Source organism: Streptomyces vietnamensis (genome assembly GCF_000830005.1).
In the GTDB taxonomy this organism is placed as follows: Bacteria; Actinomycetota; Actinomycetes; order Streptomycetales; family Streptomycetaceae; genus Streptomyces; species Streptomyces vietnamensis.
In genome coordinates this window covers 1,739,574-1,852,319 of sequence record NZ_CP010407.1, presented here as the reverse complement: position 1 = coordinate 1,852,319, position 112,746 = coordinate 1,739,574, and the positions used below count along the sequence as shown (strand labels likewise).

Sequence of the window (112,746 nt, the reverse complement as noted above, 5' to 3'; positions counted from 1 at the left end):
AAGGGGCCCACCCCCGGCGAGCGCGGGACCGCCGTCGTCGTCGGCCACCGCGACACCCGCACCGGGCCCGCCGTCTTCCTCAACCTCGACTCGCTCAGCGCCGGCAACACCGTCCGGGTCGCCCGCGCCGACGGCAAGGTCGCCGTCTTCACGGTCGACCGCGTCCGGACGTACGCCAAGAGCGACTTCCCCGACAAGGAGGTGTACGGAGACACCGGACGGCCCGAACTGCGGCTGCTCACCTGCGGTGGAGCCTTCGACCGCGGCAAGGGCTACGAGGCGAACATCGTCGTCTTCGCCCATCTCACCGAGATCGCCCAGAAGATCTGACCGCGGCGCCCCGAGCGCCCGCACACGAACCCACGCCCCGGCCGACGGAATCCAGCCGCTCCGTCGGCCGGGGCGTGTGCGGGGTGTGCGGGGTCAGAGCGCCCCGGGTGCGCAGTCCGCCCACCGCACCCCACGGGCCCACGCCACCCGCCGGGCCCCCGCCGGATACGGCAGTGCGTCCGCCAGGGCGGTCGCCCGGTCGAACCCGGCCGCCGACTCCCGCTCCCGGCCGAGCGCCGCGAGCGCCGCGGCGTGTGCCGTACGGGCCTCCGTCTCCGCGAGCCGTTCCCCGGCCCGCTCCGCGCGCTCCACCTCGGCCGCCGCCGTCTCGGCGGCCTCCTCGGACCGGCCGCACGCGAGGAGCGCCCAGGCCGTCAGATGCGCGGCACCGGACTCCCGGCAGCCCGCGAGCAGCCGCAGTGCCTCCTCGGGCCTGCCCTCCCGTACGGCGAGTTCGGCGCGCGCGGACCGCACCTCGTACAAGGCCTGGTGGTCCCCCTGGGCCAGGGCCGTCCGTTCGGCCGGATCGAGGAGTTCGCCGCCGTCCGGCTCGGCCGCCCGCATCCGTACCCGGGCGAGCGCCACCAGGGCGTACGGAGCGCACCACCCGGCGTGCGAACCGGTGTCCCGCACCGCCGTCTCGGCGAGTTCGCGGGCCTCGGCCACCTCCTCCACCAGGAGGTGGAGCTCGGCGAGGTTCGCCCGCTCGAAGACCGTCGCCGTCGGATCGCCCGAGCGCTCCGCGAGCGCGAGCGCCCGGCGGCCCGTGTCGATCGCCTCCCGCAGCCGCCCCGCCCGCCGGGCCGTCTCGCGCAGCACCGAGAGCACCGAGGCGAGGAGCTGCGGATCGCCGTACGCCTCAGCGTGCGGCAGCGCCCGGTCCGCGACCGGCCCGGCCTGCCCGAAGCGGCCCGCGAGACCCAGCGAGGTCGCCTGCGCCGCCAGGGCCCTGGCGAGCAGCCCGCGCCGTTCCGGGCCCGTCACCGCCTGCGCCGTGTCCTCCGCGGCCCGCGCGGCGGCGACGCCCTCCTCGTACCGGCCCGCGACGAAACACAGCACCCCGCGGGCCAGATGGTGGGCGCTCGCCACCGCCGCCGGCGTGTCCGGACCGGGCGGGCAGGAGTCGAGCAGCCGGAAGCCGTCCTCCGTGCCCCGCGTCTTCGGCATGAGCTCCGCGAGCCGTGCCGCCGCCAGGACCCGGCCGTCCGCGTCCCGTGCCGGCCCAGCTCCTCCAGCGCCTCGCCGAGCAGCCGCGCCGCCTCCTCGAACCGGCCGAGGCGGCGCAGCACGGCGCTGCGGTCGATCCGAGCCCGGGCGGAGTCGGCGGCCAGGGCGTCGAGCCGGTCGGTGAGTTCGGCGTAGTAGCGGTCGGCCGTGTCGTTGGCGTAGAGCGCCGCCGCCCGCTCGGCGGCCTGCCGCAGATAGCCGGTGGCGCGCGGATCGTCCGCCCGGGTCAGATGGGCGGCCAGCGTGTCCACGGCCTCCGGGCGGCGGCGGAGCACCGCCTCTGCGTACGCCGAGTGCAGCAGTCGTCGCCGGGCCGCCGACAGGCCCTCGTAGCAGGTGAGCCGCACCAGCGGGTGGCGGAAGGCGAGTCCGGCGACCGGCCGGCCCTCGGAGACGACCTGCCGCTCCTCGACCACCGAGGCGGCGACGGCCGCCTCCACGGCCTCCGTGGCCTCGGCCGCCGAGAGCCGCGGATGCCCGCCGCGCCGGGCCACGTCGAGGACCTCGGTGAGGGCCGCGTCCTGACCGGCGACCGCGACCGCGTCGACCACCCGGCGGGCCGCGGGGCCGAGCCGGGCGAGGCGCTCGGCCACCAGCTGGCGCACGCCCTCCGGGGCGCCGGCCCGGCCGTCCCCGTCCCGGACCGCACGGGCCAGTTCGAGCGCGAACAGCGGATTGCCGAGGGACAGTTCCCACACCCGCTCGGGGACGGGGGTCCCGGTGCCCAGCGCGTCGGCCGTCAGCGCCAGACAGGCCTCGCGGGAGAGCCGGGGAAGTTCGACCGCGCCCGCGAGCGACTGGCGGAGCAGCAGGTCGAGGACCTGGCGGCGCGGGTCGGCCGCGGGAAGTTCCTCCGGGCGGACAGTGGCGAGAAATCGCCAAGCCCTTCCGGACTCCCTTGCCCGGCGGGCAAGATGGCCGAGGAGCTGGAACGAGCCCGCGTCCCCCGCGTGGAGGTCGTCCAGCACCACCATCACGGGCCGCTCCGCCTCCAGTTCACCGAGCAGCCCCGCCGTCGCCCGGAACAACCGGTCCCGCTCCTCCTCGGGACTGCGCCCACTCCCGGCGGGCACCCGCCCCAAGGACGGCAGGAGCGCCGCCAGTTCGGGATACTCCGACCCCGTCCTGGCCCGCTCCGCCGTCGGCCGGCCGGCAAGCCAGCCGTCCAGCGCCTCGGCGAACGGGCCGTACGGCGTGTGCCCCTCCGCGTCGTGGCCCGCCCCCCACAGCACGGCCGTGCCCTCGGCGGCCGCCCGCCGGGCCGCCTCCCCGGCCAGTCGGGTCTTGCCGAGCCCGGCCTCCCCGGTGAGCAGCAGTACGGGCGGGGAGCCGGCGGCGAGCAGTCGGGCGAGGAGCTCGTCCCGGCCGCGCAGCGGAGTGCCGGGCGGCCGGCGCACCACGGCCGGCAGCGCGGGCCCCACCGACCGGGAGGCAGGTGGGGGAGTGGCGAGCGCCGCCCGGTGCAGCCGCTCGGTCTCCGGCCCGGGCCGCACGCCGAACTCCGCGTCCAGCGCCTCCCGGCACAGGTGGTACTGGGCGACCGCCCGGCGGCGCAGCCCCTGCCGGACGTACGCCTCGATCAGGAGCCGGTGCGCCTCCTCCTCGGCGGGGGCCGCCAGCAGGACCTGCTCGGCCGCCGCCACCGCCTCCTCGGGGCAGTCGGCCGCCAGATGGGCGGCGGCAAGGGCGACCAGGGTGCGTTCCCGCAGGGCGGACAGCCGCTCGCGGCGGGCCTCCGCCCAGGGCGCGTACCGGTCCTCGGGCAGCAGGTCGCCCGTGAACGCCTCCACGGCGGCCGCGAGTCCGGCGCGCCCGCCGTCGGCGAGCGCCGCCTCCGCGAGGGCCTCGGCCTCGTCGGCGTCGATCCGTACCGTCCGCGGATCGAGGCGCAGCAGCGCGCCCTCGCCCGTCAGATAGGAGGACGCCGCCCGGGGCGCCAACTCGGGCTCGATCGCCCGGCGGGCCGCGTGGAGCGCCACCCGCAGACTGCCGAGCGCCGCCTGCGGATCCGCGTCCGGCCAGCAGATCTCCAGCGCCTGCTCACGGTGGAGACTGTGCCCGGGGGAGACCGCGAGCAGCTTCACCAGCGTCCGGGCGCTCGGGCGCGGCCACCGTTCGGAGAGCGGCGGCCCACCGTCCCGGTCCACCCGGAACCCGCCGAGGAGGTGTACCCGCAGCACCGGAGGTGCGCCCGCTGGTATGTCTGCGCTCATGAGGGCGCCCACTGTAATGGGTGTCCCGTGCACCGGAATGGTGCGGTCCAGAAAATCCCGAGACCCCCGGCCGGTGGTCCGGGCGGAGGTCTCGGGGCAGTACGCGGGTTACTGGGCGGTCAGACGGCCCGTCACCATGCCGTGCATCGAGTCGTCCTGGAGCAGATAGCGTCCGCCGGACAGTTCGATGGTCCGGTCGAAGCCCGTGTCGTCCTTGCCCAGGCAGACGACCTCGTCCACCCCGTCGCCGTCGAGGTCCGCGACGACCAGGTTCTGCGTCGCGTACCCGTTCAGCTTGGTCAGGTGGTCGGGGTAGTTCCGGCCGGCGGTGAGCACCGCCGGGTCCCACACGTACGCGGCGCCCTCGGTGCCGCCGATGATGAGCCGCCGGCCGCCGGGACCGGTGGCGAACTCCGCCCGGTGCAGGGTCGGCAGGGTGTAGATCTCGTACTCCCGGCCGTCCTTGGCGAAGGTCCGCAGCGAGGCCGTGCCGGCGAGGAGGAGGCCCTCGTCGCCGGTGAACCAGTTGCCGACCGTCCACGCGCCGCCGCCGGTCCCGGTGCGGACGACCTTGCCCGTACGCAGGTCGCGGAACTCGAAGTAGGTGCTCCAGAAGTCGCCCTCCCGCACGATCCAGGAGTACACGACCGCGTGCCCGTCGGCGTACGGAATGCCGGGGGAGGCGTACACGCCGTGGTAGAGCTGCGCCGCGTAGACCTTCGTGTCCGCGTCGCCGGTCCACGTCGGGTCCGCCGACCAGAGGACCCTGCCCGTACGGGCGTCGAGCGCCGTCCCGCCGACCACGGCCGTCCCGTCGCTCACCCCGCGCGTCTGGTACGAGCCGAGGACCTTGCCCTCGGCGACGGCGAGGTCGGAGAAGACCAGGCCGGAAGCGGGCGCGTACTCCCAGAGCCGGTGCCCGTCGCCGGCGTAGGCGCGGACCGCGTCCGTCGGCACGAGGATCTCGTCGTCGCCGTCCCCGTCGAGATCCCCGACCGTCACCGAGCGGACGAACTGCCCCCCGCCGTCGATGGTCCTGCGGACCCGGCCGGTGCCGGCGTCGACGACCACCGCCGCCGTGTCGGCCGCGACGACGAGCTCGTCGCGGCGGCCGTCGCCGTCGGTGTCGGCGATCCGGATGTCGCCCTGCACCGAGCCCGGCAGGGTGGCCTGCCACAGGATCCGGGGCTTCCCGGAGGCGAGGGAGGGCCCGTCGTAGGCCCACAGGCCCTGGGACTGGCCGCCGACGATCACGTCCTTGCGGCCGTCGCCGTTGACGTCGGCCGCGAGGCCCGTGCTCAGGTTCGCCTGGAGCGGGGTGACGGAGGTCTGGTGCCCGCTGCCGAGCGTGTACGAGCGGATGTTCTGCTCGCTGTCGACGGTCCGGACCCGCCACTCGTCGTCCTCGCGGTACGGCTGGGCGTAGATCGGGGAGGCGTCCGCGCCCTGGTGCTGCCAGCGCACTGCCCCGTCCCGGCCGTTCAGCGCGGCCAGGGTGCCGAAGCGGGTGCCGCCCGGGTTGGCGGCGGTCTCCTTGCCCTCGGTGGTGAAGTACGAGGCGAGCACCTTGCCGTCGACGATCTTCAGACCGAGCGCGGAGTCGCCGTCCCTGAAGTTGTCCGCGCCGCGCTTCACCGTGTGGGACCACAGCTCGGCCGCGTCGCCGCCGTCCAGGGCGCGGACGGTCGCGGTGTTGACGTACAGGTACTCGTCGAGCGTCGACTCGCTGATCGCGTACTCCGGTGCAGCGTCCCCGCGCAGCTGGCCGATCCGCAGCCCGATCCCGAGCGCGTTGACCCGGGTGTCGAGGGTGGTGCGGGTGCCGTCGGCCGGGTCGTAGGCGGCGAGTTCGTACCGTACGCCGTCCCGGTAGTCCGCCTGCTCCAGGGCGACCAGACGCCGGCGCGCCGGGTCGTAGGCCAGCTGGCGGGAGTACAGGTCGTCGTCCGCCCGCCAGACCACCGAGCCGTCGGACGTGTCGAGGACGAGGGTGCGGCCCGAGGCCGGGGCGGTCGCGGTCTTCTTCACGTACCAGGAGACCGCGACGCGCCCGTCCCCGAGCGGGAGGGTGGAGCCCCACCGGCCGTGGCGCTGCCCCGTCTCGTAGCTCCAGGTCGCCGAAGGGGAGAGCTTCCCGTCGGCGTACGAGAGACGGAAGGCGCGGAGGGCGGCGGTGGCGTCCTTCGCGGAGTTGAGGTTGGTCGAGGGCTGGTCGCCGACGAGCAGGGTGTCGCCGACGAGCGTCACCTGCTGGGCGTCGGCGAAGAGCTTCGACCACAGCGTCCGGCCGGTGGCGCCGTCGAGGACGGTGACGAAGGTGCCCGTGGTGAGGGGTGAGCCGGGCGAGGTGAAGGGGCGGTACGGGCTGGTGCCGACGTCGGCGGTGAAGACGACGTCCGCGACGCCGTCGCCTGTGAGGTCGCCCTGCGCCCAGCCCCGGTCGGAGCTGTCCGCGAAGGGGCTGTTGGCGTGGAAGCCGGTGGTGATCCGCGCCGGGTACGGCTCGGTCTGCCACGGACGGATGTTGGTGACCTGCCAGTCGGCGTAGAGCGAGGCGTTGTCCCGCTTCCAGACCGTGCGGCCGTCCGCCGCGAGCCGGGTGACGGTGCCGAGGCTGTGCACGGCGAGGAAGTCGCCGTGCCCGCCGCCGAGCTGGGCGGTGTCGGCCTGGCCCCGGTAGGTCTCCAGGGCGGAGGCCCGGGTGAGGCTCACACCGGAGGCGGAGGTGTCCTCGGTCGCCGCCGCGAGGGAGCCGGCGGACGGCTCGTTCTGCGGGGTGACGTCCAGGGGCTCCGGGGCCTCGGCGCGCTGCTCCAGGGCGTCGGCCTGGGCGTCGGTGAGGACGCGGCCGAGGGGCTCGTCATCGGCGTGTGCGGCGGTCGCGGGGAGCGCGGTGAGGGCGAGGCCCGCCGCGACGAGGGCGGAGGCGAGGCGCACGCCGCGCCGGGAACGGTGGGTCATCACGCCGCCTTCGGGAAGATGCGGAGGGCCGAACGGTCCTTCAGGACCGGCTCGTCGAAGGAGTACTGCAGGGCGTCCGTCCCCGCCTGGTTCTCGATGCCGACGGTCGCGCTGCCGCCGGCCTCCAGGGAGTCGGTGCCGATCGACTGGTACTGCAGGACGATCGCGCCGGTCGCCTCCTCGAAGACGGCCTCGAAGGTGACGCGCTTGGTGGTGTCGGCGGCGAAGGCCGCGTTCTCCCAGAGGATCGTGAACCTGCGCTGCCCGGCGGTCCCGCTGGTCCCGGTCCTGACCGCCGACTTGGCGTCCAGGGTCAGGTCGTCCCAGTAGGCGGCGAGGATGCCGTTGGGCCGGCCCGGGGACGGCAGCGCGGTGTTGGCGTAGTCGCCGAGCCGCGGGGCGAGGAAGTTGACCAGGCCGTTGGTGGTGACGCTCGCCTGGCTGTACGTGACGCCGTAGAAGGAGACGGGGAACGGCAGGGCGATCGTCTTCGCGTTCTCGTCGCCGGAGAGCGCGAGCTTCGTCGACGCGGTGGTCCAGGCGTACGGGGCCGGCAGGCAGCCGTTGCCGGAGGCGTCGGTACGGGCGGGCAGCGCGGCCGTCACGTTCTCGTCGCCGTCCACCGCGAGGACGGTCGTGGAGACGCCGTTGCACAGGACGGGAGCGGCCGGGCTCGCGGTGAGGGTGAAGGAGCCCTCGGCGACGGCCGGGAAGCGGAAGGCTCCGGAGGCGTCGGTGACGACCGGGGCGAGCGGCGCGTCCGTGAAGCGGACGGTGGCACCCTTCAGGGGCTTTCCGGTGACGTCGAGGACGGTGCCGGTGACGGCGTGCGCGGGCACGGCGTCCAGGGCGAGGTCGTGGGAGAGGGCCTGGCCGGTGGTGACGGTGAGGCCGTTCTCGGCGAGGTCCCGGTAGCCGTAGCCGCCGGCGGTGAGGGTGTACGTGCCGGCGGGAAGCGTCAGCCGGTAGGCGCCGGCCGCGTCGGTGGTCACCGTGCGCTTGGCCCCCTCGGCGGTCGCCGTGACCGTGACCCCGGCGAGCGGGGAGCCGGTGGCGCGGTCGGTGACCGTGCCGGTGACGGTGGCCGCGGTGTGCGGGGCGCGGTCCACGGCCGCGAGGACGTCCAGCTTGCCCTCGCCCCACACGTTGTTGGCGGCCGCGGTGCCGCCGCAGTGGGTGTCGTCGACGTCACGGGCGGAGCCGTTCAGGGCGGCCCGGGTGGCGTCGATGTCGCCGATGAGGGAGGGCGCCGAGGACCAGAGCAGGGCGACGGCGCCGGCGACGTGCGGGGTCGCCATCGACGTACCGGAGATCGCCCGGTAGGTGCTGCCGGGCCAGGAGGAACGGACGTCGACGCCGGGGGCCGAGATGTTCGGCTTCATCGAACCGTCGACGAGGGAGGGGCCGAAGCCGGAGAAGTCGGCGATCTTCCCGTTCACGTCGTAGGCGCCGACGCCGTAGGCCGGGGCCTGGGCGCCGGGGGCCTCGGTGGTGGAGCAGCTGACGCCGTTGCCGGAGTTGCCGGCCGCGAAGGCCTCGAAGATCCCGGCGGCGTTCCAGGAGGTGATGATGTCCTGGTAGAAGGTGGTGTTCCCGCCGCCCCAGGAGTTGTTGACGATGTCCGGGGCGAGGTCGGGGCGCGGGTTCTGGCCGTTGCGGTCGGTCGGCGCCAGGATCCACTGACCCGACTTCAGCAGCGAGGAGTCGGAGCAGCTGCGGGCCTCGCAGCCCTTGGCGGCGATCCACTTCGCCCCGGGGGCGACGCCGATGCCGCCCGCGCCGGCGATGGTGCCCATGGTGTGGGTGCCGTGGCCGTTGTTGTCGCAGGGCGTGCCGCCGGTGCACTGGCCGGTCGGGTCGTACCAGTTGTAGTCGTGGCTGAAGGTGCCGTCGCCGAGGTTGCCCCGGTAGTTCCCCTTCAGGGCCGGGTGGTCGAACTGCACGCCCGAGTCGATGCTCGCGACGACGATGCCCTCGCCGCGGTTGTCGTACTGCGACCAGACCTGGTCGGCCTTGATGTCCTTGACGCCCCACTCGGGGGCGACCGCGGTGTCGTCGGCGGCCGTGGAGCTCTGCTCCACCTCGTCGAGCGTGTAGTGCCGCTCCTGGCGGAGGGCCGCCACGTCGGGGCGGGCGGCGAGCTGCTCGACCAGGGCCTTGCCGCCGGTGACCTTGACGGCGTTGGCGATCCAGTACGACTCGTAGCCGACCTTGGCCCGGTCGAGGAAGCGGGTGAGGGAGGCCTGGCTGCGGCCGGCCTCGGCGCGCAGGGCCTCGAAGGCCGTCCGGGCCTTCTTCTCGTGGCCGCGCTGGGCGCGGGCCCGGGAGAGGTCGGCACGCTCGGCGAGGACCACGAAGAACGTCGCCTCGCCGCCCGCGTCGACGGCCGCGGTGACACCGGGGTCGACGGTGGCGGCGTGCGGGGAGGGGGCGGAGGCCGGTGCGGAGGCCGGTGCCGCCGTCGCGGCGGGCGCCGCGAGCAGGGCCGCGGCGGTGGCGGCGGCCGCGGCCCAGGCGGTGGCTCCGCGCCGGAGGGGTGACCGGAGCGGCGAGCGGGGCGGGTGCATGTGGGTGGCTCCTCCATCGCTGGTACGGGGGAAGCCGGCGCCCCGCCGCCCCAAGGGCCTGGGGGAGGTGGGGCGGGCTTGGTCGGGGACGCTAGGACCGGGGCGTTACTGGGGAATTACTGACGCGCGCGGCCTGCGCCCCGCGCCCGTTGCGGGCCCGCGCCCCGCCGGGGCGACGCCCACCCGCACGGACGGCGCCGCCCCCCGTTGTGGGCAGTCGTTCCGCTGGGGCGGAACGGGTGGGCACAACGGACCCGCGCCCTGCCGGCGCCAGAGGCTTCCGCGCCCGAACCCGCACCGGGAGTGACGGCGCCGCTGGGGTGCGGGTCCAGGCGCAGGGGGCGGGGGCGCGGCCAGGCGCGCCGTCCCGTGTGCCCACCCGTCCCGCCCCAGCGGGACGATTGCCCACACGGGGGTGGGCGACGCCCAGCCAGGCGCGGGCCCACACGGCAGCGGGGTGCCGCCCAGGCGAGCGCGGGCCCGCACGGGCGCAGGGTGAAGGGGCAGACGGGTGCGGGCCCCACACGGGGGTGGGGGTTCGCCAGTTTCAGGGGTGTGCCCCTGTACAGGGTCGACGTGGACAAGGCCCGGGCCGGGGCGGCACGATCGAGCGGCGCCGTGGCGTGCCCCCGGGTGAGACCGGCGGCACCCCGGCAGGCCCTGGCGCCAGAAAACTAACGGCGCTAGTTTGGGGCGGACGAGGAAGCGACCACGCGAGGAGACAGCGGATGAAGGCCCACGACGCGATGTACATCGGCGGGGAGTGGCGCCCCGCCTCCTCCACGGACACCGTCCCGGTGATCGACCCGGCGACCGAGCAGGTCATCGCCCACGTCCCGGCCGGCACCGCCGAGGACGTCGACGCCGCCGTCCGCGCCGCCCGCGCCGCGCTCCCCGGCTGGGCGGCCACCCCGCCCGCCGAGCGCGGAGCCCGGATCGCCGCCCTCCGCGACGCGCTCGCCGCCCGTGCCGAGGAGATCGCCGCCACCGTCACCGCCGAGCTCGGAGCCCCGCCGCAGCTCGCCGCCGCCGTCCACGCCGGACTGCCGATCGCCGTCGCCGGCTCGTACGCCGAACTCGCCGCCACCCACCCCTTCGAGGAGAAGGTCGGCAACTCCACCGTCTACGCCGAGCCGGTCGGCGTCGTCGCCGCGATCACCCCCTGGAACTACCCGCTCCACCAGGTCGTCGCCAAGGTCGCCCCCGCCCTCGCCGCCGGCTGCACCACCGTCCTCAAGCCCGCCGAGGACACCCCGCTCACCGCGCAGCTCTTCGCGGAGGCCGTCCACGAGGCGGGCATCCCGGCCGGCGTCTTCAACCTGGTCACCGGCCTCGGCCCGGTCGCCGGGCAGGCGCTCGCCGAGCACCCGGACGTGGACCTCGTCTCCTTCACCGGCTCCACCGCCGTGGGCAAGAAGATCGGCGCCCTCGCGGGTGGCGCGGTCAAGCGGGTCGCGCTCGAACTCGGCGGCAAGTCCGCCAACGTGATCCTGCCGAGCGCCGACCTCTCCAAGGCCGTCGCCGTCGGCATCGCCAACGTCATGTCCAACTCCGGCCAGACGTGCAGCGCCTGGACCCGGATGCTGATCCCCGCCGACCGGTACGAGGAGGCGGTGGCGCTCGCCGCCGAGGCCGTCGCCAAGTACGTCCCCGGCGAGCGCGTCGGCCCCCTCGTCAACGCCAAGCAGCAGCAGCGCGTCCGCGGCTACATCGAGAAGGGCGTCGAGGAGGGCGCCCGGCTCGTCGCCGGCGGCCCCGAGGCCCCGCGCGAGACCGGCTACTACGTCTCCCCGACCGTCTTCGCCGACGTCACCCCCGAGATGACGATCGCCCAGGAGGAGATCTTCGGCCCCGTCGTCTCGCTCCTCCGTTACGCGGACGAGGACGAGGCCCTCGCCATCGCGAACGGCACCGTCTACGGCCTCGGCGGAGCCGTCTGGGGCGAGCAGGCCGAGGCCGTCGCCTTCGCCCGCCGCATGGACACCGGCCAGGTCGACATCAACGGCGGCCGCTTCAACCCGCTGGCCCCCTTCGGCGGCTACAAGCAGTCCGGCGTCGGCCGGGAGCTCGGCGCGCACGGCCTCGCCGAGTACCTCCAGACCAAGTCCCTGCAGTTCTAGGAACCGATAGGAACCGAGGAGACAGCGTGATCCGCGCCGCCGTCCTGCCCGCCATAGGCTCCCCCCTGGAGATCACCGGCATCGAACTCCCCGAGCCAGGCCCCGGCCAGGTCCGGGTCCGGCTCGCCGCCGCCGGGGTCTGCCACTCCGACCTCTCCCTCTCCAACGGCACCATGCGCGTGCCGGTCCCGGCCGTCCTCGGCCACGAGGGCGCCGGCACCGTCGTCTCCGTCGGCGAGGGCGTCACCCACGTCGCCCCCGGCGACGGCGTCGTCCTCAACTGGGCGCCGTCCTGCGGCAGCTGCCACCCCTGCTCGCTCGGCGAGGTCTGGCTCTGCGCGAACGCCCTGACCGGCGCGGCGAACATCCACGCCCGCACCCGGGACGGCAGGGACCTCCACCCCGGACTCAACGTCGCCGCCTTCGCCGAGGAGACGGTCGTCGCCGCGAACTGCGTGCTGCCCGCCCCCGACGGCGTGCCGCTCACCGACGCCGCCCTGCTCGGCTGCGCCGTCCTCACCGGCTGGGGCGCCGTCCACCACTCGGCCCGGGTCCGGAAGGACGAGACCGTCGCCGTCTTCGGCGTCGGCGGCGTGGGCCTCGCCACCCTCCAGGCCGCCCGGATCGCGGGCGCGTCGACGATCGTCGCCGTGGACGTCTCCCCGGAGAAGGAGGCGCTCGCGCGGGCCGCCGGGGCCACCGAGTACGTCGTCGCCTCCGAGACCACCGCCAAGGACATCCGGAAGCTGACCGGCGGCCAGGGCGTCGACGTGGCCGTCGAGTGCGTCGGCCGCGCCGTCACCATCCGCACCGCCTGGGAGTCCACCCGGCGCGGCGGCCGCACCACGGTCGTCGGCATCGGCGGCAAGGACCAGCAGGTCACCTTCAACGCCCTGGAGATCTTCCACTGGGGCCGCACCCTGGCCGGCTGCGTCTACGGCAACTCGAACCCGGCCGAGGACCTGCCGGTGCTCGCCGAGCACATCCGGGCCGGCCGGCTCGACCTCGGCGTCCTCGTCACCGAACGGATCACCCTGGACGGCATCCCGGGCGCCTTCGAGAACATGCTCGCGGGCAAGGGCGGCCGCGCCCTGGTCGTCTTCTGACCCCCGACGCGCCGACGGACCCGCACCGACCGAGGCCGGTGCGGGTCCGCCCGTCACAGATCTCCGCCCGTCACAGATCTCCGCCCGTCACGGATCTCCGCCCGTCACAGATCCAGGACGAGACGCCCGCCGCGCGAGCGCCCCACGCAGATCATCATCGTCGCCCCCGAGGCCTTCTCGTCCTCGCCGAGGACGGAGTCGTGGTGCTCGGGCGTCCCCGCGATCACCTTCGTCTCACAGGTGCCGCACCAGCCCTCCTCGCAGGAGTACGCGACACCCGGCACCACCTCCCGCACGGTGTCGAGCAGGCTCCGTCCGGCCTCCACGCGCAGCACCCGCCCGGTACGCCGGAGCTCGACCTCGAAACCGCCCTCGCCGGGCGACTTCTCGACGGGGCCCGCCGCCCCGAACCGCTCCACGTGCAGCGGCCCGGCCCACCGCTCCTCCACCGCCCGCAGCAGCCCCTCCGGGCCGCAGCAGTACACGGCCGTCCCGGCGGGCTGCCCGGCCAGGGCGGCGTCCAGGTCGGGCAGGCCCTCCGTGTCCTGCGGGACGAGCGTGACCCCGGGCAGGACGGAGAGCTCCTCGCGGTACGCCATGGAGGCGAGGCTCCGGCCGCCGTACAGCAGCGACCACGACCCCGGCGGCAGGGAGCGGATCATCGGAAGGAGCGGGGTGATGCCGATGCCGCCCGCGACGAACAGGTACCGCTCGGCGGGCACCAGCGGGAACCGGTTGAACGGGCCCCGCACCCCGAGGAGCGTGCCCTCCCCGACGGCGGTGTGGAGCTCCTCGGAGCCGCCCCGGCCCGCCGGTTCGCGCAGCACCCCGAGCCGGTACGTGCTCCGGTCGGCCGGGTCGCCGCAGAGCGAGTAGTGCCGGACGGCTCCGGACGGCAGCGTCACCTCCAGATGGGCGCCGGGCTCCCAGGGCGCGAGGTCGGCGCCCGTGGGGTCCGCCAGGAGCAGCCCCCGTACGCCTTCCGCCTCCTCGGCGACCGACCGGACCGTCAGCCGGACCGTTGGCACGGACATCATCACCTCGCAGCTCGTGACGGCGGAAGGAGCGGCTCCGGCCACACCCGGCACAGGGCCCCGTACAGCACGGCGGCGACCAGGAAGGAGGCCGGCAGGCTCAGGTCGACCCCGCCGGTGAGGCCCGTCAACGGGCCGGTGTACAGCGGGTTGTTGACCCAGAGGACCCCGATGACGGACCCGGCCGCGAAGGCCGCGACCGCTCTCGGGTTGACCCCGCCCGTGTACCAGTAGCGTCCGCCGCCGCCCGTGGCGAACGCGCGCAGCGCCTCAGCGTCGTACCGGCCCCGGTGGAGCACGTACCCGACGGAGAGCACGGCCGCCCACGGCGCGACGACCGTGAGCAGCAGCGTCACGAACGCCGACATGGCGTCCATGGCGTCGTACACCACCGCCCCGAGGTATAGCACGGCCGCCGCGAGCAGCGCGACCACCGTGGTCACGGCGGCCCGCGAGGAGCGCCAGAACACCGAGTTGGCGGAGAGCCCGGCCGCGTACAGGCACAGACCGGCCTGCGGCAGGGTGCCCGCGAAGCCGAAGACGACCACCGCCACCGCGAACCAGCCCGGCACCGCGTCCGTCAGGCCCTGCAGCCAGGGCTCGTCGGGCACGGGGAAGAGCGTCGTCACGTACGCGCCGGTGAGCAGCGCGGCGAGACTGCTGAGGAACATCGAGATGCCGCTCGCCCGCACCACCCGGCCGGTGGGGGTGGAGGCCGGCATGTAGCGGGTGTAGTCGCCCTGGAAGGTGGCGTACGACAGGGGCACGGTCGCGGACGCGGTCGCCGCGAGCAGCCAGGTCTGCAAGGTGCTGTCGAGTGCCAGGGGCCCGCCGGCGTACCCCGCGTCGAACTTCGGCGCGAGCACGAGGGCCGTGCCGAGCAGGACCGCCCCGCCGGTGACCGCCGTGATCCGGTACGTGCGGACCAGCGTCTCGTGGCCGCGCACGGCGACGAGCGCGACCGCCGCCGCCGTCACGAACATCGCCACGGTCAGCGCGCCCGGACCCGTCGGCGTGTCGAACAGCCGGTGTCCCGCGACCATCACGGCCGTGCCGCCCGTCCACACGGCGATCGCGAAGAAGCCGAGCGCCGTCACCACCGTGATGAGGTTGCCGACGACCCTGCCCCGCACCCCGAAGTGCGCCCCGCTCGCCACCGGATCGTTGGTGCCGGTGCGGACGCCGAACCGGGCGAGCGGCGCGAGCAGCGCCGTCCCGACGGCGACGCCCGCCGCGATCGCGGTCGCCGACGGCCACCAGCCCAGACCGAAGACCACGGGCAGCGCGCCGAGCACCACCGTGCCGAACGAGAACTGCGCGGAGGGCCAGATCCAGCCGAAGTCGGCCGGCGTCGAGGTGCGCTCCGCCTCAGGGACGGGCGCGATGCCGTCGTGGTCGACCGCCGCACGGGGCGGCGTCACGGTGGACGCCGCCCCGGTCGGTGTGGTGGTCATGAAGCGCCCCCGGAGAGGGCCTCGGGACGCTCGTCCTGACCGGGCAGCACGTCGACCACCCGGAGGGCGGCGCAGGCCGCCCCCGAGACGCGCTCGCCGCTGGTCAGGTCGAAGGTCGTGTGGTGCAGGGGGCAGGTGATCCGCAGCCTGTCCCCGTCGACCCTGCCGTACTTGAGCCGGCCCCCGCGGTGGGGGCAGAGGGCGGCCGCGAGGACCTTGCGGCCGCCGACCTCGACCAGGACCAGGTCCTCGGTCACCTGGCGGACGACGGGCTCGCCGGAGCCCCGCCGCCCGGCGGGCACGGCCGTCATGCGACGGTCTCCCGCGCCCGCGCGATCGCCGTCTCCGTGGCCTCGCCGACGATGTCGGAGGCCAGCCGCACGCCCGCCCAGATCTTCGCCAGGTCCGGCTCGTCGAGCGCCCTGATCGCCGTACGCATGTGATTGCTGTGGTACGAGTCGATGTAGAGGTGCTCGGTGTAGTAGGCGTCCTTGACGATCCCCAGGCGCCGCGCCGCGCGGGCGAAGCTCTGGAAGGCGTACAGGACGCTGGTCTCGAAGTAGGCGTACGCCCCCAGGAAGTACTGCGGGGACGGCGCCCGGCTCGCCAGCCAGTGGAACATGTTGACGTACGCGTAGCACTCCGGTGCCGTCTCGTCGAGGTAGTCGTCGAGGTCGAGGCTCATGCCGAGCTCGGTGAGCAGGTCCCGGTAGAGCTGGGAGTGCGCCTTCTCCTCGTTGCCGCAGCCGAGTTCGTCGATGAGGACCCGGAAGACCGCCATCGCCGAGCGGTACGGCAGCCGGGGGACGACCGGGAGCAGCGACTCGGACTCGGTGAGCCCGTCGAGCGCGAACTGCCGCACGATCACCTTGAACTGGTCGAGCGTGGCGTGCTCGGCGAGGAAGATCGCGCTCTCCGGGAGTGCGGCCTCCTCCTCGGCGAGGAACTCCTTGAGCGCCTGGAGCAGTTCGCCGACCGAGCCGAACCGGGGCGCGGAGGCCTCGTAGGCCCGTGCCTTCGGCAGGATCCACCGCTCCTCGATCGCGGTCATCGAGCCGTAGTCGCCGAGGTTGGGCACCCGCCGGTAGAGGGCGTGGAGTTCGCGCTGGGCGGTCGCGGCCGGGGCCGCGATCGAGTGCGCGGCCACCGGGACCGCGGAGGCGGGGGTGGTGCTCATGCCGCCTTCGCCTCCTCGTGCGTGGTGGGGGAGCTGATCACGCCGCGCGCGTGGAGTTCCTTCTTGACCCAGCGGTACCAGTCGTCGAGGAAGACGCCGTACTTCTCGCAGACGGTGTTGATCTCGGCCTGGCGGTCCGGGGTCGGGTCGACCAGCATCGCGTTGCACAGACCGGGTTCGAGGTTGGCCAGCGGGCCGATGAAGCCCTGGATGCCGCGGGCGTCGACGAGGAGGTTCTCCCAGCCCTCGAAGACCGGGATGCCCGTGCCGGCCTCGGCCATCCTGCGGGTGAAGGCGGCGTCGCCGCTCGACTCCTTGATGCCGACGATCCCGGGGATCTCCTCGCAGATCCGGATCAGGGTCTCGAACTCGATGCGATTGCCCGACAGCGCCTCCTCGTTGTAGAGGAAGATCGGTATGTCGAGGGCCGCGCGGATCGCCCGGTAGTGCTCGACGATCTGGTCCTGCGTCACCTCGGCGCCGAACGGCGTGGTGACGACGACGGCGTCGGCGCCGATCTCGGCGGCCGTGCGGGCCCGGTCGATCACCGAGGCGGTGTCGGGGAGCTGGATCCCGGCGAGCACGGGCAGGCCGTCGGCGTGCTTGACGGTGTACGTGACGACGTCCTGCCACTGGCGGGCGTCGAGCTTCCAGCCCTCGCCGGAGGTCAGGGCCGGCATGAGGCCCGTGACCTCGGTCCTGATGTGGTCCAGGAGGCGGACGACGCTCTGCTCGTCGACGGTGCCGTGCTCGTCGAGCGGGGTGATCAGCGGGACGACGGTCCCGGAGTAGGTGCCAGGCATGAGTGGGGTGCCCTTCGGAAGGTGTTCAGAGGGTGTCGGAGTCGACCGTCAGCACCAGCGAGCGCCGGTAGAGGTCCTCCAGGTACGCGGGGAACGCGGACTCCGCGCCGGCGCCGAGCGGCACGACGGGCAGGTCGGTCCTCCCGAGCAGCCGGGGGCTCGCCGTGTGCAGCGCCCCGTCCCGGCCGATGACCTGGGCGAGGAGCAGGCGCTCGTGCGTGGGCAGGCCTTCGAGCGCGGGGGTGGTGAAGGCCCGCCGCAGGTCCTCCTCGTCGTACGGGACGCGGTCGATGGCCAGGTCGGTGTGGAGGACGTCCATGAACGGGTAGTACTCGTCCTGGACCTTCCGCTCGTAGCCCCACACCAGGTCGTCGCAGCGGCCGACCTGCTCCCAGTTCATGAAGACCCGGCCGGCGTCCCCGGCGGCGAGACGGGCCGCGAAGAAGGACTTGGCTGCGGTGCGGACGGCGTCGTCCTCGCTGTGCATGCCCATGAAGAGGGTGGCGTCGATGAACACCGCGGGGGCGTGGCCAGCCGCTTCGGGGGTGGCGTCGAGCGCCTCGGGGGTGGTGTCAGCCGGCATAGCGCTCGAGCACCTTCCGCATCCGCTCCATCGCGCCGGCGAACACCTCGGGCTCGCGGGCCAGGGCCAGGCGGACGAAGCGCTCGCCCTTCTCCTTGGTGTTCCAGTAGAAGAAGGTGCCCGGCAGGACGTACACCTCCTCGTCGAAGAGGACGGCCTGCAGCTGGGTGGCGGTCAGGTGCTCCGGCTTGATGCGGAACCAGGCGACGCTGGTGCCGACGACCGGCTCCTGGAACTCCAGGATGGTGCCGTCGAGGGCGGCGCGGGCGGCGTCGCCGTTGGTCTTGATGATGTCGCGGACCGAGGCGAAGCCGTCCTCGATGGAGTCCTCGATGTACTGCGTGACCATGTTGAGGACGAACGGCGACACGTTCAGGAGGACGCTGGTGTGGAGGTTGTAGACCTCCTCCTGGATGTCCCGGCTGGCGGTGATCATGGCGCACTTGGCGTCCTGGATCGGCCAGGTCTTGCCGGTGTCCTCCATGACCATGTAGGTGACGCCGGACTCCTCCAGGAGCTTGTAGATGTCGACCCGGCCGATGCCCTCGTCGCACAGCGCGAAGGAGGCGAAGCAGAAGTCCATCACCAGGACCTTGTCGTGGTCCACGCAGTAGCGCACGACCTCGGCGAAGCCCTCCAGCTTCTCGGCGAGCAGGGTGAACCCGGTCGGGTTGTTCGGGTCGACCAGGTAGATCGCGTCCGCGTCGATCGACTCGACCAGACGGTCGTAGATGGCGTCCTTGTCGTGCAGGACCGACTCGTCGACCGGCCCGAGCGGCACCTGCATGTTGCGCAGCAGGTCGACCAGGTTGTCGAAGCAGGGCTCCACCAGCTGCACCGACATGCCGCGCTGCTTGAGGAACATGCCGGCCACCATCGTGGAGACGCTGGCGGAGTACGAGAGGAGCGTGCGGTCCATCGCCCGGGCGGTGGGCTGCTGGTGCAGGCGGAAGAAGGCGTCGACGAACTGGCGCTCGAAGTGGGCCTGCTGCTTCGACTCGGACTCGTGCCAGAGCTCGGGGAGCCGCGAGACGATCCGCTCCTGCGAGGCGGACTGGCGCTGGTGGGTGTGGGCGTCGGCCAGGTTGAACCGGGTCTTGAGGGCCTCGATCTCGTGCTGGGTGAGGTCGACGAAAGTGCTGACGTCTGCCTTGTCGGTCAACGACATGAAGAACTCCTGCTTTCGATACGAAACTCGTCCGGAATTCCGGCGGCGTAAACGACTGTAGGAGCTTCGAGCGGCCTTGCGAATAACGGCAGGGTCACGCAATTAATAATCACCGCGATGTTTTACGGCAGAAAAAAAGGAACGACGGCCAGGCATTCCGCGAATTGGAATGCCTGATCGTCGTTCCCGTTGTTCTGCCGCCGGCGGCGGCTTGTCCGTCTATTCCGTGGCGGCCCGCAGCAGGATGTCCTCGTACACCTTCGGGTCGTCGGAGGCGATGACCGGCCAGCCGATGCCGTACGCCCCCTCCCAGCCCACGTCGATGCCGGGGTTGGCGTGGTCGGAGCCGTCGGGCAGGAACAGGTGGGGGCTGCAGTTCACGCGGTCGCTCCTGGACAGCGCGGCCTGGTCGGAGAGGGCCCGGCGGGCCCGTCCGTCGTCCAGGGCCTCGGCGAGGGCGTCGACGTCGACGGCGCCCGTCTCCGCGGCCACGTCCAGGATCACCTTGCGGTGGCTGATGCAGCGCGACTCGGCCCAGAAGGCCCGGCGCAGCCCGAGGTCGAGCTGCTCCGAGGCGTTCAGGCTCTGCTCCTTCGCGGCGAGCACCGCCTCCAGGGCGGGCAGCGTCGTCGAGGGGTACAGCCAGTCCTTGGCCTGCCACAGCTGCCAGCCCGCGGCCGGCTCCAGGCTGGCCATCCGGGCGACCTCGCTGTCCGTGCCGGGGCGCGGGCTCGGGGCGTCGTTCAGCAGTTCCAGGGGGAAGGCGCGCAGGTCGAAGGAGACCTGCTCCTCCAGGCCCAGGCGGGCCCGGGTGGCGTGCAGCCGGTGGATGGCGATGTGCGCGAAGGAACACCAGATGTCGGAGAAGACGGTGACGACTCCGCGCGGCGGGGTCAGATCGGCGGTGGTCGGGTCGGACATGGTTCTCCTCGGTTCGGGGGCGCGGGCGGGAGCGGGGCTCAGCCGGCGGTGGACTCGTGGGCGTCCAGCGCCGCCTCGAGGTCGAGGTCGGCGTCGGGCAGCCAGGCGGGCAGGGACGGGATGCGGGCCATCGCGTCGAAGAGCCGGGGTACGGCGGCCTCCGCGACGGTCGGCCCGTGGGCGCTGAGGAGTCGTGCGGGCCGCAGCGCGGCCAGTTCGTGCACGGGCCGGAGGAACTTCGCCTCGTCGACCAGCGCGGTCCACGGGGCGATGGCCCGGTTCAGTACCTCGAACCCGTGGAAGAATTCCTCCTCGGAAAGTTCGGTGAAGTCCTGGCGAATTTCTTCGACGACGGTGCCGAAGCTGTCGGAGCTGTAGAGCGTTCCATCGGAATGGTCGAACACGGCAAGGGTCCCCGGTGAATCGAAGGTGGGCGGCCGGTGAAAACTCAGCTCACGATCACCGATTTTCACGCGACTTCCCGGGTTCGCGGTTACTACCCGTTCCTGGGGAATGCTGAACTCTTCCGATATTCGCGTCAGTGATATCGCGTTGGCGAGCACCTTCGCGTGCGGCGCGGCCTCCAGGATCCGGGCGAGCGCGCCGGTGTGGTCGCGGTCGTCGTGGGTGACGACGATCCAGCGCAGATCGGCCGGGTCGATCAGCGACCAGAGGGAGTCCAGGAAGCCCTCCCGGTCGACGGGCATGCCGGTGTCCACGAGGAGCGGCTGTCCGGACCGTACGAGGAAGGCGTTCACCGGCTGGTCGCCGAGACCGGGGATGGGCAGGGCCGAGGGGAGGACGTGGATGTCCGGCCCGGCGGTGTAGGACGTCTTCACGAGCAACCTTTCATCGGGCACCGAGCGGGCCGGGGCCCCGGGCGGGGCCCGGGGGAGGCGCCGGCCTCGGTCAGACGAGCTGGATGGTCAGGGAGCCGGCGATCAGCAGGGCGAGGCCCAGGGCGCGCGGCTTGGTCAGGGAGCGCTGCGGGAGCTTGAACAGGCCCTTGTGGTCGATCAGCGCCGAGGTCAGCTGCTGCCCGGTCACGGTCAGGGCGATGGTCACGGCCGCGCCGATGGTGGGGATGAGCAGGAAGGTGCCGGTGACGTACGCGGCGGCGCAGGCGCCACCGAGCCAGCCCCACCAGGGCATCTTCTTCAGCGGGGCGATCTTGGGCTTCGGGGTCTTCCGGGTGAAGTACAGGACGAGCAGGACGATCGCGATGGTGAGGGTCGCCACGGCGAAGCTGATCACGGCGACGGTGATGGGCTCCTTGAGCTGGGCGCGCAGCTGGGCGTTGACCGCGCCCTGCACCGGCAGCACGCCACCGGCGACGATGCCGAGGACGAGCCAGCCGACGCGGCCGGCGGCGGACATCTTCGGGGCGCCGGGAGGGGCCGCGGCCTTCATGCCCCGGATGATCACGACGATGCCCGCGAGGACGGCGAGGGCGCCGAGGACGATGCCGACGCTCAGGTCCTTCTGCTTCAGGCCGAGGAGGCCGAAGAGGTCGAGGGCGAGCGAGGAGAACATCTGGCCGGTGACGAAGAGTCCGACGGCGGCGAGGGCGCCGAGCCGTGGGAACAGCAGGATGCCGCTGGTGATGTAGAGCGGGCTGGCGAGTCCGCCGAGCAGCTGCCACCACTCCACGTCGGGCAGCTTGCCGAGCGCGCCGAGCGCGCCGGCGGCCACCGCGAGCACGACGAGCAGCGTGGTGGCCACGCCGAGCTGGATGGTGGAGGCACCGTACGGGGTGCCGACGGCCGAGTTGAGCTGGAGGTTCACCGAGGCCTGGACGGCCAGGAGGCAGCCGACCAGCAGGGCCGCGGCGAGAAGCGCGGTGTGCATCTGGATCTCCCTGGGGCGGGATGGCGAGCGGATAAGTGGACACTGAGTCCGTTTAGCATGCCATGCAACATGGCAAACGGACAAGGTGTCCACTTAGCCCCGAGGGAAGTAAGGTCTGGTCCATGAGCGAGGAAGAGCAGCGAGGTCGTGGAGCCGCCTCCGTGCACCGGGTCGGCGGGCTCCTCGGGGATCTGCAGGCCGCGGACGAACAGCCGGTCGCCCCGCGCAGACGCGCGGACGCGGAGCGCAACCGCGCCCAGATCCTGGCCGCGGCCGAGCGGCTCTTCGCCGAGCAGGACCCGCGGTCGGTCACCATGGGCGAGATCGCCAAGGCCGCGGGCGTGGGCCGCGCCACGCTCTACCGGAGCTTCCCCGATCCGTCCTCGGTCGCCGTGGCGCTGCTCGACGAGCACGAGCGCCGGCTGCAGGGGCAGCTCATCTACGGACCGCCGCCGCTCGGACCCGGCGCACCCGCCGGGGAGCGGCTCGCGGCGTTCTACCTGGCGATGCTCGACCTGCTCGAACGGCATCTGCCGCTGGCCCTGGGGGCGGAGACGGGCCCCGCGCGCTTCCGGACGGGCGCGTACGGATTCTGGCGCGTCCACGTCCGGACCCTGCTGGTCGACCACGGGATCGAGGACCCGGACCCGCTGATCGACATCGCGCTCAGCCCGCTGTCGCCCGAGCTCTTCCAGTTCCAGCGGCACGAACTCGGCCTGTCGGCCGAGCGCATCGGACGTTCACTGGCGGCCTTCGCGCGCCAGCTGCTGCAGTCAGGAGGCGGTCGCTGACCTGCCCTTCGGCGGGGCCGGGACCGGCCGGGCCGACACCGGTGGGGTCGGCACCGGTCGGGCCGACACCGGTGGGGCCGGGACCGGCCGGGCCGGCGCCGGGTGGACGAGCGCCGGCAGGATCAACTCCCAGATGCGGCGCAGCCGTTCCTCGGCCGGATCGTGCAGGGCGCCGCTCTCGGCGGGCCAGGGGGCGTCGGCCGACGCGCTCGGGCGCCGCATCTCCAGCTCCACCCCGGTGATCACATAGCCGATCAGCGCCGCGACCGCCGTCGCCTCCACGCCCGGTCGCAGGGCCTTCTCCGCCACCGCGTACCGCGCGAGCCGGCACACCTCGCGCCGCCAGGGGCACTCCTGCCCCGGCCCCGGCTCCGTCGACTGCAGCTCGCGGGCGAGGCGTTCACCGGCCCGCGCCACGTGGTCGGTCTCGAAGAGCCGGATCAGCGCGTGGGTCGTGATGACCAGCTTGTCGATCGCGGTGCCGCCCACGCCCTCCGTGGACAGGCAGGCCGACTCGACCGTGATCCGGGTGACCGCGCGGGCCCGCCCGCGCACCGCGGTCGCCAGCTCCGACTTGGTCGCGAAGTGGAAGACGAGGGCGCCGGTGGTCACCCGGGCCTCGCCGGCGATCCGGGCCAGGGAGGCCCGCTCGTACCCCACTAAGTCGAACACCCGGGCGGCCGACGACAGGATCTGCTGTCTCGTACGCTCCGCCCGCTGCTGAATCGCCATGAGCTCCCCCGTGGACTCGCGAGAAGGTGCCGGAGGGTTGTGTTCCGGCCCGCGCCTGTGACCGACTCGAAACTATCCGGCCGGAGAGCGGCGAAACGTGGCTTCTGTGCCGCCCGGCCGGAACTGGGGCTTGACGCGCGTCTTCGTCCCAGGTCGCGGGCGCCCGGACCGCACGGGCCGCCCGCGAACTGACCGGAACCGGAGGTATGGCCTGTCAGGTGGATTCAGCCGTTCCGGCGGCCACGGAAGCCCGCGCACGGGAGCGGGATACGGCCACACCCGCGAGGCACAGCGCGCCCCCGGCGAGCGTGAGCAGGCCCGGCAGTTCACCGAGCAGCACCCACGCGAGGACCACGACGAGGGCGGGCACGGCGTACGTCGTCGCGCCCATCCGTCCGGCGGTCGTACGGGCCAGGGCGTAGGCCCAGGTCGTGAACGCGAGCGCGGTCGGGAACACCCCCAGGTAGACCATGTTCAGGGTCGCCGACAGCGGGGCCCGCCCCGCCTCCTCGACCAGCTGCCCGGCGAACGGCAGACAGGCCATGGCGCCCACCAGGCATCCGAAGGTCGTCACCTGGAGCGCGCTGCCGTGCGCGAGCGCCGGCTTCTGCGCCACGACCCCGCCCGCGTACGCCATCGCCGCGAGCAGACAGAGGACCACCCCGAGCGCGGAGGCGTGCCCGCCGGAGCCGCCGCCGGACATCGACAGGCCGACGGTCACCGCGCCCGCGAAGGAGACCGCCATGCCCGCGAGCAGCCGCGGCGGCAGCGACTCCTTGAGGAACCGCGCGCCGAGCAGGGCGATGAGTATCGGCCCGATGTTCACCACCATCGCCGCCGTGCCCGCGTCGACCTCCTGCTCGCCCCAGTTCAGGACCACCATGTACACCCCGAACCAGAGCAGCCCCGAGACCAGGATCCCCGGCCAGGCGGCCCGCGGCGGCAGCCCCTCCCGCCGGACCAGCAGCACGGCCCCGAGGACCAGCGACCCGGCGAGCAGCCGGCCGAGCGCGAGCGCACCGGGGGAGTAGGCCGCCCCGGCACTGCGGATGGAGACGAAGGCGGAGGCCCAGAGGACGACGGTGACACCGGCGGCGACGAGCGCGAGCCGGGAGGATTGCTTCTGCATGCCCTGAAGGTAGGGCCGGAATGCTTCGGTGCTCACCGCAATATCGCCGGGGCCGCGGGCCGCGGGCCGCGAGCCGCGGGGCGCCGGGGCGCCGGAGGCGGCAGGGGGCTGGGGCGCCGGGTGCGGCTGGGGTGCCGGGGGCGGCAGAGGCGGCAGGGGTGCCGGGGGCGGGCGGGCGCGGGCCGGCCACGCCTGCCGGGGCACGCCCGCCTTGCTTCGCTCGCCGGGGCCGCGGCCTGCCGGGGGCCATGCCCGCTTGGTCGCGCGTTGCTTGCCGCTTGCCGGGGCCGTGCGCCCGCCTCGCCTGCCGGTCTGTGCCCGCTGCGGGCCCGCGCCCGCTCAGCGCAGCGCCGCCGCCGGGATGCCCAGGCCCGTCCGCAGGGCCGTCTCGCCCTCCGCCGTCACCTTCACCGCCCGCTCCGACCCGATCCGCACGCACCATCTGGCGTCGAGCGCGTGCCGGCACAGTGCGGCGCCCGCGAGGCCCGCGAGGTGCGGGCGGCGTTCGGTCCAGTCGAGGCAGCCGCGTGCGACGGGCCGCCGCCCCTTCCGTGCGAGCGCGATGCCCTGCTCGTCGAACCAGGCCAGGCCCCGGTCCGTGAGCGCGAACCCGGTGTCCTGGCGCAGCAGCCCCCGCTCGGTCATCGCGTCGGCGATCGCGATGCCGAGCCGTCCCGCGAGGTGGTCGTAGCAGGTCCGGCCGCGTGCCATCGCCGCCCCGGCGCTCGCGGCCCGCAGCGAGCGCGGCGGCGCGGGCACCTCGGGCTCGGACCGGGCGGCCAGGTCCTCGACGAGGTGCGCGATCCCGGGATCGGCGAGGCGTACGTACCGGTGTCTGCCCTGCCGTTCCTCGGCGAGCACCCCGCCCGCGACCAGCTTCCCGAGGTGCTCGCTGGCGGTGGACGGCGCCACCCCGGCGTGCCGGGCGAGCTCCCCGGCGGTCCAGGCCCGCCCGTCGAGCAGGGCGAGCAGGAACGCGGCGCGGCTCTCGTCCGCGAAGAGCGCCGCGAGCGCGGCGAGATCACTGGCAGTCATGGGGCAAGCCTGCCGCACACACGCTTCGGCGGCGGCCGAAGCGTCGTACGCGGGCACGGAGGCGCTGCCCAGGGGTGCGCCGTCCAGGGGCGCGCCGTCCGGGGGTGCGCCGTCCGGGGGTGCCGTCCGGGGGTGCGGCGGCCTCGTGCGGGCGCGGCGGCCTCCGGCGGGCGCGGTGGCCGCCTCGTGCGGGGCTCAGGTCCGCCGGGCGGCGGCCGGCATCGCCTCGTACTGGAGTCGCAGGCCGTCGAGCAGCGCCCGCAGGCCCGTCTCGAAGGCGCCCTCGTCGACCTTCTGGCGGTGCTCCGCGAGGAGGTGGGCCTGGCCCAGGTGGGGGTAGTCGGCCGGGTCGTACGCCGTCTCGTCGTCGACGAAGCCGCGCGCGAAGGAGCCGAGGGCGGAGCCGGTGATGAAGTACCGCATCAGCGCGCCGATGGAGGTGGCCTGCGCCGGGGGCCAGCCGGCCCGGACCATCGCGCCGAAGACGGCGTCGGCGACCTTCAGGCCCGCCGGGCGGCGGCCGGGCCCCTGGGCGAGGACGGGGACGATGTGCGGGTGGTCGGCGAGGGCGGCGCGGTAGGAGACCGCCCAGTCGTGCAGCGCCGTCCGCCAGTCCCGGCCGTCGCCCTCCGCGAACATCGACAGGTCGATCTTCGCGCTCACCGCGTCCGCGACCGCGTCGAGGATCTCGTCCTTCGTGCGGAAGTGGTTGTAGAGCGAGGGCCCGCTCACCCCGAGTTCGGCGGCGAGCCGCCGGGTGGAGAGCGCGGCGAGGCCCTCCGCGTCCACGAGCGCGCCCGCCGTCTCGACGATGCGGTCTCGGCTGAGCAGGGGCTTGCGCGGTCGGGCCATGGCGCACATAGTAGGCCCGCAGAAGAAAAACTAGCAGTGGTAATTAATGGCCGAGTGGGGTGGCACCGCATGAATCTGGAACTGAGCGAGGAGCAGGAGGCCGTACGGCGGCTCGCCGAGGACTTCGTCGCACGTGAGGTCACCCCGCACGCCGCCGCGTGGGACCGTGCCGAGGAGGTCGACCGGGGCATCGTGAAGAAGCTCGGCGCCGTCGGCTTCCTCGGGCTCACGATCCCGGAGGAGTACGGCGGTTCGGGCGGCGACCACCTCGCGTACTGCCTCGTCACCGAGGAGCTGGGACGCGGCGACTCCTCCGTGCGCGGCATCGTCTCCGTCTCCCTCGGCCTGGTCGCCAAGACCGTCGCCTCCTGGGGCAGCGAGGAGCAGAAGCGGGCATGGCTGCCCCGGCTCACGTCCGGCGAGGCCCTCGGCTGCTTCGGCCTCACCGAGCCCGGCACCGGCTCCGACGCAGGGAACCTCGCCACCCGCGCCGTGCGGGACGGCGACGCGTACGTCGTCAACGGCAGCAAGATGTTCATCACCAACGGCACCTGGGCCGACGTCGTCCTGCTCTTCGCCCGTACGAACGACACCCCCGGCCACAAGGGCGTCTCCGCCTTCCTCGTCCCCACCGACACCCCCGGCCTCACCCGTCGCCCCGTCCACGGCAAGCTCGGCCTGCGCGGCCAGGCCACCGCCGAACTGGTCCTGGAGGACGTCCGCGTCCCGGCGGACGCCATGCTCGGCCCCGAGGGCAAGGGCTTCGCCGTCGCCATGTCCGCCCTCGCCAAGGGCCGCATGTCGGTCGCCGCCGGCTGCGTCGGCATCGCCCAGGCCGCCCTCGACGCCGCCGTGCGGTACGCGGGGGAGCGCGAGCAGTTCGGAAAGCCCATCGCCTCGTACCAGCTGGTCCAGGAGCTGCTCAGCGACATCGCCGTCGACGTGGACGCCGCCCGGCTGCTCACCTGGCGGGTCGCCGACCTCGTCGACCGGGGCCAGGACTTCGCCACCGCCGCCTCCAAGGCGAAGCTGTACGCCTCCGAGGCCGCCGTCCGCGCCGCGAACAACGCCCTCCAGGTCTTCGGCGGCTACGGCTACATCGACGAGTACCCGGTGGGGAAGCTGGTGCGCGACGCCCGCGTCATGACCCTGTACGAGGGCACCAGCCAGATCCAGAAGCTCATCATCGGCCGGGCGCTGACGGGGGTCTCGGCCTTCTGAGTACCTCGCTGAGTACGCGGACGGATGTGGCGCCCGCCACATCCGTCCGATCCTTGGCTCCATGAGCGACACACCGGTCAAGCAGCAGAACACCGCGGCCTACTACATGCAGGCCGTCATCTCCTTCGGGATCGCGATCGCGGCCGTGGGCATCGGCATCTTCCAGCTCGACGCCAGCGCCTGGGTGCGGGCCTTCCTCGCCATCTCGGTCCTCTACCTCACGACCTCGGCCTTCACCCTCGCCAAGGTCGTCCGCGACCGCCAGGAGGCCGGCCAGATCGTCAGCCGGGTCGACCAGGCCCGCCTGGAGAAGCTCCTGGCGGAGCACGACCCCTTCCAGAAGCTCTAAGCGCTTGCTCACCCTCGTTGTATGGTGTTCGTCCTGACGGGGACCGAGAAGGAGTGTGGGATGAGCGCGGCGGAGGAGACGCCCGGGGTCGAGGACGTGGCCTGGGGCGAGGTCACGCCCGAGGCGGCCCGGCGGCTGCTCGTGGCCGCCGTCGAGGCGTTCGCCGAGCGCGGCTACCACGCCACCACCACCCGGGACATCGCGGGCCGCGCCGGGATGAGCCCCGCCGCGCTCTACATCCATTACAAGACCAAGGAAGAGCTGCTCCACCGGATCAGCCGCATCGGCCACGACAAGGCCCTGGAGATCCTCCGGGCCGCGGCCGACGGCGAGGGCACCGCCGCCGAGCGCCTCGCCGACGCCGTGCGCTCCTTCGTCCGCTGGCACGCCGAGCGCCACACGACCGCGCGCGTCGTCCAGTACGAGCTCGACGCCCTCGGCCCCGAGCACCGCGCCGAGATCATCGAGCTGCGCCGCGAGTCCGACGCGACCGTGCGCCGGATGCTCGAAGAGGGCGCGGCCGCGGGCGAGTTCGACGTGCTCGACGTGTCCGGCACCGCGGTCGCCGTGCTCTCCCTCTGCATCGACGTCTCGCGCTGGTTCAACACCCAGGGCCGCCGGACGGCCGACGAGATCGGCGTGCTCTACGCCGACCTCGTCCTCCGGATGGTCGGCGCTCAGAAGTAGTAGCGGGAGACCGACTCGGCCACGCAGACCGGCTTCTCGGAGCCCTCGCGCTCCACGGTCACCGCCGCCGTCACCTGCACGCCGCCGCCCGCCTCCTCGACCTTCGTCAGGACGGCGGTGGCGCGCAGCCGCGAACCCACCGGGACCGGGGCGGGGAAGCGCACCTTCTCCGTCCCGTAGTTGAGGCCCATCTTCATGCCCTCGACCCGCAGCACCTGCGGGACGAACAGCGGCAGCAGCGACAGCGTCAGATAGCCGTGCGCGATCGTCGTGCCGAACGGGCCGGCGGCGGCGCGCTCCGGGTCCACGTGGATCCACTGGTGGTCCCCGGTCGCCTCCGCGAAGAGGTCGATCCGCTTCTGGTCGATCTCCAGCCAGTCACTGTGCCCCAACTGCTCGCCGACCCCCGCGCGCAGCTCCTCGGCGGAGGTGAAGATCCTCGGCTCGGCCATGTTTGCTGGTCCCTTCTCCTACGGCTGTCTAAGCGCTTGCTCAGCATGTGGGGTGTGGGGGCCGCTGTCAACGGCCGCCGTCGACGCACCAGTAGGGTTCTACGGGTGCCGCAGATTCCAGAGAAGATCCACGAACTCACCGTCGGCCAGCTCTCCGCCCGTAGCGGGGCCGCCGTCTCCGCCCTGCACTTCTACGAGGCGAAGGGGCTCATCACCAGCCGCCGCACCAGCGGCAACCAGCGCCGCTACGGCCGCGACACGCTCCGCCGGGTCGCCTTCGTCCGCGCCGCTCAGCGGGTCGGCATCCCGCTGGCCACCATCCGGGAGGCACTGGCCCAGCTCCCCGAGGAACGCACGCCCACGAACGAGGACTGGGCCCGGCTCTCCGGGGCCTGGCGCACCGAACTCGACGAGCGCATCAAGCAGCTCGGGCGGCTCCGGGACCATCTGACGGACTGCATCGGCTGTGGCTGTCTCTCCCTGGAGACCTGCGTCCTGTCCAACCCGGACGACCGCTTCGGCGAACAGATGGCGGGCTCCCGCCTCCTCCCGGTCCGCCGCCCGACCCCCACGGACTGACCGCCCAGCCCACCCCCCCCCGTGCGGGGCCCGCACCCGGTTGGGCGGTGCCCCGCTGCCGTGTGGGCAATCGTCCCGCTGGGGCGGGACGGGTGGGCACACGGGACGGCGCGCCTGGCCGCGCCCCCGCCCCCTGCGCCTGGGCCCGCACCATGACCGCGCCGCACGACGTGGTGCGGGTTTGGGCGCGGAAGCCTCTGGCGCCGGCAGGGCGCGGGTCCGTTGTGCCCACCCGTTCCGCCCCGGCGGAACGATTGCCCACAACGGGGGCGACGAGGCCGCGGGCCCGCAACGGGGCGGTGCGTTACGCCGCCGAGGCCAGTGACCGGTGGCGCTCCCCGCGTGCCCGGGCCAGCGCCCCCGACGTCAGTACCGCCCGCGGGACGCCCACCCCGCAGTCCCCGCACACCGGGCCGAGCCACGGCTCGCCGGCCCATTCGATCCGCGGCCCCGCGCACACGGGGCACGCCTCGCCCGGCCCCCGCTCCAGGGCGCCGATCAGCCGCCGCAGCACCTCCGGCAGCGGGTCCGAGGGGTGCACCGCCGGGTCGCCGCAGCGGACCACGCCGTTGCCGCCCCAGACGCGCCGGTGCCAGTCGTCGAGCGCGCCGAGCCCGCGCAGTCCCTCGCTCTTCTCGCGCCGCCGCCGGGCGGCGAACCGCTCCTCGTACGCGAGCCACACGGCCCGCGCCTCCTCCAGTTCGTCGAGCGCCGCCACGAGGCGCTCCGGGTCGAGCTCCCGGTCCTCGGGCCCGAATCTGTGTCGGCGGCACAGATGGTCCCAGGTCGCGCGGTGCCCGTAGGGCGCGAACCTCTCCAGACACTTGCGCAGGGAGTACCTGCGCAGTGCCGTGTCGCACCCCGGATCGCGCACCTGTCTCGCGAGACTCCGGAAACCGGCCATCCCTCGCCACCTCCGCCGCTGGTCCTTCCGCGCTATCAGAGGGACGAACGGGAGCCCCGCCGTGTTCCATCGAAATTCCGATGGGAGCCATCAACGGGGTGGGAGAGGTGCCCGTCACCCACCGGAACCAGCGCGTCCGGTGGGTTCTACCGGCCCGCCCGGGCCGCCGAGATCACCACCCCGGCCAGCTCGGGACGGCAGATGTCGCTGTGCGAGCGGACCACCTCGGCCGCGTCCACGCTCACGCACCCGGAGTCCGGCACCCCCTCGCGCAGGACCTCCGCGATGCTCCGCTCCACCGTTCCCGGCACCGCCTGCACGCCGTCGTGCCCGATCGCGCCCCAGCGCGGGTCGTCCGCGCCGAGCAGCCCGGCCGTGGCGCCGGCCAGCGACTCGGAGTCGTTCGCGAGCCGGGACGCCAGCGGGTACATGATCCCGAGCGCCGTGTCGTGCCGCGAGTAGCAGGCCACCACCGGCCCCCGGACCCGGCGCTGGAGGTCCCGCAGCGAACCGGACCGCCCGGGGTCGTGCGGCAGCCGCGCCGCGAACGCGTAGTGCGAGAAGGCGCCCTGAAGGAGCGTCACGGAGGCGACCGGCCGGACCCCGGCGGGCAGCCCCCGCAACGCGTACGCGACGAGCCGGGCGCCCATGCTGTGGCCCACGAGGTGGACGCGGAGCCCGGGGGCGGCCCGCGCGACCTCGACGAGCAGCGGCCCGAGCCCGTGCTCGCCGACCTGCCCGGCCCGCTTCTTCATCACGTAGTACGTGGCCTGCCGCAGCGCCTCCTTGGCGCCCTTCCAGTACCTCTTCAGCCCTCCGCCGAAGAAGCCCTCCGCCGGAACCCCGCCCGCGCCCTCCAGGGCCCCGGTGAACAGGGCGCACACCGCCACCGGGTCCGCGACGAGGAACTCCGGCACCGGCTCCGCGAGGGCGGCGGACTCCACGGCCACGGACTCCACGGCCACGGACTCCACGCCCACGTCCGTCAGCTCCCGCAGCAGCGCCCCGAACTCCTCGAACGCCGCCTCCGACTCCGGCGCCGCGGCGAGCAGCTCCGTGAGCCGCCCGATGACCGGCTCCTTCTCCGGGAGGACCGTCACCAGGGCCCGGTAGTCGGGCACCGGCTCGTCCGTGAACATCATCGAGGGCCAGATCAGCCCCGCGTACCCCGCCTCCACCCCGGGCGCGAGCAGTCCGGGGAAGGGGGCGAAGAAGTCGGAGCAGAGGCGGGTGGCGCCGGACGGGGAGCTGTTCCACCCGTGCGCGAACACCACCAGGTCGCCCACGCCCTGCCGGGCCAGCGCGGCGAGTTCCGAGGCCTGCCCCGGCGGCCCGTCGCCGTCCTTGTCGAAGGTGATCTCCCGGTACGGCTCCACACTCATCCCGGTCACGGCCAGACCCGTCCCTCCACGTCGAGGGGGCCGCGACGCCGAGTGCGCCCCGTGCGCGGGCGGCGGCTCCTCGGCAAGGATGCCCGCGCGGGGCCGCGTCCAGACGTGTGAAGGGGCGTCAGTGCAGCAGCCGTGCCGCCGAGATCCGGGGGAAGTGGATCAGCAGGTCGTACGCGGTGGAGAGCCGCACCGGCACGGTGTCGCCCGGCCAGGGGAACACCGTGCCGATGTGCCGGGTCGGCCGGGGCACGGCAAGCCAGTCGCGCGCCGCCGGAGTCGTACGCCGCAGGTCCAGGTAGAAGGGGCCGGACGCGACGCGGTCCAGGGTGTGGGAGCTGCTGTCGGGGCCGAGCGGGGCGACGGTGAAGGTCCGGAGCGGCTCGCCCGGGGCCCCGGTGTCGTGCGCGTTGAAGGAGCCCTGCCCGAAGGAGGCTCCCACGCTCACGTAGTCCCGGCCGAGGGCGTCCCGCAGGAAGGCGCCCTGGAGCCGCGGGTACTGGTCCGGGTTCGACGTCTCGTAGCCGACGTGCCCGTTGTGCGCGGAGAGCACCATCCGGTCGCCGGTCCGCCGCTGCCACCACACGGTGTTCTCGGCCATGGTCCGGTCGCGGTAGAGCATCGCCGCGGCGACCCCCTCCGGCGTCGTGAATTCGTGGGCGTACTCGGTGCCGACCTGGGCGATCGCGCGCGCGTGCTGCACCGCCCACAGGTGCGCCTCCCGCGCTCCGGGGCCCTTGCCGGGGCTCTGCCGCTCCAAGAGGGCGAGGGCGCGGTTCACGTCACCGGCCATCCGCTGCCGTTCGGCATGCGGCTTCTCCATGTAGCCCTTCATCCAGGCCTCCACCTCGCCCGTGGGCCGCGAGTCCCGGTACAGCTCCCGGAAGCGGGGGAGGAGCGCCGGATGGACCCGGGCGACGTACGAGGTGACGGCGTCGAAGAGGTTCGGTCCCGCGTAGCCGAGGTCGTTGCCCATGAAGTGGACCTGGTGCCCGGGGTGGAGCCGGTTGTGTTCGCGCATCCAGAGGAAGAGGTCGAGGTACTCCTCGGTGTTCCAGAGGCGGTACGACTCCTGGAACTCGTCCCGCATGATCGCCCGGATGTCGCCCTTGCCGGTGCGGACCCACTCGTCGACGAGGAGTCCGGTGGACCAGGGCGCCTCCAGGGCGAAGGTGGTGAAGCCCTTGGACTCCACGAGGTGTTCGAAGACCTGGTGCTTGGCCTCGAAGAACTCCGCCGAGCTGTGCGTGGCCTCGCCGATCCCGACGACCTTGGCCGAGCCGATCATCCGGTCGAGCGGGCGCAGATCGGTCAGGGGCCGGGCGGAGCGGGCGAGTTCCCGTACGGGATCGGGGGCGGGCGGAGCCGTGGCGGCGCCCGCGGCGGGCGCCAGGGAGCCCAGGCAGGCGGCGAGGAGGAGCCCGACGAGCGGCAGACGGCGTGAACGGCGTCGTAAGGAGAGGTTCATGGGGCAAGCGTGGCCGGTGGGACGCCCGGTGGGACATCCCGCCCGCACCCGTCTCGTACGGGGGCCAGCCCCCCTCACCGGTACAGCAGGTACTCCTCGCGCACCGCCCGGAAGGCCGCAAGGTCCGACTCCCACGCCCCGACGACCTCGTCGACGCCCGCGCCCGCGTCGATCAGGGTCCGCACCCGGGTCGAACCGGTCAGCTTGTCGATCCAGTGGTCCGCCCGCCAGGCGAAGCCCGACCACGAGCTGCGGGCGGTGACGAGGAGCCCGATCCCGGTCCGTACCGGGTCGAAGGAGTCCCGGTCGTCGACGTGCAGCTGCACCCCGCCGATGGTCTTCCCCTGGAACTTGGAGAAGGTCGGGGCGAAGTACGCCTCGCGGAACCGGACCCCGGGCAGGCCGAGGGCGTTCGCCGCCTCCGCCCACCGCCGGTCGATGCCCTCGGCGCCGAGGAGTTCGAAGGGGCGGGTGGTGCCGCGCCCCTCGGAGAGGTTCGTGCCCTCGAAGAGGCACGTGCCGGAGTAGACGAGCGCGGTGTCCGGCGTCGGCATGTTCGGGCTGGGCGGCACCCACGGCAGCCCGGTCGCGTCGAAGAACTCCGACCGCCGCCACCCCGTCATCCGTACGGTCTCCAAGGCGACGGGCGAGGCCAGGAACTCGCCGTTGAAAAGACCGGCCAGCTCGGCGACCGTCATGCCGTGCGCCTGCGCGATCGGCTCCCGCCCGACGAAGGTCGCGAACGCCCGGTCCAGGACGGGCCCGAGCGCCGCCCGCCCGGTCACCGGGTTCGGCCGGTCCAGGACGACGAACCGCTTCCCGGCGAGGGCTGCGGCCGCCATGCAGTCGTACAGCGTCCAGATGTACGTGTAGAAGCGGGCGCCGACGTCCTGGACGTCGAAGACGACCGTGTCCACCCCGGAGGCGGTGAAGACGTCCGCGAGGGGCTGCCCGCTCTTCAGGTACGTGTCGTGGACGGGCAGCCCGGTCGCCGGATCGTCGTACCGGCCCTCGGAGCCGCCCGCCTGGGCGGTGCCCCGGAAGCCGTGCTCGGGGCCGAAGACGGCGACGAGGTCCACCCGCTCGTCGGCGTGCATGACGTCGACGACGTGGCGCGCCTCCGGGGTGATGCCGGTCGGGTTGGTGACGATGCCGACCCGCTCGCCGACGAGGAGCGCGTACCCGTCGGCCGCGAGCCGCTCGAAGCCGGTCCGCACCCGGCCGTGACCGGGGGCGGCGGATGCGGGGGCGGGGGCCGTGGCCGCCACCGCCCCCAGGGCGCCTCCGGCGGCCAGCAGACTCCGTCGCGACAGGCTCATGGGGGAGGACCTCCTCGGAGTGACGGGAGTGACATGGGCACGCACGCTAGCGCTCCTGACCGCCCCGGGGAACGAGGCGTGCGGAACGGGTCTTCCGCCACTCCATACCGACCGGTTAGTCTGTCCCGATCCCGAAAGCTGACCGTCACGGCCGAGAGGTGGGTCCATGACCGCGGACACGAACGAGCTCCACGGCGCCGGCGTCGTCGTCACCGGAGCGGGCGGCGGCATCGGCGCCGCCCTCGCCCGCCGCTTCGCCGCCGAGGGCGCCCGCGTCGTCGTCAACGACCTCGACCCCGGGCGCACCAAGGCCGTCGCCGAGGAGATCGGCGCCGTCCCCGTCCCCGGCGACGCCTCCGCCGTCGTCGACGAGGCCCGCGAGGCCCTCGGCGGCACCGTCGACATCTGGTGCGCCAACGCCGGACTCTCCTCGCCCGGCGACGCCTTCGCCGACGAGGACGTCTGGGCCGCCGCCTGGGACGTCAACGTCATGGCCCACGTCCGCGCGGCCCGCGCCCTCCTCCCGGAATGGCTGGAGCGCGGCAGCGGCCGCTTCGTCTCCACCGTCTCCGCCGCCGGACTCCTCACCATGATCGGCGCGGCGCCGTACAGCGTCTCCAAGCACGGCGCGTACGCCTTCGCGGAATGGCTGTCCCTCACCTACCGCCACCGCGGCCTGAAGGTCCACGCCATCTGCCCGCAGGGCGTCCGTACGGACATGCTCACCGCCGCCGGATCCGCCGGCGAGCTCGTCCTCGCCCCCACCGCCATCGAGCCCGAGGACGTCGCCGACGCCCTCCTCGACGCCATCCGGGCCGACCGCTTCCTCGTCCTGCCCCACCCCGAGGTCGCCGGCTACTACCGCAACCGCGCCACCGACCCCGAGCGGTGGCTCGGCACGATGAACCACGTCCAGCAGGCCTGGGAGACGGCCACCCGTCAGGCGTAGTCGCGACGGATGGGAAGATCTAGCGGCGGGAACGCGTTCCCATGACCGAAAACGATCACCACGGAAGGCGGCGGAGCATGGCCAGGACGACGGACGGGAGCGGCACCCCCGTCCCCCAGAGGCTCCTCGCCGCCGCCACCCGGCTCTTCGCCGAGCGGGGCTACGACCGCACCTCCGTCCAGGAGATCGTCGAGGCCGCCGGGGTCACCAAGGGTGCCCTCTACCACTACTTCGGCTCCAAGGAGGACCTCCTCCAGGAGGTCTACTCCCGCGTCCTGCGCCTCCAGCAGGAACGGCTCGACGCCTTCGCGGACGCCGACGCGCCCGTCGAGGACCGGCTGCGCGACGCCGCGGCCGACGTCGTCGTCACCACCATCGAGAACCTCGACGACGCCTCCATCTTCTTCCGCTCCATGCACCACCTGAGCCCCGAGAAGCACAAGCAGGTGCGGTCCGAGCGCCGCCGCTACCACGAGCGCTTCCGGGCCCTGATCGAGGAGGGCCAGCGGGCGGGCGTCTTCTCCTCCGCCACGCCCGCCGACCTCGTCGTCGACTACCACTTCGGCTCCGTGCACCACCTGTCGACCTGGTACCGCCCGGACGGCCCGCTGACCCCGCAGCAGGTGGCCGACCACCTCGCCGACCTCCTGCTGCGGGCCCTGCGCCCGTAAGTCGGCGCCTACAGGTACTTCTTCAGCTCCCGGCGCGCCAGCGACCGCTGGTGCACCTCGTCCGGACCGTCCGCCAGCTTCAGCGTCCGCGCCGCCGCCCACAGCTCGGCCAGCGGGAAGTCCTGCGAGACACCGCCCGCCCCGTGCGCCTGCACGGCCTTGTCGATGATGTCGACGACCGCGCGCGGGGTCGCGATCTTGATGGCCTGGATCTCGGTGTGCGCGCCCCGGTTGCCGACGGTGTCCATGAGCCAGGCCGTCTTGAGGACGAGGAGCCGCAGCTGCTCGATGGTGACCCGGGCGTCGGCGATCCAGTTCTGCACGACGCCCTGCTGCGCGAGCGTCTTGCCGAAGGCGGTACGGGAGACCGCGCGCCGGCACATCAGCTCGACCGCCCGCTCCGCCATGCCGATGAGCCGCATGCAGTGGTGGATGCGGCCGGGGCCGAGCCGGGCCTGCGCGATGGCGAAGCCGCCGCCCTCCTCGCCGACGATGTTCGCGGCCGGGACCCGGACCCCGTCGAAGATCACCTCGGCGTGGCCGCCGTGGTAGTGGTCCTCGTACCCGTACACCTGCATCGCGCGCCGGACCTCGACGCCGGGGGTGTCGCGCGGCACGAGGATCATCGACTGCTGACGGCGGAGGTCGGTCCCGTCGGGGTCGGTCTTGCCCATGACGATGAAGATCTTGCAGCCGGGGTTCATCGCCCCGGAGATGTACCACTTGCGGCCGTCGACGACGTATTCGTCGCCGTCCCGCCGGATCCGGGTCTCGATGTTCGTCGCGTCGGAGGAGGCGACCTCGGGCTCGGTCATCGCGAAGGCCGAACGGATCTCACCGGCGAGGAGCGGCTCCAGCCACTGCTTCTTCTGCGCCTCGTCGCCGAACTGGGCGAGCAGCTCCATGTTCCCGGTGTCCGGGGCGGCGCAGTTGAGGGCGGTCGGGGCCAGCTGCGGGCTGCGGCCGGTGATCTCGGCGAGCGGCGCGTACTGGAGGTTGGTCAGCCCGGCCCCGTACTCGGCATCGGGAAGGAAGAGGTTCCAGAGCCCCTGCCGCTTGGCCTCGGCCTTGAGCTCCTCCACGACCGGCGGGGTGTCCCACGGCGAGGCGAGCCGGGCGCGCTGCTCCTCGGCGACGGCCTCGGCCGGGTAGACGTGCTCGTCCATGAAGGCGAGGAGCTTCTCGCGCAGCTCGACCGTACGGGCGTCGTAGGCGAAGTCCATGATGGGTCAGCCCTCCTGAAGGGTGGTCAGGCCGTGTTCGATGAAGACGGGGACGAGTTCGCCGATGCGGTCGAAACCGGCGCCGACCGTCTGCCCGAGGGTCCAGCGGTAGTGGATGCCCTCCAGGATCACGGCGAGCTTGAACCAGGCGAAGGCCGTGTACCAGGCGAGTCCGGAGGTGTCGCGGCCCGAGCGGGCCGCGTAGCGCTCGACCAGCTCGGCGGGGCTCGGATGCCCGGGGGCCGTGGCGGTCGTGGAGACGGGGGAGTCCGGCAGGTCCAGCGGCGTGCTGTACATGACGAGGAGGCCGAGGTCGGTGAGCGGGTCGCCGAGGGTCGACATCTCCCAGTCGAGGACGGCCCGGATCCGGTCGTCCTCGCCGACGAGGACGTTGTCGAGCCGGTAGTCGCCGTGGATCACGGTCGGCGTCCCGGACGACGGCAGCGCGCGCCCGAGGGCGGCGTGCAGTTCGTCGATCCCGGGCAGCTCGCGGCCGCGCGAGGCGTCGAGCTGCTTGCCCCAGCGGCGCAGCTGCCGGTCGAGGAAGCCCTCGGGGCGCCCGAAGTCGCCGAGCCCCACGGCCTCCGGGTCGACGGCGTGCAGGTCGACGAGCGTGTCGACCAGGCCGAGGACGGCCGCGCGGGTGCGCTCGGGGCCGAGCGGGGCGAGCTGACGGGCCGAGCGGTACGGCGTCCCGTCGACGAACTCCATGACGTAGAACGGCGCGCCGAGCACGGACTCGTCCTCGCAGAGCAGCACGGTCCCGGGAACGGGCACGTCGGTCCCGGCCAGGGCGCTGATCACCCGGTGCTCGCGCCGCATGTCGTGGGCGGTGGCGAGGACGTGGCCGAGCGGGGGCCGGCGGACCACCCAGCGGCCGGTGCCGTCGCTCACGACGTACGTCAGGTTCGACCGGCCACCTTCGATCAGCCGGGCTTCGAGGGGGCCGGACACGAGGCCGGGCCGCTCGCGGTCGAGGAATCGGCGCAGCTGCTCGGGGTCGAGTCCTGGCGGCGGGGCGGAGCTCATACGTGCGTACCTCCGGATCGGCTTGGTCGGCGTTCATGATGACCGACCAGTCGGTATGTCGTCCAGGGGGGCGCCTGGAAAGCGTGTCCCGCCCCCCGATGGCCGGCCGTATGGCTGAATGGAGTCCGATATGGACGCGAAGCTGACCGTCGACGAAGTCCGGCTGACCCCGATCCTCGTCTCCGACCCGCCGCTCCTCAACACCCAGGGCGTCCATCAGCCCTACACGCCCCGGCTCGTGGTGGAAGTGGTCACGAGGGGAGGGGTGAGCGGCCTCGGCGAGACGTACGGCGACGGCGTCTACCTGGACGTCGCCCGCCCCCTGGCAGAGGCCCTTCCGGGCCGCTCGGTCACGGACGTGAACGCTCTCTTCGAGCCGGCGCCGCGCCCGGATGCGGGCGCGGGCACAGGCACAGGCGCGGACACGGGCGCGGACACGGGGGTCGACGCGAGCGGCCTGCGCGGAGTCCGCACCCCCGAGAAGCTCCGCCTCTCCGTCGTCTCCGCCTTCGAGACCGCCTGCCTCGACGCACTCGGCAGGACCCTCGGCCTGCCCGTCCACGCCCTCCTCGGCGGCAAGGTCCGCGACGAGGTCGAATACAGCGCCTACCTCTTCTACAAGTGGGCCGGCACCGACGCGTGGGGCGCCGCCCTCGACCCGGCCGGCATCGTCGCCCAGGCCCGCCGCTTCGACCGGGAGTACGGCTTCCGCTCCTTCAAGCTCAAGGGCGGGGTGTTCGCCCCGGACCAGGAGATCGCGGCCGTCCGGGCGCTCGCGCGGGAGTTCCCCGGCCGCCCGCTCCGCCTCGACCCCAACGGCGCCTGGTCCGTGGAGACCTCGCTCGCCGTCGCCCGCGAACTCGGGGACGTCCTGGAGTACCTGGAGGACCCGGCGATCGGCATCGCCGCCATGGCCGAGATCGCGGCCCGCACGGACGTCCCGCTGGCCACCAACATGTGCGTGACCACCTTCGAGGAGATCCCGGAGGCCTTCGCGGAGCACGCGGTACGGATCGTCCTCTGCGACCACCACTACTGGGGCGGCCTCCACCGCACCCGCGAACTGGCCGCGCTCTGCCGGACGTACGGCGTCGGACTCTCCATGCACTCCAACACCCACCTGGGCATCAGCCTCGCCGCCATGACCCAGGTCGCCGCCACCCTGCCGGGCCTCCGGCACGCCTGCGACACCCACTACCCGTGGCAGACGGAGGACGTCGTCACCCCGCGCCCCGTCTTCCGCGAAGGCCGCCTCGGGGTCTCCGACGCGCCGGGGCTGGGGGTCGAGCTCGACCGCGAGGCACTGGCGGTCCTGCACCGGCGCTGGCTGGAGGACGACGGCAGGTACCGGGACCGCGACGACGCGGCGGCGATACGGACGACCCACCCGAACTGGACCCCGAACCACTGGTAACTCCACGCCCGTACGGGGGCGGCCGGCCGCAACGGACCGCTACGCGTGGCAAGCCACCGGCACCCCGCCGTTCATCGCCGCCATGTCCCCGAACACCGCCACAGGATCCAGCGGCGACCCCTCCGGCAGCCCCTCCAGCTCCGCGTACGCCCGGTGCAGGTTCGCCACCAGCCGCTCGCTCTCCCGCCACGCGGCGAACTCGCCGAGGTCCGCCTCCCGGGCCGTCTCCAGCGGGGTGGCGCCCTTCGCGTACCCCTCGGCGGCCAGCTCCCGCACCCACAGCAGGTACCGCTCCGTGGTGTCGTACGCCGTGGGGTCGGTCACCCGCCCGTGCCCCGGCACCACCGTCGGCGCGTCGAGGGACCGCAGCAGATCGAGCGCGCGCAGCGAACCGGCGAGCGAGCCCATCGGCAGGAACGGCGTCCCGCCGTGGAAGACCAGGTCGCCGGTGAAGACGACGCCCTGCTCCGGGAGGTGGACGATGGAGTCGCCCGTGGTGTGCGCGGCGCCCGGGTGGAGCACCCGGACCTCGATCCCGCCGACGTACAGGGTGAGCCGCTCGCTGTACGTGACGGAGGGCGGCAGGATGTCGACGCGCCCGAAGTCGGTCTGCGGCCACAGCAGATGGAGCTGGTGTCCGGCGGCGAGCTGCTCGGCGCGGCAGTTCTCGTGGCCCACGATCCGCGCCTCCGGCTGGAACACGCCGTTGCCGTAGGTGTGGTCGCCGTGGTGATGGGTGGAGACGATGGTCCGGGGCAGCGGCAGCCCCTCGGCGAGCACCGCCTCGCGCAGCAGCCGCGCCCGCCGCTCGGTGGCGGCGGTGTCGACGAGCAGCGACTCGTCCGCGTCGCCGATGAACCCGGCGTTGTTCAGGCACCAGCCGCCGTCGGGCTGGACGAAGGCGTGCACGTGCGGAGCGAGCGTGACCACATAGGGATCGGTGGCAGACAAAGGGATTCCCCCGGATGAGAGCCCGACTGGACAGGGGAAGAGTGCCAGTCGGCCCCGGCCCCGGGGAAGTCGGAACGAACGGCTCCGGGGAAGTCGGACAGGCGCCTGCGGAGAGGTCGGGGCGACCTACCCCTCGTCCCACCCCTGCGCCGCCACGAACGCGTCCCCGTACTCCGCCGACCACCGGCCCAGCGCCTCGATCGGCCCGAGCAGCGAACGTCCGAGCGCGGTCAGCGCGTACTCGACCCGGGGCGGGGTCTCCTCGTACGCCCGCCGCTCCACCAGCGCGTACCCCTCAAGCCGCCGCAGGGTCTCCGTCAGGACCTTCGCGCTGATCCCGCCGATCGCCGTCCGCAGCTCGCCGGGCCTGCGCGGCCCGTCCGCGAGCGCGTACAGGACGACCCCGTTCCAGGTGTTCGCGAGCAGGTCGAAACCGAGCCGCGCCCGGCAGTCCGCGAGGAGCCGGTCGGGGTCCCGGCCGGGGCGCCGGTCGGAGTCCCTGTCGGGGTGCCAGCCGGGATCCCTGTCGGTAACCATTCGGTAAGTCGCCCCCTGCCTACGGTCGTTCACGACAGCACGCACAACGGTACGTGAGGGAGGACGCCCCATGCGGGTGGGAATCATGGGTACGGGAGCGATGGCACGGGCGCTCGGCGGAGGCTGGGTCAGGGCGGGCCACGAGGTGCTCGTCGGCGGCCGGGACGCGGAACGGACCGCCGCGCTCGCCGCGGGCACGGGGGCCCGGCCGGGCACCCTCGCCGAGGCCGCCCGCTTCGGCGGGGCGACGCTCCTGGCCCTGCCGTACGACGCGGTCCTGCCGGCCCTCGGGACGGTGGACCCCGGGCGGATCCTGATCGACTGCACCAACGCGGTCGGCCCGGGCCCGGTCCTCACCACCGGCGAGGGCCCCGGCGCCGCCCGCACGCTCGCCGCCGCCACGGGCGCCCGGGTGGTGAAGGCCTTCAACCACGTCACGCCGACGGTGTGGAGCCGTACCCCGCCCGTCTTCGCGGACGGACCGGTCGCCGTCCCCCTCTGCGGGGACGACGAGGAGGCCCTCGCCCTCGTCGCCGCCCTCGCCGCCGACCTGGGCTGCGCCCCCTTCGTCGCAGGCCCGCTGGCCCACGCGGACCTCCTGGAGGCGACGACGGCCTTCCTCATCGGCCTCTGGACCTCGGGCCGCGACCCGCGCGCCATGCTCCCGCCGCCGGCTGCCCTCGAAGGCTGATCCCGGCTTGCGGGCCGGTCCGTACGCACCGAGGGTCGAAGGTATGAAGGCGATCAGCTACAGCCGGTACGGCGGTCCCGAGGTCCTGGAGTACGGCGAGCTGCCCGAGCCCAAGATCGGACCGGACGCGGTCCTGATCGAGGTGCGGGCGGCCGCCGTCAACCCGGTCGACTGGAAGTGCCAGGCCGGGTACCTCGACGGTCTGATGGACACGGTCTTCCCGGTCGTCCCCGGCTGGGACGTCTCCGGCGTCGTCGTCCGGCTCGGCCTCTGCGTCCCCGAGTTCGCCGTGGGCGACGAGGTGATGGGGTACGTGCGCGAGGACTTCCTCTCCCGGGGCACCTTCGCCGAGTACGTCGCGGCCCCCGTCCGCACCCTCGCCCGCAAGCCCCGCACCTTCGACTTCGAGGAGGCCGCGGCCCTCCCGCTCGCCGGCCTCACCGCGTACCAGGCGCTCCACCGGCCCCTCGCGGTACGGCCCGGGGACACCGTCCTCGTCCACGCGGCCGCCGGCGGGGTCGGCTCGATGGCCGTGCAGATCGCCCGCCACCTCGGCTGCCGGGTCATCGGCGCGGCCAGGGAAGCGGGCCTTGAGCGGGTCGCGGAGCTCGGCGCGGAGCCCGTCCGCTACGACGAGGAGACCTTCGCCGACCAGGTCCGCGCCCTCGCCCCGCAGGGCGTGGACGCCGTCCTCGACACCATCGGGGGCCCGTTCCTGAAGCTCTCCGCCCCGCTCCTCGCCCCGCAGGGCCGGCTGGCCTCGATCGCCGACGGCGAGGTCCTCGCCCTCGGCGGCACCTACTTCTGGACCCGCCCCGACGCCGCTGACCTCGCGGCCCTCGCCGACCTGGCCGACGCGGGCGTCCTCACCGTACGGGTGGCCAGGTCGTTCCCGCTGGAGCAGGCGGCCGAGGCCCAGCGCGCCAACGCGGCGGGCGGCCTGAACGGCAAGGTCGTGGTCACCGTCCCCTGACGAGGGTGCGTCAGCCGCTCGGCGGGACGTTCTGGTTGAGGGCGAAGACGTTGTCGGGGTCGTACCGGTCCTTGAGGGCGACGAGACGGGCGTACTTCTCGGGGCCGTACGAGTTCCGCAGGCGTGCCGTCCCCTCGTCGCCGCCGATGAAGTTGGGCACCGACGTCCCCGTCGCCCAGGGCCGCATCGCCGCGTGGAAGGAGCGGGTCCAGTCGATGTGCCGCTCCCGTCCGTCGCTGCCCCACCAGATGGCCAGGCAGAAGTACACCCACTTCGTCGGCGGGATGGAGAGGGCCATGTGGTCGGCGTCCAGCCGGGACGCGCCGCCCATCGGGCAGAAGATCAGCTGGGTCAGCGGAGCGGTGATCCCCTCCGCCTGGGCGAGCGCCGTGTCGATCGCCTCGTCCGGCAGCTCGGGCAGGTAGTCGACCTTGAAGTACTCGCTGACGCCCACCGGGGTGCCGGCGTCGAGCATGGTCTGCACGGCGGTGTACGGCATGGGTCCGACCATCCGCACCCACGGGTCACCCCACTCGACGAGCGGCGACAGCGCCTTCTCGCCCTCCGCCACGTCACCCACGTACACGACGATCACGCCGCAGGCGGGCTCGCCCCGCACCTGCTCGGGCACGAACTCCGCGGGCGGCGCGCTGATCAGGGCGAGCGCGCCGGTGACCTCGTCGGGCGCCTGCTCCATGAAGTCGCGGTAGAAGCGGGTGAGGGCCCCGGCCGCGGAGCGCGGGTGCAGCAGCAGCCCGGCGTACAGCAGGGGGCCGACCGGATGCAGCCGGAACTCGAACTCGGTCACCACGCCGAAGTTGCCGCCGCCGCCCCGCAGCCCCCAGAAGAGGTCGGCTTCGTGTTCGGCGTCGGCACGCAGGATCCGGCCGTCGGCGGTCACGACCTCGGCGGAGAGCAGACTCGCGGCCGTCGGCCCGTACATCCGCTCCAGCCAGCCGGAGCCGCTGCCGAGCGTCAGGCCCGCGACCCCGGTGTCCGACACCCGCCCGCCGGTCACGGCCAGGCCGAACTCCTGGGTGGCGGCGTCCAGTTCTCCCCAGGTGAGACCCGCCCCGAAGCGGCCGGTCCGCGCGTCGGTGTCGATCTCGACGCGCTTCATCGGGCTGGTGTCGATGACCAGCCCGCCGTCGCAGGAGGAGTATCCGGGGGCGGAGTGCCCGCCGCCGCGCACCGAGACCCCGAGGACGTTCTCCCGTGCGTGGTGGAGCGCCGCACGCACGTCCTCGGGGCCGGTGCAGCGCGCGACCAGGGCCGGATGCTGGTCGTGGTCGCGGTTGAAGCACCGGCGGAAGGTGTCGTACTCGGGATGGTCGGGCCCGATGAGGTCGCCCTGGAACGCTCCGGCGAGGGCGGACGGACGTGTGGAGGTCATGGCGGTCGTCCCTGCTGAGCCGTCGACGGCGGCGGCCGCATGACCACGGGCACAGCCCGGGCTCGGCCGACGCGGCCCTGCCGCCTGCTGTACGCCGTCAGTATGCGGTCCGACCAGCGGGTAGGCCATTCGGGTGCGCGCCCGGCGGACCTACCAGATCACGGCCGCCCCGATGACGGCGAGCGCGATGGTGCACACCGCCGCGAGCAGCGCGCCCCGGTGGGAGAGCGGGACCGGCCGGGCCGCGTCCAGGGAACGGATCCGGCGGTGGGCCACGGCCAGGAAGGCGATCCACACCAGGGACGACAGCGCGAGCCCGGTCAGCTCCCGCGCCGTGACCTCGTCGCTGACGGTCAGCTTCACGGCGAGCACCGCGACGACCGTGCACGACAGGGTCGTACGCCGCCACGCGAGCCGGGTCCGCTCCGGCTGGAGCCCGGGATCCCGGGTCTCGCCGGCCGTACTCACCGCCCGGCCCAGCCGAAGACGACGAGCACCACCATCGCGAGCGCCACCGCGGCCACCGCGAGGCTGAGCACGGCGGGGAACCGGGACACGGGCAGGTCCTCGCCGCGCCGCATCGCGCGCTCGCAGCGCACCCAGTGGTTCACCGCCCGCAGGGCGCACAGCACACCGGCGGCGAGCAGCGCGAGCGCGAGCCCGACGCGCACGCCCCAGCGGAGGTCCGGCAGGAACTGGTCGACGGCGAAGCCGCCGCCGACGAGGGCGAGCGCGGTCCGGATCCAGGCCAGGAAGGTCCGCTCGTTGGCGAGGGAGAAGCGGTAGTCGGGGGTGTCGCCCTCGTCCCGGATCCGCCGCGGTGCGAACCACAGCCGCAGGCTCTGCACGAAATCGCTCACCCGTGCACCCTAACGGTCGGATGATCGGACCGCCGGGCCTCGGACTCCCGCGCCGGACGGTCAGCCCGCCGTGTGCCCGCCCCGGCCCTGCAGCAGCTCGTACGCCGCGAGGCCGTCCGGCACCCACTCCCAGGTGCCGAGGCGTTCCTCCAGCTCCCCGTCCGTCAGGAAGGCGTGCCAGGCGACCTCCTCCACCTGCGGGTCGACCGGCAGGTCGCAGCGGACCTCGTAGACCGCCGACCACCACTTCCCGTCCCCGTTCCCGGAGTCGAACAGGAACGTCAGGACCGGCTCGGGCCGGGGCAGTCCGGAGACCCCGAGCTCCTCCTCGGCCTCGCGCAGCGCGGCCTCGTCGTAGGACTCGCCCGCGCCGACGACACCGCCGACGAACATGTCGTACAGGGAGGGGTACGACAGCTTCGTCGACGTCCTGCGGTGGACGAAGGTCCGGCCCTCGGCGTCCCGGACCCGGATGAAGACGCAGCGGTGGGTCAGGCCCCGCGCGTGCACCTCACCGCGCGGGGCCCGACCGATCACCCGGTCGTTGTCGTCGACGACGTCCACGATCTCTTCAGCGCTCATGCGCCCATGAAATCACCGCGCCGTGAAACGTCACTGCCCCATGACGTACTTGATCGTCGGACCGGTCGTCCAGCCGCCGTCCACGGCGAGCTCCGCGCCCGTCACGTACGAGGCGGCGTCCGAGAGCAGGAAGACGACCGCGCCCGCGATCTCGTCGGCCTCGCCGACCCGGCCCATCGGCGTGTTGGGGTACTTGCCCTCGCCGCGCTCGATGCCGACGGAGGCCGTCATCGGGGTGTAGGTCATGCCGGGGTGGACGGAGTTGACGCGGATCTTCGCCGTGCCGAGCTCCACCGCGCCGATCTTCGTCAGGCCGCGCACGCCCCACTTGGAGGCGCCGTACCCGGCGGTCAGGGCCAGGCCCATCAGGCCCGCGGCCGAGGAGATGTTGACGATCGAGCCGCCGCCGGCCTCCTTCATCGCCGGGATCGCGGCCTTCATGCCGATGAAGACACCGGTCAGGTTGATGTCGAGGACCTTGCGGAAGTGCTCGACGGACTCGGTCTCCAGGAGGGCGCCGGTGGAGATGCCGGCGTTGTTCACCAGCCCGTGCAGCGCGCCGAACTCCGCCACGGCGAAGGCGACGGCCGCCGCCCACTCCTCCTCGGAGGTCACGTCGTGGTGGAAGAAGCGGGCCCGCTCGCCGAGCGCCTCGGCGGTGGCCTTGCCGTCCTCGTCGAGGACGTCGGTGATCACGACGTTCGCGCCGGAGGCGACGGCCAGCTTGGCGGCCTCGGCGCCCAGGCCGCGGGCGCCGCCGGTGATGAGCACGGTCTTGCCGGTGAGGTCGTTCATGTGAGGTCCCTTTCAGCGGGGTCAGACGCTCCGGGGCTGTGCGGCCCGGAGAAGCGCGGTGGTCGTCTCGACGAGGTCGGCGAGGAAGAGGGGCTCGTCCGTGAGGGGCTCGGTGCCGTCGAGGTACTGCCGGGCGCGGTCCGCCATGGCCGCGCCGACCACGGTCAGCGCCAGGTCGAGGCGCTCCAGGAGCAGGGGCTCGGGGAGTCCGTCGGCGGCCAGGCGGTCGGCGATCCGCTCGATGAGCCGCCAGTAGACGGTGCCGGCGAGCGTGGGATGGGGGGTGCGGGTGCGGACGCCGCTCTCGTGGCTGAGCTGCGCGGAGATCCGCAGGCAGCGGCGGCCCCGGTCGGTGCGCAGCTCACTGGCCTCGGCGGCGACGAGCGCGGCGATCAGCTGCTTCAGGTCCTCGCCCGCGTCGTCCAGGAGGGGCGCGAGCACCTGTTCCGTACGGGTCTGGCGGCCGGCCATGACGGCGTCGAGCAGTCCGGCGCGCGAGCCGAAGTGGTACTGCACCGCGGAGGGGTTGGCCTGTCCGGCCAGCTTCACGATGTCCCGCAGCTGTGCGCCGTCGACGCCCTGTGCGGCGAAGAGCTCCTCCGCCGCGCGGATCAGTTTGTCCCGGGTCTCGGGCCCTGACGTCCTCGCCATACGTTCATATTAATGCTCGACATTAAAAAAGCGAAAGGGTGGACGGTTGACTCGATACATCCGTGTATCCAAGATGCGGTCCATGTCCTACGACGCTGATGTGATCGTGATCGGGGCGGGCCTCGCCGGCCTCGTCGCCACCGCCGAGCTGGTCGACGCCGGCCGCACCGTGATCCTCCTCGACCAGGAACCCGAGCAGTCCCTCGGCGGCCAGGCCCACTGGTCCTTCGGCGGCCTGTTCCTCGTCGACTCGCCCGAACAGCGCAGGATGCGCGTCAAGGACAGCCACGCCCTCGCCCTCCAGGACTGGTACGGCACCGCGGACTTCGACCGCACCGAGGACCACTGGCCGCGGAAGTGGGCCGAGGCGTACGTCGACTTCGCCGCCGGCGAGAAGCGCGCCTGGCTCCACGCGCGCGGGGTGCGCTTCTTCCCCGTCGTCGGCTGGGCCGAGCGCGGCGGCTACGACGCGAACGGCCACGGCAACTCCGTACCCCGCTTCCACATCACCTGGGGCACAGGACCCGGCCTCGTCGCCCCCTTCGAGCGCAGGGTCCGCGAGGGCGCCGCCCGCGGCCTCGTCGACCTCCGCTTCCGGCACCGCGTCACCGGACTCGGCCGCACCGCCGGAGCCGTCGACACGGTCTCCGGCGAGATCCTGGCCCCCTCCACCGCCACCCGCGGCACCGCGTCGAGCCGCGAGGCCACGGGCACCTTCGAACTGCGCGCCCAGGCCGTGATCGTCACCTCCGGCGGCATCGGCGGCAACCACGACCTCGTCCGCGCGCAGTGGCCCGCCCGGCTCGGCACCCCGCCCGCCAAGCTGCTCTCCGGCGTCCCCGCCCACGTCGACGGACTGATGCTCGGTGTCGCCGAGAAGGCCGGCGCCCGCCACATCAACCGCGACCGGATGTGGCACTACACCGAGGGCATCGAGAACTGGAACCCCATCTGGGCCCGGCACGGCATCCGCATCCTGCCCGGACCGTCCAGCCTCTGGCTGGACGCCACGGGCAAGCGCCTGCCCGTCCCGCTCTTCCCGGGCTTCGACACCCTGGGCACCCTCGAACACATCATGCGGACCGGCCACGACCACACCTGGTTCGTCCTCGACAAGCGCATCATCGGCAAGGAGTTCGCGCTCTCCGGCTCCGAACAGAACCCCGACCTCACCGGCAAGTCCGTCCGGGACGTCCTCGGCCGCGCCCGCGCCGACGTACCGGCCCCCGTCCAGGCCTTCATGGACCACGGCGTCGACTTCGTCGTCGAGGACGACCTCTCCGCCCTCGTCCGCGGCATGAACGCCCTCACCGACGAGCCGCTGATCGACGAGGCCGCCCTGCGCCGCGAGCTCATCGCCCGCGACCGCGAGATCACCAACCCCTTCACCAAGGACCTCCAGGTCACGGCGATCCGCGGCGCCCGCAGGTACCTGGGCGACAAGCTGATCCGCACGGCCGCCCCGCACCGCATCCTCGACCCGAAGGCGGGCCCGCTGATCGCCGTACGCCTCAACATCCTCACCCGCAAGTCCCTCGGCGGCCTGGAGACCGACCTCGACTCCCGCGTCCTGACGGAGGGCGGCGAACCCCTGGACGGCGTGTACGCGGCGGGCGAGGCGGCCGGCTTCGGCGGCGGCGGAGTCCACGGCTACCGCTCCCTCGAAGGCACCTTCCTCGGCGGCTGCATCTTCTCGGGCCGCGCGGCGGGCCGGGCGGCGGCCCGGGCGGTGAGCTGAAACCGTCCCCGGGCGGTGAGCTGAAACCGACGGCGAAGGCGGTCGACCGACGGGCCCCGCCCGGCACGTGACGCGGCTCACACGCCGAGCCCTTCGTGTCGCGCCCCTCCCCGCCGCCCAGGATGAGGCCATGGAGATAGGCATCGCACTGCCCCAGTACGGCACCCACGCCCGCGCCGACCGCATCGCGGCCTTCGCGCGCGACGCCGAGGACGCCGGGTTCGACTCGTTCTGGGTCGGCGACCGCGCCCTGACCCCGGTCGCCCCCAGCGACCTCTATCCGGGGCACACCCCGGAGAACCCGTACCCCCACCAGTACAAGACCTTCCTCGACCCGCTGACCGTGCTCACCGTCGCCGCCGCCTCGACCTCCCGCGCCCGGCTCGGCATGAGCACCCTCAACGGCCCCTGGTACCCGCCGGCCCTGCTCGCCCGCTCCCTCACCTCGCTCGACCAGGTCAGCGGCGGACGCCTGGACGTCGGACTCGGCATCGGCTGGCTGCGGGACGAGTACACCGCCGTCGGCGCCGACTTCGGCCGGCGCGGCGCCCTCCTCGACGAGCTGCTCGACGTCCTCCACGGCTTCTGGACCCAGGAGGAGTTCGGTCACGAGGGACCCCACTGGACGATCCCCGCCTCGTACGTGGGCCTGCGCCCCGTCCAGCCCGCCGGACCGCCCGTCTACCTCGGCGGCTTCAGCCCGGCCGCCCTGCGCCGGGTCGGCCGCCGGGCCGCCGGCTGGGTCGGTGCCGTCCTGCCGCCCGGGATGGCCGAGGGCCTGTGGGACGTGGCGCGGCGCGCCGCCGAGGAGGCGGGCCGAGACCCGGGGGCGCTGCGTCGGCAGATCCGGTACAACCCCGCCCCCGGCGCCACGGCGGACGCGATCGCCGCCGTGCTGGCGGGCGTGCGCGACACCGGCGCCGACGGTTGCTTCGTCGACCTCCAGCAGTCGGTCGACTCGCCCGAGGAGGCGCTGGAGCTCGGGATCAAGGTCCTGGACCTGCTGCGGGGCTGAGTACGACGGAGGGGCCCCGGATGTCCGGGGCCCCTCCGTGCGTACGAGATCGGCTACAACACCAGCGACAGCAGCAGCACGAACACGATGCCGACGACCGAGATGATCGTCTCCATCACCGACCAGGTCTTGATCGTCTGGCCGACGTTCATGCCGAAGTACTCCTTCACCAGCCAGAACCCGGCGTCGTTGACGTGGCTGAAGAAGAGCGAACCGGCACCGATGGCGAGGACGAGCAGCGCCGTGTGGCTGGTCGACATGCCCTCCGCGAGCGGAGCCACCAGGCCCGCCGCCGAGATCGTCGCCACCGTGGCCGAGCCGGTCGCGAGCCGGATCGCGACCGCGATCAGCCAGGCGAGCAGCAGGGCCGGGATCGACCAGTCCTTCGAGAAGTCGAGGATCATCTGGCCGACGCCGATGTCGATCAGGGTCTGCTTGAAGCCGCCGCCCGCGCCGACGATCAGCAGGATGCCGGCGATGGGGGCGAGGGACTTCTCGACGGTCGAGTTCAGCCGCTCCTTGGTGAAGCCGGCCGCGCGGCCCAGGGTGAACATGCCGACTATGACGGCCGCGAGCAGGGCGATCAGCGGCGAGCCGATGACGTCGGTGACCTTCTGGACGCCGTTCTCCGGGTCGTCGACCACGATGTCGACGAGCGCCTTGACCAGCATCAGGGCGACCGGCAGCAGGATGGTCGCGACGGTGACGCCGAAGCCGGGACGCTTCTCCAGGTCCTCGGAAGGGCGTGTGGGGATCATCTTCTCGGGGGCCTTGATGTCCACCCAGCGGGCGGCGTACCTGGAGAAGACCGGACCGGCGATGATCACCGTCGGGATGGCGACGACGAGGCCGAGCGCGAGGGTGACGCCCAGGTTGGCGCCGACCGCGTCGATCGCGACGAGCGGGCCGGGGTGCGGCGGGATGAGCCCGTGCATCACGGAGAGGCCGGCCAGCGCCGGGATGCCGATCCGCATCAGGGAGTAGTTGCCGCGCTTGGCGACGAGCAGCACCACCGGGATCAGCAGCACGATGCCGACCTCGAAGAAGAGCGGCAGGCCGATCACGGAGGCGATGAGGACCATCGCCCACGGCATGGACCGCTTGCTCGCCTTCGCCAGGATCGTGTCGACGATCTGGTCGGCGCCGCCGGAGTCGGCGAGCAGCTTGCCCAGGATCGCGCCGAGCGCGATGAGCACGCCCACGCCGGCCACGGTGTTGCCGAGTCCGGTGCTGAACGACTTGATGGTGTCCGCGAGCGGGGCACCCGCGAACGCGCCGAGCGCCAGCGAGCCGATGGTCAGCGCCAGGAACGCGTGCAGCTTGAACTTGGTGATGAGCAGGACGATGACGGCGATGCCGGCGAGCACGGCGATCCCGAGCTGGGCGTTGCCTGCCGAGGTGATCGGTTCGGCGGCGTCCGCTGCCAGGATCTCGACGCTGAGACTGGTCACGGTGGTGTCCTTCGTACGGGCAGGAATCGGGGGACGGGGGTACGGGGGGTACGGGGAGGGTCAGCCGGCCAGGCCGCGCAGGGCGGCGACGGCGCGGGCGGTGATCTCCTCCGGGGTGCCGGAGACGTCGACGGCGACGCCGGCCTCGTCGTCCTGCAGCGGCTGCAGGGTGGCGAACTGGGAGTCGAGGAGCGCGGTGGGCATGAAATGGCCCTTGCGTGCGGCCATCCGCCCCTCGATCAGCTCCCGGTCACCGGTCAGATGCAGGAAGACGATCCCGGGCGCGGCGGCACGCAGCCGGTCCCGGTAGATCCGCTTGAGCGCGGAGCTGCTCACGACCCCGCCGAGCCCGGCCCGGCCGTGCGCCCACTCCCCGATGGCGTCCAGCCAGGGCCCCCGGTCCGTGTCGTCCAGCGGGATGCCGGCCGACATCTTGGCGACGTTGGCCGCCGGGTGGAAGTCGTCGCCCTCGGCGTACGGCAGACCGAGCGCCTCCGCGACCAGCGGACCGATGGTGGTCTTGCCGGTCCCGGCGACGCCCATCACGACGACGACCGGGGGAGCGGAGAGGGGGGTGGTGCTCATGGGGGGTGCCTCGCTGTCTTCTTCGACATCGATTCGGTGAATCCGTCGCGCTCATGAAACCCATTGGGTACGACGTATTCAAGAGTCTGTGACATAAAAGTCGTACTTTTAATTCCCGGGTGTGATCACACGCGCCCGCGCGCATAGGCTGATCGCCATGACGACACCGGCCCAGGGGCTCCACTCACACGTCCTGGCCACCCTGGGTCTCGCGATCACCGCCGGGGAGTACCCGCCGGGCACCGTGCTGCGCACCGACGAGCTCGCCCAGCGCTTCGACGTCTCCCGGACCGTCGTCCGCGAGGTCGTCCGGGTCCTGGAGTCCATGCACCTCGTCGAGTCCCGCCGCCGGGTCGGCGTGACCGTGCTCCCCACGGCCAGCTGGAACGTGTACGACCCCCAGGTCATCCGCTGGCGGCTCGCCGGCGCCGACCGCCCCCGCCAGCTCCGCTCCCTCACCGTGCTCCGCTCGGCCGTCGAACCGGTCGCCGCCGGCCTGGCCGCGCTGAACGCCACCCCGGAGCAGTGCCGCGAGCTCACCGAACAGGCCCTCGGCATGGTCGCCACCTCGCGCGGCCGGCGCCTGGAGGAGTACCTCGTCCACGACATCGCCTTCCACCGGGTCGTGCTCAACGCCTCGGGGAACGAGATGTTCGCCCGCCTCGGCGACGTCGTCGCCGAGGTCCTCACCGGCCGCACCCACCACCACGTGATGTTCGAGGACCCGGACCCGGCCGCCGTCACCCTCCACGTCCAGGTCGCCGAGGCCGTACGGGAGCGGGACGCGGCCCGCGCTGAGGAGCTCACCCGGCAGATCGCGGTCGGCGCTCTCCAGGAGCTGGACGTCCTCGCCCCGTAGTTCACACGGGCGTTACCCGCCCGTAACCTCTGAACTAGCTCAAATAAGGGCGTTCAGTGACATGCGTCACAGTCAGCCGGGTGTCGTTGCCGTGAGGATGTGCGCTGGCCGTGCCGGGGACACCCCCCGCAGGTACGGCCGGGTACCGCACCGTCCCCCTCACGAAGGCGAACAACTCCATGACTGACCGCGTCACCGCGGCCGAGCCGCTGTCCGCCGCTCCGGCGAACCCGGCCGCCGCCCCCCACGTCGACGCAGGCGACGCCGGATACCGCAAGGACCTCAAGTCCCGGCACATCAACATGATCGCCATCGGCGGCGCCATCGGCACCGGCCTCTTCCTCGGCGCCGGCGGCCGCATGTCCCAGGCGGGGCCGTCCCTCTTCATCGCGTACGCCGTCTGCGGCGTCTTCGCCTTCTTCGTCGTGCGCGCCCTCGGCGAGCTGGTGCTCTACCGCCCCTCCTCCGGCGCCTTCGTCTCCTACGCCCGTGAGTTCATGGGCGAGAAGGGCGCCTTCACGGCCGGCTGGCTGTACTTCCTCAACTGGTCGACCACCGCCGTCGCCGACATCACCGCGGCCGCCACCTACGCCCACTTCTGGTCGATGTTCAGCGACATCCCGCAGTGGGTCCTCGCCCTGATCGCCCTCGCGGTCGTCCTCACGGCCAACCTCATCTCCGTGAAGTACTTCGGCGAGATGGAGTTCTGGTTCGCGATCATCAAGGTCGCCGCCCTGGTCGCCTTCATGCTCGTCGGCATCTTCCTCGTCGTCACCTCGCACGACGTCGGCGGTCACACCCCGGGCCTCGCCAACATCACCGACAACGGCGGCATCTTCCCCAACGGCATGATGCCGATGCTGCTGCTCATCCAGGGCGTCGTCTTCGCCTACGCCTCCGTCGAGCTCTGCGGCGTCGCCGCCGGCGAGACCGAGAACCCCGAGAAGATCATGCCGAAGGCGATCAACTCGATCATGTGGCGCGTGGGCCTCTTCTACGTCGGCTCCGTCGTCCTGCTCGCGCTGATCCTCCCGTACACCGCCTACTCCGGCGACCAGAGCCCCTTCGTCACCGTCTTCGACAAGCTGGGCATCCCCGGCGCCGCCGGCGTGATGAACCTCGTCGTCCTCACCGCCGCCCTCTCCAGCCTCAACTCGGGCCTCTACTCCACCGGCCGCATCCTGCGCTCCATGTCGCTCTCCGGCTCCGCGCCCAAGTTCACCGGCGTCATGAACAAGGGCGGCGTCCCCTACGGCGGCATCCTGCTCACCGCGGGCTTCGGCGTCGCCGGCGTCGCCCTCAACTACGTGATGCCCGGCGAGGCCTTCGAGCTGGTCCTCAACTTCGCCTCCATCGGCATCATCGGCACCTGGGCCATGATCATGATCTGCTCGCTGCTCTTCGTGCGCAGCGCCAAGCAGGGCAAGCTCACCCGCCCCGGCTACCAGCTGCCCTGGGCCCCGTACACCCAGATCGTGACCCTGGGCTTCCTCGCGGCCGTCCTCGTCCTGATGTGGATGGACGGCGGCATCAGCCGCACCACCGTGAACTGCCTGCCGCTCATCGCGGCCGCGCTCACCGGCGGCTGGTTCCTGGTCCGCCGCCGGGTCCGCGAGACCTCCGCGGCCCAGCAGGGCTGACGACTCCCCCACGGGAGACGGCGGGACCCCCACAGGCACGGCCTGCGGGGGTCTCGCCTTTTGTCAGGAGATAGTGGTACGCAAGAGCCTTACAAGATCCGGTCGGAGAAAAGGAAGTTCGCGATGCCGCAGCACGTCCAGGGGGTCATCGCCCCCGGCAAGAACGAGCCGGTACGGGTCGAGACGATCGTCATCCCCGATCCCGGCCCCGGCGAGGCCGTCGTGAAGATCCAGGCCTGCGGCGTCTGTCACACCGATCTCCACTACAAGCAGGGCGCGATCAACGACGAGTTCCCCTTCCTGCTCGGCCACGAGGCCGCCGGAATCGTCGAGTCCGTCGGCGAGGGCGTCACGGACGTCACCCCCGGCGACTTCGTGATCCTCAACTGGCGCGCCGTCTGCGGCACCTGCCGCGCCTGTACGCGGGGCCGCCCCTGGTACTGCTTCGCCACCCACAACGCGAAGCAGAAGATGACCCTCCTCGACGGCACGGAGCTCTCCCCGGCCCTCGGCATCGGCGCCTTCGCCGAGAAGACCCTCGTCGCCGCAGGACAGTGCACCAAGGTCGACCCGTCCGTCGCCCCCGAGGTCGCGGGCCTCCTCGGCTGCGGCGTGATGGCAGGCATCGGCGCAGCGATCAACACCGGTAACGTCGGCCGCGGCGACACCGTCGCCGTCATCGGCTGCGGCGGCGTCGGCGACGCGGCCGTCGTCGGCTCCCGCCTCGCCGGAGCCGCGAAGATCATCGCCGTCGACATCGACGACCGGAAGCTGGACAAGGCCCGCGAGATGGGCGCCACCCACACGGTCAACTCCCGCACCTCCGACGCCGTCGAGGCGATCCGCGAGCTCACCGGAGGCTTCGGCGCCGACGTCGTCATCGAGGCCGTCGGCCGCCCCGAGACGTACGAGCAGGCCTTCTACGCCCGCGACCTCGCCGGCACCGTCGTCCTCGTCGGCGTCCCCAGCCCCGAGATGAAGCTGGAGCTCCCGCTCCTCGACGTCTTCGGCCGCGGCGGCTCGCTGAAGTCCTCCTGGTACGGCGACTGCCTGCCGTCCCGCGACTTCCCGATGCTCATCGACCTGCACCAGCAGGGCCGCATCGACCTCGCCGCCTTCGTCACCGAGACCATCGGCCTCGGCGACGTCGAGAAGGCCTTCGCCCGCATGCACGAGGGCGACGTCCTGCGCTCGGTGGTGGTCCTCTGATGGCGGCCCGCATCGACCACCTCGTCACCTCCGGCACCTTCAGCCTCGACGGCGGCACCTGGGACGTCGACAACAACGTCTGGATCGTCGGCGACGACACCGAGGCCCTCGTCATCGACGCCGCCCACGACGCCGGGGCGATCCTCGCCGCACTCGACGGCCGCACCCTGCGCGCCATCGTCTGCACCCACGCCCACGACGACCACATCGACGCCGCCCCGGCCCTCGCGGCCGCCACCGGCGCCCGCATCCTGCTCCACCCGGCCGACCAGCCGCTGTGGAAGCTCACCCACCCCGACCACAGCCCGGACGGCGAGCTCGCCGACGGCCAGGTCCTCACCATCGCCGGCACGGACCTCACGGTCCTCCACACCCCGGGGCACGCCCCCGGAGCGGTCTCCCTGTACGCCCCCGACCTGGGCACGGTCTTCACCGGCGACACCCTCTTCCAGGGCGGCCCCGGCGCGACGGGCCGGTCCTACTCGGACTTCCCGACGATCGTCGACTCGATCCGCGAGAAGCTCCTCACCCTGCCGCCGGAGACGGTCGTCCGCACCGGCCACGGCGACACCACCACGATCGGCGCGGAAGCCCCGCACCTCCAGGAGTGGATCAAGCGGGGCCACTGAGCCGCAGCCGGCTCTCGAAGCGCCTCTCGTCGCCCGTGAACGGGTCGGTGAACTCCAGCGTCCGCGCGAGCAGTCGCAGCGGACGCGCGAAGTCCTCCGGCCCGTCCTCACGGACCACCGGATAGACCGGATCGTCCAGGATCGGCAGCCCCAGGCCGTTCATGTGCACCCGCAGCTGATGGGTCCGCCCGGTCACGGGCAGCAGCCGGTACCGCCCGAGCCCTCCCGCGTGCTCCACCAGCTCGATCCGGCTCTCGGCGTTCGGCTCGCCCGGCACCTCCCGGGCGGCCATCACCCCGCGCTCCTTCTCGATCCGGCTCCGCACGGTCACCGGCAGCTCCACCGCCGGGTCGTACGGCGCCACCGCCTCGTACTCCTTGCGCACGGCCCGGTCCCGGAACAGCGTCTGGTACGCCCCCCGGTCCTCCTCCCGTACGACGAACAGCACGAGCCCCGCCGTCAGCCGGTCGAGCCGGTGCGCGGGCTGGAGGCGCGGAAGCCCCAGGTCACGCCGCAGCCGGGCGAGCGCGGTCTCCGTCACGTGCCGTCCCCGGGGCATCGTGGCGAGGAAGTGCGGCTTGTCCACGACCACGATCCGCTCGTCGCGGTGCACGACCCCGATCGCGAAGGGCACCGGCGTCTCGGCGGGAAAGTCCCGGTGGAACCAGAGGTACCGCCCCGCGGCGTACGGCTCGTCCCCGCCGACGGGACCGTCCGTCCCCACGAAACGCCCGCCGAGCAGCATCTCCTCGATCCGCCCGGCACCGACGGCGGCCCCGTACCGGTCGACCAGGTACTCCCCGACGCTCGCCCAGCCCTTCCCGGGGTCCTCCGGCAGCCGCACCCGCACGGGATCGATCCCGTTCCGCTGGGGGAGGGGCGAAGAGGGGCCCTTGGATCTGCGTCGCACCGGTCCTACCGCCGTGAGTCCTGCTGCCGAAACAAGAAAGACCCCACATGACGTGGGGTCTTTCGATGGTGTCCGAGGGGGGACTTGAACCCCCACGCCCGATAAAGGGCACTAGCACCTCAAGCTAGCGCGTCTGCCATTCCGCCACCCGGACAAGGTGTCTGTCTTCTTGGCCGCTGGGCCCTTCCGACGAGGAAAACCATAGCAAACATTCGGAGCGGTCGATCACCACCCCCGTTCGGCCCCCGTCATGTGACAGCCGCATGTCGGCCGACGGGCGCTCTTGGGCGCCGAGGGGGCCGCGCGGGAGGATGGGTGGGATCACAAGGAATCACGTGGGGCACGTAGTGGGAGGAAGCAGCGTGAGCGAGTCGAACACGGCGCGGGGCATCACCGGCGAGGACGAGGTCGTCGACCTCTGTCGCGACCTCATCCGCATCGACACCAGCAACTACGGCGACCACTCCGGTCCCGGAGAGCGGGCGGCGGCCGAGTACGTCGCCGAGAAGCTCGCGGAGGTCGGACTCGAGCCGAAGATCATCGAGTCGCACAAGGGGCGGGCCTCCACCGTCGCCCGGATCGAGGGCGAGGACCCGTCGCGTCCGGCCCTGCTCATCCACGGCCACACCGACGTCGTCCCGGCCAACGCCGAGGACTGGACCCACCACCCCTTCTCGGGCGAGGTCGCCGACGGCTGCGTCTGGGGCCGCGGGGCCGTCGACATGAAGGACATGGACGCGATGACCCTCGCGGTCGTCCGGGACCGGCTGCGCAGCGGCCGCAAGCCCCCGCGCGACATCGTCCTCGCCTTCCTCGCCGACGAGGAGGCCGGCGGCACCTACGGCGCCCGGCACCTGGTCGACAAGCACCGGGACCTCTTCGACGGGGTCACGGAGGCGATCGGCGAGGTCGGCGGCTTCTCCTTCACCGTCAACGAGAACCTGCGGCTCTACCTGGTCGAGACGGCCCAGAAGGGCATGCACTGGATGCGCCTCACCGTCGAGGGCACGGCGGGCCACGGCTCGATGACGAACAACGACAACGCCATCACGGAGCTGTGCGAGGCCGTGGGCCGCCTCGGCCGCCACGAGTGGCCGGTGAGGGTCACCAAGACCGTCCGCTCCTTCCTGGACGAGCTCTCGGACGCCCTGGGCACCCCGCTCGACCCCGAGGACATGGACGGCACCCTCGCCAAGCTCGGCGGCATCGCCAAGATGGTCGGCGCCACCCTCCGCAACTCGGCCGCCCCGACGATGCTCGGCGCCGGCTACAAGGTGAACGTGATCCCCGGCCAGGCCACGGCGCACGTCGACGGCCGCTTCCTGCCCGGGTACGAGCAGGAGTTCCTGGCCGACCTCGACCGGATCCTCGGCCCCCGCGTGAAGCGCGAGGACGTGCACGGCGACAAGGCCCTGGAGACCAGCTTCGACGGCGCCCTGGTGGACGCCATGCAGCTGGCCCTGCGCGCCGAGGACCCGATCGCCCGCGCCGTGCCGTACATGCTCTCCGGCGGCACCGACGCCAAGTCCTTCGACGACCTCGGCATCCGCTGCTTCGGCTTCGCGCCGCTCCAGCTGCCGCCGGAGCTCGACTTCGCCGGCATGTTCCACGGCGTGGACGAGCGCGTTCCGGTGGACGGCCTCAAGTTCGGCGTCCGGGTCCTGGACCGTTTCCTCGACGCCTGCTGAATTCGCCAGTGTGTTTGTATGTGACCGGAAAGAGTGAATGAACTCGGGGGCTCGTAGCTCCCACCATTCCCCCTCGTTACAGGTGGTGCGGTCCGCGGCTGGGGCCGCATTGCCAACTAGGAGGAATAATGATCAAGAAGGTCGTCGCTGCTGCGGCTGCCACCGGCGGTCTCGTTCTCGCGGGTGCGGGCATGGCCGTTGCCGACGCGGGTGCCCAGGGTGCGGCCATCGGTTCCCCCGGTGTCCTCTCGGGCAACGTCGTCCAGGTGCCGGTCCACGTTCCCGTCAACGTGTGCGGCAACACCGTGTCCGTCATCGGGCTGCTGAACCCCGCCTTCGGCAACACCTGCGTCAACGCCTGACGTTGTGCCTCGCCCCGTGAGGGTGTGAGCCGGTCCGGCCCCGGAGTGCGTGCCATGCACTCCGGGGCCGGTGGCCATTTCCGCCCCGGGCCGTCAGCCCGGTGGCACTCTTTCGAAGCCGAGCAGGCAGGGAACAAGCTATGCGACAGGTCACGCGCAAGGGCCTCATCACCGTCGCGGCCGCCGGAGGCGTTTTCGCCGCCGTCGGCGGCGGATATGCGCACGCCGATTCCGGTGCGTACGGTACGGCCACGAATTCCCCGGGCGTCGCGTCCGGAAATTCCGTCCAGGTCCCGGTGCACGTGCCGGTGAACGCCTGCGGAAACACCGTCAATGTCGTCGGACTTCTCAATCCGGCATTCGGCAACAAATGCGCCAACACCTCCCCGTCCGGTGGCGGCTCCTCCGCCGGTGCGCACACCGGTGACTCCCCGGGCGTGGGCTCCGGCAACAACGTCCAGGTGCCGGTCGACGTGCCGGTGAACGTCTGTGGCAACAACGTCACGGGCGTCGGCCTGGGCAACCCCGTCATGGGCAACGACTGCGCGAACGAGGGAGGGGACACGGGCTACGGGGAGGAAGGGCCGGGTACGCCTGGCACCCCGGGTACGCCTGGGACTCCCGGCACCCCGGGTACGCCTGGGACCCCCGGTACACCTGGGACGCCTGGCACCCCGGGGACTCCCGGTACGCCTGGTACCCCCGGTACGCCTGGCACCCCGGGTACGCCTGAAACTCCCGGCACCCCTGGAACGCCTGGCACCCCTGGTACGCCCGGCCACCCCGGTACCCCCGGCCACCCCGGCAACGAGGGCGGGCCGAACACTCCCGGTACCCAGGTCGTCACTCCGCCGCGGGCCGTCGAGGAGCTCGCCGAGACCGGCTCCGGTTCGCTCGGCGTGATCCTCCCCGCCGGTGCCGGGATGCTGCTGGCCGGCTCGCTGATCTACCGCCGCGCCCGCGGCGCCGCCTGAGCCCGTAGCGCGGTCACGCACCACGCACAGGGGCCCCGCACACCGCGGGGCCCCTTCTCGTTGTCCGTTCCTCGCTACCAGGTCGCCCGGATCTGGCGGATGATCCGCCGCTTCAGCCGCACTCTGCGGCTCCCGTCCCGGTGCAGGCTCAGACGGTCCAACTCCCAGTGTCCGTACTCGGCATGGTCGGTCAGGAGCCGCGTCGCCTCCTTGCGGGAGACACCGCGCGGCACGTACACGTCGACAAATTCGTATTCCGGCATCGCATCTATTGTGCGGGCACGGGCCCGGTACGGATAGCGTCTGTCTCATGTCTGATGCTGCGCAGCCCACCGCTGCCGAGGTACGTGCCGCCGCCGAGGCGGTCAAGACCGCACTGGACCGTCACCTCGCGGCGGTCGAACGCCGCACGGGAGACGACGACACGGCCGTCTACGAAGCCTTCAACGCCCTCGCCGCGGCGGCCGAGGCGTACGACGAACTCCTCTACGACCGCTACGACGAGGTCACCCCCTTCGAGATCCCCGGAGCCGACGGCAACCTGCCGCCGTACGCCGGACCTGACGAACCTCACGCCCTCAGCCTCCTGATCCGCCGCGACTACGCCGTGGCGGAACCGCAACGCCTGCTCGCCCAGGCCCGCCGCGTCGCCGAGCTCGACGGCGACGCGGACACCGCGGTGATCGCCAAGGCCGGCGTCTCGCCGCTCGCCGCTCTCGGCGTGCTCTTCGGCGAGTACGAACCGGACGAGATCGCCTCCCGGCACAAGGAGTTCGGCCTGGAGGAGGGCGACTCCACGCTCTGGGTCACCGCCGCCGAGGAGCTCCCGGAACCGGGGGAGTGGCTGAACGCTCCCTTCGACCACGCCGATCCCGAGCGGATCGTGTGTCGCTTCGACGTCAGCTCCGTCTTCGACGAGGACGAGGACGAGCACGAGGAGGAGGACGAGGACCAGCCCGTGGAGGCGGCGGCCCGCGGCGCGGACGCCTGACAGCCGTCTGCCGGACGGAAAGGGGGCCGGGACGCCGTGTGCGGTGTCCCGGCCCTCCCTCGTTCCTTCCCGTGGCCGCCTATGCTTCGTCGGCGGCCAGCAGGCCCTCCAGGAGCGGCCGCAGCCGCGTCGTACGCTCCGGGGCCACGCCCTCGGCCACCGCGCGGGCCAGCGCCTGGTCCACACCGTGCACGACCGACAGGTGCCGCTCCGCGCGGCCGAAGGCCGTGTAGACCCACGCCCGGCTCAGGCCTCCCGCCGCGTCCCCGGGCAGCACCACGACCACGGCGGGCCAGCGCGCCCCGGCCGCCTGGTGCGCGGTGAGCGCCCAGCCGTGCCGCAGCGCCGTGCCCACCTGCTCCTTCGGTACGAGGAGCTCCTCGTCCCCGCAGCGCAGGCGCAGCCCGTCGGCGTCGGCCGAGAGGACCGTGCCCGTCACCGTGCGCCCCGGCACGGGCGCGTACGCCACCCGGTCCCCCGGGTCGTAGCCCCCGAACCGGCCCGGTCCGGGGTTGAGCCGCTGCTTGAGGGCGGCGTTCAGCGCGCGCGTACCGGCCGAGCCGCCGTGGCCGACCGTGACGACCTGCGTCCGCTCGGAGGGCACCCCGATCGCCCGGGGCACCGAGTCCGCCACCAGCTGGACCGTACGGTGCACGGCCTCGCCAGCGTCCCGCACCGGGACGATCACGACCTCCTTGCCGGGGGCCTCGACCTGGTTCAGCTCGCCGACGCCGATGCCCGACACCAGCTCGCCGAGCGGCCCCGGGTCGGGGACGCGCGAGGCGACCCTCGGGCACACCCGGGCCGCGAGCACGTCCGCGAACACCCGGCCCGCGCCCGGCGCGCCGAGCACCTCGGGGTCGCCGCTGAGCACGAGCCGACAGCCGTCCGGCAGCGACTCCACGAGCATCGCGCCGGTCTCCACGTCCAGCTGCGGCGCGTCGAGGACCACGAGCAGGTCCAGGGCGAAGGCGCCCTCCTCGTCCCGGCCGGGACCGGCGGCCCCGGACAGCAGGGCGGCGACCGTCACGGCGTCCGCCCCGGCGGCGCGGCGCCCGCTGTCCGCGTGGACGGCCACCAGGGTGCGCAGCCCGCGCTCCCGGGCCGCCGCCGCGAGCGCCACCGGCTCGGCACGGGAGGCCTCGCCGCCCGTGTGCAGGACGAGGCCGTGCGCACCGGCGGCGCGCTCCAGCTCGCCGCCCTCCCAGGCCTCGGCCTTCGCCGTCCTGACCAGCCGGGCGAGCCCGTCCGCGAGGCTCTCCTCCGCCAGTGCGTACCGGTCGAGCCCGAGCAGCGCGGGCGCGGCGGGTGCGGCCGCCTCCTCCTCGACGTCCTCGTCGCCCTCGGGCTCCTCCCCGGTCTCCTCCTGGAAGAGGAGGACAGCGCCCTCGGAGACCGCCGTCTCGACGGCCTGCTCCGGGTCGGGGACCGCGTGCCCGGCGAGTCCGGCGCGCACGGCCTGGATCTCCAGGGCCGTGTGTCCCTGGAGGGCGGCCCGCTCCAGGAGCCACACGGTCAGGGCGACCGTGCGGCGGGGGTCGTCGGGGCCGCACGCGGAGCCGAGGAGCGCCCGCGCGAAACCGTCGGCCTGCTCCGGCCGGACCCCGGACACCGCGAGCAGCTGCCACGGGTCCTCGCGCAGCGCCGTGGCCGCGCCCTCGCCGAGCGCGGCGGCGACCTGGCCGGCCAGCGCCTCCGGGGCGCCGCCCTCGGAGAGGACCTCGCGGACGGCGGCGGTGGTGCCGGGCGCCGGAGCGGTCGGCCGCCGCTCGGGTGCGGGGGGCCGCACGGTCACGGCGGGGGCTGCCTCGGCGACGGGACGTCGGGGCGCGGGTGCCTCGTAGAACGTACTGCCGGAGGCGCTGCCGCCCTCCACGGCCCGGACGGCCGCGAGGAGGTCGGCGGCGGTGCCGCTCAGCTTGGCGCCGCTCGCCACCGGCCCGCCCTTCTCGGCCTTCCGCGCCTCGATCTTCGCCCGCAGCTCCCGCTGAGCGGCAAGCTCGGCCTGAGCGTCACTCAACTCGGGCGCGTCGGCTCCGCCACCGGATCCCGGCTCCGCGCCGGAATCAGGCCCTTCGGCCGAAGTCGGCCCATCGGCCGGAGTCGGCTCTTCGGCCGAAGCCGACTCCTCGCCGGAGCCCGGCGTCTCGCCGGAGTCCGGTTCTTCGTCTGCCTCCGGCTCGTCGGCCGGACCCTGAACCTCGGCGGTACCCGGCTCCTCGGCCGTCCCCGAGTTGTCAGCCGGCTCCTCGGCCGCCCCCGGCGCGTCGTCGGCCGTCCCCGGCCCCGTGGTCGGCTCCTCGGGTGCGTCAGGTGCCGGGGCCGGGGCCTCGGGGGCCTCCTCCAGGTCCTCGGCAGGGGCCACGGCCTCGGGCGCGGTCTCCCCGGAAGGCTCGGTCACAAGGTGCTCCAGTCGTGATCCGGATAGCGGTGCACGGGCGCCGACACATCGTCCAGCGCCCGACAGATCTCGTCAGGAAGACTAAGGGCCTCCACTGACAACGCGGCCGTGAGCTGGCGCGCCGTGCGCGCGCCGACGATCGGGGCCGTCACTCCGGGGCGGTCGCGCACCCACGCGAGGGCGACGTGGAGCGGGGTCGTCGCCAGTCCGTCCGCCGCCGTCGCCACGGCGTCCACGATCCGGCTCGCCGCCTCGTCCAGGTACGGCTCCACGAAGGGAGCCATCGTCTCCGAGGCCCCCCGCGAGTCCGTCGGCGTGCCGCTGCGGTACTTCCCCGTCAGGACCCCGCGGCCGAGCGGGGAGGAGGGCAGCAGGCCTATGCCGAGGTCCATCGCGGCCGGCAGCACCTCCCGTTCGACGCCCCGCTGGAGCAGCGAGTACTCAAGCTGCGCGCCGGCGAGCCGGGTCCGGTCGCCGCCCAGCTGCCAGGTGCCGGCCTTGGCGAGCTGCCAGCCGCAGAAGTTCGACACGCCCGCGTACCGCGCCCGGCCGCTGCGCACCGCGATGTCGAGGGCCTGGAGCGACTCCTCCAGGGGCGTGTACGGGTCGAAGGCGTGCAGCTGCCAGAGGTCCACGTGGTCGGTGCCGAGGCGCGCGAGGGACGCGTCGAGCGCGGCGAGCAGGTGCCCGCGCGAGCCGTCCGTGCGCCGGTCGGGGTCCGGGACGCTGCCCGCCTTGGTCGACAGGACGAGGTCCTGCCGGGGCACCAGGCGCTCCATCAGGCGCCCGAGCAGGTACTCCGCCTCGCCACCGCCGTACACGTCGGCGGTGTCCACGAGCGTGCCGCCCGCGTCCCAGAACGCCTTCAACTGCTCGGCGGCGTCGTGCTCGTCGGTGTCCCGGCCCCAGGTGAGGGTGCCGAGTCCGATGCGCGACACACGCAGGCCGGTACGTCCGAGATGCCTCTGCTCCATGGGCGCGAGAGTACTGGCCAGGGCACCACGCGGAGAGAGCCTGTGGACAACCGTGTCCTGACGGATGGCCCACGCGCGCGCTAGAGTCCGGCCCAAGAGACGTTACCGATGGGTAAGGGGTGCGTGGAATGCGGCTCGGCATCAACCTCGGCTACTGGGGCGCCGGCATGGACGGCGACAACCTCGCCGTCGCCCAGGAGGCGGACCGCCTCGGCTACGACGTCTGCTGGGCCGCCGAGGCCTACGGCTCCGACGCCCCCACCGTCCTCTCCTGGGTCGCGGCGCAGACGGAGCGGATCGACGTCGGCTCCGCGATCATGCAGATCCCGGCCCGTCAGCCCGCCATGACGGCGATGACGGCCGCCACCCTCGACTCGCTCACCGGCGGTCGCTTCCGCCTCGGCCTCGGCGTCTCGGGACCCCAGGTCTCCGAGGGCTGGTACGGCGTGAAGTTCGACAAGCCGCTGGCCCGCACGCGCGAGTACGTCGAGATCGTCCGCAAGGCCATGACCCGCGAGCGGCTCAGCTACGACGGCGAGCACTGGACCCTGCCGCTCCCCGGCGGCCCCGGCAAGCCGATCAAGCTGACCGTCCACCCGCAGCGCGAGCACATCCCGCTCTACATCGCCGCGATCGGTCCGAAGAACCTGGAGCAGACCGGCGAGATCGCCGACGGCGCCCTGCTGATCTTCCCCTCCGCCGAGCACCTGGAGGAGACCGCGCTGCGGCACCTGCGCGCGGGCCGCGAGAAGGCCGGCCTGACCATGGACGGCTTCGACGTCTGCCCCACCCTGCCGCTGGCCCTCGGCGAGGACGTGAACGCGCTTGCGGACGTGTTCCGTCCGTACACCGCGCTGTACGTCGGCGGCATGGGCAGCCGCAAGCAGAACTTCTACAACCAGCTCGCCCAGCGCATGGGGTACGAGAAGGAGGCCGCCGAGATCCAGGACAAGTACCTGGCCGGCGACAAGGCCGGGGCCGCGGCCGCCGTGCCGCACTCCCTGATCGACCAGACCACGCTGCTCGGCTCCGTCGAGCGGATCGCCGAGCGGATGACGGCCTACGCGGAGGCCGGGGTCACCACCCTCACCCTCGCCCCGGCCGGCTTCACCCTGGACGAGCGGGTGGCGGCCCTGCGGGCGGGCGTGGAGGCGATGGAACGCGCCGGACTGGCGTAACCACGCGGCCTGGCGCCGGACCCGACGGACGGAGTTCGGCGCAGGCGGTCGAAGCCCGTGAGGCCCCCCGGGGCCGAGCGGTGCGAGAGCACCGTCCAGGAATGGTCGGAGTCCGGCGCAGGGGGTCGAAGCCCGTGAGGCTCCCCGGGGCCGATCGGTGCGAGAGCGCCGTCAAGGAGAGGTCTGCGGCCGTGGTGGGGGCTCGGGGGTCTTCCCCGCCACGGCCGTCATGCGGAACAACGCTCCACCGGGTCTCCGGTTACGCCCTCGGGTCTCACTCTTTCGGCCGAGTCGCCGCGCCCTCCTGTTGCCCGTCGTCCGGGACCGGACTTGACTCGTTCTTCCCGGACGTACCGGAGTACGGGCGTCCGCACGGAGGTGGCGGCGATGCTCACGGCCAAGGGCCTGTTCCAGGAAATCATCGACAACGACGAGTCCTTCCGGCTCTTCTGCTCCATCGCCGCGAGCGGCGAGTCCCAGGGAGGCTGGGAGAACGCCCGGATCGCGGCCCTCGTCGCACCCGGCATGCGCGCCCTCGCACCCAAGATCACCCGGCACGGCGCCGACGAGGACAAGCACGGCCGGATCTTCAACGCGTTGATGAAGAAGCGCGGTCTCGAACCCGTCCCGGTGCCCCCCGACACCGACTACACGATGCTGCTCGAACAGCGCGGCATCGGCCTCGCGCACGACAAGCTCCGCGCCGACCGGCCGCTCACCGAGGAGGACGTGGTCGTCTACCTCGCGCACAGCAGGGTCACGGAGGAGCGCGCCGCCGACCAGATGCAGCTGCTCGTGAAGCACTTCGGCGACCACCCGGAGCTCGGCAGGGCCATCCGGATGATCTGCAACGACGAGGACAACCACCTCGCCTACTGCCACGAGGAACTGCTCCGGCTCGCCCGTCAGGGCCACGGCCGGCTCATCCAGCGGACCCTGCGCGAGTCCGCCCTCGCCGAGATCCAGGTCTACCGGGACGTCAGCCTCGCCGTGATGCGCCACATGGGCCGCATCCTGAACTGGCCGAAGCCCAAGGCGGCCGTCCTCGCCGCCGGGATCCACGCCGTGTACCTGTACGAGCGCGCCGCCGGCTGGCACAGGATGGTCGACCTGCGGATGCCCGAGCGCCTCGACGCCCTCGGCGGCCCCGCGACCCCCGCCCCCGCCTTCTGACCGCGGGAGCTACATCCAGCCGCGCCGCTTGAACACCCGGTACAGCGCGACGACGATGCCCGCCATCACCACGATCACCACCGGGTACGAGCCCTCCCAGCGCAGCTCCGGCATGTGGTCGAAGTTCATCCCGTAGATCCCCGCGACCATCGTGGGGACCGCGGCCATGGCCGCCCACGCCGAGATCTTCCGCATGTCGTCGTTCTGCCGGACCCCCATCTGCGCGAGATGGGCCGACAGCACGTCGGACAGGAGCCGGTCGAGGCCCTCCACCTGCTCGTTGGAGCGCAGCAGGTGGTCGTTGACGTCGCGGAAGAAGGGCTGCGAGCGCTCGTTCACGAACGGCACCGAACCGGCCGTCAGCCGGGCCATCGGCCCGGACAGCGGGCCACTGGCCCGCCGGAACTCCAGGACCTGCCGCTTCGCCGTGTAGATCCGCTCCGCGGTGTTGGCCGGATTGCCCCCGCTGGGCGCGAAGACGTCCGCCTCCAGCTCCTCCAGGTCGACCTGGAGCTCGGCCGCGATGTCGAGGTAGTGGTCCACGATCGCGTCGCTCACCGCGTACAGCACCGCCGTCGGCCCGTGCTTCAGGACCTCCGGGTCGGCCTCCAGGCGTCGGCGCACCTCCGCGAGCGGCGCGCCCTCGCCGTGCCGGACCGTCACGACGAACGAGTCGCCCATGAACACCATCAGCTCGCCCGAGGACACCCGGTCGCTCTCCGGCTCGTACACGACCGGCTTGAGCACCACGAAGAGCGAGTCGTCGTAGACCTCCAGCTTGGGCCGCTGATGGGCCTTCAAGGCGTCCTCGACGGCCAGCGGGTGCAGCGCGAACTCCGAGGCGACATGGTCGAACTCCGCCTCCGAGGGCTCGTGGAGACCCACCCACAGGAACGCGTCCCCCGTCGCCCGGGCCTCCTCCAGGGCGTCGGAGAGGTCGGCGGGTCCGTCCGTACGGCGCCCGTCCCGGTAGATGGCAGAGTCCACGATCACGCGGCGCATTCTCCCCCGAACGCCCCCGCCACGCACGCGCGTGCGGCCGCCCCCGCCCCCTGCGCCCCGGCCCCGGCACCGCCTAGGCTGGCCCGCATGGCCACGCTGATCCTCGTCCGGCACGGACGCTCCACCGCCAACACCTCCGGGGTCCTCGCCGGGCGCCTGCCCGGTATCGCGCTCGACGAGCGCGGGGCCGCGCAGGCCGCCGCCCTTCCCGGGCGCCTCGCGGAGGTCCCGCTCGCCGCGGCCGTCACCAGCCCCCTCCAGCGCTGCCGGGAGACCCTGAGGCCGCTCCTGGACGCCCGCCCCGGTCTCCCGCTCCACGTCGAGGACCGGATCAGCGAGTGCGACTACGGCGACTGGTCCGGCCGCAAGCTGGCGGAGCTCAACGACGAGCCGCTGATGGAGGTCGTCCAGCGGCACCCGTCCGCCGCCGCCTTCCCCGGCGGCGAGTCCATGCGCGCCATGCAGGACCGCGCCGTCGAGGCCGTACGCGACTGGAACGCCCGCATCGAGGCCGAGCACGGCGAGGACGCCACGTACCTCATGTGCTCCCACGGGGACATCGTGAAGGCGATCGTCGCCGACGCCCTCGGGCTCCACCTCGACCTCTTCCAGCGCATCCACGTGGACCCCTGCTCGGTCACCGCGATCCGCTACACGCGCGTGCGTCCCTTCCTCCTCCGCCTCGGCGACACCGGGGACTTCGCCGGCTTCGCCCCCCGCGAGCACCCCGACAGCAGCGGGACGGCCGAGGTCGGTGGTGGTGCGGGCGCACCGTGATCCCCCCGCGCAGTAGGGTGGACGCGCCGCTGTAGTACGACTGTCGAGACTCAAGGGAGCCGGGAACGTGTCCCGTCAGGTGTTCCTCTACGACCCACCGGAGCGTTTCGTGGCCGGCACGGTCGGGCTGCCTGGCCGCCGTACCTTCTTCCTCCAGGCGTCCGCCGGCGGCCGGGTCACCAGCGTCGCCCTGGAGAAGACCCAGGTCGCGGCCCTCGCCGAGCGCATGGACGAACTCCTCGACGAGGTCGTCCGCCGCACCGGGGGCAACGCGCCCGTACCGGCCGTCGCACCGGCCGAGATCGCGGACACCGCCCCCCTCGACGTGCCCGTCGAGGAGGAGTTCCGGGTCGGCACCATGGCTCTCGCCTGGGACGGCGAGGAGCAGCGCATGATCGTCGAGGCGCAGGCGCTCGTCGAGCTCGACGTGGACTCCGAGGAGGACCTCGCCGAGGCCGAGGAGCGGATGCTCCAGGACGAGGAGAACGGCCCGCCGATGCTCCGCGTCCGCCTCAGCGGGGCCCAGGCCCGGGCCTTCGCCAAGCGGGCCCTGGACGTCGTCAACGCCGGCCGCCCGCCGTGCCCGCTGTGCAGCCTGCCGCTCGACCCCGAGGGGCACGTCTGCCCGCGCCAGAACGGATACCGCCGCGGAGCATGAGCAGCCCCGAGAGCCCGCGCGACATCGAGCTGCTCGCGCGCGGTGAGCTGACCGTGCGCGGCCGGGTCCGCGAGGCGTCCAACGCCGTGCTGTACTGCTCCGTCGCCCATGAGGGCCGCGAGGCCGCCTGCGTCTACAAGCCGGTCGCGGGGGAGCAGCCCCTGTGGGACTTCCCCGACGGCACCCTCGCCCAGCGCGAGGTCGCCGCGTACGAGATCTCCGAGGCCACCGGCTGGGGCCTGGTCCCGCCGACCGTGCTCCGTGACGGGCCGTACGGGGAGGGCATGGTCCAGCTGTGGATCGAGGCCGACCCCGGGGCACAGCTCCTGGCGCTCACCGAGGACGAGGAGGCGGGCGAGGGCTGGAAGGCCGTGGGGCCCGCGCAGGTCGACGAGGACCGCACCGCGCTCCTCGTCCACGCGGACACCCCCGAGCTGCGCCGGCTCGCCGTCCTGGACGCCGTCATCAACAACGGCGACCGCAAGGGCGGGCACCTGCTGCCGGCCCCCGGCGGCCGGCTGTACGGCATCGACCACGGGGTGACCTTCCACGTCGACGACAAGCTGCGCACCCTGCTGTGGGGCTGGGCGGGCGAGGAGCTGCCCGCCGAGGCGGTCGGCGTGCTCGACGCGCTCGACCGGTCCCTGGGCCCGGGAGCGCCGCTCGCCACCCGACTGGCGGAACTCCTGACCGGCGCCGAGGTGGCGGCGGTACGCGCCCGCGTGGAGGCGCTGCGCGCCACCGGACGGCACCCGGAGCCCTCGGGCCGGTGGCCCGCGATCCCCTGGCCGCCCGTCTGAGGCCCCGGCCGCACCCGCAGGGGCCCTGGCCCCACACGGGGCGGTGCCCGCCCCCGGCGACCGAATGTTTTCGGCCACGTCTCCCGAGGGGTGCGAACCCCTCGGGGGTATGCACGCAAGCCTCTCACCCGCAAGAGCGCCTAATCGGTCAAGATCCCGGATCCGGTTCGTATCCGGAACACCTGTCCGGTTACGCTCGGGGCATGCATGCCTGGCCCGCTTCTGAGGTCCCCGCCCTTCCCGGCAAGGGCCGCGACCTCCGGATCCACGACACCGCGACCGGCGGGCGAGTGACCCTCGCCCCCGGCCCCGTCGCCCGTATCTACGTCTGCGGCATCACGCCGTACGACGCGACCCACATGGGTCACGCGGCGACCTACAACGCGTTCGACCTCGTTCAGCGCGTGTGGCTCGACACCAAGCGGCAGGTCCACTACGTCCAGAACGTCACCGACGTGGACGACCCGCTCCTGGAGCGCGCGATCCGCGACGGCATCGACTGGGTCGGCCTCGCCGAGCGCGAGACCGCCCTCTTCCGCGAGGACATGACCGCCCTGCGGATGCTGCCCCCGCAGCACTACATCGGTGCGGTCGAGGCGATACCGGGCATCATCCCGCTCGTCGAGCGGCTGCGTGACTCCGGCGCCGCGTACGAGCTCGACGGCGACATCTACTTCTCCGTCGAGGCCGACCCGCACTTCGGCCAGGTCTCGCACTACAGCACCGAGCTGATGCGCCACCTCTCCGCCGAGCGCGGCGGCGACCCGGACCGCCCGGGCAAGAAGAACCCGCTCGACCCGATGCTGTGGATGGCCGCCCGCGAGGGCGAGCCGAGCTGGGACGGCGGCAGCCTCGGCCCCGGCCGCCCCGGCTGGCACATCGAGTGCGTCGCCATCGCCCTCGACCACCTCGGCATGGGCTTCGACGTGCAGGGCGGCGGCTCCGACCTGATCTTCCCGCACCACGAGATGGGCGCCTCCCACGCCCAGACCCTCACGGGCGAGTTCCCGATGGCCAAGGCGTACGTCCACGCCGGCATGGTCGCGCTGCACGGCGAGAAGATGTCGAAGTCCAAGGGCAACCTGGTCTTCGTCTCCAAGCTCCGCCGCGACGGCGTCGACCCGGCCGCCATCCGGCTCGCGCTCCTCTCGCACCGCTACCGCGACGACTGGGAGTGGACCGACCAGGTCCTGGAGACGGCCGTGGAGCGGCTCGGCCGCTGGCGCGCCGCCGTCTCGCGCCCCGACGGCCCGTCCGCCGACGCGCTCGTCGAGGAGCTCCGCGAGGCCCTCTCCGACGACCTCGACACGCCCACCGCGCTCGCCGCGGTCGACCGCTGGGCCGCGCTCCAGACGGCCGAGGGCGGCGAGGACGAGTCCGCCCCCGGCCTCGTCTCGCGCGCTGTCGACGCACTGCTCGGTGTGGCCCTGTAACGAGCAGGACCGCACAACTCCCTTTTAGGCAACCGCCCTTGGACTTCTCGCTGAAGTCCGAGGGCGGTTCCGTTTTGTCCTGGCGGGAGTGCTCGTTCCTGCGCTAAACAACCTCCATGCAATCATCATCACGCATGAAAGTTGCACTTGCCGGAGCCGTCCTCGGGCTCTTCGCGGCCTTCGCGGGACCCGGCTCCACCGCGTCGGCCACCCCCGCCGACACCACGGTCGGCGACGTCACCGGCTTCGCCGCCGACGGATCCGTCTACCGGCTGACCGCAGGCCGCACCGAGGCCCGCGTCTCCTTCGTCACCGCCGACACCTTCCGCATCGAACTCGCCCCCGACGGGAAGTTCACCGACCCCACCGGCACCGACATCACCCTGCCCCAGGGCCCGCCCCCGGCCACCCGCTGGCGCGACCTCGGCGACCGCTACGAGCTCGCCACCTCCAAGGTGACCCTGCGCGCCACCAAGTCACCGCTGCGCTTCTCGGCCGTACGCGCCGACGGCACCCCGCTCTGGACCGAGACCCAGGGCCTCACCTGGAACCAGGACCGCACCGTCCAGACCCTGGCCCGCGGCGCCGACGAGCAGTTCTACGGCGCCGGCATGCAGAACGGCCGCGGCAACACCTCCCACCGCGACAAGACCGTCGAGGTCGGCGTCGACTACAACTGGAACGACGGCGGCCACCCCAACTCCGTCCCGTTCTACCTCTCCTCCGCCGGCTACGGCGTCTACCGCAACACCTACGCGCCCAACACCTACGCCTTCACCGACCCCGTCACCACCAGCGCGAAGGAACAGCGCTTCGACGCCTACTACTTCGCCGGCGACGGGAAGGACGCCCTCAAGGACGTCATCGGGCAGTACACGCAGCTCACCGGCAAGCCCTTCCTGCCGCCCGTGTACGGCCTGGAGATAGGCGACTCCGACTGCTACCTCCACAACGCCAACCGGGGCGAGCGCCGCACCCTCGACGCCCTGAAGGTCGCCGACGGCTACGTCGCGAACGACATGCCCAACGGCTGGATGCTCGTCAACGACGGCTACGGCTGCGGCTACGAGAACCTCGCCGAGACCTCCGCCGGCCTCGCGGACCGCGACATGAAGCTCGGCCTGTGGACCGAGGACGGCATCGACAAGCTCGCCGACCAGGTCAAGGCCGGCCAGCGGGTCGCCAAGCTCGACGTCGCCTGGGTCGGCTCCGGCTACAAGTTCGCCCTCGACGGCTGCAAGGACGCCCACGCCGGCATCGAGGCCAACAGCGACGCCCGCGGTTTCACCTGGGCCCCCGAGAGCTGGTCCGGCGCCCAGCGCTGCGGAGTCCAGTGGTCCGGCGACCAGTCCGGCAGCTGGGAGTACATCCGCTGGCAGATCCCCACCTACGCGGGCGCGTCCATGTCCGGACTCGCCTACACCACCGGTGACGTCGACGGCATCTTCGGCGGCAGCGCCAAGACGTACACCCGCGACCTCCAGTGGAAGATGTTCCTGCCCGTCACCATGACCATGGACGGCTGGGCCGCCAACGACAAGCAGCCCTTCCGCTACGGCGAGCCGTACACCTCCGTCAACCGCGCCTCGCTCAAGCTGCACGAGTCCCTGCTCCCGTACATCTACAGCCACGCCCGGCAGGCCACGAAGACCGGCGTCGGCCTCGCCCGGCCGCTCGCCCTGGAGTACCCGGACGACCCGAAGGCCACGACCGAGGCCGCGAAGTACGAGTTCCTCAGCGGCGAGGACTTCCTGGTCGCCCCCGTCTACCAGGACGCGACGGAGCGCGACGGCATCTATCTGCCGAAGGGCACCTGGATCGACTACTGGAGCGGGCGCACCTACCGGGGCCCCGTCACCGTCGACGACTACAGCGCCCCGCTCGACACCCTGCCCCTCTTCGTCCGCGCCGGGGCGACCGTCCCCATGTGGCCCGGCTCCATCCGCTCGTACCGGGACCGCGCCCCCGGCGACCCGATCGCCTGGGACGTCTACCCGCAGGGCAGCTCCTCCTTCGAGCTGTACGAGGACGACGGCGTCACCCGCGAGCACCGCACCGGGAAGTACGCCACCCAGCGCGCCGAGGTCGGCGCCCCGCAGTCCGGCCCCGGCGACGTCACCATCCGTCTGGGCGCCAGCACCGGCTCGTACACCGGCAAGCCGGCCGCCCGGCCGTACGCCTTCACCGTCCACACCGGCGACGCCCCCGGCACGGTGAAGCTCGACGGACGCCCGCTGCCCGCCCTCACCTCCCGCGCCGCCCTCGACGCGGCCACCGAGGGCTGGTGGTACGACCGCGACGACCGCGGGGGAGTGGTTCGGATCAAGACCGCGGCCCGGTCCACCGACCGCGCCTTCGAACTGCGCCTGACCGACACCAGCGCCGTCGGCGGGGCCGTCCCCGGCGCCTCCGCCGTCCTCGCCGCCCCCACCGGGCAGGAGCTCGGCGCCGGCAACCCCGGCACCGTCGCCGTGGACGTCACCGCGGGCACCCGCGACGCCACCGACGTACGGGTCTCCCTCGACGCCCCCGCCGGCTGGCAGGTCACCCCGGCCGCCCCGATCGCCCGCGTCCCGGCCGGCACCACCCGACGGGTCGAGGTCGCCGTCACCCCGCCGGCGGACGCCAAGCCCGGCGAGGCCACCCTCACGGCGACCGCACGCCACCGTGCCGCGGGCACCGACCGCACCGCCGTCCAGCGGTTCGCGGTCCGGGTGATGCCCCCGGCGCCGACGGCCGACGCCTGGGCGAGCGACCTCGTCTGGCTGCGCTCGACCAACGGCTGGGGACCGCCCGAGCGCGACCGCTCCAACGGCGAGTCCGCCGCCGGTGACGGCCACACGCTCACCCTGGCCGGACAGACCTACGAGAAGGGCATCGGCGCCCATGCCGACTCCGACATCGAGGTCTACCTCGGCGGCCGCTGCACCACCTTCACCGCCGACGTCGGCATCGACGACGAGATCGACGGCTACGGGGACGTGGCCTTCTCCGTCGAGGCCGACGGCCGGGTCCTGTGGACCTCGCCCCGGCTCACCGGGGCCTCCGCGACCCTGCCCGTGAACGTCGACGTGACCGGAGCCCGACACGTCCGGCTGAAGATCACGGACACCAACGGGTCGAAGAGCGGCGACCACGGCGACTGGGCGGCGGCCCGCTTCGGCTGCGCCTGACGCACACCCGCCTGATTCGCGCCAGCAGGGCAGGATCCAGCCAACTGCCCTGCTGGCAGCCGGTGTTGTGATGGGGTGAGAGTGTCATCGACCAGTTGTACGAAAGGGCACTCAGTGCAGCATCACCTCGCACGCAGAGGATTCCTGGGAGCCGCCGCCGCCCTCGGCGCGGCGGCTCTCACCGGTCCCCTCGCCGCAGGCACGGCGCACGCGGCCGGCCCCGGCGGGCGGTGGCCCACCGGCTTCCCCCTCCCGAAGGGCTTCCAGCCGGAGGGCGTCGCCATCGGGCACAGCCCGTTCGCCTACTTCGGCTCCCTCGCCGACGGCTCCGTCTACCGCGTCTCGCTGGCCACCGGCGAGGGCGGGATCATCCACGAGGGGCTCGGCTTCGAGCGCTCCACCGTCGGACTCAAGATCGACCGGTCCGAGCGGCGGCTCTTCCTCGCCGGCGGCTGGAGCCGGGAGATCCGCGTCGTCGACGCCCGCACCGGCGCGCTCCTGCGCGACTTCACCGGACTCGGCGCCGAGAACACCATGGTCAACGACGTCGTCCTCACCCCGGGCGCCGCCTGGTTCACGGACTCGTTCCAGCCCCGGCTCTACCGTCTGGCCATCGACCGCACCGGCGAGCCCGCACACGAGATCACGACCCTGCCGCTCACCGGCGACTGGACGCAGGGCCCCGACTTCACCGCCAACGGCATCGAGCGGACCCCCGACGGCCAGGCCCTGCTCGTGGTCAACGTCCACCAGGACGGCGGCACGCTCCTGCGCGTCGACCCGCGCACCGGCACCGCCCGCACGGTCGACCTCGGCGGCCTGAAGATCCCGAACGGCGACGGAATGCTGCTCCTCGGCCGCGACCTGTACATCGTCCAGCAGGCGGTCAACCAGATCGACGTCGTCCGGCTCGACGCCGCCGGAACGCGCGGCACCCCGATCGCCCGGATCACCGACCCGGACCGGTTCCGCGTCCCGACCACCGCGGCCGTCTGGGGCGACCGGATCTACCTGCCCAACGCGCGCTTCGGCCTGGACCCGGATCCCACGGTGGCGGACTACGACGTGGTGTCCGTGCCCAGGGTCTGAACGCGGTACGGGAGGGGCGGCCGCGCCACCCCTCCCGTACGGCTACTCCTGCGTGTCCCCGGTGTCCCCGTCGTCGTCCTCCGGGGCGTCGGACGGCGGCTCCGTCCCCGGCACCGCCTCCGGGCCCGGCTGCTCCGGCTTCGGCGGGCGGGTCCGGCCGCTCCCGGAATCCCTCAGGAACTCGCCGCCCTCCGTCGCCACCCCAGGACCGGAACCCGGCCCCGTGCCCGGCTCGCGACGCCGCAGATACCGCTCGAACTCGCGGGCGATCGCCTCGCCCGAGGCCTCCGGCAGCTCCGCCGTGTCCCGCGCCTCCTCCAGGGTCTGCACGTACTCGGCGACCTCGCTGTCCTCGGCCGCCAGCTGGTCCACGCCCAGCTGCCAGGCCCGCGCGTCCTCCGGCAGCTCGCCCAGCGGGATGCGCAGCCCGATCAGGTCCTCCAGGCGGTTGAGCAGCGCCAGGGTCGCCTTCGGGTTCGGCGGCTGCGACACGTAGTGCGGCACCGCCGCCCACAGGCTCACCGCCGGCACGCCCGCGTGCGTGCACGCCTCCTGGAGGATGCCCACGATGCCCGTCGGGCCCTCGTACCGGGTCTCCTCCAGGTCCATCGTCCGCGCCAGGTCCGGATCGGAGGTCACCCCGCTGACCGGGACCGGCCGGGTGTGCGGGGTGTCCCCGAGCAGCGCGCCCAGGATCACCACCATCTCCACACCCAGCTCGTGGGCGAAGCCCAGCAGCTCGTTGCAGAAGGACCGCCAGCGCATCGAGGGCTCGATCCCGCGCACGAGCACCAGGTCACGGGGCTTGTCGCCGCCGACCCGGACCACGGAGAGCCGGGTCGTCGGCCAGGTGATCTTCCTGACCCCGTTGTCCAGGAAGACGGTGGGGCGGTTGACCTGGAAGTCGTAGTAGTCCTCGGCGTCGAGCGCCGCGAAGACCTCGCCCTTCCATTCCCGGTCCAGGTGGGCGACCGCGGTGGAGGCGGCGTCGCCGGCGTCGTTCCAGCCCTCGAACGCGGCCACCATGACCGGGTCGATCAGCTCGGGTACCCCCTCGAGCTCGATCACCCAGCGCCTCCTTATTCGAAGTTCCTGTCGTACGGCCCCACCTTACGGCTTTCCGGTGGTCCGCCCGCAGTCCCCGGACATCCCCGAAAACCCGTGCGGCCTTGATCGACTACCCAGGAACTCGCCTCCGCACACGGCGGAGTCACTCCTCCCACAGCGTGCTCGGCGCCTCCCTCCGCACCACCGGCGCGATCTCCTCGGCGAACCGCTGGAGGGTCTCCTGCTGCTCGGCCGTCGACTGGCCGAAGGTGTCGACGGTGACGGACTGCAGATCGTGCCCGTAGTGCTCGTGATAGCCGAGGATCTTGTCGATGATCTGCTGCGGGGAGCCGATCAGCTGGGGGCCGTCCGCGATCGCGTCCTCGATCGTGCGGAACGGCGTGTTGTACCCCGCCTTGCCCTCCAGGTGCGGCTTGAAGCTCTGCCGCACCTTCGCCTCGTACAGCTCCTTGTACCGGCTCACCGCCTGCTCGGGGGTGTCGGCGATGAGCAGCCCGCCGGAACCGGCCGCCACGCGCGCGTGGGCCGGATCGTGCCCGTACTCCTCGAACTTCTCGCGGTAGTGGGCGATGAGCCGCGCGTACGCCTCGCGCGGCTGGATCGCGTTGGCGGTGAAGAGCGGATCGCCGTGCTTCGCCGCGAGCTCGGGGGAGTTGAGGCTGGTGGCCGAGCCGTGCCAGATCCGGGGCGGACCGGCGTACGGCCGCGGGACCGTGGTCACGTTCTTCAGCGGGGGCCGGAACTCGCCCTCCCAGTCGACGCCCTCCTCCGTCCAGAGGCGGCGCAGCAGCTCGTACTTCTCCTTCTGGAGGTCCCACTGCCGCTCCTCGTCCAGGCCGAAGAGGTCGAAGTGGCCGGCCTCCGCGCCCTTGCCGACGACGAGTTCGAGCCGGCCGCGGGAGAGCTGGTCGAGCGTCGCGTAGTCCTCGGCGACCCGGACGGGGTCGAGGATCGCGACCACGGTGACGCCGGTGAGCAGCCGGATTTGGCTGGTGCGGGCGGCCAGCGCGGCGAGCAGCACGGTCGGGGAGGAGGAGAGGAACGCGCCCGCGTGCCGCTCGCCGACCGCGTACGCGTCGAAGCCGAGCCGTTCGGCGGTCTCGCCGAGCGTGACGACCTGCTCCAACCGGTCGGCGGCGGACAGCAGTTCGCCGGTGAGCGGGTGCGGGGAGTGGTGGACGATCGAGAGCACCTGAAACTTCATGCCTCAACTGTGCGCGCCGAGTGTTGCGGCCGTGTGGCGGGCGCATGGCACGCGTCAGGGGCGGCCCCTCGGAGAGGAACCGCCCCTGGACGCAAGGAACTTACTTCCGCAGCATCGACTCGACCTCGGCGCGGATCTCATCCGTCGCGAGACCGCGGATGGTCAGCGTCGTACGGCGGCGCAGCACGTCGTCCGCCGTCTCGGCCCACTCGTGGTCGCGGGCGTAGGCGACCTGCGCCCAGATCTCCGGCGCGTCCGGGTGTATCCGGCGGGCGAGCTCCGGGTTCTCGTTCGCCATCCGGGCGATGTCGAAGGAGAGCGAGCCGTAGTGCGTGGCCAGGTGCTTGGCGGTGTCGGCGGCCATCCGGGGGCCGGGCGCCGGACCGTCGACGAGCAGCCGGTGGGCGACCGCGTTCGGGTTGGCGATGCCGGGCAGCGGCAGCCGCTTCGGCAGCGCGGACACCGGCACAGCCCCCTCGGCGTATTCGCCGATCACGTGGCCGGGAAGCTGCTCCAGCTTCTTCATGACCGTGCGGCCGATGTGGCGGAAGGTCGTCCACTTGCCGCCGGCCACCGACAGCATGCCGCCGCGGCCCTCGGTGACGACCGTCTCGCGCTTGGCCTTGGAGGTGTCGCCGGGACCGCCCGGGAGCACCCGCAGGCCGGCGAAGGAGTACGTGATCAGGTCGCGGGAGAGCTGCTGGTCGCGGATGGAGAAGGCGGCCTCGTCCAGGATCTGGGCGGTGTCCTTCTCGGTGACCTCGACCTGGCCGGGGTCGCCCTCGTACTCCTCGTCGGTGGTGCCGAGGAGCAGCATGTCCTCCCAGGGGAGGGCGAAGGTGATGCGGTACTTGTCGATCGGGGTGGCCAGCGCGGCCTTCCACGGCGAGGTCCGCTTGAGGACCAGGTGCGCGCCCTTGGAGAGGCGGATGGAGGGGGCCGCGTTGGGGTCCTCCATCTTGCGCAGGTGGTCGACCCAGGGGCCGGTCGCGTTGAGCACGAGGCGGGCGTTCACGCCGAACTCGTCGCCGGTGGTGCGGTCCTTCAGCTCCGCGCCGGTGACCCGGCCGCGGGTGAAGCGCAGGCCGGTGACCTCGGCGTGGTTGAGGACGGTGGCGCCGGCGTCGACGGCGGCGCGGACCGTCATCAGCGCCATGCGGGCGTCGTTCATCTGGTCGTCGCCGTAGACGGCGACGGCCTTCAGGTTGTCGGTGCGCAGCTCCGGCACGTCCTGGGCGGCCTTGGCGGGGGAGAGCAGGTGCCCGACGCCGTCGCCGAAGGCAGAGAGGGCGGAGTACGCGAACACTCCGGCGCCCAGCTTGGCGGCGCCGTGCGGGCCGCCCTTGTAGACGGGCAGGTAGAAGGTGAGCGGGTTGGCGAGGTGCGGTGCCACCTGGCGGGAGACCGCACGCCGCTCGAAGTGGTTCTCCGCCACCAGCTTCACCGCGCCGGTCTGCAGGTAGCGCAGGCCGCCGTGGAGCAGCTTGGAGGAGGCGGAGGAGGTGGCGCCGGCGAAGTCGCCGGCGTCCACCAGGGCCACCCGCAGGCCCGACTGTGCGGCGTGCCAGGCGGTGGAGATGCCCAGGATGCCGCCGCCGATCACCAGGAGGTCGTACGTCGCCTTGGAAAGCTGTTCCCGGGTCTCGGCGTGGCTCGGCAGGGAACCGGCAGCCGGGTGCGTCCCCAGGGCAGGGACGCTCTGCAGGGTGGTCATCTCGTATTACTCCTCGGTCGAATCATCGAGCCAGCCCATGGAGCGTTCAACGGCCTTGAGCCAGCTCTTGTACTCGCGGTCACGCTTGTCGGCGTCCATGCGAGGGGTCCATTCCGCCGCCCGGCGCCAGTTGGCGCGCAGCGCGTCGGTGTCCGGCCAGAAGCCGACGGCCAGACCGGCGGCGTAGGCGGCGCCGAGGCAGGTGGTCTCGGCGACCATCGGACGCACGACGGGCGCGTCCAGGAAGTCCGAGAGGGTCTGCATCAGCAGGTTGTTGGAGGTCATGCCGCCGTCGACCTTGAGCGCGGTCAGCTCGACGCCGGAGTCCTTCGTCATGGCGTCGGTGATCTCGCGGGTCTGCCAGGCGGTCGCCTCCAGGACGGCGCGGGCGATGTGCGCCTTGGTGACGTACCGGGTGAGGCCGGCGATGACACCGCGCGCGTCGGAGCGCCAGTACGGGGCGAACAGGCCGGAGAAGGCCGGCACGAAGTAGGCGCCGCCGTTGTCCTCGACCGAGGACGCGAGGGTCTCGATCTCGGCGGCGGACTTGATCAGGCCCATCTGGTCGCGCATCCACTGCACCAGCGAACCGGTGACGGCGATCGAGCCCTCCAGGGCGTAGACCGGCTTCGCGTCGCCGATCTGGTAGCCGACCGTGGTCAGCAGGCCGCTGTAGGAGTTGATGACCTTGTCGCCGGTGTTCATCAGCATGAAGGTGCCGGTGCCGTACGTGGACTTGGCCTCGCCCTCGGCGAAACACGTCTGGCCGAACAGGGCGGCCTGCTGGTCGCCGAGCGCGGAGGCGACCGGGATGCCGTCGAGGATGCCGCCCTTGACCGTGCCGTACACCTCGGCGGAGGAGCGGATCTCGGGCAGCACGGCGGCCGGGATCTCCATGGACTGCAGGATCTTCTCGTCCCAGGCCATGGTGTGGAGGTTCATCAGCATGGTGCGGGAGGCGTTGGTGACGTCGGTGACGTGGTGGCCGCCGTCGACGCCGCCCGTGAGGTTCCAGATGACCCAGGAGTCCATGGTGCCGAAGAGGATGTCGCCGCGCTCGGCGCGCTCGCGCAGGCCCTCGACGTTGTCGAGCAGCCAGCGGACCTTCGGGCCGGAGAAGTAGCTCGCCAGCGGCAGGCCGGTCTCGCGGCGGAAGCGGTCCTGGCCGACGTTGCGGCCGAGCTCCTTGCAGAGGGCGTCGGTGCGGGTGTCCTGCCAGACGAGGGCGTTGTGGACGGGCTCACCGGTGTTCTTGTCCCAGAGCAGCGTGGTCTCGCGCTGGTTGGTGATGCCGATGGCCTTGACGTCGGCGGCGGTGATGTTGCCCTTCTCCAGGGCGCCGGCGACGACCTCCTGGACGTTGGCCCAGATCTCGGCGGCGTCGTGCTCGACCCAGCCCGGCTTCGGGAAGATCTGCTCGTGCTCCTTCTGGTCGACGGAGACGATCCGGCCGTCCTTGTCGAAGACGATGCAGCGCGAGGAGGTGGTGCCCTGGTCGATGGCCGCGATGAAGGGGCCGGAGGTGTGTGCGTCGGTCACGGTGTGCTCCTGGGTAAGTCTGGAAGAAGGACGGCTCAGGCGAACGCGATGTTGTAGATACCCGCGGCGAGGGCGCCACCGATCAGCGGACCGGCGACCGGGATCCAGGCGTAGCTCCAGTCGGAGCCGCCCTTGTTCGGCAGCGGGAGCAGGGCGTGCACGATGCGCGGGCCGAGGTCACGGGCCGGGTTGATGGCGTAACCGGTCGGGCCGCCGAGCGAGAGGCCGATGGAGACCACGACGAAGGCGGTGATCAGGGCGCCGATGACGCCGAGGCCCTTGCCGCTGTCGTTGAGGCCCTGGGTGAGTACGGCCAGGACCAGCACGACGGTGCCGATGATCTCGGTGGCCAGGTTCTGCCAGGTGTTGCGGATCTCGGGACCCGTGGAGAAGACGCCGAGCACCGGGCCGGGGCCCTCGATCGGCTTCTCGCCGACGGTCTCGGGGTCCGTGAGGTGCGCCTGGAACTGTCCGTAGTAGGCCACCCAGACCAGCGCCGCGCCGATCATCGCGCCGAGCATCTGGCCGGCGATGTAGACGGGGACGTCGCTCCAGTCCCCGGTCTTGATCGCGATTCCGACCGTGACGGCGGGGTTCAGATGGGCGCCCGAGAGGGAAGCGGTCATGTAGACGGCCGTCATGACGGCGAAGCCCCACCCGAAGGTGATCGCGAGCCAGCCCGCGTTGCGGGCCTTGGAGCCCTTGAGCGTGACGGCGGCGCACACACCGCCGCCGAGCAGAATGAGAACGGCGGTACCGATGGTCTCGCCGAGGAAGATGTCGGAGCTGGACACCCGCGACTCCTTTGTCCTTCGTCCAGGGGAAGGCGAACCCCGGGTCCCTCCGGTGGTCCGCGCCCTCGTGTGAGGGCGTTGCCGGCCCTTGGCACTGTCACACCCTAGCGTGTATTGCCGTTAGGTGTTCGACAATGCCGACCGATGAACGGAAGTTTTGCCCCCGGGTTAACAGCACGTCAAGGGTCTGGGAAGCGAAAAACCCGCCGATAACGCGATCGTTACCGGCGGGTTCGGTTCTGTTGTACGGGCTGCCGCGCGCAGCCCTACGGAGGGTGGTCGGGCCGCGTCGCACGGGCGGTCGGGACCGCGCTCGCACGAAGGCGGGGCGCGCCCGCGCGGGCTCTCAGAAGCGGCCGGCCCCCAGGTCCCGGGAGACCGCGCGGGCGCAGTCCCGCACCGCCGCCACCAGCTCCGGGCGCAGCTCCCCGCCCGGACAGACCCGCTCCACGGCGCCCGTGACCGCCACCGCGCCCACCGGCATCCGCCGCCGGTCGTGGATCGGCGCCGCCACCGAGGCCACGCCCTCCCAGGTCTCCTCCACGTCCGCCGCCCAGCCCCGGGCCCGCGTCATGTCGAGCAGCGACTCGAAGTCGCCGAGCTCCGTGGTCGTCCGGGGCGTGAACGCCTCCCGCTCGACCTCCACCACCTCGCTGTGCGCCACCGGGTCGTACGCCGACAGGACCTTGCCGAGCGCCGTGGAGTGCAGCGGCTGCATGGCCCCCACCTCCAGGACCTGACGGCTGTCGTCCGGCCGGAAGACGTGGTGCACGATCAGCACGCCCTTCTGGTGCAGCACCCCCAGGTGCACGCTCTCGCCGCTGGACCGCGCCAGGTCGTCCGTCCAGACCAGGGCGCGCGCCCGCAGCTCGTGCACGTCCAGATAGCTGTTGCCGAGCCGCAGCAGCTCCGCGCCCAGCTGGTAGCGGCCCGAGGCCGCGTCCTGCTCCACGAAGCCCTCCGCCTGGAGGGTGCGCAGGATGCCGTGGGCCGTTCCCTTGGCGAGTCCGAGCGAGGACGCGATGTCGGAAAGGCCGAGCCGGCGCTCGCCGCCCGCGAGCAGTCGCAGCATGGCCGCCGCTCTTTCAAGCGACTGGATGTTCTTCGCCATCGCCCGGCCCCTCACCCTTCTCACGCTGTTCGACAATGCTGAACACTATCGGTCGATGCCGACCTTGCGTCACACCACACAGTGTCGGCCAAGGAGGGGCAGGACCGGGAGTCCCCGCACACAGGATGCCGTCCGGCCCGTGGGACGCCGTGTCCACCCCGGCCCCTGCGCGGTTACGCTGGCCCCGTGCATCCTCCACCGAGGGTGCAAAGCCGACAGCCGTCGCATCCCAGGGAGCTCATCCATGGCCTCGTTGCCGACCCCTTCCGCTGACAGCCGGACCCGCGCCGCCGCCCTCCGCGAGGCACTCGCCAGCCGAGTCGTCGTCGCCGACGGAGCCATGGGCACCATGCTCCAGGCCCAGGACCCCACCCTCGAGGACTTCCAGAACCTCGAAGGATGCAACGAGATCCTCAACGTCACCCGGCCCGACATCGTCCGTTCGGTGCACGAGGCGTACTTCGAGGTCGGCGTCGACTGCGTCGAGACCAACACGTTCGGCTCCAACCACTCGGCCGCGGGCGAGTACGAGATCGCCGACCGGATCTTCGAGCTCTCCGAGGCGGGCGCCCGGATCGCCCGCGAGGTCGCCGACGAGTTCGCCGCCAAGGACGGCCGCCAGCGCTGGGTCCTCGGCTCCATCGGCCCCGGCACCAAGCTGCCCTCGCTCGGCCACATCGCGTACGACGTGCTGCGCGACGGCTACCAGCAGAACGCCGAGGGCCTGCTGGCCGGCGGCGCCGACGCCCTGATCGTCGAGACCACCCAGGACCTGCTGCAGACCAAGTCCAGCCTCATCGGCGCGCGCCGCGCGATGGACGCCCTGGGCGTGGACGTGCCCCTGATCTGTTCGCTCGCCTTCGAGACCACCGGCGTCATGCTCCTCGGCTCCGAGATCGGCGCCGCCCTGACGGCCCTGGAGCCCCTCGGCATCGACCTGATCGGCCTGAACTGCTCGACCGGCCCGGCCGAGATGAGCGAGCACCTGCGCTACCTCGCCCGCCACTCCCGTACGCCCCTGATGTGCATGCCGAACGCCGGCCTGCCCGTCCTCACCAAGGACGGCGCGTACTTCCCGCTCACGGCCTCCGAGATGGCCGACGCGCAGGAGAACTTCGTCCGCGACTACGGCCTGTCCCTGGTCGGCGGCTGCTGCGGCTCCACCCCCGAGCACCTGCGCCAGGTCGTCGAGCGGGTCCAGGGCATCGTCCCGCCCGAGCGCTCCCCGCGCCCCGAGCCGGGCGCCGCCTCCCTCTACCAGACCGTGCCGTTCCGGCAGGACACCTCCTACCTGGCGATCGGCGAGCGGACCAACGCCAACGGCTCGAAGAAGTTCCGCGAGGCCATGCTCGAGGGCCGCTGGGACGACTGCGTGGAGATGGCCCGCGACCAGATCCGCGAGGGCGCGCACATGCTCGACCTGTGCGTGGACTACGTGGGCCGCGACGGCGTCGCCGACATGCAGGAACTCGCCGGCCGCTTCGCCACCGCCTCCACCCTGCCGATCGTGCTCGACTCCACCGAGGTGGACGTGCTGCGCGCCGGCCTGGAGAAGCTCGGCGGCCGCGCCGTGATCAACTCGGTCAACTACGAGGACGGCGACGGGCCGGAGTCCCGCTTCGCCAAGGTCACCCGACTGGCCCAGGAGCACGGCGCGGCGCTGATCGCGCTGACCATCGACGAGGAGGGCCAGGCCCGCACCGCCGAGCACAAGGTCGCCGTCGCCGAGCGGCTGATCGCCGACCTGACCGGCAACTGGGGCATCCACGAGTCCGACATCCTCATCGACGCCCTGACCTTCACCATCTGCACCGGGCAGGAGGAGTCCCGCAAGGACGGCATCGCCACCATCGAGGCGATCCGCGAGCTCAAGCGCCGCCACCCGGACGTGCAGACCACGCTGGGCCTGTCGAACATCTCCTTCGGCCTCAACCCGGCCGCCCGCATCCTGCTCAACTCCGTCTTCCTGGACGAGTGCGTCAAGGCGGGCCTGGACTCGGCGATCGTGCACGCCTCCAAGATCCTGCCGATCGCCCGTTTCGACGAGGAGCAGGTCACCACCGCCCTCGACCTGATCTACGACCGGCGGCGGGAGGGCTACGACCCGCTGCAGAAGCTGATGGCCCTGTTCGAGGGCGCGACGGCGAAGTCCCTGAAGGCCGGGAAGGCGGAGGAGCTGCTCGCGCTGCCGCTGGAGGAGCGTCTGAAGCGGCGGATCGTCGACGGCGAGAAGAACGGCCTGGAGGCCGACCTCGACGCGGCCCTCGTGGACCGGCCGGCCCTGGACATCGTCAACGACACCCTCCTGGACGGCATGAAGACGGTCGGTGAGCTGTTCGGCTCCGGCCAGATGCAGCTGCCGTTCGTGCTCCAGTCCGCCGAGGTCATGAAGACGGCGGTGGCCTACCTCGAACCGCACATGGAGAAGTCCGACGCCGAGGGCAAGGGCACCATCGTGCTCGCGACCGTGCGGGGCGATGTCCACGACATCGGCAAGAACCTCGTGGACATCATCCTGTCCAACAACGGCTACAACGTCGTCAACATCGGCATCAAGCAGCCGGTCTCCGCGATCCTGGAGGCCGCCGAGGAACACAACGCCGACGTCATCGGCATGTCCGGCCTGCTGGTGAAGTCCACCGTGATCATGAAGGAGAACCTGGAGGAGCTCAACCAGCGCGAGCTGGCCGCCAAGTACCCCGTGATCCTCGGCGGCGCCGCCCTCACCCGCGCCTACGTCGAGCAGGACCTCCACGAGATCTACCAGGGCGAGGTCCGCTACGCCCGCGACGCCTTCGAGGGCCTGCGGCTCATGGACGCGCTCATCGGCGTCAAGCGCGGCGTCCCCGGAGCCGTACTCCCCGAGCTCAAGCAGCGCCGGGTCGCCAAGACCGGCACCGCCGCCGCCCTCCAGGTCGACGAGCCGGAGCCCGGCGGCCGCTCCGACGTGGCCACCGACAACCCGGTGCCGACCCCGCCCTTCTGGGGCACCCGCGTCGTCAAGGGCATCCCGCTGAAGGACTACGCGTCCTGGCTCGACGAGGGCGCCCTCTTCAAGGGCCAGTGGGGCCTCAAGCAGAACCGGGCCGGCGACGGACCGGCGTACGAGGAGCTCGTCGAGACCGAGGGCCGGCCCCGGCTGCGCGGCTGGCTGGAGCGCCTCCACACCGAGAACCTCCTGGAGGCGGCCGTCGTCCACGGCTACTTCCCCTGCGTCTCCAAGGGCGACGACCTGATCATCCTGGACGAGGCGGGCAACGAGCGGACCCGGTTCTCCTTCCCCCGCCAGCGCCGCGGCCGCCGCCTCTGCCTCGCGGACTTCTTCCGCCCGGAGGAGTCCGGCGAGACCGACGTCGTCGGCCTCCAGGTCGTCACCGTCGGCTCGAAGATCGGCGAGGCCACGGCCAAGCTCTTCGAGTCCGACTCCTACCGCGACTACCTCGAACTGCACGGCCTCTCCGTCCAGCTCGCCGAGGCCCTCGCCGAGTACTGGCACGCCCGCGTCCGCGCCGAGCTGGGCTTCGGCGGGGAGGACCCCGAGAACGTCGAGGACATGTTCGACCTCAAGTACCGGGGCGCGCGCTTCTCGCTCGGCTACGGCGCCTGCCCCGACCTGGAGGACCGCGCGAAGATCGCGGACCTGCTGCGGCCGGAGCGGATCGGCGTCCACCTCTCCGAGGAGTTCCAGCTCCACCCCGAGCAGTCCACCGACGCCATCGTCATCCACCACCCCGAGGCGAAGTACTTCAACGCACGGTGACCGTCCGACGACCGATCGCCGACCGCGCGGGGTAAATCCGCGCGTTCGCGGTGATCGCGACGTACACTTGTCGGTCCAGTGCAGGCCGGTCTTCCTCCCCGTACCGGGGAGGGGGGCCGGCCTTCTCGTCCCTCCATGGAGGTGTGCCGGATGACCAGTACGGTCCCCGCGTCCCTGTTCCGTACGAACGGCAGCTCCGCCCTGCAGGCGGTCTTCCTCGACATGGACGGGACCCTCGTCGACACGGAGGGGTTCTGGTGGGACGCCGAGGTCGAGGTCTTCGCCGACCTCGGACACCGTCTGGACGAGGCCTGGCGCGACGTCGTCGTCGGCGGCCCGATGACCCGCAGCGCGGGCTACCTCATCGAGTCCACGGGCGCCGACATCACCCTCGAAGAGCTGACCGTCCTGCTCAACGAGAAGTTCGAGCAGCGCATCTCCCGGGGCGTCCCCCTCATGCCCGGCGCCGAGCGGCTGCTCGCCGAGCTGTCCCGGCACTCCATCCCCACCGCCCTGGTCTCCGCCTCGCACCGGCGGATCATCGACCGGGTCCTCGCCTCGCTCGGCCGCGACCGCTTCGCCCTCACCGTCGCCGGCGACGAGGTCGTCCGCACCAAGCCCCACCCCGAGCCGTACCTGACGGCCGCCCAGGGCGTTGGTGCCGACCCCGCGCTCTGCGCCGTCATCGAGGACACCGCGACCGGTGTGGCGGCCGCCGAGGCGGCCGGCTGCCGGGTCGTCGCGGTGCCCTCCGTCGCCCCGATCGCACCCTCCCCGGGCCGGGTCGTCGTGCGTTCCCTCGAAGAGGTCGACGTGCCGTTCCTGCGGACCTTGATCACGGGAATCTGAGCTTTATCTGAGGAAAGCGATCCGGCTAAAGCGAGCGGGCCATTCACCGAAAAGCATTTACGTGACCTTGGTCACTCAGAGTGCCGGACGGCGGGTGGCCCGTTCCCGTCTCGTGTCTCAAAACCGGATGTTTCGGCGCCCCCTGTGTCCTGGTTGGGCAATCATCGTCCGCAACGTCCGGCGCATGGGTATCGAGGCCCATGCATTCATGATCACTCTTCGATTACGTCCCTGTACGGCCCCGGTCAAGCGATGCCGGCGCCGCGCACTAATCTTTCGCGAGTACTTCGCCGCATAACCGCGTGCACCGGCGCATACCCAAGTCGCCGTGAACACAGGACCGATCGCAACACCCGGCCCGATCGCTCCCGCCCCGACCGGGCGGCAGGCGGCGGAGTTCCACTGACCGCTGTACCCCAGTGCCGGATGAGGAGATCGTCCCTGATGAACCGCAAGACCCTGGTGCTGCCGGCCGTGGCCGGACTGCTCGCCCCCCTGCTCGCCGCCTGCGGCGGAGCGGAGGACGGCCGGGCGATAACCGTCGGCACCACGGACCAGTTCATCGCGACGGAGGACGCCCCCGCCCCTCTCGACCCGGCCTACGCCTACGACACCGGCGCCTGGAACATCCTCCGCCAGACCGTCCAGACCCTGCTGCACGTGCCCCGCGGCGGCGGCGAGCCCGTCCCCGAGGCCGCCCAGAGCTGCGGCTTCTCCGACAAGGCCAGCGAGAGCTACCGCTGCACCCTCCGCGAGGGCCTCACCTTCGCCGACGGCACCCCCCTCACGGCCGAGGACGTCAAGTTCTCCATCGAGCGCGTCCTGAAGATCAAGTCGGACAACGGCACGGCCGCCCTCCTCTCGAACATCGACACCGTCGAGACCCAGGGCACCGACGGGATCGTCTTCCACCTCAAGACCCCCGACGCCACCTTCCCGTACAAGCTCTCCACTCCCGTCGCCGGCATCCTCAGCAAGGACAAGTACGCCGCCGACAAGCTCCGCGACGGCTTCGACGTCGACGGCTCGGGCCCGTACACCCTGAAGGTCGAGCGCGAGGGCGACAAGGCCACCCGCTTCGTCTTCACCAAGAACCCGGCCTACAAGGGCGACGTCACCCTGCGCAACGACAAGGTCGAGCTGCGCCCCTACGCCGACGCCGAGGCCATGGGCGCGGCCCTGGAGAGCGACGACATCGACATGATGGCCCGCTCCCTGTCGCAGAAGCAGATCAAGGACCTCACCGAGACGCCCAAGGACGACATCCGCGTCACCGAGGTCCCCGGCCTGGAGATCCGCTACCTCGGCTTCAACACCAAGGCCCCCTCCGTCGAGGAGAAGGCCGTGCGCCAGGCCATGGCCGCCGTCGTCGACCGGGGCGCCCTCGTCAACCTCGTCTACGGCCCCACCGCCGAGCCGCTCTACTCGCTGATTCCCTCCAGCATCACCGGCCACGCCACCCCCTTCTTCGACGAGTACGGCGAGCCCGACCCCGCCCGCGCCGCGAAGATCCTCAAGGACGCGGGCGTCAAGACCCCGGTCAAGGTGACCCTGAACTACACCACCGACCACTACGGCGCCGAGACCGCCCAGGAGTTCGAGGCGCTCAAGAAGCAGCTCATCGCCAGCGAGCTCTTCGACGCCACCGTCAAGGGCGCCGAGTGGTCCCAGTTCCGCACGGCCCAGAAGCGCGGCGACTACGCCGTCTACGGCCTCGGCTGGTTCCCGGACTACCCGGACCCGGACAACTACATCGCGCCGTTCCTCGACAGCGACAACTTCCTCAACACCCCCTACGTGAACAAGACCGTTCGCGAGAAGCTCATCCCGCGCTCGCGCCGCCAGGCCGACCGCAACGCCGCAAGCCCCGTCTACGCGCAGATCCAGAAGATCGTCGCCGAGGACGTCCCCGTCCTGCCCCTGTGGCAGGGCAAGCAGTACGTCGCCGCCCGCAGCGACCTCAACGGAGTCGAGTACGCCCTCAACACCTCCTCCGACCTGCTGCTGTGGGAACTGGGCCGCGGTACCGCCTGACCCCTTCGTTGTCCCGGCCGCGCACCAACGCGCGGCCGGCCTGACAAGAGATCAAGAGGCAAGTTCTGTGAAGGCACGAAACAAGTGGCTGACGGCCCCCCTCGCCGCGGGCCTGTCCGCCGCCCTCCTCAGCGGCTGCGGCACCGAGCAGGGAAGCGGCTCCGGAGGCTCCGGAGGCGGAGTACGCGTCGGCATGTCCGACGAGATCCTCGCCACCGACCCGGCGGCCGGCTACGACCCCGGCTCCTGGCTGCTGTTCAACAACGTCTTCCAGTCCCTCCTCGCCTTCCCCAAGGGCGGCCTCGCGCCCGAGCCCGAGGCCGCCGAAGAGTGCGACTTCTCCGCGGGCAGCAAGGTCTACACCTGCACCCTGCGCGACGGCCTCACCTTCTCCAACGGCAACAAGCTCACCTCGGAGGACGTCAAGTTCTCCTTCGAGCGCGCCCTCAAGATCGCCGACCCCTCCGGCCCGGCGCCGCTGCTCTCCACCATCGACAAGATCGAGACCCCGGACGAGAAGACCGTCGTCTTCCGCCTCAAGGTCCCGGACGCCACCTTCCCCAGCAAGATCGCCTCCGGCGCCGGCTCCATCGTCGACCACCGCGACTACCCCGCCGACGCGCTGCGCACCGACGGCAAGGCCACCGGCTCCGGCCCGTACAAGCTGGACTCCTTCAGCGACACCGAGGCCACCTTCTCCGCCAACCCCGGCTACAAGGGCAACGCCAAGCCCAAGAACGGCGCGGTCACCCTCAAGCTCTACAAGGGCGACCGCACCGCCCTCGCCAAGGCCTTCACCGACGGCGACATAGACGTCGCCTACCGAGGCCTCTCCGCCGACGACATCGCCGCCCTCGAGAACTCCGCCAGCACGGCCGACAAGGGCATCGAGGTCGTCCAGGGCAGCAGCGCCGAGGTCCAGCACCTCGTCTTCAACATGGACGACCCGGTCGTCGGCAAGCTCGGCGTCCGCAAGGCCATCGCCCACCTCGTCGACCGCGAGGCCCTCGTCGAGAACGTCTACAAGTCGACGGCCACCCCGCTCTACTCGATCGTCCCGGCCGGCATCGCCGGACACAACACCGCCTTCTACGACACCTACGGCACCCCCGACAGTGCCAAGGCGAAGAAGGCCCTCCGCGCCTCCGGCATCACCGACAAGGTGAAGCTCACCCTCTGGTCCACCCCCAGCCGCTACGGCCCGGCCACCGACCAGGAGCTCAAGGCCATCGCCGAGCAGCTCAACGCGAGCGGCCTCTTCGACGCCGACGTCAAGTCCGTCCCCTACGAGCAGTACGAGAAGGACATCGCCGCCGGCAAGTACGGCGTCTACGTCAAGGGCTGGGTCCCCGACTACCCCGACGCCGACAACTTCACCAGCCCCTTCTTCGGCGAGGGCAACGTCCTCGGCAACCACTACGAGAACGCCACCATCACCGGCAGCCTCATCCCGAAGACCGCCGGCATCGCCGACCGCGCCGCCACCGCCGACGAGTACGGAAAGCTCCAGAACCTCGTCGCCGAGGAACTCCCGGTGCTGCCGCTCTGGCAGGGCAAGCAGTACGCCGTCGCCCGCGACGACGTCACCGGCCTCGAATGGACCCTCGACGCCTCGACCGTCTTCCGCTTCTGGGAGATCCGCAAGGGCTGACCCCCTCCCGGTCCACGCACGGGGGCCCGGCGCGCACCACGCGCACCGGGCCCCCGTCGTCGTCCGTCGCCCTCGCGACTACTGGCCACCGGCCCCCGGCCGCACCAGACCGCTCTCGTACGCGTACACCGCGGCCTGCACCCGGTCCCGCAGCCCCAGCTTCGTCAGCACATGACCCACGTGCGTCTTCACCGTCGTCTCGCTGACGAACAGGTCCGCCGCGATCTCCGCGTTCGACAGGCCCCGCGCCACCAGCTTCAGCACCTCCACCTCACGGTCGGTCAAGGTGTTCAGCGTGTCCGGCACCTGCTCCTCGCCCGTCGGCAGATGCGCCGAGTACTTGTCGAGCAGCCGGCGCGTGATCGACGGCGCCAGCATCGCCTCGCCCGCCGCCACCACCCGGATCGCCTGCACCAGCTCGTTCGCCGGAGCGTCCTTCAGGAGGAAGCCGCTCGCCCCCGCCCGCAGCGCCTCCACCACGTACTCGTCCAGATCGAAGGTCGTCAGGACCAGCACCTTCGCCGGACCGTCCCGCCCCGGACCCGTGATCTGCCGGGTCGCCTCCACCCCGTCCATCCGCGGCATCCGGATGTCCATCAGCACCACGTCCGGCTGCAGCGCACGCACCTGCTCCTGCGCCTGCAGACCGTCCCCGGCCTCACCCACCACCGCGATGTCCTGCTCCGCCTCCAGAATCATCCGGAAGCCGGTCCGCAGCAGCGGCTGATCGTCGACCAACAGGACGCGGATCGTCACAAGGGCTCCTTCACGGGGCTGAGACCAGCCCTTTCACGCGGGCTGGGCTCAGGAAGACGGCTGGGCCGGGTCCATTCTGCCCTGCCCGGATTCACCCGACTCCGGCGGGCGCGCGGAAACGATCTTCAGCGGATAGACCGGGGGAGTCCCCCCGAACTCCGGACAGACCGCCTGATGGTCACACCAACCGCACAGCTTCGTCGGCCGCGGCCGCCAGTCACCCGACTCCGTCGCAAGCCGGATCGCGTCCCACAGCGCAAGCAGCTTCCGCTCCACCCGCAGCAGATCCGCCTCCACCGGGTCGTACGTCAGCACCTCCCCGCTGCCCAGGTACACCAGCTGCAGCCGCCGCGGGATCACCCGCTTCAGCCGCCACACCACCAGCGCGTAGAACGTCATCTGGAACAGCGCACCGTCCCGGTACTCCGGTCGCGGCGCCTTCCCCGTCTTGTAGTCGACGATCCGCACCTCGCCCGAAGGCGCCACGTCGACCCGGTCGATCACACCCCGCAGCCGCAGCCCCGAATCCAGCTCCGTCTCCACGAACAGCTCACGCTCGGCCGGCTCCAGACGCGTCGGATCCTCCAGCGTGAACCACCGCTCGACCAGCCGCTCCGCCTCGTCCAGCCAGCCCGCCAGACGCTCTCCGTCCGGATCCTCCGCGAACAGCTCGCCCAGCTCCGGCTTCGACTCCAGAAGCCGCTCCCACTGCCCAGGAACCATCGACTTCGCCCGCGAAGCCGTCCGCTCCACCGCCGGATCGTCGAAGAGCCGCTCCAGGACCGCGTGCACCAGCGTGCCCCGCGTCGCCGCCGCACTCGGCTTCTCCGGCAGCCGGTCGATCACCCGGAACCGGTACAGCAGGGGACACTGCATGAAATCGCTCGCCCGCGAGGGCGACAACGACATGGGCGCCCGCGGCTCCGCCGGCAGCTGCTCGCTCGTACTCATGACGAAGACCCTACGACCCGCCGCCGACAACGAGCGGAATACCATCGACCTGGGACCCCGTCGCACTGCATGATCGAACCGTGACACATCCGACGCGGGTCACACCACGCGACGAAAGGAACCCGTGAACCAGGACGAGCCCAAGCCGCAGCGGACCGAGGAGCCCGGCGGCGGGATCCTCATGGGACGGCCCTTCGGCGTGCCCGTCTACGTCGCCCCCAGCTGGTTCGTCGTCGCCGCCCTCATCACCTGGGTCTTCGGCGACCAGATCGACCGCGTCCTGCCCGAGCTCGGCGCCGCACGCTACCTCGTCTCCCTCTTCTTCGCCGTCGCCTTCTACGCCTCCGTGCTCGTCCACGAACTGGCCCACACCATCGCCGCGCTCCGCTTCGAACTCCCGGTGCGCCGCATCCAGCTCCAGTTCTTCGGCGGCGTCTCCGAGATCGAGAAGGAGACCGAGACCCCCGGCCGCGAATTCGTCCTCGCCTTCGTCGGCCCCCTCCTCTCCCTCGTCCTCGCCGGCGCGTTCTACCTCTCCCTCTACGCCGTCGAACCCGGCACCGTCCCCGCCGTCCTCCTCGGCGGCCTGATGATCTCCAACCTGATCGTCGCGATCTTCAACCTGCTCCCCGGCCTCCCCCTCGACGGCGGCCGCATGCTCCGCGCGATCGTCTGGAAGATCACCGGCAAACCCATGAGCGGCACCGTCGCCGCCGCCTGGGCCGGCCGCGCCCTCGCCGTCCTCGTCCTCGTCGGCCTGCCCCTGCTCACCCGCACCGGCCTCCTCGGCAACTCCACCGAGGACATCAGCGGCTTCGAGACCGTCACCGACGCACTCCTCGCCGCCATCCTCGCCGCCATCATCTGGACCGGCGCCGGCAACAGCCTCCGCATGGCCCGCCTCCGCGAGCACCTCCCCGAACTCCGCGCCCGCGCCCTCACCCGCCGCGCCATCCCCGTCGAACCCGCCACCCCCCTCTCCGAAGCCCTCCGCCGCGCCAACGAGGCCGGCGCCCGCGCCCTCGTCGTCGTCGACGGCACCGGCGAACCCACCGGCATCGTCCGCGAGACCGCCATCGCCGCCGTACCCCAGCACCGCCGCCCCTGGGTCGCCGTCAGCACCCTCGCCCAGGACCTCACCGACGGCATGCGGGTCCCCGCCGAACTCACCGGCCAGCCCCTCCTCGACCACCTCCGCGCCAGCCCCGCCACCGAGTACCTCGTCGTCGAGGACACCGGCGAGATCTACGGGGTCCTCGCCACCACCGACGTCGAGCGCGCCTTCGTCAAGGCCATGGCACGACCGTCCACCTGACCCCGTACCCCCGGGCCATGGCACGACCGTCCACGTAACCCCGGTACTCTGGTCACATGTCCGAACCGACCGGTGCCGCCCGCCGACGCGGGCCCTTCAAGGTCGGGGACCAGGTTCAGCTGACCGACCCCAAGGGCCGTCACTACACGTTCACGCTCGAAGAGGGAAAGAACTTCCACACCCACAAGGGTTCTTTCCCGCACGACGAACTGATCGGCGCCCCCGAGGGCAGCGTTGTCCGTACCACCGGAAACGTCGCCTACCTCGCGCTGCGCCCCCTGCTCCCCGACTACGTCCTGTCCATGCCCCGCGGCGCAGCCGTGGTCTACCCCAAGGACGCGGGGCAGATCCTGGCCTTCGCCGACATCTTCCCCGGCGCCCGCGTCGTGGAAGCCGGAGTGGGCTCGGGATCGCTGAGCAGCTTCCTCCTGCGCGCCATCGGAGACAGCGGCATGCTGCACTCCTACGAGCGCCGCGAGGACTTCGCCGAGATCGCGAAGGGCAACGTCGAGCGCTACTTCGGCGGCCCCCACCCCGCGTGGCAGCTGACCGTCGGCGACCTCCAGGACAACCTGTCCGACACCGACGTCGACCGCGTCATCCTGGACATGCTCGCCCCCTGGGAGTGCCTGGAGGCCGTCTCCAAGGCCCTCGTCCCCGGCGGCATCCTCTGCTGCTACGTGGCGACCACCACCCAGCTCGCCCGCACCGTGGAGTCCATCCGCGAGTTCGGCTGCTACGCCGAGCCGCAGCCCTGGGAATCCATGATCCGCAACTGGCACGTCGAGGGCCTCGCCGTCCGCCCCGATCACCGCATGATCGGCCACACCGGCTTCCTCGTCACCGCCCGCCGCCTCGCGGACGGGGTCGAGCCCCCGATGCGCCGCCGCCGCCCCGCCAAGGGCGCCTACGGCGAGGACTACGAAGGCCCCAACAAGGGCTGACGTTCCGACATCCACACCGCGCCGCCGCCGAGTTCCCCGCCCACGCGGGAGAACTCGACGGCGGCGTCCTCATGTTCGCCGCCGCCGAAGACCGGCCGACCCGGGTCCACCCCAGCTGTTCCGTCCCCCTGTGACGTGTGGCACGATGCCGGGAACCCCGTCGCACCACCCCACAGGAGACGTCTCGCGTGCAGCACTCCGCCGCCCCGGACCTCGCGGACCTCGCCCACACCCACGCCCGGCCGGCCCACTGGCTGGCCACCGCCACCGCGACCGCCGCGGTCGTCGCCCTCGCTGGACTGCTCCAGCCCGGCCCCGCCGGAGCCACCGGCACCACGGCCGCCGCCCCGCACCCGGCACCCGCCCCCGACGCCGCCGGAGCCGACTACCCCCTCGAATGCGGGGGAGGCCCCCGTACGGTCGCGAAGCGGGTCACCGGAGACCTCGACGGCGACGGGAACCCCGAGACCATTGCGGTCGTGCACTGCGAAGCCGGCTCCGGCACCCCGCCGAGCGGCGTCTACGTCCTCACCCGCGGCAAGGAGAACGGCACCCCCGCGCGCGTGGTCGCCACACTCGTCGCACCGGAACAGCACCGGAACGTCACCGAGCTCGCCGTACACGACGGAACCGTGCGCGCCACCCTCCTCGGCTACTCGTCCCCCGACGTGCCCAGCTGCTGCCCCGACGAGCAGGAGAAGGTCAGCTGGCGCTGGCAGAGCGGCACCTTCGTCCGCGGCGACCAGGCGGACGCACGCGGCGTCTAGGGCCTTGCCCTGCGGATCAGGGGCGGACAGGCCCCAAGGCCCCGCGGGCCCGGGGAGACCCCGTGCACCCGAAGCCGCGGCCCGTCCGACCCCTACCCGCCCGACAGGCCCCAGGAGGCCCGCCCGGCGGCCCGGCCCCCGGCCCTTACTCGGCGTCGGGGCCGTACACCTCGACCTTGTCCGCGGCCCGGCGCACGTGGATGCAGTCGCCCGGGCACTCCTTCGCGGAGTCCACCACGTCCTGGAGCAGCGGCAGAGGCACCGGCGTGGTGGCCCCCGCCTCCTGGAGCAGCTCGTCGTCGGCGCTCTTCACATACGCGAGCCCGTCGATGTCGAGCTCGAAGACCTCGGGAGCGTACTGCGCGCAGATCCCGTCCCCAGTACACAGGTCCTGGTCGATCCAGACCTCCAGCGCCTCCTCGGCGCCCGTCGCCGGGGCCTCGTGCTGCACGGTCATATCTCCTGCCGTTTCTGCTTCGCGCGATAAGTCGGGCCACCCCTGACGGGTGTTGACCGATGACGACGATACAACCGCCCGCTTTCAAGTGGTGAAGGGTGGGTATTCCCCTGGCGAGAGGGGAAGCGCAAGGGTGAAGATCGGACACACCCCGGAGTCTTTTTGATCTAGGGGTTTCAATCACCACCCACGCAGGTAGGGTCAGGAAGCGTCCAGCTCCCCTTGGAGGAGGTGAGGACCGTGGCAGCCCACGACGACGACATCAACCGCGGCATCCGGCCGGGGCGGGGGTCTGAAGACCCCGCCGGTCAGGTTGCCTATCTCGAGCAGGAAATCGCCGTCCTGCGCCGCAAGCTCGCCGACTCTCCGCGCCACACGAGGATTCTCGAAGAGCGGATCGTCGAGCTGCAGACCAACCTGGCCGGCGTGTCCGCGCAGAACGAACGTCTGGCGAACACGCTCCGTGAGGCCCGCGACCAGATCGTGGCCCTCAAGGAGGAGGTCGACCGGCTCGCACAGCCGCCGGCCGGCTTCGGTGTCTTCCTGCAGGCCAACGAGGACGGCACGTGCGACATCTTCACCGGGGGCCGCAAGCTCCGGGTGAACGTCAGCCCGAGCATCGAGCTCGAAGAGCTCAAGCGCGGCCAGGAAGTCATGCTCAACGAAGCGCTCAACGTGGTCGAGGCCATGGAGTTCGAGCGCGCCGGGGACATCGTCACCCTCAAGGAGATCCTCGAGGACGGCGAGCGCGCCCTGGTGGTGGGGCACACCGACGAGGAGCGGGTGGTGAGGCTCGCCGAGCCCCTGCTGGACATCACCATCCGCGCCGGCGACGCCCTACTGCTCGACTCCAGGTCCGGCTACGTCTACGAGGTGGTCCCCAAGAGCGAGGTCGAAGAGCTCGTTCTGGAAGAGGTCCCGGACGTCGACTACGACAAGATCGGCGGTCTGGGCAACCAGATCGAACTGATCCGCGACGCGGTCGAGCTCCCCTACCTCTACCCGGACCTCTTCAAGGAGCACGAACTGCGGCCGCCCAAGGGCATCCTGCTCTACGGCCCGCCCGGCTGCGGCAAGACGCTGATCGCGAAGGCCGTGGCCAACTCCCTGGCCAAGAAGGTCGCCGAGGTGACCGGCCAGCCCGCGGGGAAGTCCTACTTCCTCAACATCAAGGGCCCCGAGCTCCTCAACAAGTACGTCGGCGAGACCGAGCGGCACATCCGCCTCGTCTTCCAGCGTGCCCGGGAGAAGGCGAGCGAGGGCACCCCCGTCATCGTCTTCTTCGACGAGATGGAATCCCTCTTCCGCACCCGCGGCTCCGGTGTCAGCTCGGACGTGGAGAACACCATCGTCCCCCAGCTGCTCGCCGAGATCGACGGCGTGGAAGGCCTGGAGAACGTCATCGTCATCGGCGCCTCCAACCGCGAGGACATGATCGACCCCGCGATCCTGCGGCCCGGCCGACTCGACGTGAAGATCAAGATCGAGCGTCCGGACGCGGAGGCCGCGAAGGACATCTTCGCGAAGTACCTCACGGCCGGCCTGCCGCTCCACGCGGACGACATCTCCGAGCACAGCGGCTCGAAGGAGGCCGCCGCGCACGGAATGATCCAGTCCGTCGTCGAGCAGATGTACGCGGAATCCGAGGAGAACCGCTTCCTCGAAGTCACGTACGCCAACGGCGACAAGGAAGTCCTGTACTTCAAGGACTTCAACTCCGGCGCGATGATCCAGAACATCGTCGACCGGGCCAAGAAGATGGCCATCAAGGCCTTCCTCGACCACAACCAGAAGGGCATCCGGGTCTCCCACCTCCTCCAGGCGTGCGTGGACGAGTTCAAGGAGAACGAGGACCTGCCCAACACCACCAACCCCGACGACTGGGCCCGGATCTCCGGAAAGAAGGGCGAGCGGATCGTGTTCATCCGCACGCTCGTCACCGGAAAGCAGGGCGCGGACACCGGACGATCCATCGACACGGTGGCCAATACCGGTCAGTACCTGTAAAACGCCCGCCGGCTGCGGATGTCCGGAAACCGGGCATCCGCAGCCGACGCATTCCATCCAGCATTTCCCCCGGCATCACAGGAAAACAGGGAAATACCGCAACTGATCTCCCCACCAGCGCGGAGCCGCTCTAGGCTCTTCGGTACCGCCGAGTCGCGCACAGTGAGCGCCGCCGGGCAAGGAGGGCCGCATGACCGTACGGCGAGTAATGGGCATCGAGACGGAGTACGGAATCTCCGTCCCCGGACACCCGAACGCCAATGCCATGCTCACCTCGTCCCAGATCGTCAACGCCTACGCGGCGGCGATGCACCGGGCGCGCCGCGCCCGCTGGGACTTCGAGGAGGAGAACCCGCTGCGGGACGCCCGCGGCTTCGACCTCGCCCGCGAGGCCGCCGACTCCAGCCAGCTCACCGACGAGGACATCGGCCTGGCCAATGTGATCCTCACCAACGGGGCCCGGCTCTACGTGGACCACGCCCACCCCGAGTACAGCGCGCCCGAGGTCACCAACCCGCGCGACGCCGTCCTCTGGGACAAGGCCGGCGAGCGGATCATGGCGGAGGCGGCCGAGCGCGCCGCCCAGCTCCCCGGGGCCCAGCCCATCCACCTCTACAAGAACAACACCGACAACAAGGGCGCCTCCTACGGCACGCACGAGAACTACCTGATGAAGCGGGAGACCCCCTTCTCGGACATCGTGCGCCACCTGACCCCCTTCTTCGTCTCCCGCCAGGTCGTCACCGGCGCGGGACGGGTCGGCATCGGCCAGGACGGCCGGGAGAACGGCTTCCAGCTCAGCCAGCGCGCCGACTACTTCGAGGTCGAGGTGGGCCTGGAGACCACCCTCAAGCGGCCCATCATCAACACCCGGGACGAGCCGCACGCCGACGCTGAGAAGTACCGCCGCCTGCACGTGATCATCGGCGACGCGAACCTCTCGGAGATCTCCACCTACCTGAAGCTCGGCACCACCGCCCTCGTCCTCTCCATGATCGAGGACGGCTTCATCACGGTCGACCTCGCCGTCGACCAGCCGGTCCGCACCCTGCACCAGGTCTCGCACGACCCGACGCTCCAGTACCTGATCACGCTCCGCAGCGGCCGGACACTGACCGCGGTCCAGCTCCAGATGGAGTACTTCGAGCTGGCCAGGAAGTACGTGGAGGAGCGGTACGGCGACGACGCGGACGCGCAGACCAAGGACGTCCTGTCCCGCTGGGAGGACACCCTGGGCCGCCTGGAGACCGATCCGATGAGCCTCGCCGGCGAGCTGGACTGGGTCGCCAAGCGGGAGCTCATGGAGGGCTACCGGCGCCGCGACGGCCTGGACTGGGACGCGGCCCGGCTGCACCTGGTGGACCTCCAGTACGCGGACGTACGCCCCGAGAAGGGCCTCTACAACCGTCTGGTGGCCCGCGGGCGCATGAAGCGGCTCCTGGACGAGGCCGAGGTGGAGCGGGCCGAGACGGCGCCTCCGGAGGACACCAGGGCCTACTTCCGGGGCCGCTGCCTGGAGCAGTACGCCGACGACGTCGCCGCGGCCTCCTGGGACTCGGTGATCTTCGACCTGCCCGGCCGGGACTCCCTCCAGCGCGTCCCGACCCTGGAGCCGCTGCGCGGCACCAAGGCCCACGTGAAATCGCTCCTGGACCGCTGCCGTACGGCGGAGGAACTGGTGCGGGTGCTTTCGGGCGGCTGAACAGGGGGCCCGATGCGGGCCTGAAATACCCCGGCACTGGGAATCATGGAAACAGTGCCCGGGCGTTGTGGAAACTGCGGGGCCGAAGTCAGACCCGACCGATAGGGTCTGATCTTGTACGGACTCAACCGAGCGGGCCGATTCGAGCGGGGTGAGGGATATGGCGACCAAGGACACCGGCGGCGGACAGCAGAAGGCGACGCGATCCACGGAGGAGGTCGAGGAGACCACCACCGAGGCGAGCTCCGACCTCAAGGAACGCCAGGAGAAGCTGAGCGACGACGTGGACTCCGTCCTGGACGAGATCGACGACGTGCTCGAGGAGAACGCCGAGGACTTCGTTCGAAGCTTCGTGCAGAAGGGCGGCGAGTAGCCGCCCCACGCGCCTGTCGTCCTCCGTCCCCGGAGCCCCGGAGAAAGCCGTGGGTCCGGGGACGGATGACAAGCGGTGGCACGGGTAAGGTCCGTGCACAGCAAGCAAGATCGGTCCGCGTGTCCCACGGCGGGCCGACTCTCCCACCCGGAAGGAATCGCGTGGAAGCCAACCCTCGTAGCACCGGGCGTCTGCCGGCGGCCTTCCTGACGCCGGGCTCGTCCTCGTTCATGGACTTCCTGGCCGATCACTCGCCGGAGCTGCTCCCGGGGAACCGGAAGCTGCCCGAGGGGATCGTCGAGGCGCCGCACGGCACCACCATCGTGGCCGCCACCTTCCCCGGGGGCGTCGTGCTCGCCGGTGACCGGCGGGCGACCATGGGGAACATGATCGCGCAGCGGGACATCGAGAAGGTGTTCCCGGCCGACGAGTACTCCGCGGTCGGCATCGCCGGCACCGCCGGCCTCGCCGTGGAGATGGTCAAGCTGTTCCAGCTGGAGCTGGAGCACTTCGAGAAGGTGGAGGGCGCGACGCTCTCCCTGGAGGGCAAGGCGAACCGTCTCTCCACCATGATCCGCGGCAACCTGGGCATGGCCATGCAGGGCCTCGCCGTCGTGCCGCTCTTCGCGGGCTGGGACGAGGGCAAGGAGAAGGGCCGGATCTTCTCGTACGACGTGACCGGCGGCCGCTCCGAGGAGCACGGCTTCGCCGCCACGGGTTCCGGCTCGATCTTCGCGCGCGGTTCGATGAAGAAGCTGTACCGCTCCGACCTGACCGAGGAGCAGGCCACCACCCTGGTGGTGCAGGCGCTGTACGACGCGGCGGACGACGACTCGGCGACCGGCGGTCCCGACATGGCCCGCCGGATCTTCCCGATCGTCACCGTCATCACCGACGAGGGCTTCCGCAGGCTCACCGAGGCGGAGTCCTCCGAGCTGGCCCGATCGGTCACCGAGCGGCGTCTGGAGCAGCCCGACGGGCCGCGCGCCGCCCTGCTCTGACCGTCCGTCGCCCGTAGAAGCCCTTCAGACCGGAAGAAAGGGACGGTAGCCGGTGTCCACGCCGTTCTATGTCTCACCCCAGCAGGCCATGGCCGACCGGGCCGAGTACGCCCGCAAGGGCATCGCCCGCGGCCGCAGCCTGGTCGTCCTCCAGTACACCGACGGCATCGTCTTCGTCGGTGAGAACCCGTCCCGTGCCCTGCACAAGTTCAGCGAGATCTACGACCGGATCGGCTTCGCGGCCGCCGGCAAGTACAACGAGTACGAGAACCTCCGCATCGGCGGTGTGCGCTACGCCGACCTGCGGGGCTACACCTACGACCGGGACGACGTCACCGCGCGCGGCCTGGCCAACGTCTACGCCCAGACCCTGGGCACGATCTTCTCCAGCGCGGGGGAGAAGCCGTACGAGGTGGAGCTGGTCGTCGCCGAGGTCGGCTCCGAGGCGGAGGGCGACCAGATCTACCGGCTGCCGCACGACGGCTCGATCGTGGACGAGCACGGCTCGGTCGCGGTCGGCGGGAACGCGGAGCAGATCAGCTCCTTCCTGGACCAGCGGCACCGGGACGGCATGTCGCTCGCGGAGGCCCTGAAGCTGGCCGTGCAGGCGCTGTCGCGGGACACCAACGGCACCGAGCGGGAGATCCCCGCGGAGCGCCTGGAGGTGGCGGTCCTGGACCGTACGCGTCCGCAGCAGCGCAAGTTCAAGCGGATCGTCGGCCGTCAGCTGTCGCGTCTCCTGGAGGCCGACAACGCGGCGGCGGCGAAGACGGACGAGCCCTCGGACGAGGCTCCCGAGGAGTAGTCGGCGGTACCCGAAGGGGCCCCGGTCCGCGCGCGAGCGGCCGGGGCCCCTTCGGCGTGCCCGGGCTCGCGAAGGCGCGGGCCGGGGCCCTCGGCCCTCTGTGCGGGCCGGCCGAGCGGCCGGTGGGGACCGTTCGGCGTGGCGCCGCTCAGGGGGCCGGTGCGGGGCCCGTGGAGCCGCGCGGGACGAGGGCCACGGGCAGAGTGACCGGTGGGGCCGGTTCGCCCGCGAGGACGGCGAGGAGCGCCTCCATGCCCCGTCTGCCGAACTCCTCGGCGGGGAGCCGGACGGTGGTGAGCTCGGGTTCGACCGCGGTGGCCAGGGCCATGTCGTCGAAGCCGGTGACCGAGAGGTCTTCGGGGACGCGCAGTCCGAGGCGGTGCGCGGCCTTGCTGACGCCGGCGGCGAGGATGTCGTCGTCGCAGATCACCGCGGTGGGGCGCGGGCCGGGGGCGGCGAGGGCCAGGTGGGCGGCCTCGCGTGCGTCGGCGACGTTCAGCGGGGCCCGTGCGGTGCGGAGCTCGGTTCCCCGCAGGGCGTCGGCGAGGGCGGCGGCGCGTACGTCGAAGGTCCAGGAGGGGACGGCGGACGCCAGGTGCAGGAAGCGGCGGTGGCCCAGGTCGAGCAGGTGCCGGGTGACCCGTCGCATGCCGTCGGCGACGTCGAGGTTCACGTGCGCGGCGGCCCCGGGGTCGGCCGGGTCGCTGTCGAGCATGACGAGGGGCAGGTCGGTGCCGCGGAAGGCCGTGAGGGCGTCGGTGGCCATGGAGGAGGCGATGACGCCGTCCAGGGAGGCCTGGGCCGAGGCGAAGGGGTCGCGGGCGGGGCCGGTGCCGTCGGGGGAGGGGTAGAGGACGACGCCGAAGCCGTGGCGTGCCGCCACGGCGGCGGCGCCGGTGTAGACGTGGGCGAAGAACTCGTTGGTGAGGGCGGGGACGACGAGCAGCGCCGTACGGGTGCGGCCGAGCCGGAGGTTGCGGGCGGCGAGGTTGGGCCGGTAGCCCAGCTCCCGGGCGGCGAGGCGCACCGCCTCGGCGGTGCGCTCGGAGACGCGGCCGCGCCACTTGTCGCCGAGGACGAGGGAGACGGTGGCCTGCGAGACGCCCGCGGTCCGGGCGACGTCCCGGCTGGTGGGGCGGGTGCCGCCGAGCGGGTCGGGGGACTGCACGGGGAGCCTCCGCGTGGGACGGTGGGTCGGGGGCGTGGGGCGCGGTGTGGACCCGCGTACAGCCGACATGGTACGTATGACCTCGGACGTTATACGTAAAACCTCGGTGCGATTCCGAGGCGATGGGAGACCGACATGGCCACCGAGGCCCCCGCGCACGGCGGCTATCTCGACATACTCCGGGCGCCGCACGCGGCCCGGCTGCTCGCCGGCACCCTCGTGGGGCGCCTGCCCAACGGCACGGGCCCGATCGCCATGACCCTGTTCGTCCGGGACCAGGGCGGCAGCTACAGCCTGGCCGGCGGCCTGATCGCGGCCTACGGCGTCGCCAACGCCGTCGGGCAGCCGCTCCTCGGCCGCGCGGTCGACCTCAAGGGCCAGCCCCGCGTCCAGCTGCCCGCCGCCGTCCTCTCCGCGCTCGGCATGGCCCTGTTCGCCCTCACCGGCATCGGCCACCTGGCGCTCGCCTACGCGGCCGTCGTCGTCGCCGGGCTCTTCACCCCGCCGCTCGAGGGCGGCCTGCGCGCGCTGTGGCCGAGCGTCCTGGGGCGCGAGGACCGGGTCCACCGGGCGTACGCGCTGGACGCGGTCGCCCAGGAGGTCATGTTCACCGTGGGCCCGCTCCTGGTGACGCTCCTGGTCGCCCTGCGCTCGCCCGCCGCCGCCCTCCTCGTCATCAACGTCCTGGGGGTCCTGGGCGCCCTCGCCGTCGTCCTCTCCGAGCCGTCCCGCGCCTGGCGCTCCGCCGCCCGCGAGGCCCACTGGCTGGGGGCCCTGCGCTCGCCCGGCCTCCTCGCCCTCCTCGGCTCGTTCTTCTTCGTCGGCCTCGCCCTGGGCTCCATCACGGTGGCCGCCGTCGCCTACGCCGACGACCGGGGCGCGCCGTCCGTGTACGGCTGGCTGATGGCCGCGCTGGGCCTGGGCGCCCTTGCCGGCGGTGTCGTCTACGGCGCCCGGCAGTGGTCCGGGGCGCCCGAGCGGCGGCTGAGGGTCCTCGTGGGGCTGCTCGCGGTCTGCTACCTGCCGCTCATGCTCACCCCCGGCCCCGTCGCCATGACGGGCCTCTCGGTGCTCTCCGGGGTCTTCCTGGCCCCCGCCCTCGCCTGCGCCTTCATCGTGGTCGACCGGCACGCCCCGAGCGGCACCGTCACCGAGGCCTTCTCGTGGCTCGTCACCACCTTCGGCGTCGGCGCGGCCCTGGGCTCCGCGGTCGCGGGCCCGGCGGTCGAACTGGCCGGGACGGTGGCGGGGTTCGCCGTGGCCGGTGCGGGAGGCCTGGTCGCCCTCCTCGTACTGCTCGCCACCGGCCGGGTCCTGCGCCCCCGCGACACGACGCGACACGCCGAGGGCGGGACGGTCCCCACCGCCGTACACACCGAAAAGAACACGCACTGATCGGAAAATGATCGAAACGGGAACGTCCAACCCGGTTTCAGCGCACGCCGTCAGGCGTAATGTTCAGACATGGACCGCCGCATTTTCGGGCTGGAGAACGAGTACGGCGTCACGTGCACGTTCAGGGGACAGCGCCGACTGTCTCCTGACGAAGTGGCGCGCTACCTCTTCCGCCGTGTCGTGTCATGGGGCCGCAGCAGCAATGTCTTCCTGCGGAACGGCGCCCGCCTGTACCTCGACGTGGGTTCGCATCCGGAATACGCCACACCGGAATGCGACAACGTGACCGAACTGGTCACCCACGACAAGGCCGGCGAGCGCATTCTCGAGGGCCTGCTCGTCGACGCCGAACGCCGCCTGCACGAGGAGGGAATCGCGGGCGACGTCTACCTCTTCAAGAACAACACCGACTCGGCCGGAAACTCCTACGGCTGCCACGAGAACTATCTCGTCGCCCGCCACGGGGAGTTCTCCCGGCTCGCGGACATCCTCATTCCCTTCCTCGTGACGCGGCAGCTCATCTGCGGCGCGGGAAAGGTCCTCCAGACCCCGCGTGGCGCGGTCTACTGCGTCTCCCAGCGTGCCGAGCACATCTGGGAGGGCGTCAGTTCGGCCACCACCCGCTCGCGGCCCATCATCAACACCCGGGACGAGCCGCACGCCGACGCCGAGCGCTACCGCCGGCTGCACGTCATCGTCGGCGACTCCAACATGTCCGAGACGACCATGCTGCTCAAGGTCGGCGCCACCGACCTCGTGCTCCGCATGATCGAGGCGGGCACGGTGATGCGCGACCTGACCCTGGAGAACCCCATCCGGGCCATCCGCGAGGTCAGCCACGACATCACGGGCCAGCGCAAGGTCCGGCTCGCCAGCGGCCGCGAGGCCTCCGCCCTGGAGGTCCAGCGCGAGTACTACGAGAAGGCCGTGGACTTCGTCGACCGCAGGGGCATCCGCTCCGGCACCGTCGCCCAGGTCCTGGAGCTGTGGGGCCGTACGCTCGACGCGATCGAGAGCGAGCAGCTCGACCGGATCGAGACCGAGATCGACTGGGTCATGAAGCACCGGCTCATCGAGCGCTACCGGGCCAAGCACAACATGACCATGTCGAACCCGAGGGTCGCGCAGATAGACCTCGCCTACCACGACATCCACCGTCGTCGCGGGCTGTACTACCTGCTCCAGAAGAACGGGCAGGCGGCCCGCGTCTGCAACGACCTGAAGATCTTCGAGGGCAAGTCGGTGCCCCCGCAGACCACTCGGGCCCGGCTGCGCGGCGACTTCATCCGCCGCGCGCAGGAGCAGCGGCGGGACTTCACCGTCGACTGGGTCCACCTGAAGCTCAACGACCAGGCGCAGCGCACGGTGTTGTGCAAGGACCCGTTCCGCTCCGTCGACGACCGGGTCGAAAAGCTGATCGCCGGAATGTAAGCAGGTCGTATCGGCCATGTGGGCCCCGCACGTTCGGCGTGCGGGGCCCTCGACGTGACAGGAGGAGCGCCTAGAGTGTCGGCACAACTACTGTGCCGTCTGAGATCTGAGGAACACGTGCGCCGACTTGCCGGCCTTCTCGTCGTCCCGCTGCTGCTGCTCTCCACAGCGGCGTGCGGCGGCGATGACAAGGGCTCCGATTCCGCCTCGATGAAGAACGGACTGCCCGCCATCACCGCGGGTGAGAAGTTCGGGGAGAAGCCGACCCTCTCCAAGGGTGAGGGCGACCCGCCCAAGGAACTCAAGGTCAACGTCATCAGCGAGGGCAAGGGCGCGGTGACGAAGAAGGGCGACGCCCTCCAGGTGAACTACCTGGGTCAGGCCTGGGACTCCGACAAGCCCTTCGACAACAGCTTCGACCGCGGTCAGCCCTTCGACCTCACGCTGGGCGCCGGTCAGGTCATCAAGGGCTGGGACCAGGGCCTGGAGGGCCAGAAGGTCGGCAGCCGCATCGAGATCGGCATCCCGCCGGAGCTCGGTTACGGCGCGCAGGGCCAGGGCGACATCAAGCCCAACGCGACCCTCGTCTTCGTCGTGGACATCCTGAAGGCCGTGACGATCCCGAAGTCCGCCACGGGCACTCCGGTCGCCCAGGAGGACAAGGACCTGCCGAAGGTCGGTACGAACACCGACGGCAAGGCCCCCTCGCTGACGGTCCCGAAGACGGACCCGCCGACCAAGCTCGTCTCGAACTACGTGCTGGAGTCCAAGGGCGAGCCCGTCAAGGCCACCGACACGGTCGTCGTGAACTACGTCGCCGCCCTGTGGAAGGACGGCAAGGTCTTCGATTCGACCTACACCACGGGCAAGCCCGCGAACTTCCCGCTGCCGCAGCTGACGCTGAAGGGCCTCAAGGACGGTCTCGTCGGCAAGAAGATCGGCAGCCGCGTCCTGATCGTCGCCCCGCCGTCGGAGGCGTTCGGGGACCAGGAGAAGCAGGGCATTCCGAAGAACTCCACGCTGGTCTTCGCCGTGGACATCCTGACGAAGATGTAAGACTGTCCCGATCGCGCAGTTCATCATCGCGACGTTCATCAGTTTGAGGAGCAGTTCAGTGAGCATCGAGAAGCCCGAGATCGACTTCCCGGGTGGCGAGCCGCCGAAGGACCTGGAGATCAAGGACATCTGGGAGGGCGACGGCGAGGTCGCCGAGGCCGGTGACTTCGTGCAGGTCCACTACGTGGGCGTGGCCTTCTCCACCGGTGAGGAGTTCGACGCCTCCTGGAACCGCGGCAGCGCGCTCGGCTTCCCGCTCGGTGCCGGCCGGGTCATCAAGGGCTGGGACCAGGGCGTGCAGGGCATGAAGGTCGGCGGCCGCCGCCAGCTGATCATCCCCGCGCACCTCGCCTACGGCGACCGCGGCGCCGGCGACGCGATCGCCCCGGGCGAGACGCTGATCTTCGTCTGCGACCTCATGGCCGTGAAGAAGGGCTGATACGCGCAGCCCGTGACCGGTTCCGGTCGCTCCGGGGCCCCCGCCGTCCACGGCGGGGGCCCTCGGCTTTTGTCCCGACACCCCGGGGCGGTACGGTCGGATGTCCGAGAAGTGGAACCGGCGGAAGGGTGCGGGGCGTCGATGGCGATTGCCAAGTCCGAGCGGCTGATGAATCTCGCGCTGTGCCTGCTCGGGACACGCCGTCCGCTGAGCAAGCGGGAGCTCCGCGGCTCTATCGAGGCGTACCTCGAAGCGAGCGGCGACGACGCCTTCAACCGCATGTTCGAGCGGGACAAGGACGATCTCCGGGAGCTCGGCCTGGTCATCGAGACCGTCGAGAACCTGGACGGCGAGACGGGCTACCTCGCCCGCCGCGACTCCAACCGGCTGCCGCCGATCACCCTGGACGCCGAGGAGGCCGCCGCGCTCGGCCTCGCCGCCAAGGTGTGGCAGCAGGCCCGGCTTGCCGGGGCCGCCAGCGGCGCCCTGCAGAAGCTCCGCGCCGCCGGCATGCCCGAGGCGGAGGACTCGTACGACACCCAGCCCAGCGCCCTCGAACCGCGCATCCCGGTCCACGAGGCCGCCTTCGAGCCGCTCATGCTGGCCTGCCGCGACCGGCGTCCCGTCGTCTTCGACTACCGCAAGGCCAACGCCGCGCGCCCCGAGACCCGCCACGTCGAGCCCTGGACCCTCGAATGCTGGCGCGGCCACTGGTACCTGGCGGGCTGGGACCGCGACCGCGGTGCCGAGCGCGTCTTCCGGCTCTCCCGCATCACCGGCAAGGTCCGCTCGCGGGCCGGCGCCTTCACCGCGCCCGTGCCCGACGTCGTGACCGTCCGGGAGACCGTCGAGAGCTGGGCCGGCGAGACCGCCACCCGCTCCGCCCGGATCCGGCTCCGTACCGGCTGCGGCTACCCGCTGCGGGCCCGTGCCCAGGCCGTGACCGAGGGCGACGACGGCTGGGACGATCTGGAGATCCCGTACGGGCACGGGCTCGACGCCTGGCTCGTAGAGTTCGGTCCCGACGTCGTCGTACTGGAACCCGCCGATCTGCGGGCCGATGTGGTGGAGCGGCTGCGCGCCGTGGCCAAGGGCTGAGGGGGAGACGTACCGCATGGCTGCCAACGCGATCGACCAGACGAGGCGGATGCTCTCCCTCGTCACCTATCTCCGTGAGCGCCCCGGCGCGCACGTCGCCGACGTGGCGCGCGCCTTCGGGATCACGGAGGACGAGCTGATCTCCGACCTGGACGTGCTGCCCATGTGCGGCACCAGCTTCCGGGGCGGGGACCTGCTCGACATCGACACCGACGGCGACCGGATCTGGTGGCACAACCCCGACGACGTCGCCGCGCCGCTGCGGCTCGCCGCCGACGAGGCCACCGCGCTGCTGGTCGCCGCCCGGGCCGTCGCCACCCTGCCGGGGCTCCGCGAGAGCGACCGGGACGCCCTGCTGCGCGCCACCGCCAAGCTGGAGGCGGCGGCCGGCGAGGCCGCCGGGGCCAGCGCCCGGCTCTCGGTGACCTTCGAGTCCGAGGGCGGGGTCTTCGCCGAGGTCGACCGGGCCATCTCGGAGCGCAGACGGCTGTGGGTGCGGTACTACTCGCCCGCGCGCGACGAGCTCACCGAGCGCGAGGTCGACCCGATCCGGCTCTTCGCCGTCGGCCACACCTATATGGAGGCGTGGTGCCGGCTCTCCGAGGCGCGCCGCACCTTCCGGCTCGACCGGGTCGTCGAGATCCGGATCCTCGACGAGCACGCCGCGCCGCCGGAGCTGGAGCTGCGCGACCTCTCCGAGGGCCTGGTCCACCCGTCGGCCGACGACCCGGAGGTCGTGGTCGAGGTCGGGCCCGGCGGGCGCTGGGTCGCCGAGTACTACCCGCACGACCGGGCCGAGGAGCTGCAGGACGGCGGGCTGCGGATCACGCTGCGGACGCCGGACCCGGCCTCGCTGCGCAGGCTGGCGCTGCGTCTGGGCAGCGACGGGCGGATCGTCGCGCCGGTGGAGCTGGCCGACAGCGCGAGGACGGCGGCGGCCGCCGCGCTCGCCGCGTACGAGGGCGTGTGACGTTCCCCGTGTCCAGGACGCTGTTACTGACGTGACCGCGTCCAGGGCGCTGTGGCCGATGCGACCGCGTCCAGGGCGCTGTGACCGACGTGACGTGACTGTGCTGAGAACGCTGTTGTCGATGTGATGCCAGAGTTGAGAGAGATGAGGGAGATGTCCGCGATGCACGGTTTTGCGGCGACCATGGCCCCGGTCCTCTTCAAGGCCGCCTGCCCCGACTGCCGCTCGCGCTTCGAACTCTCCGCGAGTTCCCTGCGCCTGGCCATCGGGGCCAGCCGCCGCACCACCTTCTACTCCTTCACCTGCCCCGAGTGCGGCAGCTCCGTCCGCAAGCCCGCGGGCGAGCGCATCGTCGAGCTCCTCACCGGCGGCGGAGTCCGCACCCTGCGCCTCCACACCACCGTGTGAACGATCCGCACGCGCCCAACGTCTAGGCTCAGCACATGTTCTGGCCCATGCTCGCCATCGCCCTCGGCTTCCTCGGCATCGCCGTCCTCGGCGTCCTCGCCGTCAAGGTGTTCCTGGAGGTCCAGCGCCTCGGCCGTCAAGTGGCCCACACCACACAGCGGATCCAGCGGGCCGCGGAAGAGCTCGAAAACGCCGCCGTCGGACTCGCCCGGACCGGCGATTCGCTCCGCTGAGCCCGTGCCGTACGCTGCAGGAAGCGGCCCCGGTCAGGGCGTGCGGGACGCAATCGGGAGTATGCAAGGGCATTGCCCCGCGTTTACTCCTGCGGGTTACGATCGCAGGCAGCGCGGTGGCCGGACGCATGTCCGACCCGCCGGGTACGCACTCCATGTCGCCTCGGTGAAGAAGGTATACAGCTATGGGTAGGCTCGGCCCCACCGAGATCATCCTCATTCTCGTCGTCGTCATCCTCCTGTTCGGCGCCAAGAAGCTTCCGGACATGGCCCGCTCGCTGGGCAAGTCGGCCCGCATCCTCAAGAGCGAGGCCAAGGCGATGAAGGCGGACGACCAGCAGAGCGCCCCCGCCGACCCGCCGCACGCCGGGACGCAGGAGCCCGCCCCGCGCACCATCCAGGCCGCTCCCGGTGACGTGACCAGCGCGCGTCCCGTGACCGAGCCCTCGGACACCACCAAGCGCTGACCCGGTCCGCCGCGGCCGCCGCACCGTGCGGCGGCTGCCGCACGAGATGAGGACGTGGGTTGCTCAAGTCTGCCCGCAAGCAGGAGAAGGATCCCGAGGGCCGGATGCCCCTCGTGGAGCACCTGCGTGAACTCCGCAACCGACTGGCGAAGGGTCTCCTCGCCATCACGGCAGTGACGATCGTCGCCCTCGTGTACAGCGAGGAGCTCCTGAACTTCCTGTCGCGGTCGGTGCCCACCTGCCCCAAGGGCGTCACCAGCGACGGCGGCAACTGCGCGGTCGTCACCTTCAACACGCTGATGGCCCCCTTCAGCACGACGATCCAGGTGTCCCTGACGGCGGGTCTCGTCGTCGCCAGCCCCGTCTGGCTCTACCAGCTCTGGGCCTTCGTCGCGCCCGGGCTGCACAGGAACGAGAAGCGGTACACGTACGCCTTCGTCGGCGCGGCCGTGCCGCTCTTCGGGGCGGGTGCCTACCTCGCGTACCTCATCCTCCCCGTCAGCGTGAAGGTCCTCATCAGCCTCACGCCCGCGGGCTCCGCGAACCTCCTGGCGCTGAACGACGTCCTCGACTTCACCCTGCGCATGGTGCTCGTCTTCGGCCTCGCCTTCGAGCTCCCGCTCGTCCTGGTGATGCTCAACCTCACCGGTATCCTCTCGGGCCGCCGCATGGCCGGCTGGTGGCGCGGCGTGATCATGGGCGTCTTCATCTTCGGCGCCGTCATCACCCCGACCACCGACCCCGTCGGCATGCTCGCCCTCGCCGGGCCGATCACGATCCTGTACTTCGGGGCCGTCGGCTTCTCCCTCCTCAACGACCGGCGGCGCAGGCGCGCCAACCCCGACGCCGAGCTCGACGACGACGAGGCCTCCTCGCTCGACCTCACCCCCGAGGCCGTCGGGTCCGTCGAGCCCGTGAGCGCCGCCCGTGCCCTGCCCGAGCAGGCCACCGGGGAGTACGGCGGAACGAGCGCGCAGCGGCTCAACGGGTACGACGACATCACCTGATCCCGCACCGCCCCCTCGGTCGATCCTCTACGGTCCCCCCGGACAGCTGTCCGGGGGGACCGTCCTCGTGACCAGGGACTTCGCCCCCTGGAACCGGGCCCTCCGCATCCCCTCGATAAAGATCGCGTCACTGTCACAGGTGGCGGGTAGGCTCGACAACAAGATGACAGAGGACCTCACACCAGCCGAGGCGTACGCGGCCGCCCTCGCCCGCAACGCCGAGCAGCGCACCGCACTGGCACCCTTCCGCGAGCTGTACGACTTCGGTCTGGACCCCTTCCAGATCGAGGCCTGCCAGGCACTCGAAGCGGGCAAGGGCGTGCTCGTCGCCGCGCCCACGGGCTCCGGCAAGACCATCGTCGGCGAGTTCGCCGTCCACCTCGCCCTCGCCCAGGGCCGCAAGTGCTTCTACACGACCCCCATCAA

Annotated in this window: 104 protein-coding genes and 1 tRNA gene (2 of these 105 running past the window's edge); 54 read left to right on the top strand and 51 right to left on the bottom strand. The window is 72.1% G+C overall.

Annotated features, from left to right (window positions below; translation table 11 throughout):
- On the top strand, nt 1-330 hold the 3' portion of the coding sequence (locus tag SVTN_RS08100) for a class F sortase (RefSeq protein ID WP_052499018.1). It extends 408 nt beyond the left edge of the window; only the last 330 of its 738 coding nucleotides appear in the window; its start codon lies off the left edge, out of view; its stop codon occupies nt 328-330.
- Nucleotides 331-423: 93 nt separating this feature from the next.
- On the opposite strand, the gene SVTN_RS45395 is transcribed toward SVTN_RS08100, so the two are convergent.
- From SVTN_RS45395 to SVTN_RS08085, 4 genes are all read right to left on the bottom strand, one after another.
- Nucleotides 424-1,419 (bottom strand): ATP-binding protein, encoded by a 996-nt coding sequence (locus tag SVTN_RS45395; RefSeq protein WP_245727473.1) that lies wholly within the window; start codon nt 1,417-1,419, stop codon nt 424-426.
- Nucleotides 1,311-3,770 (bottom strand): ATP-binding protein, encoded by a 2,460-nt coding sequence (locus SVTN_RS08095; protein WP_245727472.1) that lies wholly within the window; start codon nt 3,768-3,770, stop codon nt 1,311-1,313. The genes SVTN_RS45395 and SVTN_RS08095 overlap by 109 nt, the downstream gene beginning before the upstream one ends.
- 108 nt (nt 3,771-3,878) lie before the next feature.
- On the bottom strand, nt 3,879-6,731 hold the full coding sequence (locus SVTN_RS08090; protein ID WP_041133689.1) for an FG-GAP-like repeat-containing protein: 2,853 nt from the start codon (nt 6,729-6,731) through the stop codon (nt 3,879-3,881).
- Nucleotides 6,731-9,298 carry a S8 family serine peptidase gene (locus tag SVTN_RS08085; protein WP_041128452.1) on the bottom strand — a complete coding sequence of 856 codons (2,568 nt, stop codon included), beginning with the start codon at nt 9,296-9,298 and terminating at the stop codon, nt 6,731-6,733. Before SVTN_RS08085 ends, SVTN_RS08090 begins: the two co-directional genes overlap by 1 nt.
- Nucleotides 9,299-10,026: 728 nt before the next feature.
- Between SVTN_RS08085 and SVTN_RS08080 the strand changes: the two genes are divergently transcribed.
- A complete protein-coding gene (locus SVTN_RS08080; RefSeq protein ID WP_041128451.1) occupies nt 10,027-11,418 on the top strand; it encodes an aldehyde dehydrogenase family protein in 1,392 nt (463 codons plus the stop codon).
- A 26-nt stretch (nt 11,419-11,444) separates the two neighbouring features.
- Nucleotides 11,445-12,524, top strand: a complete 1,080-nt coding sequence (locus SVTN_RS08075; RefSeq protein ID WP_041128450.1) for a Zn-dependent alcohol dehydrogenase — start codon at nt 11,445-11,447, stop codon at nt 12,522-12,524.
- Between the two features lie 104 nt (nt 12,525-12,628).
- Here SVTN_RS08075 and SVTN_RS08070 read toward each other — a convergent pair whose 3' ends face one another.
- From SVTN_RS08070 to SVTN_RS08025, 10 genes are all read right to left on the bottom strand, one after another.
- Nucleotides 12,629-13,558, bottom strand: a complete 930-nt coding sequence (locus tag SVTN_RS08070) for a PDR/VanB family oxidoreductase (protein WP_041128449.1) — start codon at nt 13,556-13,558, stop codon at nt 12,629-12,631.
- A 2-nt stretch (nt 13,559-13,560) separates the two neighbouring features.
- The gene (locus tag SVTN_RS08065; RefSeq protein ID WP_041128448.1) at nt 13,561-15,012 is read right to left on the bottom strand and encodes a purine-cytosine permease family protein; all 1,452 of its coding nucleotides are present in this window, start codon (nt 15,010-15,012) and stop codon (nt 13,561-13,563) included.
- A complete protein-coding gene (locus SVTN_RS40935) occupies nt 15,009-15,323 on the bottom strand; it encodes a Rieske (2Fe-2S) protein (protein ID WP_052499016.1) in 315 nt (104 codons plus the stop codon). The genes SVTN_RS08065 and SVTN_RS40935 overlap by 4 nt, the downstream gene beginning before the upstream one ends.
- Nucleotides 15,320-16,189, bottom strand: a complete 870-nt coding sequence (locus tag SVTN_RS08055) for an iron-containing redox enzyme family protein (protein ID WP_041128447.1) — start codon at nt 16,187-16,189, stop codon at nt 15,320-15,322. Before SVTN_RS08055 ends, SVTN_RS40935 begins: the two co-directional genes overlap by 4 nt.
- Entirely contained in the window at nt 16,186-16,992 is an 807-nt protein-coding gene (locus SVTN_RS08050; RefSeq protein ID WP_041128446.1) for a dihydrodipicolinate synthase family protein, read from the bottom strand. Before SVTN_RS08050 ends, SVTN_RS08055 begins: the two co-directional genes overlap by 4 nt.
- Nucleotides 16,993-17,017: 25 nt before the next feature.
- A complete protein-coding gene (locus tag SVTN_RS08045) occupies nt 17,018-17,575 on the bottom strand; it encodes a DUF6190 family protein (RefSeq protein ID WP_245727469.1) in 558 nt (185 codons plus the stop codon).
- Nucleotides 17,565-18,743, bottom strand: a complete 1,179-nt coding sequence (locus SVTN_RS08040; protein ID WP_041128445.1) for an aminotransferase class I/II-fold pyridoxal phosphate-dependent enzyme — start codon at nt 18,741-18,743, stop codon at nt 17,565-17,567. The genes SVTN_RS08045 and SVTN_RS08040 overlap by 11 nt, the downstream gene beginning before the upstream one ends.
- 219 nt (nt 18,744-18,962) lie before the next feature.
- On the bottom strand, nt 18,963-19,664 hold the full coding sequence (locus SVTN_RS08035) for a DsbA family oxidoreductase (RefSeq protein ID WP_041128444.1): 702 nt from the start codon (nt 19,662-19,664) through the stop codon (nt 18,963-18,965).
- Between the two features lie 38 nt (nt 19,665-19,702).
- Entirely contained in the window at nt 19,703-20,503 is an 801-nt protein-coding gene (locus SVTN_RS08030) for an MBL fold metallo-hydrolase (protein ID WP_041128443.1), read from the bottom strand.
- Between the two features lie 70 nt (nt 20,504-20,573).
- A complete protein-coding gene (locus SVTN_RS08025) occupies nt 20,574-21,512 on the bottom strand; it encodes a DMT family transporter (RefSeq protein ID WP_041128442.1) in 939 nt (312 codons plus the stop codon).
- A 122-nt stretch (nt 21,513-21,634) separates the two neighbouring features.
- Between SVTN_RS08025 and SVTN_RS08020 the strand changes: the two genes are divergently transcribed.
- A complete protein-coding gene (locus SVTN_RS08020) occupies nt 21,635-22,303 on the top strand; it encodes a TetR/AcrR family transcriptional regulator (protein WP_041128441.1) in 669 nt (222 codons plus the stop codon).
- On the opposite strand, the gene SVTN_RS40930 is transcribed toward SVTN_RS08020, so the two are convergent.
- The 4 genes from SVTN_RS40930 to SVTN_RS08000 form a co-directional block, all read right to left on the bottom strand.
- A complete protein-coding gene (locus SVTN_RS40930) occupies nt 22,286-23,035 on the bottom strand; it encodes a TetR/AcrR family transcriptional regulator (RefSeq protein ID WP_078908251.1) in 750 nt (249 codons plus the stop codon). The two genes, SVTN_RS08020 and SVTN_RS40930, sit on opposite strands and share 18 nt — an antisense overlap.
- Before the next feature lie 214 nt (nt 23,036-23,249).
- Nucleotides 23,250-24,164, bottom strand: a complete 915-nt coding sequence (locus tag SVTN_RS08010) for a DMT family transporter (protein ID WP_041128440.1) — start codon at nt 24,162-24,164, stop codon at nt 23,250-23,252.
- Between the two features lie 339 nt (nt 24,165-24,503).
- The gene (locus SVTN_RS08005) at nt 24,504-25,199 is read right to left on the bottom strand and encodes an ArsR/SmtB family transcription factor (protein WP_041128439.1); all 696 of its coding nucleotides are present in this window, start codon (nt 25,197-25,199) and stop codon (nt 24,504-24,506) included.
- 195 nt (nt 25,200-25,394) lie between these two features.
- Complete coding sequence (locus tag SVTN_RS08000) at nt 25,395-26,051, bottom strand: TetR/AcrR family transcriptional regulator (protein WP_041128438.1); 657 nt, start codon at nt 26,049-26,051, stop codon at nt 25,395-25,397.
- A 69-nt stretch (nt 26,052-26,120) separates the two neighbouring features.
- On the opposite strand from SVTN_RS08000, the gene SVTN_RS07995 reads away from it, so the two are divergent.
- From SVTN_RS07995 to SVTN_RS07985, 3 genes are all read left to right on the top strand, one after another.
- A complete protein-coding gene (locus tag SVTN_RS07995) occupies nt 26,121-27,272 on the top strand; it encodes an acyl-CoA dehydrogenase family protein (protein WP_041133685.1) in 1,152 nt (383 codons plus the stop codon).
- A 61-nt stretch (nt 27,273-27,333) separates the two neighbouring features.
- The gene (locus SVTN_RS07990) at nt 27,334-27,621 is read left to right on the top strand and encodes a YiaA/YiaB family inner membrane protein (RefSeq protein WP_030691197.1); all 288 of its coding nucleotides are present in this window, start codon (nt 27,334-27,336) and stop codon (nt 27,619-27,621) included.
- Between the two features lie 60 nt (nt 27,622-27,681).
- A complete protein-coding gene (locus tag SVTN_RS07985; protein ID WP_041128437.1) occupies nt 27,682-28,308 on the top strand; it encodes a TetR/AcrR family transcriptional regulator in 627 nt (208 codons plus the stop codon).
- Here SVTN_RS07985 and SVTN_RS07980 read toward each other — a convergent pair.
- A complete protein-coding gene (locus SVTN_RS07980) occupies nt 28,299-28,760 on the bottom strand; it encodes a MaoC family dehydratase (protein ID WP_041128436.1) in 462 nt (153 codons plus the stop codon). The genes SVTN_RS07985 and SVTN_RS07980 overlap by 10 nt on opposite strands.
- 105 nt (nt 28,761-28,865) lie before the next feature.
- On the opposite strand from SVTN_RS07980, the gene soxR reads away from it, so the two are divergent.
- Nucleotides 28,866-29,339, top strand: coding sequence for a redox-sensitive transcriptional activator SoxR (soxR, locus tag SVTN_RS07975; RefSeq protein ID WP_041128435.1), 474 nt, complete (start codon nt 28,866-28,868; stop codon nt 29,337-29,339).
- Between the two features lie 304 nt (nt 29,340-29,643).
- Here soxR and SVTN_RS07970 read toward each other — a convergent pair whose 3' ends face one another.
- From SVTN_RS07970 to SVTN_RS07955, 4 genes are all read right to left on the bottom strand, one after another.
- The gene (locus tag SVTN_RS07970; protein WP_041128434.1) at nt 29,644-30,243 is read right to left on the bottom strand and encodes a hypothetical protein; all 600 of its coding nucleotides are present in this window, start codon (nt 30,241-30,243) and stop codon (nt 29,644-29,646) included.
- A 146-nt stretch (nt 30,244-30,389) separates the two neighbouring features.
- A complete protein-coding gene (locus SVTN_RS07965; protein ID WP_063782245.1) occupies nt 30,390-31,625 on the bottom strand; it encodes a lipase family protein in 1,236 nt (411 codons plus the stop codon).
- Nucleotides 31,626-31,752: 127 nt separating this feature from the next.
- Nucleotides 31,753-33,099 (bottom strand): erythromycin esterase family protein, encoded by a 1,347-nt coding sequence (locus SVTN_RS07960; protein ID WP_041128433.1) that lies wholly within the window; start codon nt 33,097-33,099, stop codon nt 31,753-31,755.
- A 74-nt stretch (nt 33,100-33,173) separates the two neighbouring features.
- Nucleotides 33,174-34,418, bottom strand: a complete 1,245-nt coding sequence (locus SVTN_RS07955) for an exo-beta-N-acetylmuramidase NamZ family protein (RefSeq protein ID WP_041128432.1) — start codon at nt 34,416-34,418, stop codon at nt 33,174-33,176.
- Between the two features lie 166 nt (nt 34,419-34,584).
- Here SVTN_RS07955 and SVTN_RS07950 point away from each other — a divergent pair, with 166 nt between their 5' ends.
- Nucleotides 34,585-35,367 carry an SDR family oxidoreductase gene (locus SVTN_RS07950; protein ID WP_041128431.1) on the top strand — a complete coding sequence of 261 codons (783 nt, stop codon included), beginning with the start codon at nt 34,585-34,587 and terminating at the stop codon, nt 35,365-35,367.
- A gap of 77 nt (nt 35,368-35,444) precedes the next feature.
- Entirely contained in the window at nt 35,445-36,038 is a 594-nt protein-coding gene (locus tag SVTN_RS07945; protein ID WP_041128430.1) for a TetR/AcrR family transcriptional regulator, read from the top strand.
- Nucleotides 36,039-36,046: 8 nt separating this feature from the next.
- On the opposite strand, the gene SVTN_RS07940 is transcribed toward SVTN_RS07945, so the two are convergent.
- Complete coding sequence (locus tag SVTN_RS07940; protein ID WP_041128429.1) at nt 36,047-37,261, bottom strand: acyl-CoA dehydrogenase family protein; 1,215 nt, start codon at nt 37,259-37,261, stop codon at nt 36,047-36,049.
- A gap of 6 nt (nt 37,262-37,267) precedes the next feature.
- Nucleotides 37,268-38,290 carry a phosphotransferase gene (locus SVTN_RS07935; protein WP_041128428.1) on the bottom strand — a complete coding sequence of 341 codons (1,023 nt, stop codon included), beginning with the start codon at nt 38,288-38,290 and terminating at the stop codon, nt 37,268-37,270.
- A 130-nt stretch (nt 38,291-38,420) separates the two neighbouring features.
- Here SVTN_RS07935 and SVTN_RS07930 point away from each other — a divergent pair, with 130 nt between their 5' ends.
- Nucleotides 38,421-39,704 carry an enolase C-terminal domain-like protein gene (locus tag SVTN_RS07930; RefSeq protein ID WP_041128427.1) on the top strand — a complete coding sequence of 428 codons (1,284 nt, stop codon included), beginning with the start codon at nt 38,421-38,423 and terminating at the stop codon, nt 39,702-39,704.
- A 39-nt stretch (nt 39,705-39,743) separates the two neighbouring features.
- Here the strand turns inward: SVTN_RS07930 and SVTN_RS07925 are convergent, their stop codons facing one another.
- On the bottom strand, nt 39,744-40,655 hold the full coding sequence (locus SVTN_RS07925) for an MBL fold metallo-hydrolase (protein WP_041128426.1): 912 nt from the start codon (nt 40,653-40,655) through the stop codon (nt 39,744-39,746).
- A gap of 126 nt (nt 40,656-40,781) precedes the next feature.
- Entirely contained in the window at nt 40,782-41,192 is a 411-nt protein-coding gene (locus SVTN_RS07920) for a winged helix-turn-helix transcriptional regulator (protein ID WP_078908250.1), read from the bottom strand.
- A 70-nt stretch (nt 41,193-41,262) separates the two neighbouring features.
- Between SVTN_RS07920 and SVTN_RS07915 the strand changes: the two genes are divergently transcribed.
- Both SVTN_RS07915 and SVTN_RS07910 read left to right on the top strand, forming a co-directional pair.
- The gene (locus SVTN_RS07915) at nt 41,263-41,883 is read left to right on the top strand and encodes an NADPH-dependent F420 reductase (protein ID WP_041128425.1); all 621 of its coding nucleotides are present in this window, start codon (nt 41,263-41,265) and stop codon (nt 41,881-41,883) included.
- A 43-nt stretch (nt 41,884-41,926) separates the two neighbouring features.
- Nucleotides 41,927-42,856, top strand: coding sequence for an NADP-dependent oxidoreductase (locus tag SVTN_RS07910; protein ID WP_041128424.1), 930 nt, complete (start codon nt 41,927-41,929; stop codon nt 42,854-42,856).
- 10 nt (nt 42,857-42,866) lie between these two features.
- Here SVTN_RS07910 and SVTN_RS07905 read toward each other — a convergent pair whose 3' ends face one another.
- The 6 genes from SVTN_RS07905 to SVTN_RS07880 all read right to left on the bottom strand — a co-directional run bounded on the left by SVTN_RS07905 (nt 42,867) and on the right by SVTN_RS07880 (nt 47,137).
- A complete protein-coding gene (locus tag SVTN_RS07905; protein WP_041128423.1) occupies nt 42,867-44,249 on the bottom strand; it encodes an FAD-binding oxidoreductase in 1,383 nt (460 codons plus the stop codon).
- A 150-nt stretch (nt 44,250-44,399) separates the two neighbouring features.
- Complete coding sequence (locus tag SVTN_RS07900; RefSeq protein WP_041128422.1) at nt 44,400-44,717, bottom strand: DUF202 domain-containing protein; 318 nt, start codon at nt 44,715-44,717, stop codon at nt 44,400-44,402.
- Nucleotides 44,714-45,109: a YidH family protein gene (locus tag SVTN_RS07895; protein ID WP_041128421.1), complete on the bottom strand. Its 396-nt coding sequence runs from the start codon at nt 45,107-45,109 to the stop codon at nt 44,714-44,716. Before SVTN_RS07895 ends, SVTN_RS07900 begins: the two co-directional genes overlap by 4 nt.
- A 60-nt stretch (nt 45,110-45,169) precedes the next feature.
- Complete coding sequence (locus SVTN_RS07890; protein ID WP_041128420.1) at nt 45,170-45,691, bottom strand: NUDIX domain-containing protein; 522 nt, start codon at nt 45,689-45,691, stop codon at nt 45,170-45,172.
- A 30-nt stretch (nt 45,692-45,721) separates the two neighbouring features.
- On the bottom strand, nt 45,722-46,486 hold the full coding sequence (locus SVTN_RS07885; protein WP_041128419.1) for a glucose 1-dehydrogenase: 765 nt from the start codon (nt 46,484-46,486) through the stop codon (nt 45,722-45,724).
- Between the two features lie 21 nt (nt 46,487-46,507).
- Nucleotides 46,508-47,137 (bottom strand): TetR/AcrR family transcriptional regulator, encoded by a 630-nt coding sequence (locus SVTN_RS07880; protein ID WP_041128418.1) that lies wholly within the window; start codon nt 47,135-47,137, stop codon nt 46,508-46,510.
- An 82-nt stretch (nt 47,138-47,219) separates the two neighbouring features.
- On the opposite strand from SVTN_RS07880, the gene SVTN_RS07875 reads away from it, so the two are divergent.
- Complete coding sequence (locus SVTN_RS07875) at nt 47,220-48,875, top strand: FAD-binding dehydrogenase (protein WP_041128417.1); 1,656 nt, start codon at nt 47,220-47,222, stop codon at nt 48,873-48,875.
- 130 nt (nt 48,876-49,005) lie between these two features.
- A complete protein-coding gene (locus SVTN_RS07870; protein WP_041128416.1) occupies nt 49,006-49,890 on the top strand; it encodes a TIGR03619 family F420-dependent LLM class oxidoreductase in 885 nt (294 codons plus the stop codon).
- 53 nt (nt 49,891-49,943) lie between these two features.
- On the opposite strand, the gene SVTN_RS07865 is transcribed toward SVTN_RS07870, so the two are convergent.
- On the bottom strand, nt 49,944-51,341 hold the full coding sequence (locus tag SVTN_RS07865; RefSeq protein WP_041128415.1) for a GntP family permease: 1,398 nt from the start codon (nt 51,339-51,341) through the stop codon (nt 49,944-49,946).
- A gap of 60 nt (nt 51,342-51,401) precedes the next feature.
- The gene (locus tag SVTN_RS07860) at nt 51,402-51,926 is read right to left on the bottom strand and encodes a gluconokinase (RefSeq protein ID WP_041128414.1); all 525 of its coding nucleotides are present in this window, start codon (nt 51,924-51,926) and stop codon (nt 51,402-51,404) included.
- Nucleotides 51,927-52,083: 157 nt separating this feature from the next.
- Here SVTN_RS07860 and SVTN_RS07855 point away from each other — a divergent pair, with 157 nt between their 5' ends.
- The 4 genes from SVTN_RS07855 (at nt 52,084) to SVTN_RS07840 (ending at nt 56,263) form a co-directional block, all read left to right on the top strand.
- A complete protein-coding gene (locus tag SVTN_RS07855; protein ID WP_041128413.1) occupies nt 52,084-52,785 on the top strand; it encodes a FadR/GntR family transcriptional regulator in 702 nt (233 codons plus the stop codon).
- A 179-nt stretch (nt 52,786-52,964) separates the two neighbouring features.
- Nucleotides 52,965-54,425: an amino acid permease gene (locus SVTN_RS07850; protein ID WP_041128412.1), complete on the top strand. Its 1,461-nt coding sequence runs from the start codon at nt 52,965-52,967 to the stop codon at nt 54,423-54,425.
- Between the two features lie 123 nt (nt 54,426-54,548).
- Nucleotides 54,549-55,634, top strand: coding sequence for an S-(hydroxymethyl)mycothiol dehydrogenase (locus SVTN_RS07845; protein ID WP_041128411.1), 1,086 nt, complete (start codon nt 54,549-54,551; stop codon nt 55,632-55,634).
- Entirely contained in the window at nt 55,634-56,263 is a 630-nt protein-coding gene (locus SVTN_RS07840) for an MBL fold metallo-hydrolase (RefSeq protein ID WP_041128410.1), read from the top strand. Before SVTN_RS07845 ends, SVTN_RS07840 begins: the two co-directional genes overlap by 1 nt.
- Here the strand turns inward: SVTN_RS07840 and SVTN_RS07835 are convergent.
- Both SVTN_RS07835 and SVTN_RS07830 read right to left on the bottom strand, forming a co-directional pair.
- Complete coding sequence (locus tag SVTN_RS07835; RefSeq protein WP_041128409.1) at nt 56,247-57,173, bottom strand: RluA family pseudouridine synthase; 927 nt, start codon at nt 57,171-57,173, stop codon at nt 56,247-56,249. The genes SVTN_RS07840 and SVTN_RS07835 overlap by 17 nt on opposite strands.
- Nucleotides 57,174-57,239: 66 nt before the next feature.
- A tRNA-Leu gene (locus SVTN_RS07830) sits at nt 57,240-57,327 on the bottom strand.
- A gap of 208 nt (nt 57,328-57,535) precedes the next feature.
- On the opposite strand from SVTN_RS07830, the gene SVTN_RS07825 reads away from it, so the two are divergent.
- The 3 genes from SVTN_RS07825 (at nt 57,536) to SVTN_RS44750 (ending at nt 60,197) form a co-directional block, all read left to right on the top strand.
- Complete coding sequence (locus SVTN_RS07825) at nt 57,536-58,861, top strand: M20/M25/M40 family metallo-hydrolase (protein WP_041128408.1); 1,326 nt, start codon at nt 57,536-57,538, stop codon at nt 58,859-58,861.
- 128 nt (nt 58,862-58,989) lie between these two features.
- Nucleotides 58,990-59,223, top strand: coding sequence for a chaplin ChpH (gene chpH / locus SVTN_RS07820; RefSeq protein WP_015032475.1), 234 nt, complete (start codon nt 58,990-58,992; stop codon nt 59,221-59,223).
- 140 nt (nt 59,224-59,363) lie between these two features.
- Nucleotides 59,364-60,197 carry a chaplin gene (locus SVTN_RS44750; protein WP_041128407.1) on the top strand — a complete coding sequence of 278 codons (834 nt, stop codon included), beginning with the start codon at nt 59,364-59,366 and terminating at the stop codon, nt 60,195-60,197.
- Between the two features lie 74 nt (nt 60,198-60,271).
- Here SVTN_RS44750 and SVTN_RS07810 read toward each other — a convergent pair whose 3' ends face one another.
- Nucleotides 60,272-60,460 carry a DUF5703 family protein gene (locus SVTN_RS07810; RefSeq protein ID WP_017241661.1) on the bottom strand — a complete coding sequence of 63 codons (189 nt, stop codon included), beginning with the start codon at nt 60,458-60,460 and terminating at the stop codon, nt 60,272-60,274.
- A gap of 47 nt (nt 60,461-60,507) precedes the next feature.
- On the opposite strand from SVTN_RS07810, the gene SVTN_RS07805 reads away from it, so the two are divergent.
- Nucleotides 60,508-61,188, top strand: coding sequence for a hypothetical protein (locus tag SVTN_RS07805; RefSeq protein ID WP_041128406.1), 681 nt, complete (start codon nt 60,508-60,510; stop codon nt 61,186-61,188).
- Nucleotides 61,189-61,267: 79 nt separating this feature from the next.
- On the opposite strand, the gene SVTN_RS07800 is transcribed toward SVTN_RS07805, so the two are convergent.
- Both SVTN_RS07800 and SVTN_RS07795 read right to left on the bottom strand, forming a co-directional pair.
- Entirely contained in the window at nt 61,268-63,589 is a 2,322-nt protein-coding gene (locus SVTN_RS07800) for a helix-hairpin-helix domain-containing protein (protein WP_041128405.1), read from the bottom strand.
- Complete coding sequence (locus SVTN_RS07795; RefSeq protein ID WP_041128404.1) at nt 63,586-64,563, bottom strand: aldo/keto reductase; 978 nt, start codon at nt 64,561-64,563, stop codon at nt 63,586-63,588. Before SVTN_RS07795 ends, SVTN_RS07800 begins: the two co-directional genes overlap by 4 nt.
- Nucleotides 64,564-64,691: 128 nt before the next feature.
- On the opposite strand from SVTN_RS07795, the gene SVTN_RS07790 reads away from it, so the two are divergent.
- Both SVTN_RS07790 and SVTN_RS07785 read left to right on the top strand, forming a co-directional pair.
- Complete coding sequence (locus tag SVTN_RS07790; protein ID WP_041128403.1) at nt 64,692-65,741, top strand: LLM class F420-dependent oxidoreductase; 1,050 nt, start codon at nt 64,692-64,694, stop codon at nt 65,739-65,741.
- A 387-nt stretch (nt 65,742-66,128) separates the two neighbouring features.
- Entirely contained in the window at nt 66,129-66,914 is a 786-nt protein-coding gene (locus tag SVTN_RS07785; RefSeq protein ID WP_041128402.1) for a ferritin-like domain-containing protein, read from the top strand.
- Between the two features lie 9 nt (nt 66,915-66,923).
- On the opposite strand, the gene SVTN_RS07780 is transcribed toward SVTN_RS07785, so the two are convergent.
- On the bottom strand, nt 66,924-67,916 hold the full coding sequence (locus tag SVTN_RS07780) for a magnesium and cobalt transport protein CorA (RefSeq protein WP_041128401.1): 993 nt from the start codon (nt 67,914-67,916) through the stop codon (nt 66,924-66,926).
- 87 nt (nt 67,917-68,003) lie between these two features.
- Here SVTN_RS07780 and SVTN_RS07775 point away from each other — a divergent pair, with 87 nt between their 5' ends.
- The 6 genes from SVTN_RS07775 (at nt 68,004) to SVTN_RS07750 (ending at nt 75,846) form a co-directional block, all read left to right on the top strand.
- Nucleotides 68,004-68,693, top strand: a complete 690-nt coding sequence (locus SVTN_RS07775; protein WP_041128400.1) for a histidine phosphatase family protein — start codon at nt 68,004-68,006, stop codon at nt 68,691-68,693.
- Nucleotides 68,694-68,760: 67 nt separating this feature from the next.
- A complete protein-coding gene (locus tag SVTN_RS07770; RefSeq protein ID WP_041128399.1) occupies nt 68,761-69,351 on the top strand; it encodes a DUF3090 domain-containing protein in 591 nt (196 codons plus the stop codon).
- Complete coding sequence (locus SVTN_RS07765; RefSeq protein WP_174518320.1) at nt 69,315-70,151, top strand: SCO1664 family protein; 837 nt, start codon at nt 69,315-69,317, stop codon at nt 70,149-70,151. The genes SVTN_RS07770 and SVTN_RS07765 overlap by 37 nt, the downstream gene beginning before the upstream one ends.
- Nucleotides 70,152-70,354: 203 nt before the next feature.
- Entirely contained in the window at nt 70,355-71,584 is a 1,230-nt protein-coding gene (gene mshC / locus SVTN_RS07760; protein ID WP_041128397.1) for a cysteine--1-D-myo-inosityl 2-amino-2-deoxy-alpha-D-glucopyranoside ligase, read from the top strand.
- 116 nt (nt 71,585-71,700) lie between these two features.
- Nucleotides 71,701-74,757, top strand: coding sequence for an NPCBM/NEW2 domain-containing protein (locus SVTN_RS07755; RefSeq protein WP_041128396.1), 3,057 nt, complete (start codon nt 71,701-71,703; stop codon nt 74,755-74,757).
- A 114-nt stretch (nt 74,758-74,871) separates the two neighbouring features.
- A complete protein-coding gene (locus tag SVTN_RS07750) occupies nt 74,872-75,846 on the top strand; it encodes an SMP-30/gluconolactonase/LRE family protein (RefSeq protein ID WP_041128395.1) in 975 nt (324 codons plus the stop codon).
- Between the two features lie 42 nt (nt 75,847-75,888).
- Here SVTN_RS07750 and SVTN_RS07745 read toward each other — a convergent pair whose 3' ends face one another.
- The 6 genes from SVTN_RS07745 to SVTN_RS07720 form a co-directional block, all read right to left on the bottom strand.
- Nucleotides 75,889-76,914, bottom strand: coding sequence for a PAC2 family protein (locus tag SVTN_RS07745; RefSeq protein WP_041128394.1), 1,026 nt, complete (start codon nt 76,912-76,914; stop codon nt 75,889-75,891).
- Between the two features lie 142 nt (nt 76,915-77,056).
- Nucleotides 77,057-78,118 (bottom strand): LLM class flavin-dependent oxidoreductase, encoded by a 1,062-nt coding sequence (locus SVTN_RS07740; RefSeq protein ID WP_041128393.1) that lies wholly within the window; start codon nt 78,116-78,118, stop codon nt 77,057-77,059.
- Between the two features lie 100 nt (nt 78,119-78,218).
- Nucleotides 78,219-79,832: a glycerol-3-phosphate dehydrogenase/oxidase gene (locus tag SVTN_RS07735; RefSeq protein WP_041128392.1), complete on the bottom strand. Its 1,614-nt coding sequence runs from the start codon at nt 79,830-79,832 to the stop codon at nt 78,219-78,221.
- Between the two features lie 6 nt (nt 79,833-79,838).
- The gene (gene glpK / locus SVTN_RS07730; RefSeq protein ID WP_041128391.1) at nt 79,839-81,371 is read right to left on the bottom strand and encodes a glycerol kinase GlpK; all 1,533 of its coding nucleotides are present in this window, start codon (nt 81,369-81,371) and stop codon (nt 79,839-79,841) included.
- Between the two features lie 35 nt (nt 81,372-81,406).
- On the bottom strand, nt 81,407-82,165 hold the full coding sequence (locus SVTN_RS07725; protein ID WP_041128390.1) for an MIP/aquaporin family protein: 759 nt from the start codon (nt 82,163-82,165) through the stop codon (nt 81,407-81,409).
- A 346-nt stretch (nt 82,166-82,511) separates the two neighbouring features.
- Nucleotides 82,512-83,276: an IclR family transcriptional regulator gene (locus SVTN_RS07720; protein ID WP_041128389.1), complete on the bottom strand. Its 765-nt coding sequence runs from the start codon at nt 83,274-83,276 to the stop codon at nt 82,512-82,514.
- 244 nt (nt 83,277-83,520) lie between these two features.
- Here SVTN_RS07720 and metH point away from each other — a divergent pair, with 244 nt between their 5' ends.
- From metH to SVTN_RS07700, 4 genes are all read left to right on the top strand, one after another.
- Entirely contained in the window at nt 83,521-87,036 is a 3,516-nt protein-coding gene (gene metH / locus SVTN_RS07715; RefSeq protein WP_041128388.1) for a methionine synthase, read from the top strand.
- A gap of 150 nt (nt 87,037-87,186) precedes the next feature.
- Entirely contained in the window at nt 87,187-87,885 is a 699-nt protein-coding gene (locus SVTN_RS07710) for an HAD family hydrolase (RefSeq protein WP_041128387.1), read from the top strand.
- Nucleotides 87,886-88,329: 444 nt separating this feature from the next.
- Nucleotides 88,330-89,919: an ABC transporter substrate-binding protein gene (locus SVTN_RS07705; protein ID WP_041128386.1), complete on the top strand. Its 1,590-nt coding sequence runs from the start codon at nt 88,330-88,332 to the stop codon at nt 89,917-89,919.
- A 67-nt stretch (nt 89,920-89,986) separates the two neighbouring features.
- Nucleotides 89,987-91,570 (top strand): ABC transporter substrate-binding protein, encoded by a 1,584-nt coding sequence (locus SVTN_RS07700; protein WP_041128385.1) that lies wholly within the window; start codon nt 89,987-89,989, stop codon nt 91,568-91,570.
- Between the two features lie 78 nt (nt 91,571-91,648).
- Here the strand turns inward: SVTN_RS07700 and SVTN_RS07695 are convergent, their stop codons facing one another.
- Both SVTN_RS07695 and SVTN_RS07690 read right to left on the bottom strand, forming a co-directional pair.
- Nucleotides 91,649-92,326, bottom strand: a complete 678-nt coding sequence (locus SVTN_RS07695) for a response regulator (RefSeq protein ID WP_030691890.1) — start codon at nt 92,324-92,326, stop codon at nt 91,649-91,651.
- A 48-nt stretch (nt 92,327-92,374) separates the two neighbouring features.
- Entirely contained in the window at nt 92,375-93,277 is a 903-nt protein-coding gene (locus SVTN_RS07690) for a RecB family exonuclease (RefSeq protein ID WP_245727468.1), read from the bottom strand.
- Between the two features lie 181 nt (nt 93,278-93,458).
- Here SVTN_RS07690 and SVTN_RS07685 point away from each other — a divergent pair, with 181 nt between their 5' ends.
- From SVTN_RS07685 to SVTN_RS07675, 3 genes are all read left to right on the top strand, one after another.
- Nucleotides 93,459-94,592, top strand: a complete 1,134-nt coding sequence (locus SVTN_RS07685; protein ID WP_245727877.1) for a site-2 protease family protein — start codon at nt 93,459-93,461, stop codon at nt 94,590-94,592.
- Nucleotides 94,593-94,648: 56 nt separating this feature from the next.
- Nucleotides 94,649-95,536 carry a tRNA (adenine-N1)-methyltransferase gene (locus tag SVTN_RS07680; protein ID WP_015032448.1) on the top strand — a complete coding sequence of 296 codons (888 nt, stop codon included), beginning with the start codon at nt 94,649-94,651 and terminating at the stop codon, nt 95,534-95,536.
- A gap of 188 nt (nt 95,537-95,724) precedes the next feature.
- Nucleotides 95,725-96,303, top strand: coding sequence for a hypothetical protein (locus SVTN_RS07675; RefSeq protein ID WP_041128382.1), 579 nt, complete (start codon nt 95,725-95,727; stop codon nt 96,301-96,303).
- Between the two features lie 145 nt (nt 96,304-96,448).
- On the opposite strand, the gene SVTN_RS07670 is transcribed toward SVTN_RS07675, so the two are convergent.
- Nucleotides 96,449-96,760: a ferredoxin gene (locus SVTN_RS07670; protein ID WP_041128381.1), complete on the bottom strand. Its 312-nt coding sequence runs from the start codon at nt 96,758-96,760 to the stop codon at nt 96,449-96,451.
- A gap of 240 nt (nt 96,761-97,000) precedes the next feature.
- On the opposite strand from SVTN_RS07670, the gene arc reads away from it, so the two are divergent.
- The 5 genes from arc to prcA all read left to right on the top strand — a co-directional run bounded on the left by arc (nt 97,001) and on the right by prcA (nt 102,648).
- On the top strand, nt 97,001-98,767 hold the full coding sequence (gene arc, locus SVTN_RS07665) for a proteasome ATPase (protein WP_041128380.1): 1,767 nt from the start codon (nt 97,001-97,003) through the stop codon (nt 98,765-98,767).
- Between the two features lie 190 nt (nt 98,768-98,957).
- Nucleotides 98,958-100,469 carry a depupylase/deamidase Dop gene (gene dop / locus SVTN_RS07660; protein WP_041128379.1) on the top strand — a complete coding sequence of 504 codons (1,512 nt, stop codon included), beginning with the start codon at nt 98,958-98,960 and terminating at the stop codon, nt 100,467-100,469.
- A gap of 160 nt (nt 100,470-100,629) precedes the next feature.
- The gene (locus SVTN_RS07655) at nt 100,630-100,842 is read left to right on the top strand and encodes a ubiquitin-like protein Pup (protein ID WP_015032443.1); all 213 of its coding nucleotides are present in this window, start codon (nt 100,630-100,632) and stop codon (nt 100,840-100,842) included.
- A gap of 161 nt (nt 100,843-101,003) precedes the next feature.
- Nucleotides 101,004-101,843, top strand: coding sequence for a proteasome subunit beta (prcB, locus tag SVTN_RS07650; protein WP_041128378.1), 840 nt, complete (start codon nt 101,004-101,006; stop codon nt 101,841-101,843).
- Nucleotides 101,844-101,895: 52 nt separating this feature from the next.
- Nucleotides 101,896-102,648 (top strand): proteasome subunit alpha, encoded by a 753-nt coding sequence (gene prcA, locus SVTN_RS07645; protein ID WP_041128377.1) that lies wholly within the window; start codon nt 101,896-101,898, stop codon nt 102,646-102,648.
- A 148-nt stretch (nt 102,649-102,796) separates the two neighbouring features.
- On the opposite strand, the gene SVTN_RS07640 is transcribed toward prcA, so the two are convergent.
- Nucleotides 102,797-103,816: a LacI family DNA-binding transcriptional regulator gene (locus tag SVTN_RS07640; protein WP_041128376.1), complete on the bottom strand. Its 1,020-nt coding sequence runs from the start codon at nt 103,814-103,816 to the stop codon at nt 102,797-102,799.
- 135 nt (nt 103,817-103,951) lie between these two features.
- Between SVTN_RS07640 and SVTN_RS07635 the strand changes: the two genes are divergently transcribed.
- The 11 genes from SVTN_RS07635 to SVTN_RS07585 all read left to right on the top strand — a co-directional run.
- On the top strand, nt 103,952-105,211 hold the full coding sequence (locus SVTN_RS07635) for an MFS transporter (RefSeq protein ID WP_052499015.1): 1,260 nt from the start codon (nt 103,952-103,954) through the stop codon (nt 105,209-105,211).
- Between the two features lie 69 nt (nt 105,212-105,280).
- A complete protein-coding gene (gene pafA, locus SVTN_RS07630) occupies nt 105,281-106,642 on the top strand; it encodes a Pup--protein ligase (RefSeq protein WP_041128375.1) in 1,362 nt (453 codons plus the stop codon).
- Nucleotides 106,643-106,759: 117 nt separating this feature from the next.
- Complete coding sequence (locus tag SVTN_RS07625; RefSeq protein ID WP_041128374.1) at nt 106,760-107,698, top strand: FKBP-type peptidyl-prolyl cis-trans isomerase; 939 nt, start codon at nt 106,760-106,762, stop codon at nt 107,696-107,698.
- Between the two features lie 58 nt (nt 107,699-107,756).
- A complete protein-coding gene (locus tag SVTN_RS07620) occupies nt 107,757-108,137 on the top strand; it encodes an FKBP-type peptidyl-prolyl cis-trans isomerase (RefSeq protein ID WP_041128373.1) in 381 nt (126 codons plus the stop codon).
- 141 nt (nt 108,138-108,278) lie between these two features.
- Nucleotides 108,279-109,235, top strand: a complete 957-nt coding sequence (locus SVTN_RS07615; protein WP_041128372.1) for a helix-turn-helix transcriptional regulator — start codon at nt 108,279-108,281, stop codon at nt 109,233-109,235.
- Between the two features lie 16 nt (nt 109,236-109,251).
- Nucleotides 109,252-110,205, top strand: coding sequence for a helix-turn-helix transcriptional regulator (locus SVTN_RS07610; RefSeq protein WP_041128371.1), 954 nt, complete (start codon nt 109,252-109,254; stop codon nt 110,203-110,205).
- A gap of 144 nt (nt 110,206-110,349) precedes the next feature.
- Nucleotides 110,350-110,613: a CpXC domain-containing protein gene (locus SVTN_RS07605; RefSeq protein ID WP_041128370.1), complete on the top strand. Its 264-nt coding sequence runs from the start codon at nt 110,350-110,352 to the stop codon at nt 110,611-110,613.
- Nucleotides 110,614-110,648: 35 nt separating this feature from the next.
- Entirely contained in the window at nt 110,649-110,846 is a 198-nt protein-coding gene (locus SVTN_RS07600) for a hypothetical protein (protein ID WP_041128369.1), read from the top strand.
- Between the two features lie 185 nt (nt 110,847-111,031).
- Complete coding sequence (gene tatA, locus SVTN_RS07595) at nt 111,032-111,313, top strand: Sec-independent protein translocase subunit TatA (protein WP_041128368.1); 282 nt, start codon at nt 111,032-111,034, stop codon at nt 111,311-111,313.
- Nucleotides 111,314-111,372: 59 nt separating this feature from the next.
- On the top strand, nt 111,373-112,320 hold the full coding sequence (gene tatC / locus SVTN_RS07590; RefSeq protein WP_041128367.1) for a twin-arginine translocase subunit TatC: 948 nt from the start codon (nt 111,373-111,375) through the stop codon (nt 112,318-112,320).
- Between the two features lie 163 nt (nt 112,321-112,483).
- Nucleotides 112,484-112,746, top strand: the start of a protein-coding gene (locus SVTN_RS07585; RefSeq protein WP_041128366.1) for a DEAD/DEAH box helicase. 2,569 nt of this gene lie beyond the right edge of the window; the window shows 263 of its 2,832 coding nt (coding positions 1-263); its start codon is at nt 112,484-112,486; its stop codon lies off the right edge, out of view.

Coding starts and splice junctions, on each gene's coding strand:
- SVTN_RS08095 (WP_245727472.1), bottom strand. CDS start 3,770: ATGAGCGCAGACATACCAGCGGGCGCACCTCCGGTGCTGCGGGTACAC.
- SVTN_RS08090 (WP_041133689.1), bottom strand. CDS start 6,731: ATGACCCACCGTTCCCGGCGCGGCGTGCGCCTCGCCTCCGCCCTCGTC.
- SVTN_RS08085 (WP_041128452.1), bottom strand. CDS start 9,298: ATGCACCCGCCCCGCTCGCCGCTCCGGTCACCCCTCCGGCGCGGAGCC.
- SVTN_RS08080 (WP_041128451.1), top strand. CDS start 10,027: ATGAAGGCCCACGACGCGATGTACATCGGCGGGGAGTGGCGCCCCGCC.
- SVTN_RS08070 (WP_041128449.1), bottom strand. CDS start 13,558: ATGTCCGTGCCAACGGTCCGGCTGACGGTCCGGTCGGTCGCCGAGGAG.
- SVTN_RS08065 (WP_041128448.1), bottom strand. CDS start 15,012: ATGACCACCACACCGACCGGGGCGGCGTCCACCGTGACGCCGCCCCGT.
- SVTN_RS40935 (WP_052499016.1), bottom strand. CDS start 15,323: ATGACGGCCGTGCCCGCCGGGCGGCGGGGCTCCGGCGAGCCCGTCGTC.
- SVTN_RS08055 (WP_041128447.1), bottom strand. CDS start 16,189: ATGAGCACCACCCCCGCCTCCGCGGTCCCGGTGGCCGCGCACTCGATC.
- SVTN_RS08050 (WP_041128446.1), bottom strand. CDS start 16,992: ATGCCTGGCACCTACTCCGGGACCGTCGTCCCGCTGATCACCCCGCTC.
- SVTN_RS08045 (WP_245727469.1), bottom strand. CDS start 17,575: ATGCCGGCTGACACCACCCCCGAGGCGCTCGACGCCACCCCCGAAGCG.
- SVTN_RS08040 (WP_041128445.1), bottom strand. CDS start 18,743: ATGTCGTTGACCGACAAGGCAGACGTCAGCACTTTCGTCGACCTCACC.
- SVTN_RS08035 (WP_041128444.1), bottom strand. CDS start 19,664: ATGTCCGACCCGACCACCGCCGATCTGACCCCGCCGCGCGGAGTCGTC.
- SVTN_RS08025 (WP_041128442.1), bottom strand. CDS start 21,512: ATGCACACCGCGCTTCTCGCCGCGGCCCTGCTGGTCGGCTGCCTCCTG.
- SVTN_RS08020 (WP_041128441.1), top strand. CDS start 21,635: ATGAGCGAGGAAGAGCAGCGAGGTCGTGGAGCCGCCTCCGTGCACCGG.
- SVTN_RS40930 (WP_078908251.1), bottom strand. CDS start 23,035: ATGGCGATTCAGCAGCGGGCGGAGCGTACGAGACAGCAGATCCTGTCG.
- SVTN_RS08010 (WP_041128440.1), bottom strand. CDS start 24,164: ATGCAGAAGCAATCCTCCCGGCTCGCGCTCGTCGCCGCCGGTGTCACC.
- SVTN_RS08005 (WP_041128439.1), bottom strand. CDS start 25,199: ATGACTGCCAGTGATCTCGCCGCGCTCGCGGCGCTCTTCGCGGACGAG.
- SVTN_RS08000 (WP_041128438.1), bottom strand. CDS start 26,051: ATGGCCCGACCGCGCAAGCCCCTGCTCAGCCGAGACCGCATCGTCGAG.
- SVTN_RS07995 (WP_041133685.1), top strand. CDS start 26,121: ATGAATCTGGAACTGAGCGAGGAGCAGGAGGCCGTACGGCGGCTCGCC.
- SVTN_RS07990 (WP_030691197.1), top strand. CDS start 27,334: ATGAGCGACACACCGGTCAAGCAGCAGAACACCGCGGCCTACTACATG.
- SVTN_RS07985 (WP_041128437.1), top strand. CDS start 27,682: ATGAGCGCGGCGGAGGAGACGCCCGGGGTCGAGGACGTGGCCTGGGGC.
- SVTN_RS07980 (WP_041128436.1), bottom strand. CDS start 28,760: ATGGCCGAGCCGAGGATCTTCACCTCCGCCGAGGAGCTGCGCGCGGGG.
- SVTN_RS07970 (WP_041128434.1), bottom strand. CDS start 30,243: ATGGCCGGTTTCCGGAGTCTCGCGAGACAGGTGCGCGATCCGGGGTGC.
- SVTN_RS07965 (WP_063782245.1), bottom strand. CDS start 31,625: ATGAGTGTGGAGCCGTACCGGGAGATCACCTTCGACAAGGACGGCGAC.
- SVTN_RS07960 (WP_041128433.1), bottom strand. CDS start 33,099: ATGAACCTCTCCTTACGACGCCGTTCACGCCGTCTGCCGCTCGTCGGG.
- SVTN_RS07955 (WP_041128432.1), bottom strand. CDS start 34,418: ATGAGCCTGTCGCGACGGAGTCTGCTGGCCGCCGGAGGCGCCCTGGGG.
- SVTN_RS07950 (WP_041128431.1), top strand. CDS start 34,585: ATGACCGCGGACACGAACGAGCTCCACGGCGCCGGCGTCGTCGTCACC.
- SVTN_RS07945 (WP_041128430.1), top strand. CDS start 35,445: ATGGCCAGGACGACGGACGGGAGCGGCACCCCCGTCCCCCAGAGGCTC.
- SVTN_RS07940 (WP_041128429.1), bottom strand. CDS start 37,261: ATGGACTTCGCCTACGACGCCCGTACGGTCGAGCTGCGCGAGAAGCTC.
- SVTN_RS07935 (WP_041128428.1), bottom strand. CDS start 38,290: ATGAGCTCCGCCCCGCCGCCAGGACTCGACCCCGAGCAGCTGCGCCGA.
- SVTN_RS07930 (WP_041128427.1), top strand. CDS start 38,421: ATGGACGCGAAGCTGACCGTCGACGAAGTCCGGCTGACCCCGATCCTC.
- SVTN_RS07920 (WP_078908250.1), bottom strand. CDS start 41,192: ATGGTTACCGACAGGGATCCCGGCTGGCACCCCGACAGGGACTCCGAC.
- SVTN_RS07915 (WP_041128425.1), top strand. CDS start 41,263: ATGCGGGTGGGAATCATGGGTACGGGAGCGATGGCACGGGCGCTCGGC.
- SVTN_RS07910 (WP_041128424.1), top strand. CDS start 41,927: ATGAAGGCGATCAGCTACAGCCGGTACGGCGGTCCCGAGGTCCTGGAG.
- SVTN_RS07905 (WP_041128423.1), bottom strand. CDS start 44,249: ATGACCTCCACACGTCCGTCCGCCCTCGCCGGAGCGTTCCAGGGCGAC.
- SVTN_RS07890 (WP_041128420.1), bottom strand. CDS start 45,691: ATGAGCGCTGAAGAGATCGTGGACGTCGTCGACGACAACGACCGGGTG.
- SVTN_RS07885 (WP_041128419.1), bottom strand. CDS start 46,486: ATGAACGACCTCACCGGCAAGACCGTGCTCATCACCGGCGGCGCCCGC.
- SVTN_RS07880 (WP_041128418.1), bottom strand. CDS start 47,137: ATGGCGAGGACGTCAGGGCCCGAGACCCGGGACAAACTGATCCGCGCG.
- SVTN_RS07875 (WP_041128417.1), top strand. CDS start 47,220: ATGTCCTACGACGCTGATGTGATCGTGATCGGGGCGGGCCTCGCCGGC.
- SVTN_RS07870 (WP_041128416.1), top strand. CDS start 49,006: ATGGAGATAGGCATCGCACTGCCCCAGTACGGCACCCACGCCCGCGCC.
- SVTN_RS07860 (WP_041128414.1), bottom strand. CDS start 51,926: ATGAGCACCACCCCCCTCTCCGCTCCCCCGGTCGTCGTCGTGATGGGC.
- SVTN_RS07855 (WP_041128413.1), top strand. CDS start 52,084: ATGACGACACCGGCCCAGGGGCTCCACTCACACGTCCTGGCCACCCTG.
- SVTN_RS07850 (WP_041128412.1), top strand. CDS start 52,965: ATGACTGACCGCGTCACCGCGGCCGAGCCGCTGTCCGCCGCTCCGGCG.
- SVTN_RS07845 (WP_041128411.1), top strand. CDS start 54,549: ATGCCGCAGCACGTCCAGGGGGTCATCGCCCCCGGCAAGAACGAGCCG.
- SVTN_RS07840 (WP_041128410.1), top strand. CDS start 55,634: ATGGCGGCCCGCATCGACCACCTCGTCACCTCCGGCACCTTCAGCCTC.
- chpH (WP_015032475.1), top strand. CDS start 58,990: ATGATCAAGAAGGTCGTCGCTGCTGCGGCTGCCACCGGCGGTCTCGTT.
- SVTN_RS44750 (WP_041128407.1), top strand. CDS start 59,364: ATGCGACAGGTCACGCGCAAGGGCCTCATCACCGTCGCGGCCGCCGGA.
- SVTN_RS07810 (WP_017241661.1), bottom strand. CDS start 60,460: ATGCCGGAATACGAATTTGTCGACGTGTACGTGCCGCGCGGTGTCTCC.
- SVTN_RS07805 (WP_041128406.1), top strand. CDS start 60,508: ATGTCTGATGCTGCGCAGCCCACCGCTGCCGAGGTACGTGCCGCCGCC.
- SVTN_RS07795 (WP_041128404.1), bottom strand. CDS start 64,563: ATGGAGCAGAGGCATCTCGGACGTACCGGCCTGCGTGTGTCGCGCATC.
- SVTN_RS07790 (WP_041128403.1), top strand. CDS start 64,692: ATGCGGCTCGGCATCAACCTCGGCTACTGGGGCGCCGGCATGGACGGC.
- SVTN_RS07785 (WP_041128402.1), top strand. CDS start 66,129: ATGCTCACGGCCAAGGGCCTGTTCCAGGAAATCATCGACAACGACGAG.
- SVTN_RS07780 (WP_041128401.1), bottom strand. CDS start 67,916: ATGCGCCGCGTGATCGTGGACTCTGCCATCTACCGGGACGGGCGCCGT.
- SVTN_RS07775 (WP_041128400.1), top strand. CDS start 68,004: ATGGCCACGCTGATCCTCGTCCGGCACGGACGCTCCACCGCCAACACC.
- mshC (WP_041128397.1), top strand. CDS start 70,355: ATGCATGCCTGGCCCGCTTCTGAGGTCCCCGCCCTTCCCGGCAAGGGC.
- SVTN_RS07755 (WP_041128396.1), top strand. CDS start 71,701: ATGCAATCATCATCACGCATGAAAGTTGCACTTGCCGGAGCCGTCCTC.
- SVTN_RS07740 (WP_041128393.1), bottom strand. CDS start 78,118: ATGAAGTTTCAGGTGCTCTCGATCGTCCACCACTCCCCGCACCCGCTC.
- SVTN_RS07735 (WP_041128392.1), bottom strand. CDS start 79,832: ATGACCACCCTGCAGAGCGTCCCTGCCCTGGGGACGCACCCGGCTGCC.
- SVTN_RS07720 (WP_041128389.1), bottom strand. CDS start 83,276: ATGGCGAAGAACATCCAGTCGCTTGAAAGAGCGGCGGCCATGCTGCGA.
- metH (WP_041128388.1), top strand. CDS start 83,521: ATGGCCTCGTTGCCGACCCCTTCCGCTGACAGCCGGACCCGCGCCGCC.
- SVTN_RS07710 (WP_041128387.1), top strand. CDS start 87,187: ATGACCAGTACGGTCCCCGCGTCCCTGTTCCGTACGAACGGCAGCTCC.
- SVTN_RS07705 (WP_041128386.1), top strand. CDS start 88,330: ATGAACCGCAAGACCCTGGTGCTGCCGGCCGTGGCCGGACTGCTCGCC.
- SVTN_RS07690 (WP_245727468.1), bottom strand. CDS start 93,277: ATGAGTACGAGCGAGCAGCTGCCGGCGGAGCCGCGGGCGCCCATGTCG.
- SVTN_RS07685 (WP_245727877.1), top strand. CDS start 93,459: ATGGGACGGCCCTTCGGCGTGCCCGTCTACGTCGCCCCCAGCTGGTTC.
- SVTN_RS07680 (WP_015032448.1), top strand. CDS start 94,649: ATGTCCGAACCGACCGGTGCCGCCCGCCGACGCGGGCCCTTCAAGGTC.
- SVTN_RS07670 (WP_041128381.1), bottom strand. CDS start 96,760: ATGACCGTGCAGCACGAGGCCCCGGCGACGGGCGCCGAGGAGGCGCTG.
- dop (WP_041128379.1), top strand. CDS start 98,958: ATGACCGTACGGCGAGTAATGGGCATCGAGACGGAGTACGGAATCTCC.
- SVTN_RS07655 (WP_015032443.1), top strand. CDS start 100,630: ATGGCGACCAAGGACACCGGCGGCGGACAGCAGAAGGCGACGCGATCC.
- SVTN_RS07635 (WP_052499015.1), top strand. CDS start 103,952: ATGGCCACCGAGGCCCCCGCGCACGGCGGCTATCTCGACATACTCCGG.
- pafA (WP_041128375.1), top strand. CDS start 105,281: ATGGACCGCCGCATTTTCGGGCTGGAGAACGAGTACGGCGTCACGTGC.
- SVTN_RS07615 (WP_041128372.1), top strand. CDS start 108,279: ATGGCGATTGCCAAGTCCGAGCGGCTGATGAATCTCGCGCTGTGCCTG.
- SVTN_RS07610 (WP_041128371.1), top strand. CDS start 109,252: ATGGCTGCCAACGCGATCGACCAGACGAGGCGGATGCTCTCCCTCGTC.
- SVTN_RS07605 (WP_041128370.1), top strand. CDS start 110,350: ATGAGGGAGATGTCCGCGATGCACGGTTTTGCGGCGACCATGGCCCCG.
- SVTN_RS07600 (WP_041128369.1), top strand. CDS start 110,649: ATGTTCTGGCCCATGCTCGCCATCGCCCTCGGCTTCCTCGGCATCGCC.
- tatA (WP_041128368.1), top strand. CDS start 111,032: ATGGGTAGGCTCGGCCCCACCGAGATCATCCTCATTCTCGTCGTCGTC.